The sequence below is a fragment of the Variovorax paradoxus NBRC 15149 genome (assembly GCF_001591365.1).
Taxonomy (GTDB): Bacteria; Pseudomonadota; Gammaproteobacteria; order Burkholderiales; family Burkholderiaceae_C; genus Variovorax; species Variovorax paradoxus.
The window spans coordinates 2,118,928-2,229,846 of record NZ_BCUT01000001.1 but is presented as its reverse complement, the minus strand read 5'-3'; the positions used below and the strand labels follow the sequence as shown (position 1 = coordinate 2,229,846).

Here is a 110,919-nt window from a genome sequence, read left to right as displayed (position 1 = left end):
CGCGGGCCGGGCCGATTCATCGACCAGGAACACGTTGCGAGCTTCAGGCCGCAGGCGCGAGCCACCGCAATCAGGGCACGGCTGCAGGTTGCGAAAGCGCGCGAGGTCTTCGCGCACCATCACCGAATCGGTCTCGCGGTAGCGCCGCGCCATGTTCGGGATGATCCCCTCGAAGGGGTGCTTCTTCGTGAGCTTCTTGCCCGCGAAGTTGCCCGACTCCATGGTGTAGTTGAACTTGATCTCCTCGGCCGCCGAGCCGTGCAGCAGCACCTGCTGCACCGAGGCGGGCAAGGATTCGAAGGGCGCGTCGACGTCGAACTTGTAGTGCTTCGCAACGCTCTCGATCATGCTGAAGTAGTAGCCGTTGCGGCGGTCCCAGCCCTTGATGGCGCCGCTCGCGAGCGAGAGCGAGGGGAAGGCGACCACGCGCGCCGGGTCGAACACCTCGCGGTGGCCGAGGCCGTCGCAGCTCGGGCAGGCGCCCACGGGCGAGTTGAACGAAAAGAGGCGCGGCTCCAGCTCCGACAGCGAGTAGTGGCAGATCGGGCAGGCGAACTTGGCGTTGAACAGGTGCTCCTTGTCGGGCGCGCCCGCAGTGCCATCGGCGCTGCCTTCCGGCCTTGCGCCCAGTTCCAGCGCGATGGCGCGGCCTTCGGCCAGCCGCAGCGCCGCCTCGAAGCTCTCGGCCAGGCGCTGCTGCATGTCGGGGCGCGCGCGCAGCCGGTCGATCACCACGTCGATGTCGTGCTTCTCGGTCTTCTTGAGCTTGGGCAGGTCGTTGTATTCGTAGGTCTGGCCGTCGACGCGGAAACGCACATAGCCCGCAGCCTGCATCTCGGCGAAGAGCTCGAGGAATTCGCCTTTTTTCTCGCGCGCGACGGGCGCGAGGATCATCAGGCGCGGCTCGTCGGGAATCGCGAGCGTGGCATCGACCATCTGCGACACGGTCTGCGCCTGCAGCGGCAGGTGGTGGTCGGGGCAGTAGGGCGTACCGGCGCGGGCGTACAAGAGGCGCAGGTAGTCATGGATCTCGGTCACCGTGCCCACGGTGGAGCGCGGGTTGTGGCTGGTCGCCTTCTGCTCGATGCTGATGGCGGGCGACAGGCCCTCGATCACGTCGACGTCGGGCTTGTCCATGAGCTGCAGGAACTGCCGCGCATAGGCCGAGAGGCTTTCCACATAGCGCCGCTGGCCTTCGGCATACAGCGTGTCGAAGGCCAGGCTCGATTTGCCCGAGCCCGACAGGCCGGTGATCACCACCAGCTTGTTGCGCGGAATGTCGAGGTCGACATTCTTCAGGTTGTGGGTGCGCGCACCGCGGATGCTGATGCGCTGCTGCGCGAGCACCGCGCCGAGGTAGGTGTCGCGTTCGAGTTCCGCGTCGCGTGCGCGCTGCGCGCCGTCGTCGGCGTATTCAATGGCTTTGGAATTCAAGGGGGCGATCGTCCGAGGGCAACCGGACATGATAGTCCGAGCGGCATTTCATGGCGGGCGGGCGGGTTGCGGCGGTTTCAAGCAGGCGGTGCTTCGGCGGGGCCCCGCGGGGGCGCCCGGGGCGCCGGCATCGGGCACAATCTAGGGTTCTTTTCTTCCTTCTCCTTCATCCACTTATCAGGGGCAGTGCACATGGCATCGGTCAACAAAGTCATCGTCGTCGGCAATCTGGGGCGCGACCCCGAAATGCGTACCTTCCCGAGCGGCGACCAGGTCGCGAACGTCACCGTGGCCACCACCGATCGCTGGAAAGACAAGCAAAGCGGCGAAATGCGCGAAGCCACCGAGTGGCACCGCATCGTCTTCAACGGCCGCCTGGCCGAAATCGCCGGCCAGTACCTGCGCAAGGGCTCGCAGGTGTACGTCGAAGGCAGCCTGCGCACGCGCAAGTGGACCGACAAGGACGGCATCGAGAAATACACCACCGAAATCCGCGCCGACCAGATGCAGATGCTGGGCAGCCGCCAGGGCCAGGGCGGCCCCTCAGGCGGTCCCGAGGACGACGGCGGCTATTCGCAGGGCGGCGGTGGCGGCGGCTACTCGCAAGGCGCCGGCGGTGGCGGTGGCGGCGGCTATGCCCCCCGCGCACCGGCCGCGGCACCGCGCGCTCCGGCGCCGGCACCGCGCCAGGCTCCGGCCAAGTCGTCGTCGGGCTTCGACGACATGGACGACGACATTCCGTTCTGAGCTGAATCGCACCGTTTCCTGAGCCGGACCGGGCAGGCCGCACGCGGATGAGCCTCGCATGAGCCTCGGATCTGCGCGCCGGCTGCTCGAACATTTCTCCAGATACCGCTTTGCCTCCTTCTGGGCGAACGTGGTGCTCGCCGCGTCCGTGGCGCTGCTGGTGGCCATGGCCGCCTTTTTCGGCACCAGCGCTGCGCAGCACAACGCGGCGCTGCACCTGACGCAGGCCGACTGGCAGGTGCAGGACGCACCCGGCTTCCGTGCACTGCCGCTTGCCGTCGACAGCAAGGCCCTGCCTTCCGCCTGGCAGCCGGTCGAACTGCCGCTGGCGCTGCCCATTGCGCTGCTGCGCCAGGCCGACGGCAGTGCATCGGCGGGCGCGACCCGCATCACCTGGCTGCGGATCTCCACGCGCGGCCTGCCCGCCACGCAGGCACCGCTCGCGCTCTACGGCGCGCGCATCAAGACCGACGGCACCATCGCGGTGTATGCCAACGGGCGGCAGGTCCACCGCGCGCAGGTGCAGGGCCCGCTGTGGAACAGCACCCGCACGCCGCTGTGGGTGCTGCTGGGCAAGACGACCGACGGCGCGCCGCTGGACGAGATCCTGGTGCGGATGGAGCACACACGCGGCGCGCAGGTGGCGGTTTCGTCGCTGTGGCTTGGGCCCGCCGAAGCGCTGGAGCCGCGCTACCGCATGCGGCAGTGGCTGCAGCAGGAGCTGCCGGCCATGCTCAGCACGGCCTTCATGGCGGTGGGCGTGTTCGCGCTGTTCGTGTGGTTCAGGCGCAGCCACGAAACCGGCTACCTGCTCTTCTTCAACCTGGCGACCACCTCCTTCCTGCGCAGCCTGCATTTCTATGTCGGCGTTCCGGTCGCCAACGACTGGTTCGCCTGGCTCACGGTCAACTCGCTGTTCTGGCTGGTGGCGGTGGTGCACTTCGCGCTGCGCCAGCTGCACGGCCGACCGCTGCGGTGGTTCACCGGCGCGGTGGTGGCGTGGACGGTACTGACCGGCGTGCTGACGCTGCCGGGCCTGGCGATCCTGAGGAACACGCCGCAGGTCACGCCGCTGATCTACCTGGGCGCGGCGCTGATGGGGGTCGCCGTTGCGCTGGTGGGCGGCATCAGCGCCTGGCGCCGCTCCGGCGAGGGCCGCCTGGTGGCCGTGGGCATCGGCGTGTGCGTGCTGCTGGGGGTGTCCGACTGGCTGCTGCAGAACAATTTCGTGAGCCCCGAGGGCTGGTACCTGGGCGCCTACACCAACGCCGTCACCTTCAGCGTGTTCGGGGTGCTGCTGTACCGGCGCTACGTCAATGCCATTGCCGAGGTCGAGCGCGTCAACGCCAGCCTGGCCCAGCGCCTTGCGGCGCGCGAAGCCGAGCTCGAGCTCAGCCACCGGCGGCTGCGCGAGGTCGAGAGGAAGCAGACCATCAGCGACGAGCGCCAGCGCCTCATGCAGGACATGCACGACGGCCTGGGCTCCTCGCTGATCAGCGCCATCCGCTCCGTGGAGGGCGGCAGCATGAGCGACGACAAGGTCTCGCAGGTGCTCAAGAGCTGCCTGGACGACCTCAAGCTCACCATCGATTCGATGGAGCCGCTCGAGGACGACCTGCTGCTGCTGCTGGCCACGCTGCGCTACCGGCTCGGCCCGCGGCTCGAGAGCTCGGGCGTGGCGCTGCAATGGCAGGTGCAGGAACTGCCGGCGCTGGACTGGCTCGACCCGACCAGCGCGCTGCACATCCTGCGCATCGTGCAGGAGAGCATCGCCAACGTGCTGCGCCATACGCGCGCCACCGAGATCCGGGTGGCCACCGAGCGCCAGGCATCGGGCGTGCGGGTGAGCATCGAGGACAACGGCCAGGGCTTCGACGTCGAGAAGGCCTTGGCCGGTGCCGGCGGGCGCGGCATGCAGAACCAGCAGCGCCGGGCGCAGGCCGTCGGGGGCGAAGTCTCGTGGCGCTCGGGGCCTGCGGGCACGCTGTTCACGCTCTGGCTGCCGCTCCAGCGCGGCGTGCGGGCGGCGTAGCAGGCCGGAGGCTCAATCGGCGTCGGCGTGGCCCGCGTATTGGGGCAGGTCGTCGGTGATCGTGAACCAGGGCGCCTTCGAGCCCACGAAGATGTGCGCACGCGGGCGGATCGAAGGGTCGTCGGCCAGCGTGCCCAGCGTCACATGCACGAACAGGCCGTCGCGCACCACCGAGTAGAGCAGCGAGCCGCAATGGCGGCAGTGCACGTCGCCCGCGTCTTCTTTGCCGAAGACCAGGAGTTCGTCCTGGCCCTGTGCAATGGCCAGCTTGTGCCGCTCGATGCCGGCGAAGGGCTTGAAGGCCGAGCCGGTCGCGCGCCGGCAGTCGGCGCAGTGGCAGTTCAGCGCATAGGCGAAGGCGTCGGCCACCGTGTAGCGCACCGCGCCGCAAAGGCAGCGGCCGGCCAGCGTGCGGTTGGCCGCGTTCTCGGGGCTGCTCACCGGACTGTCCATCGACCGAAAGGCGGCGGCTCAGCCCGCCAGGCCCACGAACACGTTCTGCACGTCGTCGTTGGCATCGATGGCGGCCAGGAACACTTCGACCTCCTCGAGGTGCTCCGCGCTGAGGCTGGCCGGATCGACCGGGTTCTTTGGCTTGTAGCCCAGCTTGGCCGACAGCACGGTGAAGCCCTGGGCCGGCAGCGCGCGGCTCACCAGGTCGAGGTCGGTCGGGTCGGTCAGGAACACCGTGGCGCCGCCTTCGCCGGCCGCCTCGAAGTCCTGCGCGCCCGCTTCGATGGCGGCGACTTCGGCATCGGCATCGGCACGCGAAGGCTCGGCCTCGATCATGCCCACGTGGTCGAAGTCCCACGACACCGAGCCCGAGGTGCCGAGCTGGCCCTTGCGGAACAGCACGCGCATTTCAGGCGCGGTGCGGTTCACGTTGTCGGTCAGGCACTCGACCATCACGGGCACCTGGTGCGGCGCAAAGCCTTCGTAGATCACATGCTCGAAGTGCACCGCCTCGCCGCTGAGCCCCGCGCCCTTCTTGATGGCGCGGTCCAGCGTGTCCTTGGGCATCGAGACCTTGCGGGCCTGCTCCACCACCAGCCGCAGGCGCGCATTGGAGGCCGGATCGGCGCCGCTGCGCGCGGCCACCATGATTTCCTTGGCCAGTTTTCCGAACAGGCGGCCCCTGGCATTGGCCGCCAGGTCCTTGTGCTTTGCTTTCCACTGTGCGCCCATGGCTGATGTTCCTTGTGTTGTGTGTGTGGCTGGATGGGCCGTTTGGGGCAACTACTTTAGCCGCAGCGCCTGGGGGCGGCCGCTTTTTCCAATCTGCGAAGGCCGGTGTCGCCATGGCCCCGGTTTCTCGCTTGGGCGGTGCGATTGTTTCCTTTCCGTGAACGCCGTGGTTCTTTTTGCTAAGGGTTTTTACGTAGAAGACGGCGCACAATTCATCTCACAGACCGGCCCCCAAGCCGATCTGGGTGAACAGGGCCCCGAGCGAGGTGGCCGCCCCCCGATGGGACGGTGACCCACCCAAGACCGGTTCGAAATCATCCAAAGTCAAAACTGAACTGAATTGAAGGAAATCAAAATGACCGCCTCGAAGATCCTCTCCGCCGTTGCTGTTGCCCTCATGGCCGTCGCCGGTGCCGCCCACGCCGAAACCTACGAAGGCGTGCATCAGCTGACCTCGGCCGCCAGCCGCGCCGACGTCGCCAGCCAGGCCGTGGTTGCCGCGCACAGCGCCAACCCCTACGCCACCGGCGCCAATGCAGGCCCGGCCCAGGTGCTCGTTTCGTCGAACAGCCGCGATGCGGTCCGCGCAGAAGCCGCCGTCGCGGCCCGCAGCGCCGATCCGTACGCCGAAGGCGCCTCGTCGGGCGTGGCCCCGATCGTCGCCAGCACGGTGGACCGCGCCACGGTGCGCGCCGCAGCCCGCGCTGCTGCCCGCGGCGACGCTCTGCCGCTGTAAAACGGCCCCGGCGCTCGGCGAGCGCCAATCCTCCAAAAAGCCGGCCATGCGAAAGCATGGGCCGGCTTTTTGCCGTGCTCGCCGCCCCGGATGCGAGGCCCGCGGCCCAGGCGTGGCTGATTTGCCACGCAGGCAAATGCTTTCGCCTTACAAAACGGCCGCCGCCTCCACGGGCGGACATCGAGCTTTGGCCGCAGCCCGGTACGATGGTGCCCGCCGCGGCGGGGCTGGCCGGCGCGGTTTTGGTGGCCTCCCATCCGCAAGATACCCACAACGTGAGCTGCACCCTGGTTCTGAAAGACGACGCCGGCCGCTTCGAAGCCGATGCCTTCGCGTGCCTGGCAGGTTGAACCGAGCACGCATGGCCCTCACGCTCGACCCCGAAGACACGCGCGAACGCATTCACGGCCTGGCGTGGTGCGGCTTCCATCCCGACGGCGACATCGAATGGATGATCACCGACGAGTACCTCGACCCCGACGAGCTCACGGCCGAAGACCGCGCCTGGGTCAAGGCCGAGGCCGCGCGCGCCTGCGCCGCCAAGCGCGCCGCCGAGGCTTCCTGGCCCGCCCAGACCGAATACGACAGGCTCGAAGCGGTGTTCGCCCAGCTGCGCAGCGAGAAGATTATTGCGCTGCACCGCGCCGGCAACTCGCTGGCCGATGGCCATGACGACGTGCGCGAGCAGTGGCGTGCCGCGGGCCGGCTTGCCTCGGGCATTCGCGGCTGCTGCTTCTATCACGCGCAGGACCTCGACACCGCCGTGCGCACCGGCCGCCTCTACCTGGCGTTCAGCGGCGGCATGATTCCCGAGATCGACCAGCGCGAGGCCAACACCGTCGCGGTCGGCCGGCGCATCGTCGAGCTGCTGCGCGCGGCCGGCTTCGGCGCGCAGTGGAGCGGCAACATCAACGAGCGCATCGAGGCCGACCTGGGCCAGTGGCGCAAGCGAAGCCCGTAGCCCGGCCACGGCCAGCCCTAGCAGAGCGGGCAATGGCTTGCACGAGCAGGGATCGCCGGATCGCGCCATCATCCGGCCCATGATTCCGTTCTCGATCCTCGACCTCTCCCCCATCACCGAAGGCAGCGACGCCGCGCAGTCGTTCCGCAACTCGCTTTCGCTCGCGCAGCACGGAGAGAAGCTGGGCTACCGGCGCTACTGGCTGGCCGAGCACCACGGCATGCCGGGCATCGCGAGCGCGGCCACCGCGGTGCTGCTCGCCTACGTGGGCGCCGGCACCTCGACGATCCGCATCGGTGCCGGCGGCGTGATGCTGCCCAACCATTCGCCGCTGGTGATCGCCGAGCAGTTCGGCACGCTGGAGTCGCTGTATCCGGGGCGCATCGACCTGGGCCTGGGCCGCGCGCCCGGCTCCGACCAGCGTACGGCGCGTGCGCTGCGCCGCAACCTCGAATCCGATGCCGACCAGTTTCCGCAGGACGTGGTCGAGCTCATGGACTTCATGTCGAAGGCGCCGCAGCAGCCCGTGCGCGCGGTGCCGGGCGCGGGGCTCGAGGTGCCGGTGTGGATCCTCGGATCGAGCACCTTCGGCGCCCAGCTGGCCGCGCACCTGGGCTTGCCCTACGCCTTTGCCTCGCACTTCGCGCCGCAGCAGCTGATGCAGGCGATCCAGATCTACCGCGAGACCTTCAAGCCTTCGGCGCAGCTGCAGAAGCCTCATGTGATGCTGGGCTTCAACGTGTTCGTGGCCGACACCGACGAAGAGGCAGAATTTCGCGCCACCTCGTGGCAGCAGGCCTTCGTGAACCTGCGCAGCGGCCGGCCGGGGCGCCTGCCGCCGCCGGTCGAGGGCTACCGGCAGAAGGTCGGCCCGGCGGAGAACGCGCTGCTCGATTCGGTGCTGTCGTGCTCGGCCGTGGGCTCGCCCGCCCGCGTGCGCGAAGGCGTGCAGGCCTTCATCGAGCGCACGGGCGCCGACGAGCTGATGATCACCTCGCAGGTGTTCGACCACGCGGCGCGGCTGCGCTCCTACGAGCTCTTGGCCGGCTTGCGCGGCCAGGCCTGATTCCCCCACGCCGGCCGCCCGGGCGCCGGGCTGGGACAATGGCGGGCTTATGGCAAAGCAACGGATCGTGGTGGGACTGAGCGGCGGGGTCGATTCCGCGGTCACGGCGCACCTGCTCAAGCAGCAGGGGCACGAGGTGGTCGGCATCTTCATGAAGAACTGGGAAGACGACGACGACAGCGAATACTGCTCGTCGAACATCGACTTCGTGGACGCCGCCAGCGTGGCCGACGTGCTGGGCATCGAGATCGAGCACGTCAACTTCGCGGCCGACTACAAGGACCGCGTGTTCGCCGAGTTCCTGCGCGAATACAAGGCCGGCCGCACGCCCAACCCCGACGTGCTGTGCAATGCCGAGATCAAGTTCAAGGCCTTCCTCGACCACGCGATGCGCCTCGGGGCCGAGAAGATCGCCACCGGCCACTACGCGCGCGTGCGGCTCAATGAGACCACCGGCCGGCACGAGCTGCTCAAGGGGCTCGATCCCTCCAAGGACCAGAGCTATTTCCTGCACCGGCTGAACCAGGCGCAGCTGTCCAAGACGCTGTTTCCCGTGGGCGAGCTGCACAAGACCGAGGTGCGCCGCATCGCGGAAGAGATCGGCCTGCCCAACGCGAAGAAAAAGGATTCGACGGGCATCTGCTTCATCGGCGAGCGGCCGTTCCGCGAGTTCCTCAACCGCTACATCTCGAAGGAGCCGGGCCCCATCAAGGACGACCGCGGCCGCAAGCTCGGCGAGCACCAGGGCCTGAGCTTCTACACGCTGGGCCAGCGGCAGGGGCTGGGCATCGGCGGCGTCAAGGAGAAGGGCGCGCAGCGCGGCTCGGGCGACCACTCGCCATGGTTCGTGGCGCGCAAGGACGTCGAGAAGAACACGCTCTGGGTGGTGCAGGGCCATGACCATCCCTGGCTGCTGTCCTCGGCACTCGCGGCCGGCGACGCGAGCTGGGTCTCGGGCGAGGCGCCCGCGCCGGGCCGCTACGGATCGAAGGCGCGCTACCGCCAGGCCGATGCGGCGTGCGAGCTGGAAGAAGGCGGCGGCGACCCCGCGGCCAGCTTCAGCCTGCGCTTCGGCGAGCCGCAATGGGCCGTCACGCCGGGGCAGTCGGCGGTGCTCTACGACGGCGAGCGCTGCCTGGGCGGCGGGGTCATCGTCTGAGCGCCTGAGGCCGGCGCGCGGCAGCCGTCAGCGCACCGATTCGTGGACGTGGATCAGGTCGAGCGGATAGCGCTTGCCGGCCAGGTGGTCCTCGACGCACTGCAGCAGCAGCGGGCTGCGGTGCCGCGGCACGCAGGCGCGGATCTCGTCGGCGCTCATCCAGACCGTGCGCACGATGCCTTCGTCGAGCGCTCGGCCCGCTTCCTGCGCGCCGAGCGTGCCGGCAAAGGCAAAGCGCAGGTAGGTCACGTCCTCCTTGCTGCCCGTGCGGTGGCTCGAGCGCGCCATGTAGATGCCGACCAGCGCGGTGGGCGTGAAGGCGTGGGCGGTTTCCTCGAGCGTTTCGCGGGCACAGCCTTCGATCGGCGATTCGCCCGGGTCGAGGTGCCCGGCCGGAGTGTTGAGCCTGAGCCCCTGGGCGGTGTGCTCCTCGACCAGCAGGAAGCGGCCGTCCTGTTCGATCACGGCGGCCACGGTGACGTTGGGTTTCCAGCGCGGGGTCGTCATTGTCTTGGGCCCTTTTGACTAACTCAATGCAGCGCGTAGCCGCTGAAGCGCCAGATGCGGTCGCTGTCGAGGTGAAAGCTCACGAGTTCGCGCAGTGTGCCATCCGGCTTGTTGCTGAAGCGGGTCTCGTACTCGATGCTGACATATTGTCCGGCCGCCTCGGCATCAGGGTCGGCCACGGCCCGGCGCTTGACCGCCACCCAGGTGCGCTGCAGCGGCGCGCCCAGCGCGGAACGGCTGCCGGAAACCTTGGCGGCGAAGTCGGTGCGCGCGATGCGCTTGCGGGTGGCGGCCGTGGCGCCGTCCCAGAGCTCGCCGGTCCTGCCCTGGTCGATCATCCGGATGGCCTGCATGCCGCCCTGCACCAGGTCGCTGGCTTCCACATCCTGCGCGGCGGCCGTGCCGAAGACGCCCCAGCACAGTACGGCGGCCAGCAGCAGCCTCGCGAGAACTTTCATCGGCTTCATTCCTTTGGGGCGGCCCACGGCAGGGGCCCGAAGCCGTTTGGAGCCCGTATCGGAGCGGAGATTCCCGGGCGGGGCCTCAGCGCGCGAGGCTGTCGGGATGCGTGCTGGCGTCGACCACTTCGAGCCGGTAGCCCAGCCCATAGATGGCCAGCAGCAGGAAGCCGCTCGCGGGCCCGAGGCCCAGCTTGGTCCGCAGGCGGGAGATGTGGGTGTCCAGCGACCGCGACAGCGCCGCCGTGCCAACGCCCCACACCGCCTCGTGCAGGTGCTCGCGCGACAGCAGCCGGCCGAGGTTCTGGAACAGGAACAGCGCGAGCGCGTATTCGCGGTTCTTCAGCTCGACGGGCGTGCCATTCACCTTGAGGACGCGCGCGGGCGGATAGAAGTGATAAGGGCCGAACACCAGCTCGGTCTCGTGCTGCGCGGGATAGGACCGGCGCAGCAGCGCATTGACCCGGGCCTCGAGCTCGGTGGCGCGCACCGGCGCGACCATGAAATCGTCGGCGCCCGCATTGAGCCCTTCGACCACGGCGGTCTCGTCGCGCGTGGTGGTCACGAAAAGAATGGGCGCGCGGCTTCGCAGCTCGTTGCGCGCGGTCTTCACGAGCTCGAGGCCGCGCATGTCCGGCGGGTTCCATTCGAGGATCAGAAGATCGAAGGTTTGCCGGCGCAGCGCCTGGAGCAAGGGACGCCCTTCGGTGTACGAGTGACATTCGTGGCCGAGCCCCGACATCGCCTCGGCGATCAGCCGAAGCTGATCGGGCTCGTGATCAAGTACTGCAATACGCATTCCATCCCCTTCTTCCTGCCAAATTTGCCTCTGCGGGCTTTCGAGTGAAAGAAGTGTATCTATCTGCGTCTCCGGAAAAAAGGCTTCGCGTAACTAATGCACGAAATGAAGGTATCTTTCTTGGAGTTGATGGCAATTGCAAACAAATGCGCGCTAATTGACGACAAGCGTTGCCGGACGCCGCTGCCTGGCGGCCGGGCACGCCGAAACATGGGAGCCCGATACGGGGGAAACAACCGATGCACGGGCCTGCAGGTCCCGATGCCGCCGACTTCGCTACCATTTATATAGCTACACATGCAATGACTACGGTCATCAAGCGGCGAACAGGCGGTGGATTTTGGCGACAGCGCAGCCGTAATCTTGCTGTAAGCTCTGGCCGCGTTCCCGTATTGCCCTTGCCCTGAGGAGATCTCTATGCTGATAGGCGTGCCTGCCGAGACAATGGCCGGCGAAACCCGCGTGGCCGTAACGCCCGAGACGGTGAAGAAACTGGCCGCTTCCGGGCACACCGTGCGCGTGCAGTCCGGGGCTGGCATTGCAGCCAGCGTCACCGATGCCGCCTACCAGGCCGCCGGTGCCGAGATCGTCAACATGAACGCCGCCTTCGCGGCCGACATGGTGCTCAAGGTGCGCACCCCCACCGATGCCGAAACCGCGCTCATGAAGCCCGGCACCGTGGTCATCGGCATGCTCAACCCCTTCGATGCGGCCGGCCTGCAGCGCCTGGCCACGGCCGGGCTCACCGCCTTCGCGCTCGAAGCCGCGCCGCGCACCACCCGCGCTCAGAGCATGGACGTGCTCAGCTCGCAGGCCAACATCGCGGGCTACAAGGCCGTGATGATCGCGGCCGACAAGTACCAGCGCTTCTTCCCGATGCTCATGACCGCCGCCGGCACCGTGAAGGCCGCGCGCGTGGTCATCCTGGGCGTGGGCGTGGCCGGCCTGCAGGCCATTGCCACCGCCAAGCGCCTGGGGGCGGTGATCGAGGCCTCCGACGTGCGCCCGAGCGTCAAGGAGCAGATCGAGTCGCTCGGCGGCAAGTTCATCGAGGTGTCCTACGACACCGACGAAGAGAAGGAAGCCGCCGTCGGCGTGGGCGGCTACGCCCGGCCCATGCCCGCGAGCTGGCTGGCGCGCCAGCAGGTCGAGGTGGCCAAGCGCGTGGCGCTGGCCGACATCGTCATCAGCACCGCGCTCATTCCCGGACGCGCCGCGCCCACGCTCATCACCGAGGACATGGTCAAGGCCATGAAGCCCGGCTCGGTGATCGTCGACATCGCGGCCGGCAAGGGCGCGGACGGCATCGGCGGCAACTGCCCCCTCTCGGAGGCCGACAAGACGGTGGTCAAGCACGGCGTGACCATCGTCGGCGAGACCAACCTGCCGGCGCTGGTGGCGGCCGACGCGTCGGCGCTTTATGCGCGCAACGTGCTCGACTTCCTCAAGCTGATCGTCACCAAGGAGGGCGGCCTGAAGATCGACCTCGAGGACGACATCGTCGCCGCCTGCCGCGTCGCGCACGACGGCCAGGTCACGAAGAAATAAGCCGCCCCCAGCACCCACGCGAGGAGAAGAAATCATGGATCCCGTTTCCCATACCGTCATCAACCTCATCATCTTCGTGCTGGCCATCTACGTGGGCTACCACGTGGTGTGGACCGTCACGCCCGCGCTGCACACGCCGCTGATGGCCGTGACCAACGCGATCTCGGCCATCGTGGTGGTGGGCGCCATGCTGGCGGCCGCGCTCACCGAAACCCCGCTGGGCAAGACCATGGGCGTGCTCGCGGTGGCGCTGGCGGCGGTGAACATCTTCGGCGGCTTCCTGGTCACGCGGCGCATGCTCGAGATGTTCAAGAAGAAAGAGAAGAAGGCCGCACCCAAGGCCGAAGCGGGAGCCTCGCAATGAGCATGAACGTCGTCACGCTGCTGTACCTGGTTGCCAGCGTCTGCTTCATCCAGGCCCTGAAGGGCCTGAGCCACCCCACCACCTCGATCCGCGGCAACCTCTTCGGCATGGCCGGCATGGCCATCGCGGTGGTCACCACCGGTGCGCTGATCTACAAGCTGGCCGGCGGCCAGCTCACGGGCCTGGCCTGGGTGCTGCTGGGGCTGGTGGCCGGCGGCGGCTACGGCGCCTACCGCGCCAAGACGGTCGAGATGACCAAGATGCCCGAGCTGGTGGCCTTCTTCCACAGCATGATCGGCCTGGCGGCGGTGTTCATCGCGGTGGCGGCCGTGGTCGAACCCGCGGCCATGCTCGAGGGCATCGCCAAGGGCGCGCCCATTCCCGCCGGCAACCGGCTCGAGCTGTTCCTGGGCGCGGCCATCGGCGCCATCACCTTCAGCGGCTCGGTGATCGCCTTCGGCAAGCTGTCGGGCACCTACAAGTTCCGGCTGTTCCAGGGTGCGCCGGTGCAGTTCAAGGGCCAGCACATGCTGAACCTCGTGCTCGGCCTGGCGATGATCGGCCTGGGGCTGGTGTTCATGGCCACCGAAAGCTGGCCGGCCTTCTTCGCGATGCTGGCGCTGGCCTTCGTGATGGGCGTGCTCATCATCATCCCGATCGGCGGCGCCGACATGCCGGTGGTGGTGTCGATGCTCAACAGCTACTCGGGCTGGGCGGCCGCGGGCATCGGCTTCTCCTTGAACAACGCGATGCTGATCGTGGCCGGCTCGCTGGTGGGCTCGTCGGGCGCGATCCTGAGCTACATCATGTGCAAGGCCATGAACCGCTCGTTCTTCAACGTGATCCTGGGCGGCTTCGGCGGCGAGGCGGTCAGCGCGGCCGGCGGCGCCAAGGAGCAGCGGCCGGTCAAGAGCGGCAGCGCCGACGACGCGGCCTTCGTGCTGGGCAACGCCGAGACGGTGGTGATCGTGCCGGGCTACGGCCTGGCGGTGGCGCGCGCGCAGCATGCGGTGAAGGAACTCGCCGAGAAGCTCACGCACAAGGGCATCACCGTGAAGTACGCGATCCACCCGGTGGCCGGGCGCATGCCGGGCCACATGAATGTGCTCTTGGCCGAGGCCGAGGTGCCCTACGACCAGGTGTTCGAGATGGAGGACATCAACGGCGAGTTCGGCCAGGCCGACGTGGCGATCATCCTGGGCGCCAACGACGTGGTGAACCCGGCGGCGCTGCAAAAGGGTAGCCCGATCTACGGCATGCCCATTCTCGAAGCCTACAAGGCCAAGACGGTGATCGTGAACAAGCGCTCCATGGCGGCGGGCTATGCCGGCCTGGACAACGAGCTCTTCTACATGGACAAGACCATGATGGTCTTTGGGGATGCGAAGAAAGTAGTGGAAGATATGGGCAAGGCCATCGAATAGGCCCAAGGTCCGCACCCGCGCAGTGCGGGCAGATCATCACCGCGGCGCCACTTGTGCGCCGCTGTCGTTTCAAAAACACGCGATTCCGAGGAGACACACCCATGACCGACCGCCCCTGGCTCAGCAGCTATCCGCAAGGCGTGCCCGCCGACATCGACGCCTCGCAGTATTCCTCGCTGGTCGGTCTCATGGAGGAGAGCTTTGCCAGGTACGCCGACCGCACGGCCTACAGCTTCATGGGCAAGGACGTGAGCTATGCGGAGACCGACAAGCTCAGCAAGGCCTTCGGCGCGTACCTGCAGGGGCTCGGCCTCGCCAAGGGCGACCGCGTCGCGGTCATGATGCCCAACTGCCCGCAGTACCCGATCGCGGTCGCGGCCATCCTGCGCGCCGGCCTGATCCTGGTGAACGTGAATCCGCTGTACACGCCGCGCGAACTCGAGCACCAGCTCAAGGACTCGGGCGCCAAGGCCATCGTCATCATGGAGAACTTCGGCACCACGCTGCAGCAGTGCATCGCGGCCACGCCCATCAAGCACATCGTGCTGGCGGCCATGGGCGACCGGCTCGGCTTCCTCAAGGGGGCGCTCGTCAACTACGTGGTGCGCAACGTGAAGAAGCTGGTGCCGCACTACAGCCTGCCGGGCGCGGTGCGCTTCAACGATGCGCTCGACCAGGGAGCGGGCCGCACGCTGAAGGCGCCGGCCCTCGGCCCCGACGACGTGGCCGTCCTGCAGTACACCGGCGGCACCACCGGCGTCTCCAAGGGCGCGGTGCTGCTGCACCGCAACGTCATTGCGAACGTGCTGCAGTCCGAAGCCTGGAACGAACCCGTGATGGCCCAGGTGCCGGCGGGCGAGCAGCCCACGAGCGTGTGCGCGCTGCCGCTCTATCACATCTTCGCCTTCACCGTGGGCATGATGCTGAACATGCGCACGGGCGGCAAGCTGATCCTCATTCCGAATCCGCGCGACCTCGCGGGCGTGCTCAAGGAACTGTCCAAGCACACGATCCACAGCTTTCCCGCGGTCAACACGCTGTTCAACGGGCTGGCCAACCACCCCGACTTCAACACCGTCAACTGGAAGAACCTCAAGGTGTCGGTGGGCGGCGGCATGGCCGTGCAGGCGGCGGTCGCGAAGCTCTGGCTCGAGAAGACCGGCTGCCCGATCTGCGAGGGCTACGGCCTGTCCGAAACCTCGCCCTCGGCCACCTGCAACCCCACCAACAGCAAGGCCTACACCGGCACCATCGGCCTGCCGCTGCCGAGCACCTGGCTCAAGCTGCTCGACGACGAAGGCCGCGAGGTGCCGCCGGGCCAGCCCGGCGAGATCGCGATCAAGGGCCCGCAGGTGATGGCCGGCTACTGGCAGCGCCCCGACGAGACCGCCAAGGTCATGACGCCCGACGGCTACTTCAAGAGCGGCGACATCGGCGTGGTCGACGAGCGCGGCTACTTCAAGGTGGTCGACCGCAAGAAGGACATGATCCTGGTCTCGGGCTTCAACGTGTACCCGAACGAGATCGAGGACGTGGTGGCGCAGATTCCGGGCGTGCTCGAATGCGCGGCGGTCGGCGTGGCCGACGAGAAGACCGGCGAGGCCGTCAAGCTGGTGATCGTCAAGAAGGACGAGTCGCTGACCGAAGCGCAGGTGCGCGAATACTGCAGAGCAAACCTTACGGGTTACAAGCAGCCGCGGATCGTGGAGTTCCGTGGCGAACTCCCGAAGACGCCAGTCGGAAAGATCCTGCGGCGCGAACTGCGCGACGTCAAGAAGTAAGGGTTCGGCCCGGGTAGGGCCGCGGCATCGATCATGCATATTGCGGGTCGATGCTTCGCTTCCTCCTCACGCGCGTGAGCCTGCTGGTGCCGACCTTCATCGGCATGACGCTGCTTGCCTTTTTCCTGATCCGGCTGGTGCCGGGCGACCCCATCGAAACCATGGCGGGCGAGCGCGGGATCGATCCCGAGCGCCATGCCCAGCTGCGCGCGGCCTACGGCTTCGACAAGCCGGTGATCGTGCAGTACGGCATCTACATCGGCCGCGTGCTGCATGGCGATCTCGGCAAGTCGCTGGTCACCCAGGAGTCGGTCGCCAACGAGTTCCTTGCGCTGTTCCCCGCCACGGTCGAGCTGGCCGTGTGCGCCATTGCCTTCGCGCTGCTGCTGGGGCTGCCGGCGGGCATCCTGGCGGCGGTGCGGCGCAATTCCATCTTCGACCATGGCGTGATGGCCACCTCGCTCACCGGCTATTCGATGCCGATCTTCTGGTGGGGGCTGCTGCTGATCCTGTTCTTCTCGGTGCAGCTGGGCTGGACGCCCGTGTCGGGCCGCATTGCGGTGCAGTACTTCGTCGAGCCTGAAACCGGCTTCCTCTTGATCGATGCGCTGCGCGCCGGCGACACCGGCGCCTTCTGGTCGGCGCTGCATCACCTCGTCCTGCCGGCCATCGTGCTCGGCACCGTGCCGCTCGCGGTCATCGCGCGCATGACGCGCTCGGCCATGCTCGAGGTGCTGGGCGAGGACTACATCCGCACCGCGCGCGCCAAGGGCCTTTCGCGCCTTCGCGTGGTGGGGCTGCATGCGCTGCGCAACGCGCTGATTCCGGTGGTCACGGTGATCGGGCTGCAGGTGGGCGTGCTCTTCACGGGCGCGATCCTCACCGAGACCATCTTCTCGTGGCCCGGTGTCGGCAAGTGGCTGATCGAGGCCATCGGCCGGCGCGACTATCCGGTGCTGCAGGGCGGCATGCTGCTGCTGGGCGGCATCGTGATGCTGGTCAACCTGCTGGTCGACGTGGCCTACGGCGTCATCAATCCACGCATCCGGCACTGACCGATCCCATGGCAACGACGACACCCCACGCAGTTTCGGGCAGCGCCGGCGGCGCAGCGCCTCCCGGCCCCTGGCGCGAGTTCTGGACCGCCTTCTCGGCCAATCGCGGCGCGGTGATCGGCCTTGCCACCGTCGCGCTGCTGCTGCTGGTGGCGCTGTTCGCGCCGTGGATCGCGCCGCATGCGCCCAACGAGACCAACAGCGCCGTCTTCCTGCTGCCGCCGGCATGGCAGCAGGGCGGCTCCGCAAGCTACCTGCTGGGCACCGACGCCATCGGGCGCGACATTCTTTCGCGGCTGATGCACGGCGCGCGGCTCTCGCTGTCCATCGGCGTGGCGGTGGTGGCGCTGTCGGTGGTCGTCGGCGTGGTGCTCGGCCTTGTCGCGGGCTTCTTTCGCGGCGTGCTGGAGATCGCGATCATGCGGCTGATGGACATCGTGCTCACGATGCCGAGCCTGCTGATGGCCATCGTGATCGTCGCGATCCTCGGGCCGGGGCTGGTCAATGCCATGGTGGCGGTGGCCATCGTCGTGCTGCCGCACTATGTGCGCATCACGCGCGCCGCGGTCATTGCCGAGATCTCGCGCGACTACGTGACCGCCGCGCGCGTGAGCGGCGCCGGCACGCTGCGTCTGATGTTCCGCGAGGTGCTGCCCAACTGCGCGGCGCCGCTGATCGTGCAGGCCTCGCTCGGCATCTCCACGGCCATCCTCGATGCGGCGGCGCTGGGCTTCATCGGCCTGGGCGCGCAGCCGCCGTCGCCCGAATGGGGAACGATGCTGGCCGATGCGCGCGAGTTCGTGCTGCGCGCCTGGTGGGTCGTGACTTTTCCGGGGCTCGCGATCCTCGCGGCCGTGCTGGCCTTCAACCTGCTCGGCGACGGCCTGCGCGATGCGCTCGATCCCAAACTGAAACGATGAACATGCTGCTGGACATCAAGGATCTGCACGTCGAGTTTCCGACGCAAGGCGGCGTGCTGCATGCGGTCGACGGCGTGAGCCTCAGGCTGGAGGAGGGCGAGGTGCTCGGCATCGTCGGCGAATCGGGCTCGGGCAAGAGCGTGACGATGATGGCGCTGATGGGCCTCGTGGGCTTTCCGGGCCGGGTGCGCGCGCAGCACATGCGCTTTGCGGGCAAGGAGCTGCTCGGCATCTCCGACAAGGCGCGCCGCGCGCTGGTCGGCAAGGAGGTGGCCATGATCTTCCAGGAGCCGACCACCAGCCTCAATCCCTGCTTCACCATCGGCTTCCAGCTGATGGAAACGCTGCGGCTGCACCTTCATCTGGACCGGCGCACGGCGAAGAAGCGCGCGACCGAGCTGCTCGAGCAGGTCGGCATACCGGCCGCGTCGTCGCGCCTGGGCAGCTATCCGCACCAGCTCTCGGGCGGCATGAACCAGCGCGTGATGATCGCGATGGCCATTGCCTGCAACCCGCGCCTCCTGATCGCCGACGAGCCGACCACCGCGCTCGACGTGACGATCCAGGCGCAGATCCTCGACCTGCTGCGCGAGCTGCAGAAGGAGCGCGGCATGGCGCTGGTGCTCATCACGCACAACATGGGCGTGGTCAGCGAGATGGCGCAGCGCATCGCCGTGATGTATGCGGGCCAGGTGATGGAGCAGCAGCGCGTCGACCGGCTCTTCGCGGATCCGCAGCATCCCTACACCGAGGCCCTGCTGGCCGCGCTGCCCGAACGCGCCGCGCCCGAGGGGCGGCTGGCCACCATCGCGGGCGTGGTGCCGGGCGTGCACGACCGGCCGGCCGGCTGCCTGTTCGCGCCGCGCTGCAGCTACGTGACGACGAAGGCCTGCAACGTGCGGCCGGCGCTGCGCGAGGTCGAGTCGCCGCCCGGCGCCGAGGTGCGCTGCCATTTCCCGCTCGGCGAGCCCGGGCGCATGGCGGCCATCGAGGCCGACCGGCCGCGGCCGCAGGCCGCGGAGGCGCTGCCATGAGTGGCGATGCCATCGGCGACGTCGTCGTGGAGGCGCGCAACCTGCAGCGCACCTATGCCGTGCGGCGCGGCATGTTCCGCGCGCCTGCGCAGTTGCGCGCGGTCGGCGACATTTCTTTTCGCATCGAGCGCGGCCGCACGCTCGCGGTGGTCGGCGAATCGGGCTGCGGCAAGTCGACGCTCGCGCGCATGGTCGCGTTGATCGAAAAGCCCACGGCCGGGCAGCTCGTGCTGGCCGGCCACGATGCGGTGGACCCGCCGCCCGCATACCGGCGCGAACTGCGCCAGGCCGTGCAGCTGGTGTTCCAGAACCCCTATGGCTCGCTCAATCCGCGCAAGAAGATCTCTGCGGTGCTCGAGGATCCGCTGGCCATCAACACCGCGCTCGGCAAGCCCGAGCGGGTTGCCAAGGCGCGCGAGATGCTGGCGCGCGTGGGCCTGCGGCCCGAGCATGCGAACCGCTATCCGCACATGTTCTCGGGCGGCCAGCGCCAGCGCATCGCCATTGCGCGCGCGCTCATGCTGGAGCCGCGCCTGCTGGTGGCCGACGAGCCGGTGTCGGCGCTCGACGTGTCGATCCAGGCGCAGGTGCTGAACCTGCTGGCCGACCTGCAGGCCGAGCTGGGCCTGGCCTATCTCTTCATCTCGCACGACCTGGGCGTGGTGCGGCACATCGCGCACGAGGTGCTCGTGATGTACCTCGGCCATGCGGTGGAGCAGGGCCCCAAGGCGCGCATCTTCGCGCGGCCGCTGCATCCCTACACGCAGGCGCTGCTGGCATCCACGCCCGGCCTCAGCAGCCAGCGCATCGTGCTCAAGGGCGAGCTGCCGTCGCCGCTCGATCCGCCCACGGGCTGCGTCTTCAACACGCGCTGCCCGCACGCGACGCAGCGCTGCCGCGAGGAGCGGCCCCTGCTGCGCGCACTCGACGAGCGCCTGGTGGCCTGCCACTACGCGGAGAAATTCCTCGATGGCACGCCGCCGGTCAGCGCCGATGTGCCTTTGTCCCCGCCGTTCGCCGCGCCTCTGGCGGCGAACCCCTAGTTCACTTCCACCGTGTCCCAAGGAGTTGCCATGAAGAAGACCACCCAGCCATCCGTTTCGCGCCGCTCGCCCAGGCTTGGCGCGCTGCTCGCGCCGGCGGCACTCGCCATGCTCGCACTGGGCGCGGGCGCCGTGTCCGCCAAGACGCTGGTCTATTGCTCGGAGGGCAGTCCCGAGAACTTCTATCCGGGCGTCAACACCACCGGCACCTCGTTCGACGTGACCACGCAGGTCTACAACACCATTGTCGAGTTCGAGCGCGGCGGCACCAAGGTCGTGCCGGGCCTGGCTGAAAAATGGGACATCTCCGCCGATGGCACGGTCTACACCTTCCACCTGCGCAAGGGCGTCAAGTGGCACAGCACCAGCAAGAGCTTCAAGCCCACGCGCGACTTCAACGCCGACGACTTCATCTTCATGCTCGAGCGGCAGTGGAAGGAGAGCGATCCCTTCTTCAAGGTCACGAGCCAGAACCACTCCTACTTCAACGACATGGGCATGCCCAAGCTCCTGAAGTCGGTGGACCGCATCGACGACCTGACCGTGAAGATCACGCTCAACCAGGCCGAGGCGCCGTTCCTTGCCAACCTGGCCATGCAGTACGCGGGCATCCAGTCGAAGGAATACGCCATTGCGATGCTGAAGGCCGGCACGCCCGAGAAGGTCGACCAGGACCCGATCGGCACCGGCCCGTTCTACCTCGTGCAATACCAGAAGGACGCGGTCATCCGCTTCAAGGCCTTCCCGCAGTACTGGGGCGGCAAGGCGAAGATCGACGACCTCGTGTTCGCGATCACGCCCGATGCCTCGGTGCGCTGGGCCAAGCTGCAGAAGGGCGAATGCCACGTCATGCCGTATCCGAATCCGGCCGATCTCGACGCGATCCGCAAGGACCCGAACGTGCAGGTGCTCGAGCAGCCTGGCCTCAACGTGGGCTACCTTTCGTACAACACCACCAAGAAGCCCTTCGACGACGTGCGCGTGCGCAAGGCCATCAACATGGCGATCAACAAGAAGGCGATCATCGACGGCGTGTACCTGTCGACCGGCGTGGCCGCGAAGAACCCGATCCCGCCCACCATGTGGTCCTACAACGACGCGGTCAAGGACGATCCCTACGACCCCGAAGCCGCCAAGAAGCTGCTGGCGCAGGCCGGCTTTCCCGATGGCTTCTCGACCGACCTGTGGGCCATGCCGGTGCAGCGGCCCTACAACCCGAATGCCAAGCGCATCGCCGAGCTGATGCAGGCCGACCTTGCCAAGATCAACGTCAAGGCCGAGATCAAGAGCTTCGAGTGGGGCGAGTACCGCAAGCGCCTGCAGGCCGGCGAGCACCAGATGGGCATGCTCGGCTGGACCGGCGACAACGGCGACCCCGACAACTTCCTCTACACGCTGCTGGGCTGCGCCTCGGCCAAGTCGGCCAGCGGCAGCAACATCTCCAAATTCTGCTACCAACCCTACGAAGACCTCGTGCTCAAGGCCAAGAGCGCGACCAAGCAGGCCGAGCGCGATGCGCTCTACAAGAAGGCGCAAGTCATCTTCAAGGAGCAGGCGCCGTGGTTCACCATCGCGCACGCGGTGCAGCTGAAGCCGGTGCGCAAGGAGGTGGTCGACTTCAAGCTCAGCCCCTTCGGCCGCCACACCTTCTACGGCGTGGACATCAAGTAGCCGATGAACGCACCCGTTGCCATCGTCGCGGCGATGCACGAGGAGCTGGGCGCGCTGCTCGCGCAGATGCCGGACGAGCAGCGCGTGCGCGCCGCGGGGCGCGATTTCTGGGTCGGCCACCTGCACGGCCAGCCGGTGGTGGCCGTGCTGTCGCGCATCGGCAAGGTCGCGGCGGCGGTCACGGCCACGGTGCTGCTCGAGCGCTTCGGCGTGCGCGCGATCGTGTTCACGGGCGTGGCAGGCGGGCTCGCGCCGGGCGTGGACGTTGGCGACGTGGTGGTCGCCACGCAACTGCTGCAGCACGACCTCGACGCCTCGCCGATCTTCCCGAAGTACGAAGTGCCGCTCATGGGCCTTTCGCGCTTTGCGGCCGATGCCTCGATCGGCGATGCGCTGGCGGCCGTGGCCGAAGCCGCGCTGCGCGATCCGGTGGCGCTGGTGGGGCAGGCGGCCGCGGATGAATTCGGCCTCCGGTCGCCGAAGGTGCACCGCGGCCTGCTGGTGAGCGGCGACCGCTTCGTCTCGACGGCCGCCGAGAGCGCTGCCTTGCGGCGCAGCCTGCCCGATGCGCTCGCGGTCGAGATGGAAGGCGCGGCGGTCGCGCAGGTGTGCCACGACTATGGCGTGCCGTTCGCGGCCATGCGCACCATCTCGGACCGCGCCGACGACGCCGCGCATGGCGACTTCGCGCGCTTCGTCGCCGAGGTGGCGAGCCGCTACAGCCTGGCCTTGGTCGATGCGTGGCTGGCCACGCTGCCTCCTCGCGGAATGCCGGCCGCTACTTGAGCCAGCCGCGCCGGCGGAAGTACCACATCGGCACCAGCGCGCTTGCCGCCATCAGCGCCAGCGCATACGGATAGCCGAGCGACCAGTCGAGCTCGGGCATCAGCTTGAAGTTCATGCCGTAGATGCTCGCGATCAGCGTGGGCGGCAGCAGCGCCACGCTGGCCACCGAGAAGATCTTGATGGTCTTGTTCTGGTTGATGTTGATGAAACCGACGGTCGCATCCATCAGGAAGTTGATCTTGTCGAACAGGAAGGCCGTGTGGTTGTCCAGCGATTCGATGTCACGCAGGATCTGCCGCGCCTCCTCGAACTGCTCGGCGTTGAGCATGCGGCTGCGCATCATGAAGCTCACGGCGCGGCGCGTGTCCATCACGTTGCGGCGGATGCGGCCGTTCAAGTCTTCCTGGCGCGCGATGGCGCCCAGCACCTCGCCGGCCAGCTCGTCGCTCACGTTGCCTTCGAGCACCTTCTTGCCCGCGATCTCGAGTTCGTCGTAGATGTTCTCGAGCGTGTCGGCCGAGTATTCCGCGTCGGCGTCGAACAGCTTGAGCAGCACTTCCTTGGCGTCTTCGATGAGGCCCGGCGCGCGGCGCGCACGCATGCGCAGCAGCCGGAACACCGGCACGTCCTCGTCGTGGATCGAGAACAGCACGCCGCGGCTGCGAAGCTCGGTGTTGTGCTGGTTCAGGATGAAGGCCACGCGCACCGAGCGCGGGTCTTCGTCGTCGTCGATCAGGAAGTCGGAGCGGATGTGCAGCTCGCCGTTGTCTTCCTCGTAGAAGCGGGCCGACTCCTCGATGTCCTCGTCCATCGCGTCTTCGGGAATCGAGAGGCCGTAGTACTGCTTGATCCAGCGCTTTTCCTCGAGCGTGGGCGATTCGAGGTCGACCCAGATCGGCTGGAACTTGGACAGCTCCTCGAGCGCCTCGATCTCTTCCTGGACAAGGCGGCCGTTGGCAAGCGTAAAGATATTGAGCATGGGCTCACTCCCGTGAAATGGCTGAGGCGATGGGGCGAGGGGAGGGGTGCTTTCAATCCCCGGGCCCGGGCGTCAGGACGCGGGAGTTGAAAGCTGCCGAGACGGTGCGGTTTCCATGATGCGGTCTCCAGTTGCAGCGAGCGGCGATTATGTCATCGGCCATGTGACGGCAGGCCCTCCGATCTGGATGGACATACAGTAAAGTCGTGGGCATGCAGACCGCTGCGCTCCCCGCTTTTTCCGCCACGGGCACTCCCCTCACCACGGGTGCCACCCAGGCCGAGCGCCTCGCCGCGGCGCTCTCGGCGCTCAACGACGAGCAGCGCGCCGCCGTCGAGCACGGCGTCGGCACGCTGACTGCCGGGCGCGACGAGCGGCCGCTGCTGGTGATCGCCGGCGCGGGCTCGGGCAAGACCAGCACGCTGGCGCACCGGGTGGCGCACCTCATCGCCGGCGGCGTCGATCCGCAGCGCCTGCTGCTTCTGACCTTCTCGCGCCGCGCGGCGCAGGAAATGGAGCGCCGCGCGGGCCAGGTGCTGGCGCGCGTGCTCGGGCTCAAGTCCGACAAGCCGCCCGCGCTGCCCTGGGCCGGCACTTTCCACGGCATCGGCGCGCGGCTGCTGCGCGAGTACGCCGCGCACATCGGCCTGAACGACCACTTCACGATCCACGACCGCGGCGACGCCGAGGACCTGATGGGCTTGGTGCGCCACGAGCTCGGCCTGTCGTCGAGCGTGAACCGCTTTCCGCGCAAGGGCACCTGCCTTTCGATCTATTCGCGCTGCGTCAACACGCGCGCCCCGCTGGCCGAGGTGCTGGCCGAGGCCTTTCCGTGGTGCGCCGAATGGGAAGCCGAACTCAAGCGCCTGTTTGGCGCCTACGTCGAGGCCAAGCAGCAGCAGAACGTGCTCGACTACGACGACCTGCTGCTCTACTGGGCCGGCATGGTGGCCGAGCCCGCGCTGGCGGCGCTGGTTGGCGAGCGCTTCGACCACGTGCTGGTCGACGAATACCAGGACACCAACCTGCTGCAGGCCTCGATCCTGCGGGCGCTCAAGCCCGACGGCCGCGGCGTGACGGTGGTGGGCGACGATGCGCAGTCGATCTACTCGTTTCGCGGCGCAACGGTGCGTAACATCCTCGACTTTCCGTCGCAGTTCTCGCAGGCTGCGCGCGTGGTCACGCTGGAGCGCAACTACCGCTCGACCCAGCCGATTCTCGATGTCTCGAACCGGGTCATTGCACAGGCGGCCGAGCGGCATGCCAAGACGCTGTGGACCGACAAGCCCTCCGCCGGCCGGCCGCAGCTGGTGCTGGTGCCCGACGAGGCGCAGCAGGCTGTCTGGGTGGCGGACAAAGTGCTGGCGCACCGCGAGGGCGGCCTCGCGCTCAAGTCGCAGGCGGTGCTGTTCCGCGCCGCCACGCACAGCGCGCCGCTCGAGCTCGAACTGGCGCGCCGCAACATCCCGTTCGTGAAGTACGGCGGCCTCAAGTTTCTCGAGGCCTCGCATGTGAAGGACCTGCTCGCGGTGCTGCGCTTCGCCGAGAACCCGCGCGGCCGCATGGCGGGTTTCCGCGTCACGCAGCTCATCCCGGGCATCGGGCCGGCCACGGGCGCGCGGCTGCTCGATGCCATGGACCAGGCCGCCGATCCGGCGGCGGCGGTGCGCGAATTCGTGCCGCCCTCGGCCGCCCGCGAGGAGTGGGCGGTCTTTGCCGAAGCCTATGCCGCGCTGTGCGCGCCCTCGCTGCCGTGGCCGGCCGATGTGGAACTGGCGGTGCGCTGGTATTTGCCGCACCTGGACCGGCTCTACGACGACCCCTCCGGCGTGCGGCGCGGCGACGTCGAGCAGCTGGCGCGGCTGGCCTCGGGCTACGGCTCGCGCGAGCGCTTCCTGACCGAACTCACGCTCGATCCGCCCGAAGCCACCAGCGACAAGCCGGGCCCGCCCTCGCTCGACGAGGACTACCTCATTCTTTCGACCATCCACTCGGCCAAGGGGCAGGAGTGGAATTCGGTGCACGTGCTCAACGTGGTCGACGGCTGCCTGCCGGCCGACGTGGCGCAGGGCGCGCACGAACTCGAGGAGGAGCGGCGGCTGCTCTACGTGGCGATGACGCGGGCGCGCGACCACCTGCATCTTCTGGTGCCGCAGCGCTTCTACGTGACGCAGCAGGCCGTGCGCGGCGACCGGCACCTGTATGCCAACCGCACGCGCTTCATTTCCGAATCGGATCTTGCCGGCTTCGAGCAGCAGACCTGGCCGCCGCCGCCGGCGCGCCCGCCCGCAGTGCCGCCGCCGGCCGCGGTGATCGACCTGCGCAACCGCATGCGCGCGGCCTGGAGCTGAGCCGGCCGGCCCTTCGCCCGGCAGGGTCACCGCTGGTGACGCACTGAAACACTTGCTGCCAAAGTGCCGCATCGGCGGGCCTGCATGCGCGGGCCGCTATGGAATCGCTAGCGTGAGCAGCGCATGGTCCGCCGGTGTCCGCCACCCGGAGAAGTCTGCTATTGCAATACCGTGACAGCTTGGGCATAGTGAATCGACCGTCCCATCTTTTCTCTTCTTCCCCTTTTCTCCCCCAACCCCCATATCTGTTTCGCCGGCCACGCCCCATCCCGGAGCGGGGCCATTTTCCCAACCGTCAATTCTCAGGAGGTCATTCATGAATTTGACGATCAGCGGTCATCACCTCGACGTCACACCTGCCTTGCGCACCTACGTCACGAGCAAGCTGGACCGGATCACACGGCACTTCGACCAGGTGGTCGATGTGAAGGTGCTCCTCACGGTGGAAAAGCAGAAGGAAAAGGAACGCCGCCAAAGGGCGGAGTGCAACATTCACGTCAAGGGTAACGACATGTTCGCGGAGTCGAGCCACGCTGATCTCTATGCTGCGGTCGATGAACTGGTCGACAAGCTCGACCGCCAGGTGGTGCGCCACAAGGACCGCCTGCAGGACCACCACCACGCCGCCCCCAAGCGCGTGATGTAGGCCACGGGCCAGAGGGCTGCAGCCCTGCCGACAAGCCGCCTGCGGGCGGCTTTTTGCTGCCTGTTGCTGTTACCGGCGCTGACAAGGCTGCGAGGCCTCCGGGCAACATGTAGCCAAAAAGTAAGTAACGGGAGTGGGGGTTTTTACCAAGCGGGTGCATAATCGCCCCCGCCCTTCCCCCACCATGAATCGCCTCGCGTCCATCCTGCCGCCCGCTCAAGTGCTTGTGAGCGTTGACGCTACCAGCAAGAAACGTGCTTTCGAAGAAGCCGGCTTGCTGTTCGAGAGCCTTCACGGCCTCGGCCGCGCGCTCATCACCGACAGCCTGTTCGCACGCGAACGCCTCGGCTCCACCGGGCTCGGGCACGGGGTGGCCATTCCGCACGGCCGCATCAAGGGCCTCAAGGCCCCCATGGCCGCGGTCTTCCAGCTGGCCAACCCGATCGGCTTCGACGCGCCGGACGAGCAGCCCGTCGGGCTCCTGATCTTCCTGCTGGTGCCCGAGGCGGCCACCCAGAAGCACCTTGAAATCCTCTCCGAGATCGCCGAGCTGCTGAGCGACGCCAACCTGCGCGAGCAGATCAAGTCGAGCACCGACGCGGCCGAACTGCACGGACTCATTGCCGGCTGGCAGTCGACGCAAGTCGCCTGAAGTGCCTGCCCAGAGGCTCCCGCGGCCCCGCCGGGCCGGTTCCGCGGTATTCTGGCCGGCCTCCAACTAGGCGCGCAGCGCCATTTCCCTACGCATGAAGCCGACCGTCATCAGTGCCGACGCCATGTTCGAGGAATTCCGCGGGTCGCTCCGCTGGGAATGGCTCGCCGGGCTCGGGGCGTCAGAGCGCCAGTTCGACCCTGAAGTCATCAGCCGGGCCCAATCGGCGGCCGATCTGGTCGGTTACCTCAATTACATCCATCCGTACCGCGTGCAGATCCTGGGCGCGCGCGAAGTGGCCTACCTGACGCGCGGCAGCCAGGAAGACTGCGCCCGGCGCATCGCCCGCATCGTCACGCTGGAGCCGCCCATGCTGGTGCTGGCCGACGGCCAGGCCGCGCCGGACGAGCTGCTATCGATTTGCGAGCGCGCCCAGCTGCCGCTGTTCGCCACGCGCGAGTCGTCGGCCTTCGTGATCGACCTGCTGCGGGCCTACCTGTCCAAGCATTTCGCGGAGCGCACCTCGATGCACGGGGTGTTCATGGACATCCTGGGCATGGGGGTCATGATCACCGGCGAATCGGGGCTCGGAAAGAGCGAGCTCGGGCTGGAGTTGATCTCGCGCGGCAACGGCCTGGTGGCCGACGACGCGGTCGACCTGTTCCGCATCAACCAGAACACCATCGAGGGCCGCTGCCCCGACCTGCTGCTGAACCTGCTGGAGGTGCGCGGCATCGGCCTTCTGGACATCCGCGCGATCTTCGGCGAGACGGCGGTGCGGCGAAAGATGCGGCTCAAGCTGATCGTGCACCTGGTGCGGCGCGACAGCTTCGAGCGCGACTACGAGCGCATGCCCTCGGCGCCGCTCACGCAGGACGTGCTGGGCATTCCGGTGCGCAAGGTCATCATCCAGGTGGTGGCCGGGCGCAACATCGCCGTGCTGGTGGAAGCCGCCGTGCGCAACTCGATCCTGCAGCTGCGCGGCATCGACACCTATGCGGATTTCGTGGCGCGCCACCACAAGGCGATGGAAAGCGGGCGCGACGGGGACTGAACGGCTATCTTTTGTTTACGCAGTCGCCGCACAGGCCGTAGAGCGACATCGCGTGGTCCTGCAGGATCCAGCCCTTGTCCTTGGAGATCATCTGCTGGCGGCGCTCGATCTCGGCGTCGTAGAACTCCTCGACCTTGCCGCACGAGGTGCAGATCAGGTGGTCGTGGTGGGTGCCTTCGTTCAGCTCGTAGACCGCCTTGCCGCTTTCGAAATGGCTGCGCTCGAGGATGCCGGCCTGCTCGAACTGCGTCAGCACGCGGTAGACGGTGGCCAGGCCGATGTCGGAGTGCTCGTTCAGGAGCACGCGGAAAACATCTTCGGCCGTCATGTGGCGCTGGCTGCCGGTCTGGAAGATCTCGAGGATCTTCAGGCGTGGCAGAGTGGCCTTGAGGCCGGTGTTCTTGAGTTCGTCGATATTGGCCATGATGGTTCCTGCGCCCTGGGCTGCAGACAGGCCCCAAAAAGGGCCAGCCGCTACAATGGCCGATCATATCGCTACCCCCTTTTTTCCTCCCATGCCTGCCATTCTCCAACGCCGTCCCTGGCTGCTGGCCGCGGCCGTCGCCGCGACCTTCTGCCTCGGTGCCTGCAGCGGCTTCAGCGATCGCACGCGTGGTGCGCTGACGGCCATCACGCCCTACAAGGTCGAAGTGGTCCAGGGCAATTTCGTGTCGAAGGAACAGGTCGAGGCGCTCAAGCCCGGCATGTCGCGCCAGCAGGTGCGCGAAATCCTCGGCACCTCGCTTCTGACCGACGTCTTCCACAAGGACCGCTGGGACTACGTCTTCACGATCAGGCGCCAGGGCGTCGATCCCCAGGAACGCCGCCTGACCGTCTTCTTCAACGGCGAATTGCTCGACCGCTTCGAGGGCGACCCGATGCCCAGCGAGGAAGAATTCGTCGCCACGCTGGACACCCGCAAGAAGAGCGGCAAGGTGCCGCCGCTCGAGGCGTCGGAAGAAGAGCTCAAGAAATTCGCCCCCAAGGACGACGGCAAGAAGGCCGATGCCACCGCCACGGCCACCAGCCTGCCCCCGCTTCCCGCCGCATACCCCCCGCTCGAAGCCGCGCGCTGAGCACGCGCCAAACCCAGGGCGAGGGCGGGCGCACCCGCCGGGTCGGGCGGGCGTGCCGGTTTCCATGCCAATTTCGAAGGCTGAATCCGCGTGACTGAATCCATTTCCACTTCTTCGTCCCTTTCCGGGTCTTCCACGCCCCCCCTGCGGCGCATCGCGATTGCGGGCGCCTCGGGCCGCATGGGCCGCATGCTGGTCGAGGCGGTGCGCGAGGCGCCCGATTGCCGGCTGGCCGGCGCGCTCGACATGGCGGGCAGCAACGCCATCGGCGCCGATGCGGCTGCGTTCCTCGGCTTCACGAGCGGCGTGCCGATCGTGGCCGACCTGCGCACCGGACTCAAGGACGCGCAGGTGCTCATCGACTTCACCCGCCCCGAAGGCACGCTCGCGCACCTGGCAGCCTGCCGTGAGCTCGGCGTGCAGGCCGTGATCGGCACCACCGGCTTCAGCGATGCGCAGAAGGCCGAGATCGCCGAGATCGCCAAGGACATCGCGATCATGGTCTCGCCCAACATGAGCGTGGGCGTCAACGTCACCTTCAAGCTGCTCGAAATGGCGGCCAAGGCGCTCTCGACGGGCTACGACATCGAGATCATCGAGGCGCACCACCGCCACAAGGTCGATGCGCCCTCGGGCACCGCGCTCAAGATGGGCGAAGTGATCGCCGGCGCGCTGGGCCGCGACCTGAAGGACTGCGCCGTGTACGCGCGCGAAGGCATCACCGGCGAGCGCGACCCGTCCACCATCGGCTTCTCCGCGATCCGCGGCGGCGACATCGTGGGCGACCACACCGTGCTGTTCGCGGGCACCGGCGAGCGCATCGAGATCACCCACAAGTCCGCGAGCCGCGTCACCTACGCGCAGGGCGCGCTGCGCGCCGTGCGCTTCCTGGCCGGCCAGAAGGCGGGCCTGTTCGACATGTTCGACGTGCTGGGCTTGCGCTGAAAGAACGATGAGCGTCCTCGAACTGCTGACCCAGGGCGACGGCGTGAGCCGCTCGGTGGCGGCGCTGCTGCTTGCGATGTCGATCGCCAGCTGGGTGGTGATTCTGTGGAAAGCCTGGCTGCTGCGCGGCGGCACGCGCGACGTGCTGCGCAGCATTGCCGCGTTCTGGCAGTCGGCCACGCTCGCCGATGCGCAGCAGCGCCTGCAGGCCTTCGACCGCGCCATGCTGGTGGGGCCGGCCGTGAGCGCCATCAGGAATGCGGCAGCGACGGATGCAGGCGACGCCACGCTCGGCGCCACCACCGGCGACCGCAACCAGCGGCTCACGCGGGCGCTGCGCGGCGCGCTGCATGGTGCGCTGCGGCGCCTGCAGTCCGGCCAGATCCTGCTGGCCACCGTTGGCGCCACGGCGCCCTTCGTGGGACTGCTCGGCACGGTGTGGGGCATCTACGGCGCGCTGTCGGGCATCGCGGGCCAGACCGGCGGCTTCACCATCGACAAGGTGGCCGGACCGGTGGGCGAGGCGCTGGTGATGACGGCCTTCGGCCTGGCCGTGGCCATTCCGGCCGTGCTGGCCTACAACGTGTTCGGCCGCGTCATCGGCCGCATCGAAGCCGAGCTCGAGGGCTTTGCGCACGACCTGCTCGGGAGCTTCGGCAGCCCGCCGCCGCCGGCCGCGCCGCCGCCCGCGCGGCCCATGCCGGTGTCGGCCTAGCCGAACGGAGCGCACGAGCCATGGCCTTCGGTCGCACCTCCCTGGGCAGCAGTGCCGCCGGCGGCGGGCGCGCGACCGGGGCGGGCGGCCAGCGGCCGCTGTCCGACATCAACGTCACGCCGCTGGTCGACGTGATGCTGGTGCTGCTGGTGATCTTCATCATCACCGCGCCGCTGATGGCGAGCTCGATCAAGCTCGACCTGCCGCAGACCGATGCCGGCCAGCCCAACGACACGCCCAAGTTCGTGAGCGTGTCGGTCGATGCCGCGGGCAAGACCTTCTTCAACGACCAGCCCGTGACCGACGAGGAACTGGCCGCCCGCCTGCAGAAGGCCGCCGCCGACAGCAAGGACACCGAGGTGCAGCTGCGCGCCGACCAGACGGTGCCCTACGGCAAGCTGGTGGCGCTGATGGGCATTGCGAACAAGGCGGGCCTGAACCGAATCGGCTTCGTGACCGAGGCCAAGGCGGCGCCCGAAACGCCGCGCTGAATCTTGTCTTGCTCCTTCCCCCTTCGGGGGAAGGCTGGGATGGGGGCTGGCCCCGCATCCGATGACGCGAAGGCATCGAGGCCGACGTGCCCCCACCCCGGCCCTCCCCCGGCAGGGGAGGGAGAAAGTCGAAGACTCAGCCCAGCACCACGGGCTTGGTGTGCCAGATCTCGTGCGCGTACTGCGCAATCGTGCGGTCGGACGAGAACGCGCCCATGCCCGCCACGTTGAGGATGGCCATGTGCGTCCAGGCGTCCGGGTCGCGGTACAGCGCATCGACCTCGGCCTGCTTCGCGACGTAGCTCGCGTAGTCGGCCAGCAGCAGGTAGTGGTCGCCCCAGTTCACGAGCGCGTCGTAGATGCCCTGGTAGCGCGAGGGCTCGCCGGCCGAGAAGGCGCCGTCGCGGATCGCATCGAGCACGCGCTTGAGCTCGGCGTTCTCTTCGTAGATGTCGCGCGGCTGGTAGCCGTGGGCGCGGATGTCGGCCACCTCTGGCGTGGTGTTGCCGAAGATGAAGATGTTCTCCGCGCCCACGTTGTCGCGCATCTCCACGTTGGCGCCGTCGAGCGTGCCGATGGTGAGCGCGCCGTTGAGCGCGAACTTCATGTTGCCGGTGCCCGAGGCCTCGGTGCCCGCGGTGGAGATCTGCTCCGACAAATCGGCCGCGGGCATGATCACCTCGGCCAGGCTCACGCTGTAGTTGGGCAGGAACACCACCTTCAGCAGCTTGCCGACGCGGCTGTCGTTGTTGATGGTGTGGGCCACGTCGTTGACCAGCCGGATCACGAGCTTGGCCATCTGGTAGGCCGAGGCCGCCTTGCCCGCGAACACCACCACGCGCGGCACGATGTCGACCGGCGCGCCCGCGGCCTGCGCATCGAGGATGCGGTGGTAGCGCGTGACCACGTGCAGCACGTTGAGCAGCTGCCGCTTGTATTCGTGGATGCGCTTGACCTGTACGTCGAACATCGCGTCGGTGTCGAGCACCAGGCCCATGTGCTGCTCGACCCAATTGGCCAGGCGCAGCTTGTTCTCGCGCTTGGCATGGCGGAAGGCCCGTGCGAAGGGCGGCTGGGCCGCCATCGGCCGCAGCGCCTCGAGCTGCGAGAGGTCGCGCCGCCAGCCCTTGCCCAGGCGCTGGTCGAGCAGGCTCGCGAGCGGCGGGTTGGCCTGCGCGAGCCAGCGCCGCGGCGTGACGCCGTTGGTCTTGTTGTTGAAGCGCTCGGGGAAGATCCTTGCGAAGTCCGCGAAGATCGATTGCTTCATGAGCTCCGAATGCAGGCCCGACACGCCGTTGATCGAATGGCTCGCGAGCACCGCCACGTAGGCCATGCGCACGCGGCGCTCGCCCGCTTCGTCCACCAGCGAGAGCCGGCGCAGCAGCTCGACGTCGTTGCCGGCCTTCTGCGTCACGGCCGCGAGGAACTTCGCGTTCATGTCGTAGATGATCTGCAGGTGCCGCGGCAGGATGCGCCCGAGCATCTCGACCGGCCAGGTCTCCAGCGCCTCGTGCATCAGCGTGTGGTTGGTGTAGCTGAACACCTTCTGCGTGTGGGCCCAGGCCGTGTCCCATGCCAGGCCGTGCTCGTCGAGCAGAAGGCGCATGAGCTCGGGCACCGCGAGCACCGGGTGCGTGTCGTTCAGGTGGATGCTGACCTTGTCGGCCAGCTGGTCGAAGCTCTTGTGGTTGCGCAGGTAGCGCCGCAGCAGGTCCTGCACGCTCGCGCTGCAGAAGAAATATTCCTGGTGCAGCCGCAGCTCGCGGCCCGAAGGCGTGGAGTCGTCGGGGTAGAGCACGCGCGAGACGTTCTCGGAGTGGTTCTTGCTCTCCACCGCCGCCATGTAGTTGCCGCGGTTGAAGGCCGAGAGATCGATCTCCTCGGTGGCGCGCGCCGACCACAGGCGCAGCGTGTTGGTGGCCTGCGTGCCGTAGCCCGGGATGATGGTGTCGTAGGCCACGGCCAGCACGTCGTGCGTGTCGACCCAGTCGGCCGCGCCGTAGGGCGCGTTGGTGCCCTCGCGCTTCTGCACGCGGCCGCCGAAGCGCACGCGGTAGTTCACCTCGGGCCGCTGGAACTCCCAGGGGTTGCCGCGCGTGAGCCAGTAGTCGGGCGTCTCGACCTGCTGGCCGTCGACGATGCGCTGGCGGAACATGCCGTATTCGTAGCGGATGCCGTAGCCCATGCCCGGCACGCCGAGCGTGGCCATCGAGTCGAGAAAGCAGGCCGCGAGCCGGCCGAGGCCGCCGTTGCCCAGCGCCGCGTCGGGCTCGCGCTCGGCCAGCGCCGCCATGTCGACGCCGAAGTCGGCCAGGGCTTCGCGCACCGTGTCGTAGAGGTCGACCGCCAGCAGCGCATTGGTGAAGGTGCGCCCGATCAGGAACTCCATCGAGAGGTAGTAGACGCGCTTGAGGTCCTGCGCATAGTTGGCGCGCGTGGTCGCCATCCAGCGCTCGACCAGCTGGTCGCGCACGGCCAGCGCGGTGGCGTGCAGCCAGTCGTCCTGGCTGGCTGCGACGGGGTCCTTGCCGACCGCATAGATCAGCTTGTTGGCGACGGCGCGCTTGAACGCGGCCACGTCGCGGTCGGGATGGTCGTAGGCGAAGTCTTTGAGGGTCATGGGCTTCGGTGAAGAGTGGTGGGGTGGTGCGCCGTGGCGCTTGGTTCAGGTGCCGGCGGACTCGAGCGCCTGCCGGTAGACCTCGATGTACTGGCCGGCGGCGCTGGCCCAGTCGGCCGGGCGCCGCATGGCATTGCCGCGCACGCGGCGCCAGTCGGGCGCGCGCTGGTAGAGCGCAAAGGCGCGCCGCAGCGCGCGATCGTAGTCGGCGGCATCGAAGCGGTCGAAGACGAAGCCGGTGGCATGGCCGCTGGCCATGTCCTCGAGCGTGCAGTCGACCACCGTGTCGGCCAGGCCGCCGACGCGGCGCACCAGCGGCAGGCTGCCGTACTTGAGTCCGTACATCTGCGTGAGGCCGCAGGGCTCGAACAGCGAGGGCACCAGCGTCACGTCGCCGCCGCCGAAGAGCTGGTGCGCGAGCGTTTCGTTGTAGCCGATGGTGACGCTGACCGCGCGCGGCGCGGCCGCCGCGCGCTCGCGGAAGGCTTGCTCGAGCCCGGCCTCGCCGCTGCCCAGCAGCGCGAGCTGGCCGCCTTCGGCCAGCAGGGTGTCGAGGCCGCCGAGCACGAGGTGCAGGCCCTTCTGCTCGGTGAGCCGGCTCACCAGGATGAAGAGCGGCGCATCGGGGCGCTCGGCCAGGCCGAGCTGGTGCTGCAGCACGGCCTTGCAGCGCGCCTTGCCCGCCATGTGGCGGCCGTCGGGCGTGTGGTAGCCCTGCACCAGCGCGCTGTCGGTGGCCGGATTCCAGACCTCGTCGTCGACCGCGTTGAGAATGCCCGTGAGCACGCCGCCGCGCAGGCGCAGCAGGCCGTCCAGGCCGAAGCCCTGCTCGGGCGTCTGGATCTCGCGGGCGTAGGTCGGGCTCACGGTGGTCAGGCGGTCGGCAAAGTAGAGGCCGCCCTTCATGAAGGACACCTGCCCGTGGTATTCGAGCCCGTTCATGTGGAACGCCGGCGCGGGCAGGCCGAGATCGGCAAAGTTCCATGGCGCCGAGATGCCCTGGTAGGCCAGGTTGTGCACCGTGAACACGCTGCCCGTGCGGGTCAAGCCGGCCTCGCGCGCGAAGTGCAGGTAGGCCGGCGCCAGCCCCGCATGCCAGTCGTGCGCATGCACGACCTCGGGCTGCCAGGCGGGATCGAGCCCCTGCGCCAGCTGCGCCGCGGCCCAGCCCAGCAGCGCGAAGCGCCGGTGGTTGTCGCCGTAGGGCTGGCGCGTGGCGTCTTCATAAGGGTTGCCGGGCCGGTCGTAGAGCACGGGCGCATCGATCACGTAGGCGGTGATCGGCGCCGCCGCGCCGTCGATGGCGATGCGGCCCGCGCGCAGGCCGAAGCGTTCCGGGCCCCAGGGCGCCGTGAATTCGGCCACGGGCGCCAGCTCGCGCACGCCGGCCAGGATGGCCGGAAAGCCGGGCAGCAGCACGCGTGCGTCCTGTCCGGCGGCCATGAGCGCGAGCGGCAGCGCGCCGGCCACGTCGGCGAGGCCACCGGTCTTGAGCAGGGGGAAGAGTTCGGCGCTGACCTGGAGGATTCGCATCGGGGAAGGGTGCGGCCTCAGGCAGCCAGCAGGCGCTTGAGCATTTCGCGGGTGACCAGCACCACGCCGTTGTCGGTGCGCTCGAAGCGCGCGGCATCGGCGTCGGCGTCTTCGCCGATCACCATCTCGTCCGGAATGACACAGCCGCGGTCGACCACCACGCGGTTGAGCCGGGCGCCGCGGCCCACCTCGACGTCGGGCAGCAGCACGGCCTCGTTGATGTCGCAGAACGAGTGGATGCGCACGCCCGAGAACAGCACCGAGCTGCTGACCTTGGAGCCCGAGACGATGCAGCCGCCCGAGACGATGGTGTTGACGGTCATGCCGTGCTTGCCCTCGCGGTCGAGCACGAACTTGGCCGGCGGCAGCTGCCGCTGGTAGGTCCAGATGGGCCAGTCTGTGTCATAGATGTCGAGTTCGGGCGTGATGGAGGCCAGGTCGAGGTTGGCTGCCCAGAATGCATCAATCGTGCCCACGTCGCGCCAGTAGGCCTTGGCGTCGGGCCCGCGCGAGGCGCGCGTGACGCAGGACATGCCGAAGGGGTGCGCCAGCGCGCGGCCCTGCGCCACGGCGCGCGGGATGATGTCCTTGCCGAAATCGTGGCTCGAATCGGGGTTGGCGGCGTCTTCCTCGAGCAGCTGGTAGAGGTACTCGGAATCGAACACGTAGATGCCCATGCTCGCGAGCGCCACGTCGGGATGGCCCGGCATGGCGGGCGGATCGGCCGGCTTTTCGAGGAAGGCCGTGATCTGGCGGCCGTCGTCGATGGCCATCACGCCGAAGGCGGTGGCCTCCATGCGCGGCACCTCGATGCAGCCGACCGTGCAGCCCAGGCCGCGCTCGGCATGGTCCTTGACCATGATGGAGTAGTCCATTTTGTAGATATGGTCGCCGGCCAGCACCACCACGTAGTCGTGCTTGGTGGAGCGGGTCTGGATGATGTCCAGGTTCTGGTACACCGCGTCGGCGGTGCCGCGGTACCAGTGCTCGTCGCCCGTGCGCTGCTGCGCGGGCAGCACGTCGACCATCTCGTTGAGCTCGGCGCGCAGGAAGCTCCAGCCGCGCTGCAGGTGGCGCATCAGCGAATGCGACTTGTACTGCGTGACCACCGCCATGCGCCGGATGCCCGAGTTCAGGCAGTTCGACAGCGCGAAGTCGATGATGCGGAACTTGCCGCCGAAGTACACCGCCGGCTTGGCGCGCCGGTCGGTCAGCTGCTTGAGGCGCGAGCCCCGGCCGCCGGCCAGCACCAGCGCGATGGTGCGGCGGACCAGTTGATGCGCCTGCAGGGGGGCCTGCGGCGTGCTGTTGCTGCTGATGCTGTGGTTGTCCATCCTGTGTCTCCGTTCGTTTGGCGGTTTGTCGTCTTGTCTTCTTCGTCTTCAGCGCTTCTGCAGCCAGCCTAGCACCGTGCGGCGCGGCTGGCTGCTACGTTCTTGCAATCCGGAGGCTCGAACGCGGTACCTCCACCGTGCCGGCATGCGGCTGTGGCTGCGCGGCGCCGGCCTCGGGCGCCGGATCGTCGGTCGCGAGCCGCCACTTCCATGAACCCGCCGGCAGCCTGAACGGCATGGCCGCCGGCCCCGCATTCACCAGCACCAGCCAGGCGCCCGCATCCGCGGCCGCCGCTTCGAAAAGGATTGCAAGCGCCGTGCCGCCGTGCCAGTCGGCCTCGCGCATCGGCTGGCCGTCGGGCCGCAGCCAGCGGATGCCCGGCGCGCCCTCTGCCGGCTCGGCCGGCCACCAGCGCGTGCTGCGCAGCACGGGCGCTTCGCGGCGCAGGGCAATGAGCCGGGCGACGAAGGCGCTCAGCCGCGCTGCTTCGCTGGCGGGATCGTGGGCGCCGATCCAGGCGAGCCAGGTGGTTTCATTGTCCTGGCAGTAGGCGTTGTTGTTGCCTTGCTGGCTGTGGCCGAGCTCGTCGCCGGCCAGCAGCATCGGCGTGCCCTGCGACAGCAGCAGCGCGGCGAGCAGCGCGCGCTGCAGGCGGCCGCGCTCGGCCTGCACGGCCGGGTCGTCGCTCGGGCCCTCGACGCCGCAGTTGTTGCTCAGGTTGTGCGCATGGCCGTCGCGGTTGTTCTCGCCGTTGGCCAGGTTGTGCCGCTCTTCGTAGCAGAGCAGGTCGCGCAGCGTGAAGCCGTCGTGCGCGGTGATGAAGTTGACGCTGGCGGTGGGCGCGCGGCCATGGTGGGCGAACTGCGCGCTCGAGGCCGTGAAGCGATGCGCGAAGTCGCCCAGGCCGGCGGCCCCCTCGCGCCCCTGCCGCAGCCAGAAGCCGCGCTGGGTATCGCGGTAGCGGTCGTTCCATTCGAGCCAGCCCGGCGGGAATTCGCCCAGGCGGTAGCCGCCCGGCCCGATGTCCCAGGGCTCTGCGATCAGCAGCGTGCGCGAGAGCACGGGGTCTTGCGCAATGGCCGCGAAGAAGGGCGCGCGCGGGTCGAAATGGCCGTCGGCGCCGCGCCCCAGCACCGGCGCGAGGTCGAAGCGGAAGCCGTCGACGCCGAGCGCGCAGGTCCAGTGGCGCAGGCTGTCCATCACGAGCTGCAGCACGCGCGGCTCGGCCAGGTCGAGGCAGTTGCCGGTGCCGGCCCAGTTGGTGTAGAGCGCACGGTCATCGGCGCGCAGGTGGTAGTAGAGCGCGTTGTCGATGCCGCGCATCGACAGCGTGGGACCGAGCTCGTCGCTCTCGGCGCTGTGGTTGTAGACCACGTCGATCACCAGCTCCATGCCGCGCGCATGCACCGCGTCGGCCAGGGCGCGGAATTCGCTGGCCGGCGTGGTGCCGGCGCGGCCGCTCCAGTAGCGCGCCTCGGGCGCGAACCAGCCGATGGTGTTGTAGCCCCAGTAGTTGCCGAGGCCCATGGCGAGCAGCCGCTGTTCGTCGGCGCGGTGCTGCACCGGCATCAGGCTCAGCGTGGTGACGCCCAGGGCCTGCAGGTGGTCGAGCACCACGGGCTCGGCCAGGCCGGCATAGGTGCCGCGCAAGGCCGCGGGCACGCCCGGGTGCAGCCGGGTCTGGCCGCGCACATGCAGTTCGTAGAGCACGCGCTCGCCGGCCGGGATGCGGGCATGGCCCGGTGCGGCCGAGCCATCGGCGGCGGCCGCCACGCGGCCCTTGAGCGCCACGGCGCCGTTGTCGCGCGTGTTGCGCTGGTCCGGATTCGCGGGATCGTGTCCGAGGAACAGCTCGCTGCCGTCGTACCTGCCGACGATCTCGCGCGCATACGGGTCGAGCAGCAGCCTCGCGGGATTGAAGCGCTGTCCCGCGTGCGGCGCCCATGGCCCGTGCACGCGAAAGCCGTAGACCAGCCCGGCGCGACCGCTCGGCAGCAGCCCGTGCCAGACGCCGTCGGTGAAGGCCGGCAGCCGGATGCGCTGCTGCTCGTGCTGGCCCGTGCCGTCGAAAAGGCAGAGCTCGACGGCTTCGGCGCTGGGCGCCGCGAGCGCGAAGTTCACGCCGTTCGGCGAGAGCGTCGCGCCAAGGGGGAAGGGGGAGCCCGGGCTCAGCATCGCTTCAGGCCAGCACCCACATCACGGTGGCCAGGGGCGGCACGCTGATGAGAATCGAATCGGCCCGGCCGTGCCAGGGCACCGGTTCGCTGTCGACCACGCCGTTGCCGACACCGCTGCCGCCGTACACGGCGCCGTCGGTGTTGATGGCCTCGCGGTAGGCGCCCGCCGCGGGCACGCCAAGCCGGTAGCCGTGGCGCGGCAGCGGCGTGAAGTTGCACACCGCCACCACGAAGGAGCCGCCCTGGGCCCGGCGCACGAAGGCGAAGACCGACTGCTCCCGGTCGTCATGCACCAGCCACTCGAAGCCGGCCCTTTCGGTGTCGAGCTCGTGCAGCGCGGGGAAGTGCCGGTACACGTTGTTGAGGTCGCGCACCAGCCGCCGCATGCCCTGGTGCGGCGCCTGCTCGAGCAGGTGCCAGTCGAGGCTGCGGTCGGCGTTCCATTCCGCCACCTGGGCGAATTCATTGCCCATGAACAGCAGCTTCTTGCCCGGATAGGCCCAGAGGTAGCCATAAAGATTGCGCAGCCCCGCGAACTTCTGCCACTCGTCGCCGGGCATGCGGCCGAACATCGAGCCCTTGCCGTGCACCACCTCGTCGTGCGAGAGCGGCAGCACGAAGTTCTCGCTGTGCGCATACATCAGGCCGAAGGTGATCTTCTGGTGGTGGTGCTTGCGGTGGACCGGGTCGATGCCCGCATAGGCGAGCGTGTCGTTCATCCAGCCCATGTTCCATTTGTAGTGGAAGCCCAGGCCGCCGTCCTCGGGCGGCCGCGTCACGCCCGGAAAGCTCGTGGACTCCTCGGCCAGCGTGATGGCGCCCGGGCGCTCGACGCCCACCACCCGGTTCATGCGCCGCAGGAAGTCGATGGCCTCGAGATTCTCGCGCCCGCCGTGGATGTTGGGCACCCATTCGCCGGGCTGGCGGCTGTAGTCGCGGTAGAGCATGGAGGCCACGGCGTCGACGCGCAGTCCGTCGACGCCGTAGCGCTCGAGCCAGTACAGCGCATTGCCGACCAGGTAGTTGCGCACCTCGGTGCGGCCGTAGTTGAAGATGAAGGTCTTCCAGTCGTTGTGGAAGCCCTCGCGCGGATCGGCGTATTCATAGAGCGCGGTGCCGTCGAAGCGGCCCAGGCCGTGCGCGTCGGTGGGGAAGTGCGCGGGCACCCAGTCGAGGATCACGCCCAGGCCCGCGGCATGCGCGGCTTCGACCAGATGGCGGAAGTCGCCGGGCGTGCCGAAGCGCGAGGTGGGCGCATACAGGCCGATCGGCTGGTAGCCCCAGGAGCCGTCGAACGGATGCTCGCTGACCGGCAGCAGCTCGATGTGCGTGAAGCCCATGTCGCGCGCGTACGGCACCAGTGTGTCGGCCAGCTCGCGGTAGTCCAGCCATTCATGGCCGTTCTTGCGGCGCCAGGAGCCCAGGTGCACCTCGTAGATGCTCATCGGCGCATGGCGGCCGTTGGCGGCGGCGCGTTCGGGCGGCATGGCGACGGGCGCGGGCAGCGGCGCGACCACGCAGGCGGTCTCGGGCCGCAGGCGCGAGGAGAAGGCGAAGGGATCGGCCTTGCGCAGCACCTCGCCCTGGGCCGAGAGGATCTCGAATTCGTAGCTGTCGCCCGTGGCCAGCTGCGGCGCGAAGATTTCCCACACGCCGCATTCGCGGCGCAGCCGCATCATGTGGCGCCGGCCGTCCCAGTTGTTGAAGTCGCCGACCACCGAGACGCGCCGCGCATTGGGCGCCCAGACCGCGAAGGCCACGCCCTTGACGCCATCCATCTCGCACAGGTGTGCGCCCAGCCGCTCCCAGGGTCGCAGGTGCGTGCCCTCGGCCAGCAGCCATACGTCGGTGGCACCCAGCACGAACGCAAAGCGGTACGGGTCTTCGAGCCGCGAGCTGTGCGTGCCCCAGTCGACCTGGAACGAATAGCCCAGCAGCGCCTCGGCCGCGGGCACCAGTCCGGCAAAAAGATCGGAGCCTTCCTGCCGCGACAGCAGCGCCAGCGGCCAGCCCGTGCGCGTGTGCACCACGGCCACGCTCTGCGCGCCCGGCAGCAGCGCGCGCACCAGCAGGCCGTCGCGCGTCTCGTGCGGACCGAGCACCGCGAACGGATCGCCGTGCTCGGCGCGCATCAGCGCGTGCACTTCGCGTTCGGGCAGCAGCAGGGAAGGCATGTTGTTCTTCACATCGGTTCTTCTTCGCCGGCGGGGCGGCCGAAAAAGACGCCGTAGGGCGCCAGCCTCAGCATGCGCCTTTCAGCGCCGGCCTGCAGGGTCGACGACGATGCCAGCGGATGCCCCGCGAGCGGCTCGAGCGCCCCGTGCAGCGCGATGGACACCGACTCGCCTCCCAGGTTGAAGACGGCCTGCAGCGATTGGTTCCCTTCGCGCCGCTCGAACCACAGCACCGGCTCCGGTGCATCGATGAAGGCGATGCTGCCGGTGCGCAGCAGCGGCTGGGCGCGGCGCCAGCGCAGCAGCGCGCGGCTGAATGCGAGCATGGAATCTGGATCGGTGGACTGGCGGTCGACCGCCAGCGGCAGGTGGCGGCCGTAGACCGGCAACCAGGGCCCGCCGGTGGTGAAGCCGGCGTGCAATTCGTCGGCCTTCCAGGGCATGGGCGTGCGGCAGCCGTCGCGGCCCTTGAATTCGGGCCAGAAGGCGCGGCCGTAGGGGTCCTGCAGCAGCTCGAACGGCACCTCGGCCTCGGGCAGGCCGAGCTCTTCGCCCTGGTAGATGCTGGCGCTGCCGCGCAGCGCGAGCAGCAGCGCGAGCCAGAGCCGGTCGCGCCGCGTGTCTTCCGGGCCGCCGCCGCTCCAGCGCGTGGCCACGCGCGGCACGTCGTGGTTGGAGACGGCCCAGCAGCCCCAGCCGCCGGTCGGCGCGAGCGCCTGGTCGAGCGTCTCGACCTGGTGGCGCAGGTGCCTGGCGCTGTGCTCGGCCGTCAGCAGGCTGAAGCTGTAGGCCAGGTGCAGGCGCTTGCCCAGTTCGGTGTACTGCGCCATGACGGGCGGCGCGTTCTCGTCGCCGACCTCGCCGAGCGCGACCGCGCCATAGTCGTCGAGCAGCCCGCGCAGGCTTTCGAGGAAGCGCAGGTTCTCCATCTGGCTCTTGTCGTAGAGGTGCTGCTGCATGGCATAGGGGTTGTCGGCCCGCACCGTGCTCACCTCGTCCAGCGAGGCGGCGCTCGCTGGCGGGTTGTCGCGCAGCAGCGCATCGTGGAACTGGTGGTTGCAGGCATCGAAGCGGAAGCCGTCCACGCCGCGCTCGCACCAGAAGCGCACTTCGCCCAGCAGCGCTTGCTGCACCTCGGCGCAATGGAAGTTCAGGTCGGGCTGCTCCTGGAGGAAGCTGTGCAGGTAGTACTGGCGGCGGCGCGAATCCCACTGCCAGGCCGGCCCGCCGAAGACGGAGAGCCAGTTGTTGGGCGGCGTGCCGTCGGGCCGCGGGTCGGCCCACACGTACCAGTCGGCCTTGGAGTTGTCGCGGCTCGCGCGGCTTTCGGCGAACCAGGCGTGCTGGTCGGAGGTGTGCGAGAGCACCTGGTCGATGATGATCTTGAGGCCGAGCGCATGGGCGCGCGCCAGCATCTCGTCGAAATCGGCCAGCGTGCCGAAGATCGGATCGACCGCGCGGTAGTCGGCCACGTCGTAGCCGAAGTCCTTCATCGGCGAGCGGAAGAAGGGCGACACCCAGATCGCATCGACCCCCAGGCTCGCCACATGATCGAGCCGCGAGGTGATGCCGGGCAGGTCGCCGATGCCGTCGCCGTTGCTGTCCATGAAGCTGCGCGGGTAGATCTGGTAGATCACCGCGCCGCGCCACCATTCGCCATTGCTGCTGTTGTTGCTGCGCATGCTGTCCCTGTGGTCTGAAAATCATTGTGGCATGCGAGATCCGGGCCCGGTCCGTGCATGGGCCTGTCCCGGTCCCGCCTGAAAAGCTTTCTACACTGGGCGGGGTTCCCTGCGAACCCGCTTCCCGTTTCGTTTTGCAAGATGACCACCGACGCCGCTTCCCCCGCCCCATCCCTCCACCCGCAAGGCCTTGCCGCGCTCGAGCAGCGGCTTGCCCGGGATCTCGAATGCCTCGGCTGGCCCGCGCGCGCCTGGATGCCGGCTCGCACGCACGGCGGCGAGCCCGTGCTGGACGTGGCCATCATCGGTGCCGGCCAGGCCGGGCTCGCGGCCGCGGCCGCGCTGGCCCAGCAGGGCATCCGGGCCGTCGTGTTCGACCGCTCGCCTGCGGGCAGCGAAGGGCCATGGGCCACCACGGCGCGCATGGAAACCCTGCGTTCGCCCAAGGAACTGACCGGCCCCGCGCTGGGGCTGCCCGCGCTGACCTTCCGCGCCTGGTTCGAGGCCCAGTTCGGCAGCGAGGCCTGGGCTGCGATGGACAAGATCCCGCGCCTGCAGTGGATGGACTACCTGCGCTGGTACCGCCGCGTGATGAACATCGATGTGCGCAACGACATGGCCGTCACCGGCATCCAGCCGCTCGCCGATGGTGCGATGGTGCGGCTCGCGCTGCGCACGCCGGCCGGTGCACAGCAGGTGCTGGCGCGCCGCGTGGTGCTGGCCACGGGGCGCGACGGGCTTGGCGGCCCCGCGGTTCCGGCGTTCGTCAACGCGCTGCCGCGCTCGCAGTGGGCCCATTCGTCCGACGAGATGGACTACGGCCGGCTCGCCGGGCTGCGCGTGGGCGTGGTCGGCGCGGGCTCGTCGGCCATGGACAGCGCGGCCACCGCGCTGGAGGCCGGCGTGCACAGCGTCGAGCTCCTGATCCGCCGGCCCGACCTGCCGCGCGTCAACAAGGGCAAGGGCGCCGGCGTGCCGGGCCTGACGCAGGGCCACTACGACCTGCCCGACGCGTTCAAGTGGCGCATCCGCCACTACATCAACGTCGCCAACGTGCCGCCGCCGCATGGCAGCACGCTGCGCGTGTCGCGCCACCCGAATGCGTTCTTCAATTTCGGCTGCCCGGTGCTTGCGGTCGAGCCGCAGGGCGCGGCAATGCGCGTGGCCACGCCCCGGGGCGACTTCGTGTTCGACTTCCTCGTTGTTTCGACCGGTTTCAAGATCGACTGGCGCTGCCGCCCCGAGTTCGACACCATTGCATCGCATGTGCGCACCTGGAAGGACCGTTTCGTGCCCGCGCCCGGCGACGAAGACCAGGAGCTGGCCGATTCGCCCGATCTCGGGCCGGCCTTCGAATTCCGCGAGCGCACAGCGGGCGAGTGCCCGGGCCTCGAGCGCATCCATTGCTTCTGCTATCCCGCGGCCTTGTCGCACGGCACGGTGTCGGGCGACATTCCCGCGATCAGCGATGGCGCCCGGCGGCTTGCGAGCGGCATGGCCAGCCTGTTCTACCGCGAGGACTTCGAGCAGCACTTCGCCAACCTCGAGGCCTACAGCGAGCCCGAACTGTTCGGCGACGAATGGGTGCCCGCGCCGCCGCCGTCCGAACGCGGCTGAACTCCAGACTTCTTCATCGAAACGCATGACCACTCTTTCCGAATCTCCTCTTGCCATCGACGTGATCGACGCCACGGTGCCGCTGGTGCCCGGCCACGCCACCCGCCTGCTGCGCCAGCAGCGCGACAAGGTCGTGGCGGCCACGCAGGGCAGCTACGACGCGATGTTCTCGCCATCGGTCGAAGGCCTCTCGGTGGCCGAGCGCCTGCTGGTTGCGCTGCATGCATGCAGCGTGTCGAAGGCCGCGACGCTCGCCGCGCACTACCGCGAGCAATTGCTGGCCGAGGGCGTGGACCGCGAGCTGATCGCGGCCGTGGGCAGCGGCGCCCCGGTGGCCGATGCGCGGCTGCGCACGGCGCTGGCATTCACCGCGAGCCTGATCGAGCGACCCATCGAGGGCGACAAGGCCGCGGTGCAGTCGCTGGCCGACGCCGGGCTCTCGACGCCCGCCATCGTCGCGCTGGGCCAGCTGATCGCCTTTCTCTCCTACCAGGTCCGCGTGGTCGCAGGGCTGCAGGCGCTGGCCGCCGCGGAGGTTGCAGCATGAGCACGAGCAATACGAACACGCCGATCCGCATCAAGGGCTTCACCAACGAGGTGCTGAGCTGGAAGCCCTGGCTCGACCCGGTCGACGTTGCCTCGGCCACGCCGGCCCAGCTGGCCGCGCTCGACGAGATGAGCCCGCAGGCCCGCACCTCGCCGTACTTCCTGCTGCTCGCGCACCAGCCCGAGATGCTGCTGCAGCGCTCCATCGCCTTCAACGCGATCATGTTCGCACCGGGCGGCATGCCGCGCGCGGAGCGCGAGCTGGGCGCCACGGTGGAGTCGCGCGTCAACGGCTGCGTGTACTGCGCCTCGGTGCATGCGCAGCGCTTCGAGCAGCTCGCCAAGCGCAGCGACGTGATCTCGCAGGTGTTCGAGGAGCCGGCTTCCGCGGGCACCACGCCGCGCGAGAAGGCCATCGTCGAATTCTCGATCCAGCTCGGCGCCGAGCCCGGCAAGGTGTCGGCCGACAATGTGCGAACGCTCAAGGCGGTGGGGCTCGCCGAGCTCGAGATCCTCGACCTGGTCCATTCCGTGGCGCTCTTCGCCTGGGCCAACCGGCTGATGCTCAACCTGGGCGAGCCGGTCTTTCCGCCGGTAACGGCAGCGTCATAGGCGGGCGAGCAGGCCGGCCACGGTTTCAGTGCCCAGATTCAGCGGCGCCAGCAGGTCGTTCTGCTGCCGGAAGTCGATGCCGCTGACCAGCGAGGCGGCGTCCACGATGGTGCGCGTCGCGGGTGTCGCCACGCCGGCGATGGCGCCGAGCGCTTCCACGAAGGCCAGGCCGTAGGGCATGTCTTCGCTCAGGTAGCGCGTGTCGGTGCGCACGGGGCCGGGCGGCCCGCCGCGCTTGGCATGCAGCTCGGCCGCGATGTCCTCGAGCCGCGCCGATTCCGTGCCGAAGGAGCGCGCGAAATGCTCCTCGATGGGACCGAGCGCGATGCCGAAGGCCTGGGCCACGGCGCGCCGCTCCCGGTCCAGCGCCTCGATCGCGCGGGCCACGCCGGGCGTCATGCAGTGGTACTGCGGCCAGTTCTCGGCATGCTCGATGCGCGTCCAGTTGAAGACGGCCAGCGGGCCGTGCGACTGCGGGTTGACGTTCGCGAGCGCGCTGGCGAGCGTGTTCTCCTGCGCGAAGAAGCCGCCGCCGAACAGCGCGGCGCACAGCTCGATGGCGCTCTCTATTTCCGTGCGCGGCAGCGCCGACACACCGACCGCCTGGCGCCGCGTCATCACCCTGACCTGCGTGGCGGATTCGCGGCGCGCGGTCAGCACCGTGGTGCCGAAGCTCGCGACCGTCACCCGCTTGCCCGCCCGCCGTGCGCCTTCGTGCAGATAGAGCGACGACAGCGAGGCCATCGAGCTGACGATCACGGTCTGTCCATCACGCAGGAAGGGCAGCAGCGCATCCATCACGCGCCGGTGTCCGTTGACCGGCAGGGCAATCAGCAGCACGTCCGATGCGCGGCAAAGTTGCGCCGCATCGCCGGCCACCTCGACCGCCACGCGGCAGGGCTGCACGCCGGCGGCTTCGAGCGGCTGCGTGCGCAGGGCCTCGGCACCCTGGCCGCCCGGCGACCAGAGCATCGCGGCGTGGCCCGCCTGGCGCAGCCACGCCGCGCTTGCCAGGGCGATCGCCCCGGTGCCCGCGATGCCGACGCGCAGGCGCCCTGCCGCAGGCTCAGTCAACTTTGATCCCGCCCTGCTTGATGACCTTCGCCCAGCGCTGGCTGTCCTCGGCAATCACCTTGCCCAGCGCCGCGCCGCCGCCGCAGGTGTTCACCGCGCCCAGCTGGGCGAAGCGCTGCTTGGTCTCGGGCAGGTTGCACACCTCGACCAGCGCCGCCGACAGCTTCTCGATGCTGGCCGCCGGCATGCGCGCGGGCGCCATCACGCCCACCCACACCGGCACGTCCATGCCCGCGAGGCCCGCCGCCTCCGCGACCGTCGGCGGCGTGCCGAGGCTGGGCAGGGCCGCGCGCGAAAAGGTGCCGAGCACGCGGGCCTTGCCGCTCGCGACCATCGGCTCGATGGAGGCGGCGCTGGTCACGATCAGCGCCACCTGGCCGCCCAGCAGGTCGGTCAGCGCCGGCGCCGCGCCGCGGTAGGGCACGTGCAGCAGGTCCACGCCGCTCGCCTGCGCCAGCAGCGCGCCCGTCAGGTGCGAGACGGTGCCGTTGCCGGTGGAGGCGTAGGTCAGCTGCCCGGGCTTCGCCTTGGCGTCGCGCAGCAGGTCGGCCAGCGTCTTGTAGGGGCTTTCGGTGCGCACGGCCACGGTCATGGGCGTGTCGCCGACCAGGGCCACGGGCGCCAGGTCGTGCACCGGGTCATAGGGAAGCTTGGACTGCAGGTGGGGCGCGATGGTGATGGCGCCGCCGGTGGCCAGCAGCACGGTGGCGCCATCGGTCGCCTTGGCCACCGCATCGGCCGCCACGATGCCGCCCGCGCCCGCCTTGTTGTCGATGATCACGCTGCCGCCGAGCTTGTCGGTGAGCTTGGCGCCCAGGTAGCGGGCGATCACGTCCTGCGCCCCGCCGGCGGCGAAGGGCACCACGATGCGCAGCGGCTTGTCGCCGTTCGGCTGCGCATGCAGCGGCACCGCGGCCAGGCTGGCGGCGGCCGCGAGGCCCAGGGCGAGGTGTTTCAGGAGCAGTTTCATGGCGTTTTCCGTCTGCGTCAGGTGGCAGGAAGTCATGCATTTTTCGCGAAACACCGCGGAACCGGCTTTGCCGGGCCGCTGGTGTTGCCCCCGGCAGGGGGTTGGCGCAGCGACACGAAGTGCGCGAAGACTGGGGGCGAGTCTAGTCCGGCGCGATAATCCGTCCTCCCCGGCCACCCCGCGCCGGGTCTTGCCGAACCGCCATGAACCCCAGCTACAAACCCAGCGACGTCGAGTCCGCTGCCCAGGCGCAATGGAGCGCCGCCGATGCCTACCGCGTCACCGAGGACGCGAGCCGTAAAAAGTACTACGCCTGCTCGATGCTGCCGTACCCGAGCGGCAAGCTGCACATGGGCCACGTGCGCAACTACACCATCAACGACATGCTCACGCGCTACCTGCGCATGAGCGGCTACAACGTGCTGATGCCCATGGGCTGGGACGCCTTCGGCCTGCCGGCCGAGAACGCGGCGCTGAAGAACGGCGTGCCGCCGGCCAAGTGGACCTACGAGAACATCGACTACATGCGCGGCCAGCTCCAGGCCATGGGCCTGGCAATCGACTGGAGCCGCGAGATCGCCACCTGCGATCCCAGCTACTACAAGTGGAACCAGTGGCTGTTCCTCAAGATGCTCGAAAAGGGCATTGCCTACCGCAAGACGCAGGTCGTCAACTGGGACCCGGTCGACCAGACCGTGCTGGCCAACGAGCAGGTGATCGACGGCAAGGGCTGGCGCACCGGCGCCACGGTCGAGCGCCGCGAGATCCCGGGCTACTACCTGAAGATCAGCGACTACGCCGAAGAGCTGCTCGAGCACACGCAGCACAAGCTGCCGGGCTGGCCCGAGCGCGTCAAGCTGATGCAGGAGAACTGGATCGGCAAGAGCGAGGGCGTGCGCTTCGCCTTCACGCACGACATCCAGGACGCGAGCGGCCGGCTGATCCAGGACGGCCGCATGTACGTGTTCACCACGCGCGCCGACACCATCATGGGCGTCACTTTCTGCGCCGTAGCGCCCGAGCATCCGCTGGCCGCGCACGCCGCCACGCTCGACCCCAAGGTCGCGGCCTTCATCGAGGAATGCAAGAGCGGCGGCACCACCGAGGCCGAGCTCGCCACGCAGGAAAAGAAGGGCGTGCCCACGGGCCTGACCGTCAAGCACCCGATCACCGAGGAGCAGGTGCCGGTGTGGGTGGGCAACTACGTGCTCATCAACTACGGCGACGGCGCCGTGATGGGCGTGCCCGCGCACGACGAGCGCGACTTCGCCTTCGCCAACAAGTACGGCATCGAGATCATCCAGGTGGTGCTGGTCGACGACGAGCCGCACTTCGACTATCACAGGTGGCAGGACTGGTACGGCGACAAGCAGCGCGGCGTCACCATCAACTCCGACAACTTCAGCGGCATGACCCACAAGGAGGCCGTGGCCGCCGTGGCGCATGCGCTCGCCCAGAAGGGCCTGGGCGAGATGCAGACCACCTGGCGCCTGCGCGACTGGGGCGTGAGCCGCCAGCGCTACTGGGGCACGCCGATCCCGATCATCCATTGCGACGAGCATGGCGCGGTGCCGGTCCCCGAGAAGGACCTGCCCGTGGTGCTGCCGACGGACTGCGTGCCCGACGGTTCGGGCAACCCGCTCGCCAAGCACGAAGGCTTCCATGCCGGCGTGGTGTGCCCGGTCTGCGGCAAGCCCGCGCGGCGCGAGACCGACACCATGGACACCTTCGTCGACAGCTCGTGGTACTTCATGCGCTACTGCGACCCGAAGAACGAGCAGGCCATGGTCGCCGAGGGCGCCGACTACTGGATGCCGATGGACCAGTACATCGGCGGCATCGAGCATGCGATCCTTCACCTGCTGTACGCGCGCTTCTGGACCAAGGTGATGCGCGACCTGGGCCTCGTGAAGGTCGACGAGCCCTTCAGCAAGCTGCTCACGCAGGGCATGGTGCTCAACCACATCTACTACCACCGCGACGAGAAGGGCGGCAAGAACTACCACCCGCCGCTGGAGGTCACGCCCACGCTCGACGCGCAGGGCCGCATCGTCGGCGGCACCACCGCGGACGGCACCAAGATCGAATACGGCGGCGTCGGCAAGATGGGCAAGAGCGAACGCAACGGCGTCGACCCGCAGGACCTGATCGAGAAGTACGGCGCCGACACCGCGCGCCTGTACACCATGTTCACCGCACCGCCCGAGGCCACGCTCGAGTGGAACGACGCGGCCGTCGAAGGCAGCTACCGGTTCCTGCGCCGGGTCTGGAACTTCGGCGTGGCGCAGGCCGACGTGGCCCCGGTGGCGTTCGGCGGCCAGGCCTTCGGCAAGGCCGCCCAGGCGCTGCGGCGCGAAGTGCACACCGTGCTGCGCCAGGTCGACTACGACTACCAGCGCATGCAATACAACACCGTGGTCTCAGGCGCGATGAAGCTCCTGAATGCGCTCGAAGGCTTCAAGCCCGATGGCAGCGCCGGCGATGCCGCCGCGCTGCGCGAAGGCCTGGGCATCCTGCTGCGCTGCCTGTATCCGGCCACGCCGCACATCACGCACCAGCTCTGGCAGCATCTGGGCTACGACAAGGAGCTGGGCGACCTGCTCGATGCGCCCTGGCCCGTGGTGGACGTGGCCGCGCTGGAGCAGGACGAGATCGAGCTCATGCTGCAGGTCAACGGCAAGCTGCGCGGCGCGCTGCGCGTGCCGGCCGGCGCCTCCAAGGCCGAGATCGAAGCGCTCGCGCTCTCGTGCGACGACTTCGTCAAGTTCGCCGAAGGCGCGCCGGCCAAGCGCGTCATCGTGGTTCCCGGCCGGCTGGTCAACGTGGTCATCTGAACGAAACGAACGATAGAAGCATGAACAATCGCAACGCCCCGCTGCCGCGCCGCGGCCTTCTCCTGGGCCTGGCTGCGGCGGGCGCCAGCCTCGCGCTGGCCGGCTGCGGGTTCGAACTGCGCAAGGCGCCGGTGTTCGCGTTCAAGACGCTGTCGCTGTCGGGCAATTCGGAACTGATCAACCGGCTGCGGCGCGAGATGCGCGCCGCGGGCACCGTCACGCTGGTGCCGCCCGATCAGACCCAGAGCGCCGACGCGATCCTCGAGATCCTCGGCGAGAACCGCGACCGCATCGTGATCTCGACCAATTCGGCCGGCCTGCTGCGCGAGCTGCAGCTGCAATTGCGCGTTCGCTTCAGCCTGCGCACGCCGGGCGGCAAGATGCTGCTCGCGCCCTCCGAGGTGTCGCAGACGCGCGATTTGAGCTTCAACGAAACCAACGCGCTCGCCAAGGAAGGCGAGGCCGAGCTGCTGTACCGCGACATGCAGGCCGACATCGCGCAGCAGCTGATGCGCCGCCTTGCGGCCGTCAAGGAACTCTAGGCGGATGCAGCTTGCCAGTGCCCAGCTGGGCTCCCATCTGCAGAAGGGGCTGAAGTCCCTCTACGCGATCCATGGCGACGAGCCGCTGCTCGCGCAGGAGGCGGCCGATGCCATCCGCACCGCGGCGCGCGCGGCGGGCTATACGGAGCGCAGCTCCTACACCGTGGCCGGTGCGCACTTCGACTGGAGCGCGGTGCTGGCGGCGGGCGGTTCGCTCTCGCTGTTCGCCGACAAGCAGATCGTCGAGATCCGCATTCCCTCGGGCAAGCCCGGCAAGGACGGCAGCATCGCGCTGCAGCAGCTGGCCGAGTCCGCGCAGGGCAACGACAGCACGCTCACGCTGGTGATGCTGCCGCGGCTGGACAAGGCCACGCGCACCGGCGCGTGGTTCTCGGCGCTCGAGAACAACGGCGTGAGCCTGCAGGTCGACCCGATCGAGCGCAACGCGCTGCCGCAGTGGATCGCGCAGCGCCTGGGCCTGCAGGGCCAACGCGTGATGCCCGGCGACGAAGGCCAGCGCACGCTGCAGTTCTTTGCCGACCGCGTGGAAGGCAACCTGCTGGCCGCCCACCAGGAGATCCAGAAGCTCGCCCTGCTGCATCCGGCCGGCGAGCTGAGCTGGGAGCAGGTCGAGGGCGCGGTCAACAACGTGGCGCGCTACGACGTCTTCAAGCTCTCCGAGGCCGTGCTGGCCGGCAACCCGCAGCGCGTGGCGCGCATGCTCGACGGCCTGCAGGCCGAAGGCGAGGCCGAGGTGCTGGTGCACTACACGATCGCCGAGGACATCCGCGCGCTCAAGCGCGTGAAGGACGCCATGGCCGCGGGCCGGCCGCTGCCGATGGCGCTGCGCGAGAACCGCATCTGGGGCCCGCGCGAGCGCGCCTTCGAGCGCGTGCTGCCCCGGCTGGACGACCGCATGCTGGCCCGCCTGCTGCGCGCGGCCCATGTGGTGGACGGCATCTGCAAGGGGCTCAAGCAGCCCGACTGGCCCGCCGGCGGCTGGCAGGCGCTGCAGCGGCTGGCGCTGATGCTGTGCCGCGCCTGCAGCACCGGTCCCGCTCCCTCTCCCTCCGGGAGAGGGTTGGGATGAGGGCCGGCGGCCTTCATCGCATCGCGCGTTTTCGGGTGCCGCGGCCCTCACCCTAGCCCTCTCCCGGAGGGAGAGGGGACAACCCGGCAAGTGCGCGAAGCCCGGGGTTGATCCAAATGCACGAAAATGCCCGCATGAACGCGTTCAACGTCAGCGAGCACATGCAGACCCTCGGCCTGCAGGCAAAAACCGCCGCATTCCTCATGGCCCGAGCGGATGCAGCTACCAAAAACAGAGCATTGAAGGCGCTGGCCAAGCGCCTGCGCGAAGCCGGCCCGGGGCTGGCCGAGGCCAACCAGAAGGACCTGGCGCGCGCCACGGCCGCCGGCCTCTCGGCGCCGATGGTCGACCGCCTCAAGCTCACGCCCAAGGTCATCGAGACCGTGGCGCTGGGCTGCGAGCAGCTTGCCGGCATGGCCGACGTGATCGGCGAGATCATCGGCATGAAGCAGCAGCCCAGCGGCATCCGCGTGGGCCAGATGCGCGTGCCGATCGGCGTCTTCGGCATGATCTACGAGAGCCGCCCCAACGTGACCATCGAGGCCGCGAGCCTGGCCATCAAGAGCGGCAACGCCGCCATCCTGCGCGGCGGCTCGGAGGCGATCGAGTCGAACAAGGCGCTGGCGCTGCTGGTGTCCGGCGCGCTGGCCGAGGCCGGCCTGCCGGTCGAGGCGGTGCAGCTGGTGCAGACCACCGACCGCGAGGCCGTGGGCCAGCTCATCGCGATGCCCGAGTTCGTCGACGTGATCATCCCGCGCGGCGGCAAGGGCCTGATCGAGCGCATCAGCCGCGATGCCAAGGTGCCGGTCATCAAGCACCTGGACGGCAACTGCCACGTCTATGTGGACGACACGGCCGAGTTCGAGATGGCGCTGCGCATCGTCGACAACGCCAAGACGCAGAAATACAGCCCCTGCAACGCGGCCGAAGGCCTGCTGGTGTCGGCCGCGGTGGCCGAAGACTTCCTGCCCCGGATCGCCGCCATCTTTGCGGCCAAGGGCGTCGAAATGCGCTGCGACCCCGTGGCGGCCCGCATCCTGCGCGCCGACGAGGCATTGGCCGGTGCCGGCGCAAGGATCGTCGACGCGGTGGAGTCCGACTGGTCCGAGGAATACCTTGCCGCGGTGATCAGCATCAAGGTGGTCCAAGGGGTCGACGAGGCCATTGCGCACATCAACCGCTACTCGAGCCACCACACCGACGCGATCGTCACGCGCGACCACGTGCATGCGCAGCGTTTCCTGCGCGAGGTCGATTCGGCCAGCGTCATGGTCAATGCGAGCACACGCTTCGCGGACGGTTTCGAGTTTGGCCTGGGGGCGGAAATCGGCATCAGCACCGACAAGTTCCATGCGCGCGGGCCGGTCGGCATCGAGGGGCTGACCTCGCTCAAGTACGTGGTGCTCGGGCAGGGCGAAGTGCGCAGCTGATGCACCGGAAGCGGGCGGACTGAACCAAGTCCGCTCTACGTAGTCTTGTCATTGGGGCGGCCATCCCCAAATCCTACAATTCCGCTCTACCTTTCAAGTACAAATCCAACAAGGCCGCCGCATGGTTCCGCATCTCGTCACCGCCCTGACCGGCCCGATCAACGAACTGGAACAGCGCGTCCTCGACTCCACGCCCGCCATCGAGCGCTGGTTCCGGCTCGAATGGATGGAGCACACGCCACCGTTCTACAGCGCGGTCGACATCCGCAACGCGGGCTTCAAGCTGGCGCCGGTCGACACCAACCTCTTCCCCGGCGGCTGGAACAATCTCACCAAGGAGATGCTGCCGCTGGCGGTGCAGGCCGCGCAGGCCGCCATCGAGAAGATCTGTCCGGAAGCGCGCAACCTGCTGGTCATTCCCGAGAACCACTCGAAGAACACCTTCTATCTCGCCAACGTCGCCCAACTGGTGCGGATCTTCCACATGGCGGGACTGAACGTGCGCGTGGGCTCGATCGATCCGGCCATCAAGTCGCCCAAGAAGATCGAGCTGCCCAACGGCGAGACCGTGTGCCTGGAGCCCGTGGTGCGCAGCAAGCGCCGCCTCGGGCTCAAGAACTTCGATCCCTGCACCATCCTGCTCAACAACGAGCTGACGGCCGGCACGCCGGGCATCCTGGAAGACCTGCACGAGCAGTACCTGTTGCCGCCGCTGCACGCGGGCTGGTCGGTGCGGCGCAAGAGCAACCACCTGCACAGCTACGAGGAGCTGTCCAAGCGCTTCGGCAAGCTGCTGGGCATCGACCCCTGGCTGATCAATCCGATCTATGCGCGCGCCGACGGCGTCGATTTTTCCGAAGGCCGCGGCATCGACGTGCTGACCAGCCACGTGGACGCGGTGCTGACCAAGGTGCGCCGCAAGTACAAGGAATACGGCATCAACGAGAAGCCCTTCGTGGTCGTCAAGGGCCATGTCGGCGGCGACGGCCCGGGCGTGGTCACCGTGCGCGACGCGAAGGAAGTCGAGGGCCTGGTCGGCAAGCCGCGCAGCGCTCCGGCAGGCAAGGCGGGCGCGGCCGCCAGGGAGCTGCGCGAGCCCGGCGAGGTGATCGTGCAGGAAGGCGTGCTGACCAACGAGCGCGTGCACAACGGCGTGGCCGAGCCGGTGGTCTACATGATGGACCGCTACGTGGTGGGCGGCTTCTACCGCGTGCATGCCGAGCGTGCGCCCGACGAGAACCTCAAGCTCCCGGGCGCGAGCTTCGTGCCGCTGGCGTTCTCCGAAAGCGCGCACCTGCCGCAGCCCGGCGCCAAGCCCGGCGCGAGCGCCCCGAACCGCTTCTACATGTATGGCGTGGTGGGCCGCCTGGCCATGGTGGCCGCGAGCTACGAGATGGAAGCCACCGATCCGGACGCCGAAATCTACGAATGATTTTCCGGGGCGGCTTGCGCGGGCCCCGGTCGGCGGCAAAATAGCGGCCCCACAGCAAAGGAAACAAAAGGGCGGAGGGGTGCGCGCGGCGGCTGGAAATTCCACCGCGGCAGCATCTCGGTGCGTGTGACGTCTGGTTACGCGCGGGCAGCCTCCCTTTTTCCCATCGACTTCGTGTCACCTCCCAAATCCACTTCCGCCGCCGCCTTGATCATCGGCGCCATCGGTGTCGTCTATGGCGACATCGGCACCAGCGTGCTGTATGCAGTCAAGGAAGTGTTCGGCCACGGCCACCTGCCGTTCACTGTCGAAAACGTCTACGGCATCCTGTCGATGTTCTTCTGGACGCTCACCGTCATCGTGTCGATCAAGTACGTGGTGCTGGTGCTGCGCGCCGACAACGAAGGCGAGGGCGGCCTGGTCGCCATGCTGGCGCTGGCCTCGCGCGCGGTGGCCGACAAGCCCAGGCTGCGCCACGTGCTGCTGCTGGTGGGCATCTTCGGCACCTCGCTCTTCTATGGCGACGGCGTCATCACGCCGGCCATCTCGGTGCTTTCGGCGGTCGAAGGCCTCGAAGTGGTGTCGCCCCACTTCAAGCACTATGTGCTGCCGGTCACGCTGGTGGTGCTGTTCGGCCTCTTCGTGGTGCAAAAGCGCGGCACGGCGGGCATCGGCAAGTTCTTCGGGCCCATCACGCTCGCGTGGTTCCTGGCCATTGCGGTGCTCGGCGTGTCGCAGATCCTGCACCACCCTGAAATCCTCAAGTCTCTGAACCCCTGGTTCGCGCTGAAGTTCATGTGGGACAACCCGGGCACCAGCTTCATCCTGCTGGGCGCCACGGTGCTGTGCGTGACGGGCGCCGAGGCGCTCTACGCCGACCTGGGCCACTTCGGCAAGCGGCCGATCCGCGTGGCCTGGTTCACGGTCGTGATGCCGGCGCTCACGCTCAACTACTTCGGCCAGGGCGCGCTGCTGCTGGCGAACCCCGAGGCCGTGAAGAACCCCTTCTTCATGATGGCGCCCGAATGGGCGCTCGTTCCGCTGGTGCTGCTGGCCACGGCGGCCACCGTCATCGCGTCGCAGGCGCTCATCACGGGTGCCTTCAGCGTCACGCGCCAGGTCATCCAGCTGGGCTACCTGCCGCGCCTGAACATCGAGCACACGAGCGTGCGCACGGCGGGGCAGATCTACATTCCGCTGGTCAACTGGGGGCTGTTCGTGGCCATCGTGCTGGCGGTGGTCATGTTCCGCTCGTCGAGCAGCCTGGCCGCGGCCTATGGCATCGCCGTGACCACCGACATGCTGATCACCACGATCCTGACCTTCTTCGTGATCCGCTACGCCTGGAAGCTGCCGCTGGCGCTGTGCATTGCATCGACCGCGATGTTCTTCGTGGTCGACTTCCTGTTCTTCGCCTCGAACCTGCTCAAGCTGTTCGAGGGCGGCTGGTTCCCGCTGGTGATCGGCGGCGCCGTGTTCACGCTGATGATCACCTGGAAGGAAGGCCGCCGGCTGATGGGCGAGGTGCAGCGCGCCGACGCCATCGAGCTGAAGGCCTTTCTCGATTCGGTGTTCGAGAGCCCGCCCGCGCGCGTGGACGGCACCGCGGTGTTCCTCACCGCCGAACCCGGCGTGGTGCCCAATGCGCTGCTGCACAACCTCAAGCACAACAAGGTGCTGCACGAGCAGAACATGTTCGTGACCGTGCGCAACCACGAAGTGCCCTGGATACCGATGGACAAGCGCATCGAGATCGAGGCGCTCGGCCATCACTGCTGGCAGGTCACCGTGCACTACGGCTTCAAGAACGACATCGACCTGCCGCGCGCGCTCGACAACGCGCGCATGCGCGGCTGCCAGCTCGAGCCCATGACGACGAGCTACTTCCTCTCGCGCGACGTCGTCATTCCCACGCTGGGCAGCGGCATGGCGCCGTGGCGCGAGAAGCTGTTCGCGCAGATGCACCACAACGCGAGCGGCGCCGCCGCATTCCTGGGGCTGCCGAACAACGCGGTGGTCGAGCTGGGCTCGAAGATCGAGATCTGATGAGGATGGCGACGGGCCCTGCCGCGGCAGGCCGCCCGCCGCCGCTCAGCCCAGTCCCAGCATCTGGCCCAGGCTGCGCCCGGAAGCGGGCCGGTCGAGCGCGATGTTCTTCTCGAGCACCAGGAGGTGCGCTTCCATCAGGCGCACGGCCTCGTCCGCATCGCCGCGCGCAATGGCATCGACCACGTCCGCATGCTCGCCGTGTTCGCACGATGCATTGCCGGGCGGCTCGTAGAGCGCCACGATCAGCGAGCAGCGCGACATGAGCTCGCTCAGGTAGCGCTCCAGGATCGGATTGCGCGCGAGCTTCGCCACGCGCAGGTGAAAGGTGCTGGCCAGGCGCGCCCACTCGGGCTGCGCATAGCGGTGCATCGCCGCATGCTCCTGCTTCAGGTGTCGCCGCAGCTCGGCGACTTCGGCACGCGTGGCATTGCGCACCGCCATGCGCACCAGCGCGGCCTCGAGCGCGCGGCGCGCCTCGAAGATCTGCCGCGTCTCCTCGGGCGAGGGCATGGCGACGATGGCGCCGCGGTTCGGCCGCAGTTCCACGATGTGGTCGTGCGCGAGCCGCTGCAGCACCTTGCGCACCAGCGCGCGGCTCACGCCGAACAGTTCGCACAGCGATGCCTCCGGCAGCTTGGTGCCGGGCGCGAGGCGCTGGCTGGCCACGCTTTCGAAGACCGAGCGGAAGATGCGTTCCTCGATGTCGCCGTTGCCCTCGTTCTTTGCCGCGGCGCCGCCGGTGGGCGGCAGCTTGCGCCGGGTGGGTCGCGGCGCGGTGGCGGGCTTGGGCGGCGAAGAAGAACGGGGCATGGCGCAGTCGATGGGGGAACCTGCCCATTATCGAGCGCGTGCGGCGCGTGCCGGGGCCTATGCAAAGTCCGCGGGCCGGTCGGCCGCAAGCTGCTGCATGTGCGATGCGATCGCCCCGGGCGTGGTGAACCAGATGTCGCCGCGGTCGCGCGCGCGGGCCAGGTGCGCGAGCGCGGTGCGCAGGTGGCGCAGCCGATAGGGCTGGCCCACGATGTAGGGATGCAGCGCGAGGCCCATCACCAGCGGCTGCGCGCGCGACTGCTCGCGCATCTCGTCGAAGTTGTCGACCACCATCGCGCTGAAGTCCCTGGCGTCCATGAGTCGGCCCACGATCATCGGAATGTCGTTGAGCTCCTGCGGATACGGCACCGACCAGATCGAGCTGCCGCCGCGCGTGCGCATGCGCACCGGCTGGTCGTCGTGGCACCAGTTGAGCGTGTAGCCGTAGCCGGTCTCGGCCAGCAGGTCGGGCGTGACGGCGCTTTCCGAGATCCATGGCGACAGCCATCCGGCCGGCGCCTGGCCGCTTTCGCGCTGCATGCGCTCGCGGCAGCCTGAGAGCAGCGCGCGTTCGTGCGCCTCGTCCCATGCGCCCTGCCGCTCCGCATTGCTGTGGCCGTGGCCGATCAGCTCGTCGCCGCGCGCCACGCAGGCCTGGACCAGTTCCGGGCAGTGGTCGTAGAGAGCGGTGTTGACGAGCGCGCCCGCCGGCAGCGCCAGCGCATCGAACAGCTCGAGGCAGCGCCAGGCGCCCACGCGGTTGCCGTATTCGCGCCAGCCGTGGTTCAGCACGTCGGGCTGCGGCGAGGCCGGGCCGATGCAGGCGCCCAGCCCGTCGCCGAACGCGAAATGCTCGATGTTGAAGCCGATGTACACGGCCAGCCGTGCGCCGTTCGGCCAGGCGTAGTCGGGCCGCCGCGTGATCGGGCTGTAGCCGAAGCGGCCGTGCGTGGGCAGCCGCCCGGGCCAGCATGCGGTCATGCGCGCGGCCTCACAGCACCGCCAGCCCGGCGCGCACCAGCAGCCATTCGGCGCTGTCGTTCCACACGTCCATGCGGCTGATGAGGCCGTGGCGCACCACGTAGCGGTCGACATAGCGGTTGCCCTCGAAGGCAGTGCCGTCGGGCCAGGCGCCGTACAGCGTGCCGAGGCTGTAGACCACGGTTTCCTCGGGCGTGCCGCCGGCCACCACTTCGGTGCGCTCGATCTTCTTCTTCACCCAGGCGTAGCGCTTCGCATTGAAGGCCGAGGTGTCGCCGGGTGCCTGCATCTCGCGGTTGCCGGTGAAGCGGATGCGGATGTCGGGCGCGGTGAAGCGCGACGCCGATTGCGGGTCGGGAATCATCACGAGGCGAAGGAATTCGTCGACCACCTCGGCGGGCGTGGAAGGATGCGGCGATGGGGGTGCATCGGGCGAAGCAGGCGTGTTCATGGGTTCTCCAGCGTGGGGGCCATGGCGGTGCATGGCGGAAAGCACGGCAGTGCTGCAGCAATTCTCATGCCGATTGTCGACGTAACTTGAAGGGAATTGTCGACAATCCATGAGCGCGCCGCCGGCACTGGAGGCTGGGCGAAGCCGCGGCGTCCCCGGCACAATCGCCCGATGCGTTTTTTCAAGGATCTGAGCCTCTCGGCCTTCACTGCGGGCTTCGTCGCGGTGCTCGTGGGCTTCATGAGCTCGGTGGCCATCGTGTTCCAGGCCGCGCAGGCCTTCGGCGCCACGCCCGAGCTTGCGGCCTCGTGGATGTGGGCGCTGGGCATCGGCATGGGCCTGCCGTCCATCCTGCTGTCGCTGTGGTGGCGCAAGCCGGTGATGATCGCCTGGAGCACGCCGGGCGCCGCGGTGCTCGCCGTGGCGGCCGGCAGCTATGGCATGGGCGAGGCGGTCGGCGCCTTCATCGCCTGCGCGCTGCTGGTCGTGCTGGCGGGCGCCACGGGATGGTTCGAGCGCGTGATGAACCGGATCCCGATGGCCATTGCCGCCGCGCTGCTGGCCGGGGTGCTCGCGCGCTTCGGGCTCGACGCCTTCATCGCCGCGAGAACCGCGCTGCCGCTGGTGCTGCTGATGCTCGGCACCTACCTGGTGGCCAGGCGCCTGCTGCCGCGCTATGCGGTGCCGCTCACGCTGCTGGCGGCCGTTGCCTTTGCGGCCGCGCGCGGCGAGATGAGCGTGTCCGCGGTGCAGTTCTCGCTCACCTGGCCGGTGTTCACCATGCCGGTGTTCAGCTGGCAGGCCATCGTGAGCCTGGCGCTGCCGCTCTTCATCGTCACCATGGCCTCGCAGAACCTGCCGGGCGTGGCGACCATCCGCGCCGCAGGCTACGGCGACCTGCCGATCAGCAAGATCATCACGGCAACCGGCTTCGCCACGCTGGTGCTCGCGCCCTTCGGTGCCTTTGCCCTGAACCTGGGCGCGATCACCGCCGCCATCTGCATGGGCCGCGAGGCGCACGAAGACCCGGCGCGCCGATACACGGCCGCGGTGAGCTGCGGCGCGCTCTACGTGGTGATCGCCTTCTTCGGCGCCGCGGTCACCGGGCTGCTCACGGCCTTTCCGAAGGAGCTGGTCGCCGCCATTGCCGGCCTGGCGCTGCTGGGCACCATCGGCAGCGGGCTGGCCGCCGCGGTGCGCGACGAGCCGCACCGCGAGGCCGCGGTCATCACCTTCCTGGTGACGCTCTCGGGCGTGGCCATCGCGGGCATCGGCTCGGCCTTCTGGGGCGTGGTGGCGGGCGCGCTCGCACTCGCGGTGCAGCAGGCCGGGCGCACAAAGGCCTCCGCCGGCAAGGGCATCGCCGCTTCCGGCAACATCGCGCCAGACAGCAGCAACATGGCGGCCACACCCGGCGCCGGAAAGACTCCCAGATGAAAAACATCCTCTTCGTCGCCGATCCGCTCGATCACTTCAAGATCTACAAGGACACCACCTTCTCGATGATGCGCGAGGCCCAGCGCCGCGGGTACCGCATCGCGGCCTGCCTGCCGGAAGAGCTGCAGTGGGTGTCGGGCGGGCTGGTCACGGCCAACGTGCAGCAGATCACGCTCACCGGCGACAGCAAGGCCTGGTACCGCGAGGACATCCGCGAGTCGAAGGCGCTGAAGGACTTCGACGCGGTGCTCATGCGCAAGGACCCACCCTTCGACGCCGAGTACATCTACGCCACCCACCTGCTCGAGCAGGCCGAGCGCGAAGGCGCGCATGTGGTCAACAAGCCGCGCGCGCTGCGCGACCATCCCGAGAAGCTCGCGATCATGGAGTTTCCGCAGTTCACCACGCCCACGCTGGTCACGCGCAGCGCGCAGGCCGTGCGCGACTTCCATGCCGAGCACGGCGACATCATCCTGAAGCCGCTCGACGGCATGGGCGGCATGGGCATCTTCCGCGTCAGGCAGGACGCGCTGAACCTCGGCTCCATCGTCGAGACGCTCAACAAGAACGGCGCCGAGACCATCATGGTGCAGCGCTTCGTGCCCGATATCGTGCAGGGCGACAAGCGCATCCTGATCATTGCGGGCGAGCCGGCGCCTTTCGTGCTGGCGCGCATTCCGCAGGGCACCGAAGTGCGCGGCAACCTGGCGGCCGGCGGCAAGGGCGTGGCGCAGCCGCTCACGCCGCGCAACCGCGAGATCGCCGAAACCGTGGGCCGCGCGCTCGCACCGCGCGGCCTGCTCCTGATCGGGCTCGACGTGATCGGCGACTGCGTGACCGAGATCAACGTGACCAGCCCCACCTGCTTCCAGGAGATCACCGAACAGACCGGCTTCGACGTGCCGGCGATGTTCATCGACGCGCTGGAGAAAACCCTGCGCCCTGCCTGAGCGCCGGGGCCGCGCCGGCCGGTTCGCGCTGGCGCCGGTCCTGCAGCCGCCGCGAGCGCAGCTTGCGCCCCCAGATCACGATGCCCGTGATCGACAGCATCGCCACCGCAAGGCCCATGGCCGACATCAGGATGCGCCCCGGCAGCCCGAGGATGCGCCCGCCATGCAGCGGCAGCTGCAGCTGCGCGAACACGTCGGCCGCCGTGCCGTGCCACGGCCGGTTGCTGCCGATCAGGTGGCCGTCGCGCCCGTCGAGGTAGAGGTTCGACAGGCCCATGCCGTCGCTGTCGTCGTGCGAGGCGCGGTCGAAGAACGAGATGTTGTAGAAGCCGCCGCGCGCGTTGTAGAACACGCCGCCCAGCGGCGTGGTCCAGCCGCGGCGCCGCGCCTCGGCATCGGCCTGCGCCACGATCTCGCGAAAGCCGATGGCGGGCTCGATGCGCGTGCCCAGCGGCGCGAGCGGCACCAGCGCCGACGGTCCCGGCGTGGTCTTCGACACCAGCGAGAGCATCGGGTGGAACACCTCCTTGTAGAGGTTCAGCGAGAACGAGGTGAAGGCGATGACGATGATCAGCAGCCACATCCACAGCCCGCCCGCGCGGTGCAGGTCGAAGTTGAGCCGGTAGCCGCCGGCCGCCCAGCGCACCGTCCAGGCCGGCTTCCAGCGCTGCCACCAGACGCCCGCGGGCCGGTGCGCCGGGTGCACCGCCCGGCGCAGCCGGCGCGGGGTCGTGAGGTAGAGCGCGACGAAGCTGTCGAGCAGCCACACCAGCGCCACCGTGCCCATGATCCAGTAGCCCAGCCGGTCGGTGCCCCACATCGCCGGCACGTGCAGCATGTAGTGGAGCTTGCGCAGGAAGGGCATCAGCGTCTCGGGCTTGAGCGAGATCGCGGTCGAGTCGCGGCGGCCGCGCACCTCGGCCGTCACCGGGTCGACGAACACCTGGTTGTAGCCGAGCCTGAAGGGCTTGCCGGTGGCCGGGTCGGTGCGCGGCTGCACGAAGTAGCCGGCGGCGTGGCCTTCCTCGAAGCCCAGCGGGAGGTAGGCGACCCGCGCGCGCGGATCGTGCGCCTCGACCGCGGCGGCGAGCTCGAACGGGTCCTTGAAGGGGCCGCGGCTCGCGGTGTCGTAGAGCTTGCGGTTGAGCCAGCCGTCGATCTCGTGGTCCCACGAGATGACGGCGCCGGTCAGCCCCGAGACGACGAGGAACAGGGCCACCGCCAGTCCCGCCCAGCGGTGCACGGCGGTTGCAAGGGCGCGCATCAGAACTCGAGCGTGGCCGAGAGGTTGAACGTGCGCGGCGCGCCGAGCACCAGGTAGCCGGAGCCGGGATAGCCGCCGACCGAGGACCAGTAGTTGCGGTCGGCCAGGTTCTCGATGCGCGCGCGCAGGGTGAGCAGCTTGCCGCTCACTTCGGTCACGTAGCGTGCGCCGATGTCCACGCGGGTCCAGCCCGGCACGCGCAGCGTGTTGGCGGCATTGGCGTAGCTCGATCCGCTCGCCACCATGCGGCCGTCGAGCGAGAGGCCCTGCACGCCCGGCACATCCCATTCGACGCCGATGCTGCCCTGCGCCTTGGGCACGCCGATCACGCGCTTGCCGTCGGTGGTGCTGCTGCCCGTGTCCTTCTGCTTGGCGTCCAGCCAGGTCACGCCGCCCAGCAGCCGCAGGCCCTTGCTGACCTGGCCGAAGACGCTGAGCTCGGCGCCCTGGTGGCGGTCCTTGCCGTTCGCGGAGAAGTAGTTGCCCTGCACGAAGGCGCGCGGCTTCTCGGTGGAGAAGAAGGCCAGCGTGCCGCCGACCTGGCCGGCGTCGTACTTGATGCCGACCTCCTTCTGCTTGGAGACGTAGGGGCGCAGCTGCTGGCCGGCATTGAGCACCGGCTGGCCGCCGGACTGGGCGGGCGCGGTTTCGCCCTGCGCCAGCCCTTCGATGTAGTTCGCATAGACCGACAGCCGGTCGTTGGCCTTGAACACGATGCCCGCCAGCGGGCTGGTGCGGCTCTGGTCGTACGAGGTGACGGTGCCGCCGGCGGCGGTCTGCCGGCCGTTGCTCACGATGCGGTAGCCGATGTCGGCGGTCTCGATCGTCTGGCGGCGCGCGCCCAGCGTCAGGCGCAGGCGGTCGTCCATGAAGGACAGCGTGTCGCCGATGGCCAGGCTCTTGAGCGTGGTGGTGCCGTTGAGCGCGGGGTTGGCGAGGTCGTTGCCCAGGTAGGTCAGCGCCGGCGGGAAATAGCTGCGCGGAGAGTAGATGCCGGTGTTGAGCGTGCCGCCGGCGCCCAGGCCCATGCCGTAGGCGTTCTTCTTCTCGAGATCGAAGTAGGAATAGCCCAGCACCCATTCATGGCCCACGCCGCCGGTGCGCAGCTTGCCGCGCACGCCGATCTCGGCCGTCTTGACCTTGTCCTCGCGCGTGTTGTCGAAGCGGGTCATCGTGGCCGCGCCCGTGAGGCCGTTGGAGACCGTCGGGCCCGCGAGGGAATTGTTCTCGTAGCTGCTGCGCGCGCCGGCGGCGGCCCAGGCCGTGATGTCCGGCGTGATGTCGTACTCGCCGCGCACCGAGCCGAAGGTGTCGCGCTCGTAGGAATAGGTCCAGGGCTGCGCGAAGTTCGTGCTGTTGTCGGGCGCCCTGGGCACCACCGTGACGCCGCTGCCGAGCGTCACGTTGGGCCGCGTGTTGCGCAGGCGATGCTCCTGGTGGCCGATGTCGGCCGAGATGCGCGCATCGCGGCTGCGCCAGTCCAGGCCCACCGAGAGCACGTCGAGCTTGACGCCTTCGCCGTCCACGCCCGTGCCGCCGTCGCGGTGCGCGGCGTTCAGGCGCACGCCCACGCTCTGGTCGGGGCCGAAGCGGCGCGCGATGTCGGTCGCGGCATAGGCCTGCGAGCCGCTGGCCGTGCCCAGCGTGACCTGCGTGAGCGGCTCGTTCGGGGCGCGCTTGGGCAGCAGGTTGATGTTGCCGCCGATGCCGCCGCCCGAGGGCGTGGCGCCGTTCAGGAATGCGCTCGCACCGCGGAACACTTCCACGCGCTCGAACAGTTCGGACGAGATGTACTGCCGCGGCAGCAGGCCGTAGAGCCCGTTGTAGGCGATGTCGTCCGAGTTGACGATGAAGCCGCGGATGAAGTACGACTCCTGGAAGTTGCCGAAGCCGCGCGCCACGCGCACGGTCGGGTCGTTCTGCAGCACGTCGGCCACGCTCCGGGCCTGCTGGTTCTGGATCAGCTCGTGGGTGTAGCTGGTGCCGGAGAACGGCGTGCTCATCATGTCCTGGTTGCCCAGGATGCCGACGCGCCCGCCGCGCGCCACCTGGCCGCCGGCGTAGGGCTTGGTCAGGCCCTCGGCCGAGGCGTCGGCGCTGGCTTCGACGGTGACGGTGGCCAGCGTGCCGTTCGATGAAGACGGCGAGGGCGAGGCGGCCGGCTGCGCCGCGGTGGTCTGTGCAAGGGCGGCCACGGCGTGAAGGGCGAGCAGCGAGGCGGCCACGGTCGGGCGAAGCCGGGGAAACGGAGCAGCGGACATGGAACGGTTCAATCTGTAATACAAATGAGAACCGTTATTATTCGATAACAAAGCCCATGATTTCGAAACTTTCCCGCCATGTTGCGGAAAAGTGTCAGGGGAAAGTCGTCAATCGAAGCCCTGCCGGACAGGGCCGCTTCAGAACGGCGCCAGCTGCCCGTCCACGAACACGTGCAGCTCGCCGGGCGCGAAGGCCGTCCAGCTTTCGTTGGTGGTGAGCGGCGCGGTCACGACCACCGCCACGCGGTCGTTCGGCGTGGTGTGCCGCGCGAAGTCGATCTCCAGGTCTTCGTCCGACAGCTGCGCCGTGACGAAAGGATGGCGCCGTTCCACGTACCAGAGATGCGTGGAGGCATGGGCCCAGAGCGCCTGGCCGTTCGACAGCATGAAGTTGAAGGTGCCGTGGCCCGCAAGCTGCGGCGCCAGTTCGCGCAGCGTGAGCGTGAGCTCCTCGATGCTCGGCACGCCCGCATGCGACTTGGCCAGCTCCTGCATGATCCAGCAGAAGGCGTGCTCGCTGTCGGTGTTGCCCACCGGGTGGAAGTTGCCGTGCAGGCGCGGGCGGAAGTCCTTCAGGTCGCCGTTGTGGGCGAACACCCAGTAGCGGCCCCACAGCTCGCGCACGAAAGGGTGGCAGTTCTGCAGGTTGACGGCGCCCTGCGTGGCCTTGCGGATGTGCGCAATGACGTTGCGGCTCTGGATCGGGTAGCGCCGGATCAGCTCGGCCACCGGCGACTCGCTCGCGGGCATGTGGTCGACGAAGTGGCGCAGCCCGCGGTCCTCGAAGAAGGCGATGCCCCAGCCGTCGGCATGGTGGTCGGTGCGCCCGCCGCGCTGCGCGAAGCCCGTAAAGCTGAAGGTCACGTCCGTGGGCGTGTTGCAGTTCATTCCAAGCAGTTGGCACATGGCGCTATTAGAGCGCGAGCGCCGCCTGCCCGGCGAACCCCATCGCCGGTTCAGCGCACGAAGCGGCCTTCGGGCGTGACGCGCACCATCTCGATGAAGCGCGAGCCGGCATTGGCGCCGGTCGAGAAGTCGATGTCCATGCCGGCCAGGCGCAGCCTGAACGCCCGCAGCGTTGCATGCAGGCGGGCGCGCGTCAGGTCGCGGCCGGTGCGCTTGAGCGCCTCGATCATCACCAGCGCGTTCAGGTAGCCCTCGAAGCTGCCGTAGCCCACCGGCACCTGCGCGCGCTCGGCCAGCCGGCGGTAGTCGCGCGTGACGGATTCCACCTCGCCCCAGGGGTAGGGCATGACCTGCGAGATGGCCAGGCCGCTGGCCTGCAGCTGCACCACCTTGGCCGTGACCTCACCCGGCACGATCGACATGCCATAGAACATCGGCTTGCTGCCAGCCGCATAGGTCGCCTTGATCACCTCGCCGGCCACGGTGCCGGCCAGGTACATCAGCACGGCCTGGGACTGGCTGTCGGCCAGCATCTTGCCGGCGGCCGCGGAGGTCGAGCCGTCGCCCTTCACCGACACCACCAGCGCGGGCGCCTGCTTGTTCGTGGCCATGGCCGCCTCGATCAGCTTCACCGCCTCCACGCCGCCGGGATTGTCCAGGTGGGCGATCGCGATCTTGTTCACGCCGATGGTCGACAGGTGCTCGACCAGCGCCTGGGCTTCGCGTGCATTGCTGGCGCGCACGAAGTAGGCCGAGCCCGCCACGCGTTCGCGCGCGCTGTCGCCCACGCCGTAGCCGCCGACGCTGGGCGCGCCGCTTTGCTGCAGCAGCTTGGCCGCGGCGGCCGTGGTGCCCGAGCCCACACAGCCGAAGAACGCGAACACGCGGTGGTCGTTCAGCAGCTTGGCGTAGTTCTCGACCGCCTTCTCGGGCTTGAGCTCGTCGTCCAGCGCCACCAGCTTGATCTTGCGTCCGCCCACGCCGCCCTGCTCATTGATGGCGTCGAAGGCCAGCGCGGCGCCGTTGTGCACCACCTTGATCTGCGAGCCGAGCGGGCCGCTCAGCACGGCCGAGCTGCCGAGCACGATCTCGGTGTCGGTCACCCCGGCTTCGGCCGCTTGCGCGGACGAGAGATGGGCCAGGCCCGCTGCGAAAACCGCCGTTCCGGCGACAAAACTTCTGCGTTGCATGAAACCCATCCCATCATTAGCTAACAAATGCTAACAATTAGAAACGATGGGTGCTTAAGTATTACTAAGTGCTTACCCTTGCCGGATCGGACTGCCGAAGCTGCCAGGCCGCGCAAATGGCCAGTGCGCAAAGCGCCGCCAGCATCAGGAACACCTCGTCGAAGGCCGCCAGCCGCGCGGGGCTGCTCGCGGCATTGGCCAGCGAATCGCCATGCACCGCCAGCCGCCACTCGAGCACGATGGCGCACAGGCTCACGCCGGCCGCGCCGCCCAGCATGCGCAGGAAGTTGATCGCGCTGGCGCCCTGCGGAATCAGCGGCTTGGCCAGCGGCCGCATCGAGCCGAGGTTGAGCGAGGGCAGGATGAAGCCAAGCCCGATGCGCCCGATGATGGCAAACGCCACCAGCAGCCAGAGCGCGCTGTCGAGCCGGAGCACCACCATCAGCGCGAACGAAGCCGCCAGCAGCACCAGGCCGATGCTCACCAGCATCCAGGTCGGCTGCCGGTCGGCCAGCCGGCCCACGCCCGCAATGGTCAGGGCCAGCACGATGCCCGCCGGCAGCAGGATGGTGCCCACGTGCGACGCGGACAATTGCAGCCCGACCTGCATGTACACCGGCAGCAGGTAGGTGGAGCCGAACAGCGCCGTGCCGTAGATGAAGGCGACCACGCTGCCCATGGCGAACTGGCGGTACTGGAAGAGCGCCAGGTTCATCAGCGGTTCGCCGCCGCCGGCCGCATGGCGGCGCTGCCACCAGACGAAGGCTGCAAAGGCCAGCGCCGCGGCTGCCAGCAGCACGCCGGCCTGCAGCGGCGAATCGCCGCGCAGCTCGACCAGGCCGTTCAGCAGGCAGAGCGTGCCCACGGTGCCCAGCGCAAGGCCGCGCCAGTCGAGCCCGCTGCCGCGCGTGGCCGCCACGCCGCCGGGCGCCGTGGTGGGCACGAACCGGTAGGCCAGCCAGAGCGAGGCCAGGCAGAACGGCACCACCATGAAGAAGATTGAGCGCCAGCCGAACAGGTCGACCAGCACGCCGCCGATGCTGGGCCCGATGGCCGGCGCCAGCACCACGCCCATGCCGAAGATGCCGCTCGCGCGCCCCTGCTCGTGGGGCTCGAAGGCGCGCAGGATGATGATGGCCGGAATCGGCTGCACCACGCCCGCCGCAAGCCCTTCGGCCACGCGCGCCAGCAGCACCAGCGAGAAGTTGTTGGCCAGCCCGCCCGCCACGCCGCCCGCGAGCAGCAGCACCATCGTGCCCGCATAGGTGCGCCGGTAGCCGTAGCGCGACAGCAGCCACGGCGTGGTCAGCATCGAGACCGTCATCGCCACCATGAAGCCCGAGCTCACCCACTGCGCGCGCTCCTGGCCCAGCGAGAAATGGTGGCTCATGCCCGGGATTGCGACGTTGACGATGGTCGAGGACATGATCGACGCCATCACGCCCACCATCACCGAGAGCAGCAGGTACCAGCGGTAGCGCGGGCCGTAGCGTTCGCGCAGCGTGCCGATGGAGGGCGGGGCCGGCGAAGCGGCTTCGGGCTTGGGAGTGGTGGTCATGGGCGGTGGCCCCGCTTTTTATTCGATGCGGGTCCGTCGTCCTACAAGCATATCGGGCTTTGCGCGGCGGAGCCGGCACCTGCGCGTCACACAATGCACCGCTGTCCCGCGCTGCCTTTCCAGAACAACGACATGAATACGCCACCTGACCATGCCAGCGCTCCCGAGCCGGGCGCGCCCTCCCACCTTGCCTCCGAACTCGCGGCGCCCACCGTGAGCCGCGCCTACCGCTGCCAGTGCGGCCGGCCGGTGTTCCTGCGCAACAGCCAGTGCCTGGCCTGCCGCACGCCGCTCGGCTACGTGATCGAGCGCCTGGGCGTGGTGCCGCTGGCGCCGGTCGAGGCCGAAGACAAGGCCGAGGGCGGCGCAGCCGACGGCGCCGAGCCCGAGGAACAGCTCTTCACCGTGTTCGGCAATCCCGACGGCCGCACCTACCGCCGCTGCGCCAACCTCATGACCGCCGCCAGCTGCAACTGGATGGTGCCGGCCCCGCGCGAGGGCGACGACCCTTCGTTCAACACCGACGGCCTCGCGCCCGGCTACTGCCTGGCCTGCAGCGTCACCCGCACCATCCCCGATCTTTCGGTGGAGAGCAATGGCGAACTCTGGCGCAAGCTCGAGCATGCGAAGCGCCGGCTCATCTCGCAGCTGCTCGCGCTCGGGCTGCCGGTGGTCAGCCGCCATGCCGATCCGGTGCACGGGCTGGCCTTCGACTTCCTCGGCAACATGCCGGGCGGCCCGCACGTGATGACCGGGCATGAACAGGGCGTGATCACCCTCAACGCCGAAGAGGCCGAGGACGCGGTGCGCGAGCGCATCCGCGCCGAAATGCGCGAGCCCTACCGGACGCTGCTCGGACACTTTCGCCACGAGGTCGGCCACTACTACTGGGACCTGCTGGTGCAGCCCACGCCGTGGCTCGACGGGTTCCGCACACTCTTCGGCGACGAGCGCGCCGACTACGCCGCGGCGCTCCAGCAGCACTACGAGCAGGGCCCGCCGCCCGACTGGGCCAACCGCTTCGTGAGCAGCTACGCGAGCATGCATCCCTGGGAAGACTGGGCCGAGACCTGGGCCCACTACCTGCACATGGCCGACACCGCCGACACGGCGATGAGCTTTGGCGTGGACGCCACCAACGTCGAGCTTGCGACCGACCTGTTCACCGCGGAAGACCTCTGGCAGCCCGAGCATCCCGGCGCCGCCAAGTTCCTGGACTTTCTCAACGGCTGGGTGCTGCTCACCAACGTGCTCAACGAACTTTCGCGCAGCATGGGCCAGCCCGACTACTACCCCTTCGTGCTGCCGCGCGTGGCTGTCGGCAAGCTGCAGTTCATCCACTGCGTGATCACGCAGCAGCGTGACCGCGGCATGTCCGCAGCCGCGTCGCCCGGCGTGCCGCTGCCGCCGGAGGCAAAAGCCCCTGCAGCTGCTTCCCAAGCGGCGCCCGCGCCAGTACCGCAGGCCCAGAACCAGCAGCAGGGCGCCGCTCAGTCCTGACGAGGCTCGGCCGCCGCTATCCCCGCGGCGCAGCGCGCGCACATGCAGGCCTTGCCGCGCGATGCCGGCGGCAGGGCCCCAAACGGCGCCTTGCCGAAGTCGGCCGCCATGCACCAGCAGGGCGGTTGCGGCTGGCCGGTTTCGCGCGCGGTTTCCATCGCGCAGCGGTTCTCCTCGCCGCACAGCGGACAGCGCGTGGTGTCGATGGTGGCGGTGGCTGTTTCCATCGCGTCAGGCGAGCTCGAAGGCCGGCAGCTTCCTGGGCACGGCCACGTTGCGCAGGGTGGCGTACACCGGCAGGCCGTTGCGGTAGGCGGGGTAGTCCTCGCCTTCGATCAGCGGCAGCAGGTAGCGCCTGCACTTGTCGGTGATGCCCCAGCCGTCGTCCGAGATGAAGTCGCGCGGCATCGGTTTTTCGACATTCGCCACCGCGTCGAGCGGCGCGCTGCCGATGCGGTAGGTGTAGGGCGCATCGGAGGTGCGTTCGATGGTCGGCATCACCGCGTTGCGGCCTTCGAGCGCGAGCTCGACCGCGCGCTGCCCCAGCTCGTAGGCCTGGCGCACGTCGGTGGCCGAGGCAATGTGCCGCGCCGCGCGCTGCAGGTAGTCGGCCACGGCCCAGTGGAACTTGTGGCCCAGCGCCTCCTTGACCATCTGCGCCACCACCGGCGCCGCGCCGCCGAGCTGCGCATGGCCGAAGGCGTCGCGCGTGCCCTGCTCGGCCAGGAAGGTTCCGTCAGGGTAGTGGCAGCCCTCGGACACCACCACCGAGCAGTAGCCGTGCTGCTTCACCAGTTCGTCGACGCGCGCGAGAAAGCGCGCCTTGTCGAACTCGATCTCGGGGAACAGCACCACCACCGGAATGCCATGGTCGGCCACGAGCCCGCCGGCCGCCGCGATCCAACCCGCATGGCGGCCCATCACCTCGAGCACGAACACCTTGGTGGAGGTGGCCGCCATCGAGCGCACGTCGAACGAGGCCTCCAGCGTCGACACCGCCACGTACTTGGCCACCGAGCCGAAGCCCGGGCAGCAGTCGGTCAGCGGCAGGTCGTTGTCGATGGTCTTGGGCACGTGGATCGCCTGCAGCGGATAGCCGAGCGACTGCGACAGCTGGCTCACCTTGAAGCAGGTGTCGGCCGAATCGCCGCCGCCGTTGTAGAAGAAATAGCCGATGCCGTGCGCCTTGAACACCTCGATGAGCCGCTCGTATTCGCGCCGGTTCTTCTCGAGCGACTTGAGCTTGTAGCGGCACGAGCCGAAGGCGCCCGAGGGCGTGCTACGCAGCGCCGCAATCGCCTCGGCCGGCTCGGCGCCGGTGTCGATGAGTTCTTCGGTCAGCGCACCGATGATGCCGTTGCGCCCGGCGTAGACATTGCCGATGCGGTCCGGGTGTTTTCGTGCGGTCTCGATCACGCCACAGGCCGACGCATTGATGACCGAGGTGACGCCGCCCGACTGGGCGTAGAAGGCGTTGAGGATGGGCATGCGGCGATTCTCCCGCAGCCTCAGGCCGGGCGCCAGGGGTGCTGTTTCAGCGCCCGCCGAGGCCCATCGCCCGCGTGATCACCTCCTTCATGATCTCGTTCGTGCCGCCATAGATGCGCTGCACCCGCGCATCGGCATACGCGCGCGTGATCGGGTACTCCCACATGAAGCCGTAGCCGCCGTGCAGCTGCACGCAGGCGTCCATCACCTTGCACTGCAGGTCGGTGGTCCAGTACTTGGCCATGCTGGCGGTGGCGGTATCGAGCTTCTCGGCCATCAGCAGCTCGATGCACTTGTCGACGAACACCTGCGCCACCTGCACCTCGGTCTGCAGTTCGGCGAGCGTGTAGCGCGTGTTCTGGTAGCTGCCCACCGGCTGGCCGAACACCTTGCGCTCCTTCACATAAGTGACGGTCTGGTCGATGGCCGCCTGCGACGCGGCCACCGCGCTGATCGCAATCTGCAGCCGCTCCCAGGGCAGCTGCTCCATCAGGCAGACGAAGCCGCGGTTCAGTTGCGCGGCATCGCCGAGCAACGCGTCGGGCGGCAGCCGCACGTCGTTGAAGAACAGCTCGGAGGTGTCCTGCGCCTTCAGCCCGAGTTTCTTGAGCCGCTTGCCTTTTTCGAAGCCCGGCATGCCGCGCTCGACCAGGAACAGGCTGGTGCCCTTGGCGCCCGCGGCCGGGTCGGTCTTGGCGACCACGATCACGAGGTCGGCATGCCAGCCGTTGGTGATGAAGGTCTTGCTGCCATTGAGCAGGTAGCTGCCGTCGGGCTGGCGGATGGCGCTGGTCTTGACCGCCTGCAGGTCGCTGCCCGCGCCGGGCTCGCTCATCGCGATGGCGCCGACCATCTCGCCGCTCGCGAGTTGGGGCAGGTAGTGCTGCTTCTGCACCTCGGTGCCGTAGCGCAGGACATAGGGCGCCACGATCTCGCTGTGCAGCCCGAAGCCGATGCCCGTGAAGCCGCGCGCCCAGAGCTCCTCGAACTGGATCACCGAATAGAGCAGGTCGGCGCCCGCGCCGCCGTAGTCCTCGGGCAGCGCCATGCAGAGAAAGCCGTTCTCGCCGGCCTTGGACCAGACGGCGCGGTCGACGTAGCCCTGTTCTTCCCAGGCCTCGTGGAAGGGCGCGATCTCCTTGTCCATGAAGCGGCGGAAGCTGTCGCGGAAGGCCTCGTGGTCGGCGCTGAAAAGCGTGCGTTCGATCATGGCTCAGCGCCCGGGGAAGCTTGGCGGGCGCTTCTGCAGGAAGGCGTTCACGCCTTCGCGGAAGGTGGGGCGGTCGATCAGTTCTCGCTGGCGCTCGCTTTCGTAGTGCAATTGCTCGGCCAGCGTGTGGCGCTCGGCGGCCTCGAAGGCTTCGCGCGCCTCGACCACGGCATGCGCCGGCAGGCGGGCGAGCCGCTGCGCGATGGCGCGTGCTTCGTCGAGCAGCTGTTCGTCGTCCGCGCAGGCCCAGATCAGGCCCCATTGCACCGCCTGCTCGGCGCCCAGGCGCTCGTCGAGCAGCGCCATGCCCATGGCGCGTGCCCGGCCGGCGCGCCGCGGAATGGCCCAGGTGCAGCCCAGGTCCGGCACGATGCCGAGCTTGGGCAGGAAGGGCAGGTAGAAATAGGCGCTGCGCGCCGCGATCGTCACGTCGGCCGCCAGCGCCAAGCCCACGCCGGCGCCGGCCGCGGCGCCGTTGACGGCCGCCACCACCGGCACGGGCAGCGTGCGCAGCGTCTCGATCAGCGGGTTGCTGAGCGATTGCATCCACTCCGCGGTCTGCGCGCCGAGCGACTTGCCTTCGCCGCCGGGCGCCATCGCGCTCAGATCGGCGCCCACGCAAAAGGCCTTGCCGGCGCCGGTCAGGATCACGGCGCGCACCGCGCGGTCGTCGCGGATGCGCTCCAGCGTGTCGCGCAGTTCGACCTGCAGTTCGCGCGCAATCGGATTCAGCTTGGCCGGCAGGTTCAGCGTGAGCGTGGCGACGCCGTCGGCCAGCGCGTAGAGCACATAGGGCTGCGGTGCGTTCATCAGAGCCTCTCCACGATGGTGACGTTGGCCATGCCGCCGCCTTCGCACATCGTCTGCAGCCCGTAGCGCTTGCCGCGCCGGCCGAGCGCGTGGACCAGCGTGGTCATGAGCTTGGTGCCCGAGGCGCCCAGCGGATGGCCGAGCGCGATGGCGCCGCCGTTCACATTGAGCCGCGCGGGGTCGGCATCCAATGCCTCCAGCCAGGCGATGGGCACGGGCGCGAAGGCTTCGTTCACTTCATAGAGATCGATGTCCTGGATGCGCATGCCGGCCTTCTTGAGCGCACGCAGCGTGGCGGGCAGCGGGGCCTCCAGCATGATCACCGGGTCGTGCCCCATCACGCTCATGTGATGGATGCGCGCAAGCGGCTTCACGCCCAGCGTCTTGAGGCCGCGTTCGTTCACCACCAGCACGCCGCTCGCGCCGTCGCAGATCTGGCTCGCGGTGGCGGCGGTGCAGCGTCCGCCCTCGGCAATCAGCTTGACGCCCGCGATGCCTTCGAGCGTGGCATCGAAGCGGATGCCTTCGTCCACCATGTGCTGCTCGCCCGTGCCGCTGCCGTCGGCCTGCAGGATCTCGATGGGCACGATCTCGTCATCGAACGCGCCCGCGCGCGTCGCGGCCATGGCGCGGCGATGGCTTTCGAGCGCGTAGCGGTCGAGCGCGTCCTTGTCGATGCCGTAGTTCTTCGCGATCATCTCGGCGCCGGCGAACTGGCTGAACTCCACGCCGGGGTAGCGCCTTTTCATGGCCGGGCTCATGTAGGTGCCCAGGCCCGCCTTGGCCGGCAGCGCATTGGGCGTGAACATCGGCACGCGCGTCATGCTCTCGACGCCGCCTGCAATCACCGCGTCCATGGCGCCCGACATGACGGCCTGCGCCGCAAAATGCAGCGCCTGCTGCGACGAGCCGCACTGCCGGTCGACCGAGGTGCCCGGCACCGATTCGGGCAGTGTCGACGCCAGCACCGCGTTGCGCGCGACGTTGGTCGCCTGCTCGCCCACCTGGCTCACGCAGCCCAGGATCACGTCTTCCACCGTGGCCGGGTCGATGCCGCTCTTCGCCACCAATGCGTCGATCACCTGCGCCGCCAGGTCGGCCGGATGCCAGCCCGCGAGCTTGCCGCCGCGCCGCCCGCCGGCCGTGCGCGCGGCGGCCACGATGTATGCCTCTGCCATGGTCATGTCCCTCCAGAAAAGAAAACAGCGTGACCCGCGCGGCGCCCAACGCAAAAAAGCCGCCCGTCACGGCGGCGGCGTTCGGTGCTTGGAAGGTCCATGGCATCGAGGGTCGATGCCGAGGCGGCTCAGGTCAAGCCGGGGACAACCCGAGCGGCAGCAGTCGCCAAGGCGACCGGCGCCGCGTCGGCAGCGGCATGGCCGCGGGCTGCGCGTCCGACACCGTGATGCACGAGGCTTCGAGCGCCGACACCAGCACGCGCCGGTGCTCGCTGCCTTCGAAGCGCTCGCCCGGCGCAAGCACGATGTCGCGCGGATCGCGGTCGAGCGTCACCCAGACCGAGCCGCTGCGGCATTCGATGCCCACGCCGGCGCCATCGGGCACCGAGAAGATGGAACGGGTCGGCAGGCTGACCTGGAAGCGGGAAGAAGAAAGAGGCTGGGTGCTCATGGCAAGCTCCATTGCATTCGTGATACGAATGAATATAGTGAACCGGCCTTCCTCTTGCACACGGTAATTCGGAACTCATTGCATGCTTCCAGAGAATGCGAAAGCCCTTGGCACCGCCTCCGGCGAGCTACCGCCGCTCGAACTGCTGCGCAGCTTCGAGGCCGCGGCGCGCCGGCTGAGCTTCACGCTCGCGGCCGGCGAGCTGCACCTGACCCAGTCGGCCGTGAGCCGCCAGATCCAGCAGCTCGAAGCCAGCCTGGGCGTGCTGCTGTTCGAGCGCCGGCACCGCGCGCTGGCGCTCACCGAAGCCGGCGGCGTGATGCAGCGGGCCGTGACCGACAGCCTGGAGCGCCTGCGCGACGCCACCGCGCGGGTGCGCGCCAGTTCCGCGCCGCGCCAGGTGGCGATCACCACCACGCCGGGTTTTGCATCGCTCTGGCTCATTCCGAAGCTCGCCCGTTTCACCGGCAGCCATCCGCAGGTCGACGTGCGCGTGTCGGCCACGCTCGACGTGCTCGACCTGGAGAGCAGCCGCCTCGACCTGGCGGTGCGCTTCATGCCGATCGGCCGCGGCATCGGCCCGGCGCTGTTCGAGGAATCGGTGATCCCGCTGTGTTCGCCGCAGCTTGCCGCCTCGCTGCGCACGCCGGCGGACTTTTCGAAGCTCACCCTGCTCACCGTCGAATATCCGGACCACAGCGAAGCGCCCACCGCCGATTGGGAACCTTGGCTCAAGGTGATGGGGCTCGACGACCTGCGCATGAAGAGCACGCTGCGCTTCACCCAGTACGCCGATGCGGTGGCCGCCGCCGTGGCCGGGCAGGGCGTGGTGATCGGCCGGCTGCCGCTGCTGCGCGAACTGGTGCAGGACGGCCGGCTGGTGGCGCCGCTCGGCGAGGGCGCGGCTTCGCACCGCGGCTACTTCATCGAGGCCTCGCGGCGCGCCGCCGGCAACCGCGATGCGCAGGAGTTCGCAGAGTGGCTGCGCGACGAAGCCGAGGCGGCGCAGCGGAGCTGAGGGATTCGAGACAAGTGCCTCGCAGCGCGAGGCGTGGGCTTTGCGCCACAGCCGCAGGCGCCGCGCTTGCACACAGCGCGCGTGCTCGCCAGAATCCGCCCTTCGTTTTTCAGCAACAGTTTTTCATCCGCGCCTGGCGACGACCAACCTCCCGGGCGGCAACACATTCAATGAACCGTTTCCTGAACACCTGACCCGCACACCGACCGCCCCGGCCGCGTGTGCATCCACGCATCCGCCGAGGCCCATCGACAAAGGCCCCGCGCAGCCATTCGCCGGGGTTTTCTTGTTTCTGGAGTGTGCGCACATGAGTGCTCAACGAAAGGCCCGCGACGACGACAAGCGTCTGGGCCGGTTTTATTTTTCGGTGCCGAATGCGGCACCTCGCAATCCCGTGGTGGCCGCGATCGCGCGCGGCGAATCCAATCAGAAGGCGGGGCGCCACCTGCGCACGCACCGTGCGGAACGGCGCGCGCAGAAGGTCGCGTTGCAGAAGGCTGCGCGCAGCCTTGGGCGGGAGGGCTGACGATGCGCGAAGACATGGACAAGCTCATCGTCGAACGGCCGCGCCGCGGCGGTGGCGTGCAGGGCGACGGGCGCGTGTTTCGAAACAGCAGGGAGCGCGGCTCGCACCTCGGCATGAAGCGTGGCTACGACCACCCGAAGGGGCTCAACGAGAACCTCCAGCCGCTCAGGCGCTGGCTGCACAAGCAGGTGCACCGGCCGTGGGACAAGGTGTGGAGCGAGCTCTGCCAAGGCATCGACCGGCGCAGCACGGTGCAGGCGCACATCTTCCTGCACATCGACGACTTCGTCGTGCGCGATGCGGTGATGCACGGCAGCCAGGTACTGGTGCGTTCGCGGTGGTGGGCGGGCAGCGACCGCGTGCCGCTGCGCGAAGCGCCCCACGTCGAACTCTTCGTGCATCCGGGCACCGGCATCCTGTTGCCCAACCGGTATCGGCGCGGCTCGGGGCAGCGCCGCAAGGCCGAACGCGAGGCGAAGGTGGCGGCGGCGGCGCAAGGAGTGGTGAAGCCCTACGCGCCCTGCCATGTGATCGACGCCGTCACGCAGTGGCATCGCATCGATGGCTGCTGGTGGGAGGTGACGCTCGCGCGTGTGCCCGAGGTGCGCCGGCTGGAGCCCGCGCCGCGCTGCTACGACGTGCTGCGGCGCTGCCTGGTCACGCGCCGCGGCTGCGAGCCGCCCGCCTTCGGCACCACCGACACCATGGCGATGTACGGCCGGCCCAACGTGTATGCGGAGTGCATGCGCAAGCTCGGCCGCGCGGAGGTGCGCTCGCGGTTGGGCGAGCGCCGTTGAGCTTGCGCCTGCGCGATCCCGCTCAGGGCTGCGCGGAGGCGAGGCCCGCTTTTTCGTGCGCGCGCGGCAGCAACAGGAACGCCAGGGTGCCCACCGCCAGCATGGCCGTGATCGTGAGGAACACCGCGCGAAACGGCTCCACGCCGTTCGACGCGGCCCACGACGCGGCCACGCCCGTCGTCCACTGCATGAGCGACACGCCGAGGAACATCGCCATGTTGAGCAGCGACAGCGCGCGCCCGGTCATGGCCGCCGGATAGGCAGCGCGCGTGTACGAATACTGCAGCACCGAGTAGCCCGAGAGCAGGCCATAGAGAATCGGCAGGCCGATGTCGACGGCCAGCGAATGCGTGAACGCCATGAGCGCGAAGATCACCGCGGCCGCGAACGCGCAGCCCATGAGCCAGCGGCCGCGCCGCCTGCCGCCCGGGTCGAGGCGGCCGAACATGGCGGGGCTGATCATGCCGGCGATGGTCATCACCAGCGCCACGTTGCCGCTGCTGACCAGCGACAGCCCATGGCGGTCGTGCAGCATGGGGCCGAGCCAAAGGCCGCGCAGGGTGATGAACGCGGCATACGACACGCAGGCAAAGCACAGCAGGCCCAGCGTGTGCGGCATGGCAAAGAGCGGGAGCAGTTCGCGCACGGCCTTGCGCAGCGACTGGCGTTCGGCCGGCGCGGTCTCCGCGCTCGTGCGGTCCTCCGCGCGCACGGGGTCGCGCACGCGCCAGAAGATGAGGATCCACGAAAGCACGGCGGACGCAGCCAGCACCGCATAGCCGGCGCGCCATGACGCGGCTTCGATCAGCAGCGCCAGCGGCGTGCCGGTGAACAGGATGCCCAGGCCTGCGAGGCTCATCACCAGCCCCGACATCGCGGTGAAGCGCGAGGCATCGAAATGCCGTGCGATGAACACCGTGCAGGCCAGGAAGGCCGGCGCGCAGCCGACGCCGATCAGCGCCTGCCCGAGCAGCAGCGCATGGAAGCTCGATGCCACCGCGCACAGTGCGGCACCCGCAACGGCCAGCGGAAAGGCGGCGAGCACCGTGCGGCGCACGCCGAACGTGTCGATCGACACGCCCATCGCGAGCTGCATGATGCCGAACATGAAGTGGAAGGTGCCTGCCCAGGTGCCGATCTGCTGGGGCGAGAGGCCGAAGTGGCCGCTGAGCGGCGTGGCCATCATGGCGCCGACGGTGCGGAAGGCCTGGCTCAGGGCGAAGGCCGAGGCGAGGGCGATCAACATCGCGGTGGTCGAGGTGGACCAGCGGGAGAAACGGGAGAGGCGTGAGCTGGGGCGCTCCGCGGGCTTGGATGCCGCGTTCGGGTTCATAGGGCGGGAGGCCAGTAAGGAGGGCGACCTGATGCTAGTTGATCGTCGGACGCGCAGGGTCGCGGTGGCGACGCCTCGTGGACATTCGACCGCACATGACAGCTACCCCATAATTTCTAAACAACCCTGAGAGCCTCGCATTGCCAACGCCCTCCATCTCCTCCAGTACCCGCACGGCAAAGCCCGGGCGCGCAAAGGCTGCACAGCCGCTTTTCAGCCGTGTGCGAGAGATCCTGGATACCGCGCGTGCCGGTGTGGCACGGACGGTCAACACGACACAGGTCGCAGCCAACTGGTTGATCGGGCGCGAGATCGTCGAGGAAGAGCAGAGAGGGCAGCGCCGAGCGGGCTATGGTGCCAGGCTGCTCGCTGATCTGTCGACGCGCCTGAATGCCGAGTTCGGCCGCGGTTATTCCGTGGACAACCTCGAAGCGTTCAGGCAGTTCTATCTGGACTATCCGCAACTGATTTCCGAGACGGCGTCTCGGAAATCGACCACGCCAACGGCGTTGCCTCTTCAGGTCAGTTCCGAGACATCGTCTCGGAAATCCGAAGGCGACACGGACTGGTGCCCCGGAGCGCTGCATCCGTCTCTTTCATGGAGTCACTACCGCCAACTCTTGCGTGTGGCGAGGCCGGAAGCGCGTGCCTTCTACGAAATCGAAGCGATCCGAAACGCGTGGTCCGTGCGTGAGCTCCAGCGCCAGACGGCCAGCCTGCTGTACGACCGTTGGCAAAAAGCAAGGACAAGAAGGGCCTGATGCGATTGGCAACGCATGGCCAGGAAGTGATGCAGCCGCTCGATGTGTTGAAAGACCCGGTGGTCATCGAGTTCCTCGGCCTGCCGGAGTCCCCGAGGTTGGTCGAGTCCAAGCTGGAGCAGGCGCTCATCGACAACCTGCAGACTTTCCTGCTCGAACTGGGCAAGGGTTTTGCATTCGTGTCGCGCCAGGAGCGTATCACCATCGACGGCGACCATTTCTATATCGACCTGGTCTTCTATCACGCGGTGCTCAAGTGCTATGTGCTCATCGATCTCAAGGTCGGCAAGTTGACTCATGGCGATCTCGGCCAGATCCAGTTCTATGTGAACTACTACGACCGCGAGCGTCGAACCGAAGGCGACAACCCGACGCTGGGTGTGATCCTTTGCCCGGACAAGAACGATGCCGTGGTGAAGTACACCTTGGGCGAGCAGCAGGAGCGAAATATCTTCGCCAGTCGCTACCAATTGCATCTGCCGACCGAGCAGGAACTCGAGCGAGAGTTGCGCCGTGAAATCCGGCAGTTGTCCGTGGCAACGCCGCTCAAGATGCCCCCAAGAAAAAAGGCCGGACCGGACGCATAAAAACAAGAACGGCACCCGAAGGTGCCGTTGGTTGACTCAGGAAAGAGGCCGAGGATCAGGCCTCGCCCTTCACCTTCAGCCGCCACGCATGCAGCAGCGGCTCGGTATACCCGCTCGGCTGCTCGATGCCCTTGAACACCAGGTCCTGCGCGGCCTTGTACGCGGCCGAGGTGTCGAAGTGGCCGGCCATCGGCTGGTACACCGGGTCGCCGGCGTTCTGCTCGTCGACCACCTTGGCCATGCGCTGGAAGGTCTCGTCGACCTGCGCCTTGGTCACCACGCCGTGCAGCAGCCAGTTGGCGATGTGCTGGCTCGAGATGCGCAGCGTGGCGCGGTCTTCCATCAGGCCCACGTTGTGGATGTCGGGCACCTTGGAGCAGCCCACGCCCTGGTCGATCCAGCGCACCACGTAGCCGAGGATGCCCTGCACGTTGTTGTCGATCTCCTGCTGCTTCTCGGCCTCGGTCCAGTTGGCCGCGGGGGCGATGGGCACCTGCAGCAGCGCATTGAGGATGTTGTCGCGCTCCGCGTCGGCGTCGATCTTCTCGAGCTCCTGCTGCACGGCCGTGACGCTGACCTGGTGGTAGTGCAGCGCGTGCAGCGTGGCGGCGGTGGGCGAGGGCACCCAGGCGGTGTTGGCGCCGGCCTTGGGGTGCGCGATCTTCTGCTCGAGCATGGCGGCCATCAGGTCGGGCATGGCCCACATGCCCTTGCCGATCTGCGCCTTGCCGCGCAGGCCGCACGAGAGGCCGACCAGCACGTTGTTCTTCTCGTAGGCGCCGATCCACGCGCTGGACTTCATGTCGCCCTTGCGGATCATCGGGCCGCCGTGCATGGCGGTGTGCATCTCGTCGCCGGTGCGGTCGAGAAAACCGGTGTTGATGAAGGCCACGCGCGCGGCGGCCTCGGCGATGCAGGCCTTGAGGTTGACGCTGGTGCGGCGCTCCTCGTCCATGATGCCGAGCTTCACGGTGTTGGCGGGCAGGCCGAGCAGCTGCTCGACGCGGCCGAACAGCTCGCTCGCAAAGGCCACTTCGGCCGGGCCGTGCATCTTGGGCTTGACGATGTAGATGCTGCCGGTGCGCGAGTTGCCCTTGCGCTTCAGGTCGATCATCGCGATGGTGGTGGTGACCACGGCATCGAGGATGCCTTCGGGGATTTCCTTGCCGCCCGCATACAGCACGGCCGGGTTGGTCATCAGGTGGCCCACATTGCGCAGGAACATCAGCGAGCGGCCGTGCAGCTTCACGGGGCGGCCGTTGGCGCCGGTGTATTCGCGGTCGGGATTGAGGCCGCGCGTGAAGGTCTTGCCGCCCTTGGCGACTTCTTCCGTGAGCGTGCCCTCGACGATGCCGAGCCAGTTCGCGTAGGCGACCACCTTGTCGGCCGCGTCGACCACGGCCACCGAGTCTTCGAGGTCGAGGATGGTCGAGAGCGCGGCTTCGAGCACCAGGTCGCTGACGCCGGCCGCGTCGCCCTTGCCGATGGGCGTGCTGCGGTCGATGCGGATGTCCAGGTGGATGCCGTTGTGCTTCAGCAGCACCGACGACGGCGCGGCCGCATCGCCCTGGTAGCCGATGAACTGCGCGGGGTCGGCCAGGCCGGTGCTGCTGCTTTGCAGCGCGACGATGAGCTTGCCGTCCTTCACGCTGTAGCCGGTCGCCATCTTGTGCGAGCCGTTTTCGAGCGGCGCGGCCTGGTCGAGCACGTTGCGCGCGAACTCGATGACCTTGGCGCCGCGCACGGGGTTGTAGCCCTTGCCCTTTTCGGCACCGCCGGTTTCGGGAATGGCATCGGTGCCGTACAGCGCGTCGTACAGCGAACCCCAGCGCGCGTTGGCGGCGTTGAGCGCGTAGCGTGCGTTGAGGATCGGCACCACCAACTGCGGGCCGGCCTGCAGCGCGAGCTCGGAATCGACGTTCGCGGTGGTGGCCTTCGCGCCCTTGGGCTGCGGCAGCAGGTAGCCGATCTTCTCGAGGAAGGCGCGGTAGGCCGGCATGTCGGCGATGGGGCCGGGGTTCTTCTTGTGCCAGGCATCGAGCTCGGCCTGCAGGCGGTCGCGTTCGGCCAAGAGCGCGATGTTCTTCGGCGCGAGGTCATGGACGATGGCGTCGAAGCCTTTCCAGAAAACATCGCTGGCCACGCCGCTGGCGGGCAGGACCTTGTCTTCGATGAAGCGGTGAAGCTCGGTCGCAACCTGGAGGCCGTGGGTGGTGGTGCGGGCGGTCATGTTTTTTCTCTCCTTGAGAACGGTGCAATGCTGAATGAAATGAGGAGCGGTGTCTGTCAGAAGAACCCGAGCACGTCGCGCAGGCTGCTGCCGATGCGTTCGGGCTGCGTGCCGAGTTCTTCGAACGGGAGCTGGTAGCGGTTGACCCAGAGCGTGCGAAAGCCGAACCAGGTGGCGCCGAGCGCGTCCCAGCCGTTGCAGCTGACGAAGGCGATGCGCGCGGGCGGCAGGCCGGTGGCGACGACGCCGAGCTGGTACGCGTCGGGATGCGTCTTGTACTTGCGGATGCCGTCGACGCTCAGCACATGGTCCAGCAGGCCATCGAGCCCGGCGCCGCGCACGGCGGCGTCGAGCATGCCGGGGTCGCCGTTCGAGAGGATGCCGGTGGCCACGCCGCGGTCCTTGAGCGCCTGGAGCACTTCGCGGCATTCGGGAAAGGCCGTGAGCGTGCGGTACTGGTCCATCAGCTGCTGCTCGGCGGCTTCGGTCAGGCCGAGGCCCAGCCGCTTGCAGGTGTAGCGCAGCGCGGCGCGCGTGAGTTCGCCGAAGGGCCGGTAGTGCGCGCCGTGGTTGCTGGTGGTGACGAGGCGCGTGTATTCGATCTGCTTGTCGCGCCAGCCCGCGGCCAGCGCCTGCCCCTGGCCCGCGAACAGCCGCTCGGCCGTGTGCCCGACGCTGTAGACGTCGAACAGCGTGCCGTAGGCATCGAAGAGCACTGCGCCGGGTTGATCCATGGCTTGGACTTTATTCGATACTTTGCCGGTTGGTAATAACCAAGATCGGGATTTATCAGTGACAAAAATGAAGGTAATCGCAGGAAGACCTGCGTTTTCTCTTCCTTTTTGTCAGAGGGCTCCGCTCAGCTCACGGGCCGCGGCGCGTACCGGCTCGATGTGGCGCGCGTCGTAGCGGTGCGCCGGCATCGTCAGCGTGACCGCCGCGGCCAGGCGGCCGCCGGCGTGGAACACCGGTGCCGAGATGCCGGCCAGCTCGGCCGTGCGGTCGCCCACCAGCGCGCAGTAGCCCTGGGCGCGGATCTCGTCGTACAGCTTGCGCTCCCTGGCGCCGCGCGGGCGCTCGGCCTCGGGGCCGAAGGCGATCAGCACGCGCGCGCCAGCGCCGCGGTCGTTGGGCAGCAGGTCGCCCGCGCGCACGTGGTCGCGCACCACATGCGAGGAATCAACGCGGAACTGGCACAGCCGCACCCAGCTGTCGCCCTGTTCCTGTCGTACGTGATACGCCGCGCTCTCGCCCGTGGTGGCGGCCAGCGCGCGCAGCACCGGCAGCACGATGCGGTCGAGCGACAGCGACGCCGCATAGAGGCCGTGCAGCCGCGCGATCTCGGCGCCCAGCGCATAGCGCCCGTCGTCCTGCCGGCGGATCAGCCGCGCATGTTCGAGCGAGGCAAGAAGCCGCAGCACCGTGCTCTTGTAGAGCTGCGTGCGCTCGGCGAACTGCGCGAGCGTGAGCGCCTCGTCGCCGGGTTGGAAGGCCGAAAGCAGGCTCAGCGCGCGGTCGACCGCGGCGGCGCCGCCGGGCGCGGCATTGAGGTCTGAAACCGATTCGGTCTGGGCTTTGCGGGGCATGGCGTCGGCTTGACAGGGAAAGTCGTTCGGCGGTTTAATTCTGTTTAACGGAATTTAGTTCTGTAAGATAGAACTGTCAAGCGATCGATGCCCGGTCAGGCGATCGCTCCAAGGAGACGAAACCGATGACACCCCCCGACGTCCTCATCAGCGAGGTCGGCCCGCGCGACGGCCTGCAGTCGGTCAAGGCCACCATGCCCACGGCGGACAAGCTGCGCTGGATCGACGCGCTTCACGCCGCCGGCGTGCGCGAGATCGAGGTCGCCTCCTTCGTGCCCGCCAGATTGCTGCCGCAGATGGCCGACGCCGCCGAGGTGGTGCGCCACGCCATCACCTTGCCCGGCCTCACCGTGATGGCGCTGGTGCCCAACCGCAAGGGCGCGCAGGCGGCGCTCGAAGCGGGCGTGCACAAGCTCACGATGCCGGTCTCGGCCAGCGTGGCGCATTCGCTCGCCAACGTGCGCAAGACGCCGACCGAAATGGTCGAGGAAGTGCGCGCCATCTCCGAGCTGCGCCGCGCGATCGCGCCGCATGTGAAGCTCGAGGCCGGCATCTCCACCGCCTTCGGCTGCACGCTGCAGGGGCTGGTGCCGGAAGACGACGTGATCCGCCTCGCCGCGCAGTGCATCGAGGCCGGCGCGGAAGAAGCGGGCCTGTCGGACACCGTCGGCTACGCCAACCCCGCGCAGGTGCGCCGGCTCTTCAGGCGCCTGCGCGCCGAGCTCGGCGCGCACGCCGGCGCCGCCCACATGCACAACACGCGCGGCCTCGGCATCGCCAACTGCCTGGCGGCGTGGGACGAGGGCGTGCGCACCTTCGACGCCTCGCTCGGCGGCCTTGGCGGCTGCCCGTATGCGCCCGGCGCCTCGGGCAACGCGGTCACCGAGGATCTCGTCTTCATGTTCGAGGCCATGGGCGTTCGCACCGGCATCGACATCCAGAAGCTCATCGCGGCGCGCGCGCCGCTCATGGCCGGCCTGCCCGGCGAACCGGTCTACGGCATGACGCCCGAAGCCGGCCTGCCCAAGGGCTTTGTTCAACAGACAACCACCGCACATGCCTGAATCCCAACCCCTGCCGTACGCCGACGTCCGCGTCGTCGAGTTCACCCACATGGTGATGGGCCCGACCTGCGGCCTGCTGCTGGCCGACCTCGGCGCCGAGGTCATCAAGGTCGAGCCCATCGAGGGCGACAGCACGCGCCGCCTGCTCGGCTCGGGCTCGGGCTTCTTCCCGACCTTCAACCGCAACAAGAAGAGCATCGCGCTCGACCTCAAGACACGGGAGGGCGTGGAGGCCGCGCTGCGCCTCGTCGCCACGGCCGACATCGTGAGCGAGAACTTCAAGCCCGGCACCATGAAGAAGCTGGGCCTGGACTACGACAGCCTGAAGCAGCTCAACCCGCGCCTCATCTACGTGAGCCACAAGGGCTTCCTGCCCGGCCCCTATGACCATCGCACGGCTCTGGACGAAGTGGTGCAGATGATGGGCGGCCTCGCCTACATGACCGGCCGCGCGGGCGACCCGCTGCGCGCGGGCACCAGCGTGAACGACATCATGGGCGGCATGTTCGGCGCCATCGGCGCGATGGCCGCGCTGCGCCAGCGCGAGCTCACCGGCAAGGGCTGCGAGGTGCAGTCCGCGCTGTTCGAGAACAACGTGTTCCTGGTCGCGCAGCACATGATGCAGTTCGCCGCCACCGGCAAGGCCGCCGACCCGATGCCCAGCCGCATCTCGGCCTGGGCCGTGTACGACGTGTTCACCGTGAAGGACGGCGAGCAGATCTTCCTGGCGGCCGTGAGCGACAAGCAGTGGGCCATCTTCTGCAGGGCCTTCGGCCTGGAAGAAATGCTGGCCGACCCGCGCTTGAAGACCAACAACGACCGCGTGCTCGCGCGCGACTGGATGATGCCGATCCTGCGCTCGCACTTGGCCGGCTACAGCGCCGCCGAACTCAGCGCGCTGTTTGAGCAGAACGAGCTGCCCTTCGCGCCCATCACCAAGCCGCAGCAGCTGTTCGACGATCCGCACCTCAACGCCACCGGCGGCCTCGCGCCCGTGCGCATGAACGACGGCCACATGGCCAAGGTGCCGCTGATGCCCTTCACGCTCGACGGCGAGCGCCCCGGCATCCGCCTGCAGCCGCCGCGCGTCGGCGAGCACACGGGCGAGCTGCTGAAGGAAGTGGGCTATGGCGACGAAGAAATCGCCGCCCTCAAGACACGCAACATCATCCTTGGAGACTGAGCCATGGCTTTCATCCCGCGGCGCGCCTTGCCCGCTTTGCTGTTTCTTTGCGCCGGAGCTACGGCGGGCCTTTCCGCCCTGGCCGCAGACACCGCGTGGCCGAGCAAGCCGGTGCGCCTGGTGGTCCCGTACGCGCCCGGCGGCACCACCGACTACGCTGCGCGCCAGATCGCGCAGAAGCTCAGCGAGCAGACCGGCGCCTCGTTCTACGTGGAGAACAAGGCCGGCGCGAGCGGCACGATCGGCTCCAGCCTGGTGGCCAAGTCCGCGCCGGACGGCGGCACCTTCCTGGTCAACGACACCACCTACGCAATGCTGCCGCACCTCTTCAGGAAGCTGCCCTGGGAGCCCGCCGACCTGGTGCCGGTGACGACCATCGTCGATGCGCCGCTCGTGGTGGTGGTGGGCGCGGACTCGCCCTACAAGAGCGTGGCGGCGCTGATCGACGAGGCCCGCAAGAACCCCGGCAAGCTGACCTTCGGCTCGGGCGGCGTGGGCAGCTCCACCCACCTGGGCGGCGAGCTGCTCAAGCAGAACGGCAAGCTCGCGCTGACCCACGTGCCCTACAAGGGCGCGGGCGAAGCGATGCTGGGCGTGGTGTCGGGGCAGGTCGACGTGCTGGTCACCGCCGCGCCCACGGCCATCCCGCAGGTCAAGGGCGGCAAGGTGCGCGCGCTGCTCGTGACCTCGCCGCAGCGCCTTGCCGCCTTGCCCGAGGCGCCCACCAGCACCGAAGCCGGCCTGAAGGACTTCACCGCCACCAACTGGTTCGGCATCGCGGCGCCCAAGGGCACGCCGCAGCCGATCATCGACAAGCTGCAGGCCGAGGTGAAGAAGGCGCTGGCATCGCCGGACCTCGCGAAGCGCTTTGCGGAGCAGGGCGCCAGCCCGGGCGGCCTGTCCCCGGCCGATTTCGGCAAGTTCGTTCACGGCCAGACCCAGGCCTGGGGCCAGGTGATCAAGGCCGCGGGCGTGCAGCCCGACTGACCCCACCGGAGACCATGCAGCCATGTGGAACCTGAGCTTCCAGCCGCCCGAGATCATCGAAGCGCGCGTGCTCACGCGCCTGCCCGATGCGTTTCGCGCGCCGCGCCGCACCGACTGGGTCGACGCCAACAAACCGGGCCACGTGATGGACAGCTTCCTGGAAGGCCCCGCGTTCGACCGGGCCGGGAACCTGTACGTCACCGACATTCCCTACGGCCGCATCTTCAGGATCGCTGCGGCATCGCTCGAATGGCAGCTCGTGGCGGCCTACGACGGCTGGCCCAACGGCCTGGCGGTCCATGCCGACGGCAGCCTGTGGATCGCCGACTACCGGCGCGGCATCCTGCGGCTCGATGCGGCCGGCGGCGCGGTCGAGACGGTGCTCGGCCATCGCAACAGCGAATCCTTCAAGGGCGTGAACGACCTCGTCTTCGACCTGGAAGGACGGCTCTATTTCACCGACCAGGGCCAGACCGGACTGCACGATCCCACCGGCCGCGTCTACCGGTGGAATGCCGATGGCCGCCTCGACCTGCTGCTGGCCAACGCGCCCAGCCCCAACGGCGTGGCAACCAGCGGCGACGGCAAGGTGCTGTTCGTGGCCGTCACCCGCGGCAACCAGGTCTGGCGCGCGCCGCTGCTGCCCGACGGCAGCCTCTCCAAGGTCGGCGCGCTGCAGACCTTCTTCGGAACCAGCGGCCCCGACGGGCTTGCGCTCACGGCCGATGGCGGGCTGGTCGTTGCCCATGCCAGCCTGGGCGGCGCCTTCGTGCTCAATGCGCGCGGGGAGGTCACGCACATGGTCCGCAGCCCGGCCGGCCAGACCGTGACCAACCTTGCCTTCCGGCCGGGCACGCGGCAGCTGGTGCTCACCGATTCGGCCACCGGCAGCGTGCTGGAAGCCGAGCTGCCGGTGGGCGGAGCGCCGCTCTATTCGCACTCCATGTACTCGCGGGCCCAGAAATAGCCGCGGCGGGCGCCGGCCCAGGCCCGCGGCGCCGCGGGCTATAGTTCCGCCGCCATGGACCGCCTGAAGCAACTCGAATCCTTCGTCTCGGTGGCGACCCGCGGCGGTCTCACGGCCGCGGCCAAGGCCGAGGGCGTGGCGCCTGCGATCATGGGGCGGCGTCTCGACGCGCTCGAGGCGCGGCTGGGCGTCAAGCTGCTGGTGCGCACCACGCGGCGCATCACGCTCACGCACGAAGGCAGCGCCTTTCTCGAGGACTGCCAGCGCCTGCTGACCGAATTCGCCAATGCCGAGGCCAGCGTGAGCGCCGGCGGCGTCAAGGCCAGCGGCCACCTGCGCGTGACGGCGCCGGCCGGCTTCGGTCGCCGCCACGTGGCGCCGCTGGTGCCGCGCTTCCATGCGCTGCACCCGGAGGTCACGATCTCGCTGAACCTGAGCGACCGCGTGGTCGACGTGCGCGGCGAGAGCTTCGACTGCGCGGTGCGCGTGGGCGACATGCCCGACTCGTCCTTGGTCAGCGTGCGGCTGGCCGACAACCGCCGCCGCTGCGTCGCCACGCCGGAGTTCGTGCGCCGCCACGGCATGCCGCGGCATCCGAACGAGCTGTCGCGCTTTGCCTGCCTCACGCTGTCGAGCGACGCTTCGCAAACGCGCGGCTGGGCATTCCGCGTTCCGCGCGCCCCGGCGGCTGCCGGCGAGGAGGGCGGCGAAGAGCTGATCTACCTGCGGCCCGAAGGCCCGCTCGATTGCTCCGACGGCCAGGTGCTGCACGACTGGTGCCTGGCCGGCCACGGCATCGCGTGGCGCAGCACCTGGGAAGTGGAGGCCGAGATCGATGCCGGCCTGCTGGTGCCGCTGCTGGATGAATTCGCCGCGCCGCCCAACGGCATCTACGCGGTCTTCGCGGGCACCAAGCACCTGCCGCTGCGGGTGCGGCTGTGGCTTGATTTCCTCAAGGAGCAGTACGGACGGCCCGAATTCTGGGGCGGCAGGGCATAAAGCGCGCGAGCGGCGGCACAATCTGCAAGCATTTGCAACTCATTGAAGAAGAAAGCCATCGATGACCCTCGAAGCCATCCTCGCCTACCTGCATCTGCTGGCCATCCTCACGATGGTCGTGTTCATCTCCAGCGAAGCGGCGCTGTGCCGCGTGCAGTGGCTCAATGCCGCGGTGGTGGAGCGGCTCGCCAAGGTCGACATGGTCTACGGCATGGCCGCCATCGCGGTGCTCGCCACCGGCATCGCGCGCACGGTGTGGGGCGTGAAGGGCACGGCGTGGTATTGGACCAACCCGCTGTTGCATGTGAAGCTCGGCTTGTTCATCATCGTCGGCGTGCTCTCGATCTTTCCGACGCTCACCTACTTCCGCTGGCGCAAGGCGCTGCGCGCCAACGGCACGCTGCCGGCCGAGGCCGACATCCGCAAGACGCGCCGGCTGGTGATGGTGCAGGCCCACCTGATCGCGCTGATCCCGCTGGTCGCCGTGTTCCTCGCGCGCGGCTTCGGCAAGTAGGCGCGCATGGAACGCGCCGGCATCCAGCTCCTGTTTGCCGGCACCATCTTCAGCAGCGCGTTCCTGCTGTTCCTGGTGCAGCCGCTGATCGCCAAGCAGATCCTGCCCTGGTTCGGCGGCTCGGCCGCCGTCTGGTCGACCTGCATGGTGTTCTTCCAGGCCGTGCTGCTCGCGGGCTATGCGTACTCCGACTGGGTCACGCGCCGCCTTCGCGTGCGCGCGCAGGCGGCGCTGCACGTGGGGCTGCTGCTGGCGAGCCTGGCCTTCCTTCCGCTGGTGGTGGCCGCGCGCTGGAAGCCCACCGGCGCCGAAGACCCGGCGTGGCTGATCCTGGGGCTGCTGCTCGCGACCATCGGCCTTCCGTACTTTCTTCTGTCGACCACCGGGCCGCTGGTGCAGTCGTGGGTGGCGCGCACGCCCTGGAGCGCGCGGGTGTACCGCTACTTCTCGCTCTCCAACCTGGCGTCGCTGCTGTCGCTGCTGAGCTACCCGGTGCTGATCGAGCCGCGCAGCTCGCTGCTGCAGCAGGCGCTCGGCTGGTCGTGGGGCTATGGCCTGTTCGCGCTGCTGTGCGCCGGCACGACATTGCTGGTGGCGTACCGCTGGCCGGCGGCTGTGCCGGTTGCCGCGGCGCCCGGCCAGGCCGCGGCCGCCGCCGATAGCGAAAAACCGCCGCGCTGGTCCGACGGCCTGCTCTGGCTCGTGCTGCCGGCGCTGGCGTCGTGGCTGTTGCTGGCCGTGACCAACCACATCACCCAGAACGTCGCGGCGGTTCCCTTTCTCTGGATCGTGCCGCTGTCGCTGTACCTGTTCACCTTCGTGCTGTGCTTCGAGAGCGACCGCTGGTACCGGCGCGGCGTCTTCCTGCCGCTGGCGGCGGGCGTGCTGCTGCTGTGCGCCTTCGGGCTGCAGCACCACATCGGCTCGGACGTGCGCACGGGGCTGCCGATCTATGTCGGTGGCCTGTTCGTGCTGTGCATGTTCCTTCACGGCGAAACCGCCAGGCTGCGGCCGGCGCCGCGCTATCTCACGCGCTTCTACCTGATGCTCGCGCTCGGCGGCGCGCTGGGCGGCGCCACGGTCGGGTTGGTGGCGCCGCATGTGCTGCCGGCCTACTACGAGCTGGGCATCGGCCTGGTGCTGACGGCGCTCGCGGCGGCGGCCGTCCTGCGCCGCCGGAACTGGCTGCGGGCCATGAGCGTGGCATTGGCGGCCGGCTGCGCATACTTCCTGATGGCGCAGATCGCGAGCGACAGGTCGGACGCGCGCCACCTGCTGCGCAATTTCCATGGCGCGCTGATCACCTTCGACATGCGGCGCCTCCACCCGTCGGACAGCGTGCGGGTGCTGTCGCACGGCTCCATCAAGCACGGCGAGCAGTTCCTGGACCCGGCCCGCCGGCGCGAGCCCACCACCTATTACGGCGCCACCTCCGGCATCGGCCGCGCGATGGCTGCCGCACCGGCCGGGCCGCGCCGCGTGGGGCTGATCGGCCTGGGCGCCGGCACACTCGCGAGCTACGGCCGCAGCGGCGACGCCTACCGCATCTACGAGATCAATCCGCAGGTGTTCGAGCTCGCGGACAGCGAATTCAGCTTCCTGCGCGACAGCCCCGCGCGCATCGAGCGCGTGCTCGGCGATGCGCGGCTGGCGCTGGAGCGCGAGCCGCCGCAGGGCTTCGACCTGCTTGCGGTGGATGCCTTCTCGGGCGATGCGGTGCCGGCCCACCTGCTCACAGCGCAGGCCATGGATGTCTACCTGCGGCACATGAAGCCGGATGGCATCGTGGCCTTCCATGTGACCAACCGTTTCCTCGAGCTCGCGCCCGTGGTCGCGCGGATCGCCGAGCTGAAGGGCCTGCATGCCGTGCTCGTGAGCGACGACGCCGAAGCCTCGCGGTGGCTCAGCCCGACCGACTGGGTGCTGGTGGCGCGCGATCCCGCCGTGCTGGCACGCGAGCCGGTGCGCGCCGCGGCCTCGCCGATCGTGCTGCGCGCCGGTGTCCGCCCCTGGACCGACGATTTCAACAACCTGCTGAGCGTGCTGAAGTAGCCATGAAAAAGGCCCGCACGCGGCGGGCCCTGTTTGCGCAGGCTGGAGCGCGGTGCGGCTTCAGGCCTTGGCGTCCTTTTCGCACTTCTTCATGAAGCTGTTCTTGGCGGCGCCGGCCAGCGGCTTGCCGTTCTTGTCGACGGCCTTGGCTGCGCAAGCGGGTGCTGCGGCGGCCTTGGTGTCTTTTTCGCACTTCTTGATGAAGCTGCCCTTGGCGGCGCCGGCCAGCGGCTTGCCGTTCTTGTCGATGGCCTTGGATTCGCAGCTCGCGGCGGGCGCTGCCGCGGTGGCGGGCGCTGCGGGGGTGGCCGCCGCAGGAGCGGCGGGGGTCGCGGGGGTGGCCGGCGTGGCCGCAGGTGCGGTGACAGGCGCCGGAGCCTTGGCAGCCGGGGCCTTGTCTTGTGCCTGTGCGGCGCCGAAGGAGAGACAGGCGCCCAGGGCGACCAGGGAAAGGAACTTCTTCATGGTGATATGTCCTTGCAAGGTGGGTTGTGACAGGTGCCCCGCCCCGGGGCCGAGGCTTCTAACGGCCCAAGCCAGCGATCGGATGACGATGGTCAACGGCGCCCCGGGTTTGCCCCCGGTAAAATTCGCAGATGCTATTGGTCAAACAGGAGCTGCTCGCGGCGCTCGCGAACACGCTCGAATCCCTCTCGCCCGGCGCTGGCTCCAAAGCCGCGTTCGAGTCGCCCAAGGTGGCTGCCCACGGCGATTTCGCCAGCACGGCCGCCATGCAACTCGCCAAGCCGCTCGGGCGCAAGCCGCGCGAACTGGCCGAGGAGCTCAGTGCCGCGCTGCTCGCCACCCCGGTTTTCGGCCAGTGGGTCGAAGCCATCGAGGTCGCCGGCCCCGGTTTTCTCAACATCCGCCTCAAGACGGCTGCCAAGCAGCAGATCGTGCGCGAGGTGCTGGCCGCGGGCGGCGCCTTCGGCCAGCAGCCCGCCACCGGCGAAAAGGTGCTGGTCGAGTTCGTCTCGGCCAACCCGACCGGGCCGCTGCACGTCGGCCACGGCCGCCAGGCCGCGCTCGGCGACGCCATCTGCAACCTGCGCGCCTCGCAGGGCGACACCGTCTGGCGCGAGTTCTACTACAACGATGCCGGCGTGCAGATCCAGACGCTGGCCCACAGCACCCAGCTGCGCGCCCGCGGCTTCAAGCCCGGCGACCCCGAATGGCCGAGCGGCGAAAAGGCGCCCGCCTACAACGGCGACTACATCGCCGACATCGCCGAAGACTTCAAGGCGAAGAAGACCGTCAAGTCGGACGACCGGGAATACACCGCCAGCGGCAACATCGACGACCTCGACTCCATCCGCGAATTCGCCGTGGCCTACCTGCGCCGCGAACAGGACCTGGACCTGCAGGCCTTCCGCGTGCGCTTCGACAACTACTACCTCGAATCCAGCCTCTACACCAGCGGCCGCGTCGAGGAGGCGGTGCGCAAGCTCGTGGCCGCCGGCAAGACCTACGAGCAGGACGGCGCGCTGTGGCTGAAGTCGACCGACTACGGCGACGACAAGGACCGCGTGATGAAGAAGCAGGACGGCACGTACACGTACTTCGTGCCCGACGTCGCCTACCACATCGCCAAGTGGGAGCGCGGCTTCCACAAGGTGGTCAACATCCAGGGCACCGACCACCACGGCACCATCGCGCGCGTGCGCGCCGGCCTGCAGGCGGCGGGCGTGGGCATTCCCGAGGGCTACCCCGACTACGTGCTGCACACCATGGTGCGCGTGATGAAGGGCGGCGAAGAGGTCAAGATCAGCAAGCGCGCCGGCAGCTACGTCACCTTGCGCGACCTGATCGAGTGGACCAGCACCGACGCCGTGCGCTTCTTCCTGCTGAGCCGCAAGCCCGACACCGAGTACACCTTCGACGTCGACCTCGCGGTGGCCAAGAACAACGACAACCCGGTTTATTACGTGCAGTACGCCCACGCGCGCATCTGCTCGGTGCTGGCGGGCTGGGGCGGCGACGCGGCTGCGCTCAAGGACGTGGACCTGTCGCCGCTCGAAAGCCCGGCCGCGCAGGCGCTCATGCTGCTGTTGGCCAAGTACCCGGCCATGCTCACGGCCGCCGCCAAGGATTTCGCGCCGCACGACGTCACCTTCTACCTGCGCGAACTGGCGGCCAGCTACCACAGCTACTACGACGCCGAGCGCATCCTGGTCGACGACGAGCCGGTCAAGCTGGCGCGGCTCGCGCTCGTCGCAGCCACCGCGCAGGTGCTGCACAATGGCCTCGCGATTCTCGGCGTCAGTGCGCCGAGCAAGATGTGAACTGACTATGAAGAAGACAACCAGACAACGCGGCAACATCGTCATCGGGCTCATCGTCGGCCTGGTGCTGGGGTTGGGTGTCGCGCTGGGCATCGCGGTCTACGTGACCAAGGTGCCGATCCCGTTCGTGACCAAGACCCAGCGCGGCGGTGCCGAGCAGGACGAAGCCGAAGCCCGCAAGAACCGCGACTGGGATCCCAACGCGCCGCTGGCGGGCAAGGCCGGCGCGCCCAAGCCGCCGCCGGCCGCGGCCGGCCCGGTGGCGCCACCGGCCGGCGGCGACACCGCGGCCGTGGCGCCGGGTGCGGCCCCGCCCGCGCCGCCGGTGCCGGTGGTGGTGGCTCCGAAACCCGCGCGCCCGGCCCCGGTGCCGGCCGAGGCCAATTCCCTGCCGCCGTCGAACGATCCGCTCGGCGACCTGGCCCGTGCGCGTTCTGGTGGCAGCACCACCACGGCCTCCGCCGCGCCCAGCAGCAACAACAGCGCGGCGCCGGGTGCCGATCCGTTCATGTACTTCGTGCAGGCGGGCGCCTTCCGCACCACCGACGATGCCGAGGCCCAGCGCGCCAAGCTGTCGCTGATGGGCGTGGAGGCCCGGGTCACCGAGCGCGAGCAGGCCGGCCGCACGGTCTACCGGGTGCGCGCGGGTCCGTTCAACAAGAAGGACGACGCTGATCGCCTGAAGGAACGGCTCGACAGCGGCGGCCTCGAATCGGCGCTCGTGCGCGTGCAGCGCTGAGCTCGCCGGCAGCCGTCACGGATATTCTTTAAGCTTCGCCGCGCGGCACGGGCCGCCGCCAGGATCGTCCTGGGCATGCCGCACGCGGGAACTCCGCGCGGCGCGCCGGCTCAGTCTGCCGTACCCAACAGGAGAACTCTTTCAATGAAACGTCGTGACTTTTCGCTGGCCGCCACCTCGCTGGGCCTGCTTTCGCTGGCTGGCAACAGCGCGCACGCCCAGGCGCGCGTACCCAAGGCCGGCACCGAGTACCTGGTGCTCGACAAGCGCGTGCCGGTCGACGCGCCGGCGGGCAAGGTCGAGGTGATCGAGTTCTTCTCGTACAACTGCCCGCACTGCAACGACTTCGAGCCGCAGCTGGAAGCCTGGCTCAAGACGGCCCCCAAGGAAGTGGCCTTCCGCCGCGTGCCCGTGCCTTTCGTGGGCAACGACGTCGAGGCCAAGCAGCGCCTGTACTACGCGCTCGAAGCCATGGGCAAGGTCGATGAATTCCAGCCGAAGGTCTTCGACGCCATCCACAAGCAGCGCCAGAACGTGAACGGCGACGCCAACATCATTGCCTGGGCCGGGGCCAACGGCCTGGACGGCGCCAAGTTCAAGGAAGTCTTCACCTCCTTCGGCGTGGCCAGCAAGGCCAAGCGCGCCGCGCAGCTGACCGACGCCTACAAGGTGGCCGGCGTGCCGGCGCTGGCCGTGAACGGGCGCTGGTACGTGGACGGCGAACTGGCCGGCAACATGACCAAGGCGCTGCAGGTCACCAACTACCTGATCGGCGAAGCGAAAAAGGGCTAACCCCCAGGCTGCGCGGCACTTCGTGTCCGCTGCGCCCACCCCCTTGCAGGGGCGGCACCTGCGGCCCGGCAAAGCCGGTTCCGCGGTGTCTCCCGATGGGGACACCGGCCCGCTTCGGCGGGCCTTTTTCATCGGCGTTGGTGGCTGGTGCTGATCCGCCGCATACAATGGTTCAGAGCAAGTTTCGTGCCTCTATGACATTGCCCTCCTATCCCCACACCACCCCCTTCGTTCGCCGAATCCGCCGCCTGGCCGCCGGCGCGCTGCTGCTGGCCGGCCTGGCCTCGGGCGCGCTGGCCGAGACCGCCGACCGCAGCAAGCCGATGAACATCGAATCCGATGCGATGCGCTACGACGACCTCAAGCAGACGAGCGTGTTCACGGGCAACGTGCTGGTCACCAAGGGCACGATCATCATCCGCGGCGCGCGCATCGACGTGCGCCAGGACGCCGAGGGCTACCAGTACGGCGTGGTCACGGCGGCGCCCGGCAAAAGGGCCTACTACAAGCAGAAGCGCAATGCGCCCGACGAGTGGATCGAGGGCGAATCCGAGGTCATCGAATACGACAGCCGCGCCGACAACGTCAAGTTCATCCGCAATGCCGTCATGCGCCGGCTGATCGGCGCCACGCCCAACGACGAGAGCACCGGCGCGCTCATCGTCTACGACCAGAGCAACGACACCTACACGGTCAACGGTTCCACCGTGCCGCCCAACACGGGCGTGAACGCACCCCCAGGCGGACGCGTGCGGACCATCCTCACGCCCAAGAGCGCCACCGCGCCGGCGCCCGGAGCCTCGGCGCCCGCCGGCGGACGGGCCGCGCCAGCGGCGGCCGCGCCCCAGCCGGCACCCGGTGCCGGCCTGCGCTCGAGCACCACGCTGGGCGGCGACGGGGAAAGGCGCAAGTGATCGAAGCCGCTGGAACCCAGAACGCCGACGGCACGCCGGGCAGCCGCCTGGTGGTGCGCGGCCTGCAGAAGAGCTACGGCAGCCGCAAGGTCGTGCGGGATGTCTCGCTCGACGTGCAAAAGGGCGAGGTCGTCGGGCTGCTCGGCCCCAACGGCGCCGGCAAGACCACCTCGTTCTACATGATCGTGGGGCTGGTGCGGGCCGATGCGGGCGAGATCACCATCGACGGCGAGCCCATCGCCCACATGCCGATCCACCGGCGCGCGCGCATGGGCCTGAGCTACCTGCCGCAGGAAGCCTCGATCTTCCGCAAGCTCACGGTCGAGGAAAACGTGCGCGCCGTGCTCGAGCTCCAGCGCGAGCCCGACGCCAGCGGCAAGCCCGCGCCGCTAACCAAGCAGCGCATCGAGGAGCGCCTCTCGGGCCTTTTGGCCGACCTGCGGGTGGACCATCTTCGCGATTCGCCCGCGCTCGCGCTCTCGGGCGGCGAGCGGCGCCGGGTCGAGATCGCCCGCGCGCTGGCCACGCAGCCGCGCTTCATCCTGCTGGACGAGCCCTTTGCCGGCATCGACCCGATCGCGGTGATCGAAATCCAACGGATCATCAGCTTCCTGAAGGAGCGCGGCATCGGCGTGCTCATCACCGACCACAACGTGCGTGAAACGCTGGGCATCTGCGATCACGCGTTCATCATCAGCGACGGGCATGTGCTGGCACAAGGCACACCCTCGGAGATCGTCGACAACGCCGAAGTACGCAGGGTGTACCTCGGCGAGCACTTCCGGATGTAAGGGAGGAGTCGGTCTCCATGAAGCAAGGGCTGTCCCTTCGCGTTTCGCAGCACCTGGCGCTCACGCCCCAGCTGCAGCAGTCGATCCGGCTGCTGCAGCTGTCCACGCTCGAACTGAGCCAGGAAGTGGAGCAGATGCTGGACGAGAACCCGTTCCTCGAACGCACCGCGGAAGAAGCCGCGCGCGAGGAATTCGGGCTCGACGCCATCGACACGCCGGTGCCGCGCGACGAGGCCGGTGAAGCCGCCGAGGGCGAATTCAGCTCGGCCCCGGCCAGCAGCGCGACCGCCACGTCCAGCGAAACCGCCTCCACGGCCGAGTCCGAGGTTCCCGCCGCCGACGCCACCGAGCGCGAGCCCGACTGGGAAGGCGACGGCACCGTCGACATGGCGCCCGACGACAGCGAATGGGGCAGCGATGCCCCCGCGCGCCAGAACAACCTGGGCGACGACGAGCGCGCCGACGCCACCGAGCTCGCGCGCAGCCAGGAGTCGCTGCAGTCCTTCCTGCACCGGCAGGCGCTGAGCCTGCGGCTGAACGAGAACGACAGCGCCGCGCTGCGCTTCCTGATCGAATCGCTCAACGACGACGGCTACCTGGAGGATTCGCTGCCGGCGCTGGCCTCGGGCCTCGCGGGCGACGACAACGACCAGTTCGACGAGCTGGTGCACCACTTCCAGGTGGCGCTCGGCCTGCTGCAGAGCCTGGAGCCGGCCGGCGTCGGCGCGCGCGACCTGGGCGAATGCCTTTGCATCCAGCTGCGCGCGCTCGCCAGCGAAAGCGAGACCGAGGAACAGGCGCTGGTGCGCAAGACCGCCATCGCGATCTGCAAGCAGCCGATGGAGCTGCTCGCGCGGCGCGACTTCAAGCGCCTGGCCACGCTCACGCGCACCAACGAAGAGCTGGTGCGCTCGGCGCTGCAGGTCATCTCGCGCCTGGAGCCCAAGCCGGGCCGCCGCTTCGTCGACGTCGAGCGCAACATCGTCATTCCCGACGTGATCGTCACCAAGATCGGCCGCGGCACCAATGCCAAGTTCCGCGTCATGCTCAATCCCGAGGTGATGCCGCGGCTGCGCGTGCACGACATCTATGCAGGCGCGCTCAAGTCGCACAAGGGCGAGGGCAGCCAGGCGCTGTCGCAGCGGCTGCAGGAGGCGCGCTGGTTCATCAAGAACATCCAGCAGCGCTTCGACACCATCCTGCGCGTGAGCAACGCCATCGTCGAGCGGCAGAAGAGCTTTTTCGTGCACGGCGAGCTCGCGATGCGGCCGCTGGTGCTGCGCGAGATTGCCGACGAACTGGGCCTGCACGAATCGACCATCTCGCGCGTGACGACGGCCAAGTACATGTCCACGCCTTTCGGCACGGTCGAGCTCAAGTACTTCTTCGGCTCGGCGCTGGGCACCGAGACCGGCGGCAATGCGTCGAGCACCGCGGTGCGCGCGCTGATCAAGCAGTTCGTGAGCTCCGAGAGCATCAAGAAGCCGCTGTCCGACAGCCAGATCTCCGAGATGCTCAAGGAGCAGGGCATCGAGTGCGCGCGCCGCACCGTGGCCAAGTACCGCGAGGCCCTGCGCATCGCGCCCGCCAACCTCCGCAAGGCGCTGTAGAAAGCCGCCGATGGCCCGTCGCCTGCTGTCGCGCTGTGGGCAATGGGTCTTCGCCATGGCGGCGGTGCTGCTGTTCGCCGGCTGCGCCACCCTGCCCGACGAGGCGCCGCGCCCGGCCACCCGGGCCATGGCCGCCTCGGCCGACACCGCGCTCGGCAAGATCGCGCAGGCCTCGCAGCCCGACCCCGACCTGAGCGGCTTCCGCCTGATGCCGGGCGGCGACTTTGCCTTCGACACCCGCATCCAGCTCGCGCGCCGCGCCCAGCGCACGCTCGACGTGCAGTACTACCAGATCGAGAACGACGAGACCGGCCGCTACCTGCTGCGCACGTTGCGCGATGCGGCCCGGCGCGGCGTGCGCGTGCGGCTCCTGATGGACGATCTCTACACCTCGGGCGAGGACGAGCTGCTGCTCGGCCTGGCCGCCACGCCGAATGTCGAGCTGCGCCTGTTCAATCCCTTTCCGGCCGGGCGCGGCAGCCTGCTCAGGCGCTTCACCGCCTCGCTGTTCGACTTCAGCCGCGTCAACCGGCGCATGCACAACAAGCTCTTCATCGCCGATGGCGCGATGGCGGTGGCGGGCGGGCGCAATATCGGCAATCAGTATTTCAGGCGCACGGCGGGCGAGAATTTTCTCGATCTCGATACCTTCGTCGCCGGCGCGCTGATTCCGCGCCTGGGCGCGCTGTTCGACCAGTACTGGAACAGCGTCTATGTGCGGCCGGTCCAGTCGGTGGTGGCGAGCGCGCTGACACGTGACGAGCTGCAGAAGCGCTTCGACACCGCCACCGGCCCGGACACCACGCCGCCGCCGCCCCGGCCCGCGCCCAACGACCTGCTCGGCTACAGCCCGATCGCCGAAGACCTGGATGCCGGCAAGCTCGACCTGATCTGGACGCTGGCCGAGGCGTATGCCGATTCGCCCGAGCGCGTGATCGGCAAGACCGCCTCGTACGGCGGCGTGCCGCTGCTCGACGTCGACAGCGTGCGCTACAACGTGGTCGAGCAGATGCGCCGCGCGCGCTCCGAGGTGACCATCGTCTCGCCCTACCTGATCCCGGGCAAGGCGGGGCTCGAAGTGATGCGCGAGATCCGCCGGCGCAACGTGAGGATCAGCATCGTCACCAATTCCTTCGCCGCCACCGACGAGCCGCTGGTCCACACGGCCTACCGCCGCTACCGGCCCGAGATGCTCGAGCTCGGCGCCGAGCTGTACGAACTGAGCACCACGCGCACGCGTCGCAGCGTGCGGCTCGGCCTGTTCGGCACTTCGGTGGGGCGGCTGCATGCCAAGTCGGCGGTGATCGACCGGCAGGTTCTTTTCGTCGGCTCGATGAATTTCGACCCGCGCTCCGAAACGCACAACACCGAGATCGGCCTGTTCATCCGCAGCCCCGAGATGGCGCAGCAGACGCTCAAGCTCATCGAGGTGCTGAAGCAGCAGGGCGCCTACCGGCTGCGCTTTGCGAAGGACAGCGGCAATGCGCGCATCGAGTGGATCAGCGAGGAGGAGGCCGGCCGGACCACCGTGCTGAACGAGGAGCCCGACTCCGATTTCTGGGGCCGCACCATGCTCGAGATGCTGGCGCCGCTGACGCCCGAGAGCCTGCTGTAGCCCGCGCGGCTCAGCTGCTGCTGCGCACGCCCGACAGCAGCTTGAGGCCCAGCAGCACCATCACGCCGCCGGCCGCGCGGTCGATCCAGGCCTTGTAGCGCAGGTAGGCCGAGCGCGGCGCCGCCGACGAGAGCGCCAGCGCGACGACCGCGTACCAGCCGGTCTCGATGCAGAAGATCACCGCCGGCACCGCGAGCGCCAGCGCCAGCGGCACCTCGCGCGGCAGGAAGGCCGCGAAGATGCTGGCGTAGACCACCGCCGTCTTCGGGTTGCTGACCTGCGTGCCCATGCCCAGGAGAAACGCGCGCCGCGCATTGCCGCCCGTGCCTGCGGCCGCGCGTTCGTCCTGCGCGGTGGACAGCGGCTCGCGCGCACCGCGCCAGATGCGGATGCCCAGATAGACGAGATAGGCGCCGCCGAGCAGCTTCACCGCCAGGTACAGCGCCGGCACCGCGAGGAAGGCCGCCTGCAGCCCGACCAGCGCCGCAATCGCGAACACCACGCCGCCCGCGCCCATGCCCAGCGCCGCGGCCAGGCCGTCGCGGCGCGACGACGACACGGCGGTGCGCGCCACCATGACGAAGCTCGGTCCGGGGCTCATGGCCCCGACGATCATCGCGCCCGCGATGCCCAGCAACGGAACCGTGATGCCGCTCATGGTCCTATTGCTGCACGTTCACGGCTTCGACCTGCACCAGCAGCTTCACCTTGTTCTCGAAGCCGAAGTTCAGGCCCCAGGTGATGCCCCAGTCGCTGCGCTGCACCGTCGTCTCGAAGTCGCCGCCGCAGACCTGGCGGTTGATGAGCGGGTTCAGGTAGCAGTTGAAGCGCACGGCCCTGAGCGTGACCGGCTTGGTCTGCCCCATCAACGTGAGCGTGCCCGGCACGTCGGCCACCTTGTCGCCGTTGAACTCGATGCGGTCCGCCACGAAGCGCCCGGTCGGGAATTCGGCCACGTTGAAGAAGTCCTTGCTTTGCACGTGGCGGTTGAGCAGGTCGACGCCGGTGTTGATGGAGCTGATGTCCATCGTGATGTCGACCTTGCCGCTGTTGCCGCTGCCGTCGATCTGCACCGAGCCGTCCTTGGTGCTGAAGCGGCCGCGGTTGGTGGTGGTGCCGTAGTGCCCCATCTCGTACATCACGAAGGTGTGGGTGGGGTCGATCACGTAGCTGGCGTTCTTCACCGGGCCGCCCGCGGGCTTGGCGGCAACGGGCGGCGCGGTGTATTCCTGTGCCAGGGCAGGGGTGGCAAGGGCCGCCGCGGCTGAGAGCGCGGCAGCGAGGAGGAGCTTCTTCATGGCAATGGGCGTGCGTGGCGTGAGAACGAAATAAAGGAATTCAGAGCGGACCGAAGCCCGCGAGCGTGAACTTGAAGCGAACCAGCACCTCGTTGCCGACCACCGAGGTGTCGGTCCACTCGCCGTCGCCCACCTTGTAGTCGAGCCGCTGGATCGTAAAGCTTCCGCTGGCCACCGCGTGGCCGTTGGCCGGCGCAATGCTCACCGGCACCGTGATCGGGCGCGAGATGTTCTTGATGGTGAGCTTGCCCGCCATCTCGAAGCGGCCGTCGCCCAGCGCCTTGATCGCGCTCGACTGGAAGCTGGCCTGCGGAAAATGCGCCGTGTCGAACCACGGCGGCTTGGGCAGTTCGGCGTCGCTCATCGGAACGCCCAGCGACGCGCTGCCCGTGTCGATCTGCAATGCGACCGTGCCGCCTTCGGGCTTGCGCGGGTCGAAGGCCACCTGCGCATCGAACTTCTTGAACGTGCCCTCCACCGGCACGCCCATCTGCTTGCTCACGAAGGCGATCTGGCTCTTGTCCGCCACCAGCCGGGTGGCCGTGGCGGGCTCGGCGAGCGCGGGCGCGAGAGGGGCGAACGCCAGGGCGGCCGCAAGACAGAGACGGGAGGTGCGCTTCATCCGGCGGATTCCTTGCGTGGCGCGGGCCACATGCGTTTCAAGATGCCATCGCGGTCGATCCAGTGGTGCTTGAGCACCGCCGCCACGTGCAGCAGCGCCACCGCGGCCAGCGTGAAGGCGCTGCCCTTGTGCAGCGGCTTGAGCACCGCCTCGGCCCATTCCTTGTCGACCGGCACGAAGTCGGGCAGCGGCAGCACACCGAACCACACGACCGGAAAGCCCAGCGCCGAACTGTAGGCCCAGCCGAACAGCGGAACCGCCAGGAACAGCAGGTACATCAGCGCGTGGCTCGCGCGGTAGCTCCTGCGCTGCCAGCGCGGCATGGCCGCCGCCGCAGCGGCCGGCAGCGGCGGCGGCGGATGGCGCAGCCGCCACAGCAGGCGCACGGCCGACAGCAGCAGGATCGTCACGCCGGCCCATTTGTGCCAGTTGTAGAGCTTGATGCGCGCCGGCGAGAGCGGCAGGCCGGTCATGTAGAGGCCGACGCCGAGCGAGCCGACGATCATGGCCGCGAGCAGCCAGTGCAGCGCCATGGCGACCGGGCCATAACGCAGCTCGCGCAGGCCGCGCGGATCGGCGGGCGCATCGGCCATGGCGGCGGGGTGGGAGGGGGTGTCGATGGACATCGGGGGCAGGACCGGCGGCCTGTGCGCGGAGCATATATCGGAAGCGGTGAAGGCAGTGCACGAGCCGTGCCAGACGCACCGCCCGCCCGGTCAGCGCCCCGATGCCGCCTGCTGCGCCTGCACCAGCACCGCATGCAGCTCGGCCGGCTGTACCGGCTTGCGCAGCGCATGCCAGCCGCGCTCCGCGGCCAGCCGCTGGGTGGCTTCGCCGATGTCGGCCGAGACCAGCGCGATGGCGAGCGAGGGCTTCTGCCGCTGCAGCCGTTCCGCCAGCGCGATGCCGTCGAGCGCGCCCGGCAGCCGAATGTCGCACAGCGCCACGTCGAGCGCGCGCAGGTCGGCCAGCGCCAGCGCCTCGGCCGCGCTGGCGTACACGCGCGGCGCGAGCTGCCATTGCTGCAGCAGCGCGCCGAGGCTGTCGGCCACCACGGCGTTGTCTTCCACCACCAGCACGGCCAAGCCGGGCCGCAGGGCGTGCGCCGCGCCAGACCGGGGCTGCGCCGCGGGCGCGGGAGCCGCCACCGGCGCATCGGCCGGCGCCGCGGGCAGCTCGAAGCCGAACACCGAGCCCCGCCCCGGCGCCGAACGCAGCGACACCTGGATGCCGAGCTGCGCGGCCAGCCGCCGCACGATCGCCAGGCCCAGCCCATGGCCGCGCTGCAGGTTGCGCTCCACGTTGCCGATCTGCTCGAAGTCGCCGAACACGCGCTCCTGCGAGTCCGCCGCAATGCCGATGCCGCTGTCGCGCACCTCCACCCGCCAGGCGCGCCCGGTGTCGCGCCGGCGTGCGCGCACAGCCAGCAGCACCCGGCCGCGCGGCGTGAACTTGACGGCGTTGTCGACAAGGTTCGCCAGCACGCGGCGCAGCGACACCGCATCGGCCCAGCCCACCGCATCGGCGGGGCAGCGCACCGTGACGCGGCCATTGCCGGCCTGGCGCGCGAGGTCGGCCAAAAGCGGCGCCAGCGGCACCGCCACCGGCTGCAGCGGATCGGCCGCCGCCTCGATGCGGCCGATCTCGAGCAGCTGGTTGGTCAGCCCTTCGAGCGCCTGCTGCGCGCGCGCGAGCGAGGCCACCGTGTGCTGCACCACGGGCGCATCGGCGCCGTTGTCCAGCTGCTGGCGCAGCACCTCGGCCTGCAGGCCGATGGCCATCACCGGCTGGCGCAGGTCGTGGTTGGCGGCCGAGAAGAAGCGCAGCCGCTCGGCCTGCGCCTGCTCGGAGGCGCGCAGCCCGGCCAGCGCCTGCTCGCGCAGGCTGCGTTCATTGAGGCGCAAGCCGATGTTTTCCTCGAGCTGGCGCGAATGCTCGGCCACCAGCTTCCACATCATCGCGGTCAGGCCGATGCCGATGAGCGCCACCGCCTTCATGGCCGGCGCGCCGAGCCAAAGGCCGGTCACGATCACCGGCGCCAGCAGCAGCGTGATCGCCAGCTGCGTGGCCGGAACGTAGAACGACACCGAGAACGCCGAGGACAGCGTCATGCCCATCAGCATCAGCCCGAGCAGCAGCTGCTGCTCGGGCTGGCCGGGGTTGAACAGCAGCACGCCGGCCAGGCCGTGCGCCAGCTCCCAGATGCCGGTGCGCACCGTGTGCGTGCGCTGTGCATCGCGCAGGCTCTGCAGGGTGAAGGGGTCGGGCAGGCGCTGCGGAAAGAAGCCGCGCATGAGCGTCACGGCGGTGATGAGCGAGATCCACACCAGTGCGCGGGAAAGCGAATACTGCCAGGCGAAGAGCGCCGCCACGCCGCAGTTCAGCAGGTATTGCGCCAGCAGCACCGGCCCGATCGGGCGGATCGACAGCCGCAGCACCTCGCACTGGATGGCAAAGCGCCCATCGTCGTCGGCGACAGCCGGAGCAACCATGGGCGCGGTGGTGGAATTCATCGGCCGATCCACTATATTGAGAAGCGGCCCGGCGCGGCGACAATGGCGTTCCCCAGCGGCCGAATGATGGCGAACCCCCGTGAACGATCTCTCTCTCTTTTTGCCTTGCGCCGCCGGCGTCGAGGAATTCCTCGCGCAGGAAGTCCATGCGCTCACCGGCCGCGTCGGCCAGGACCTGCTCACGCTGCGCGGCGGCGTGCGGGTGCGCGCCGAATGGCGCGACGCGCTCAAGCTCAACCTGCACAGCCGGCTCGCCCAGCGCGTGCTGGTCGAACTGGCCCACGCGCCCTACCGCAGCGAGAACGACCTCTACGCCATCGCCAGCGGCGTGGCCTGGGAGATCTGGTTCACGCCCAAGCAGACCTTCAAGATCGAGACCACGGCGCAGCACAGCCCGCTGCAGAGCCTGAACTTCGCCACCCTGCGCATCAAGGACGCCATTGCCGACCGCTTCCGCGCCAAGGCCGGCGGCGTGCGCCCGAGCATCGAAACCCAGTGGCCCGGCTGCCGCGTGTTCGCCCACCTGACCACCGAGCACTGCACGCTCTACATCGACACCTCCGGCGAGCCGCTCTTCAAGCGCGGCTGGCGCCAGGACAAGGGCGATGCGCCGCTGAAGGAAACGCTGGCCGCCGCCATGCTGGCCGCCAGCGGCTGGTGGAACCCCGAAACCGGCGCCGTGGCCGCCGAGCCGCTGTACGACCCCTGCTGCGGCAGCGGCACCATCGCCATCGAGGCGGCACAGATCGCGCGCGGCATTGCGGCCGGGTCGCTCAGGCGCTTCGGCTTCGAGAAGCTGCTGCCGTTCCAGGCGCACGTCTGGGACGCCATCAGGAAAGAGGCCCAGTCGTCGGCGGTGCCGCGCGATGTCGCCATCTTCGGCTCCGACGTCTCGCACCGCATGGTCGACTTTGCCGAGCGCAACGCGGAGCGCGCCGGCGTTGCCGATGCCATCGAGTTCCGCGGCGGCGACGCGCTGCAGCGCATGCCGCCGGCCGAGGGCGGGGTGATCATGCTCAACCCGCCGTACGGCGAGCGCATCGAGGTCGGCGGCGTGGCGCGCTTCGGCGCCCGCGAGGCCGCGCAGACCCCGGGCGAGGGCGGCGGTGAAGGCGGCGACGGCGGCGGCGATTTCTTTCCGCAGCTCGCCACCCACTGGAAGAAGAACTACGCCGGCTGGACCGCCTGGGTGCTCACGCCCGACCTGAAGCTGCCCAGGCAGATGCGGCTGAAGGAATCGCGCCGCGTGCCGATGTGGAACGGGCCCATCGAGTGCCGGCTGTTCCGTTTCGACATGGTTGCGGGTTCGGCCAGGAAGTAGCCACGCGCGCACCTGCGGGTGCGTGCCTTCACGCAGAGCCATGCTCGTTCCGGAATCCGGCCTCGTCGTCATCGACACCAACATCGCGCTCGACCTGCTGGTCTTCGAGGACCCCGCCTGGGTGCCGCTGATCGCCATGCTGGCCGCGGGCGAGCTGCGCTGGCTCGCAACGGCCGCGATGCGCGTCGAACTCGAGCGCGTGCTCGGCTATCCGCTGATCGCCCGCCGCATGGCGCAGCGCGGCCTGCAAGTGCCCGCGGTGCTGGCGGACTTCGATGCCCGGGTGCGCATGGTCGAAGGCGTTCCATTGCGCGCACCCTGCGTCTGCAGCGACCCCGACGACCAGGTCTTCATCGACCTTGCGGTGGCGCACCGCGCGCTGCTGCTCAGCAAGGACCGCGCGGTGCTGTCGATGAAGAAGCGGCTGGCCCTGCGCGGCGTGGTGGTGCAGGCGGCGCTCGGGATTTCGTAGCCGGCGCAGTGATGGCGCATCGGCGTGTTGCACGCCGACCGAAGCCACATCCATTCCACCAACGGTCTCGATCGATTGCCGCTGCGCGCTGGAACGCGCGAAAACCGGCGGATTGACAACTTCCGACTCATCGACACCTGCGGGGGACGGTGTTAGCTTTCACTGGCGCCACCCCTCAATTCTTGTTTCGACGGGAACAAATGCAACCATCTTTCGCGACGCTCTGGGCGAATCATCCCAATATCAAGGGCGACGGCGCTTTATTGGACAAGGACGTTTACAAGGACCAATGTGCGATCAACGTTGGCGCTGCCTTTATCCGGTCAAGCATGAATCTCGACAGTTTTCGAGGCGTCTACTCCTGGCAAAAAGACAAGCCGAAGTATCCGATCCGGGCACAGGAGTTAGCGAGCTGGCTTGATTCGGGAACCGCCGGTCTTATGTCGCGCACCGAAAAGTACACCGGCAAGGAAGGATTCGACAAAATTGCAGGACGCACTGGCATCGTGTTCATCCAGAACTACTGGGGTGAGGGGCGGCAGGGCGACCATATCGATCTCTGGAATGGATCGCGGTTGACTAAACTTTCGTCCTGGTTCCTCATTCAGTGGCGGATCTCTTGGGAAGGTGTCCTCACTGACATGCGCCATGCGCAAGCTATATGGTTTTGGCCGGTCCTATGAAGATCCTCGCTCGACTGCTCTGCATTTTGGTCGGAGCGCTGGTGCTCAGTTTTCTTGTTTCGAAAGTCGTGCTCGCCCCTATTGGGCAGTGGTACGAAATGAACAAGGCCCAGAGCTTCGACGATGTATCCGACGCTTTCGTTATCGCTCTTGCTGTGCAAGCGATTTTCGCTGTTGCGGGCGGGTGGCTGGGCGATTGGGCATTTCGCAAATGGCGACAGAAGCAGCTTGATCGCAAGTAGCTCGTGGCGCATCTGTTGGGCGGGGTCATCATTGATCTGGGCCAAATGAAAACACTCGTTCGATTGCTCTGTATTTTGGTCGGAGCGATTGCACTCAGCCTTGTTTTCTACAAGCTGATTGGCCCTGTGGGCCATTGGTACGAGCTCAACTTTGCAAGGAACGACGGTGACCTGGGCCAGGCGTACATGGTCGCGCTCGCCGTTCAACTCCTCGCATTGATCGCGGGCGGTTGGCTCGGCGACTGGGCATTTCGCAAGTGGCGGCAGAGGCAGCCTGATCGCCCGTAGCTCATGTAGCGATCACGGATCGGCCGAGTTCCATGAAGATACTCATTCGACTGCTCTGTATTCTGGTCGGAGCGCTGACCCTCAGCTTTCTTGCTGCCAAAGGTGTGCTCGTCCCCATTGGGCAGTGGTACGAAATGAACAGGGCCCAAAGCGAGAGCGATTTGTCGCAAGCCTTCGTCATCGCTCTTGCAGTGCAGGCCCTTTGCGCCATTGCCGGCGGCTGGCTCGGCGACCTCGCATTTCGCAGATGGCGGCAGAAGCAACTCAGCCGCCAACAGCGCCCCTGACGACCGCTGCTAGTTCTGCAGCGCAGCAGCCGGCCCCAGGTGCCAGCGCCCCAGCAGCCGCGCCACCGCGCGCACGCGCTGCGTGTCGCGGCCCCAGCGGCGGCTGGCGGGCAGCTTCTGCGCCCATTTCATGCGCCGCGCCGCCTCGGCGATGCGCTCGCGCACTTCCGTGTCCACCTCGGCCAGCGCGGTGTGCCAGTGCTGGCCGGCGGCTTCGGGGGCGGCGGCCTCCAGCATCATGGCCGTGGAGTGCAGGTAGCTGAGCCAGTCGCGGGCCTGGCACTCGGCCAGGGTCATGACCTCGGACGGGTCGTCCTCGAAGTCGATGTAGCCGATCACGCCGTCGGGGCACTGCACCAGGTTGCGGTCGAAGGCCTGGCTCAGGTGCTGGCCGCGCACATGCACCTTGGCGATCGCGGCCAGCCCTACGCGCCAGACCGCGAGCAGCGCGGCCGGGCCGGCGGCGGCGGCCTGGTCGAGCCGCTCCTGCAGCACGACGGTGGCGCGGCCGCTTTGGCCGAGGTCCGAGATCAGCAGGCCGTCGGGCTGCTGCGCCAGCACCGCCGGCACGCGCAGGCCCGCGGCCGCGAGCTGCCGCAGGCGCCGCGCCTCGGTGGCGATGGCGGCCTCGCCGCCCGGGTTGGGTACCGGCTTGATGATGTCCAGCCGCGCCATGCGCGCGACCGCCGCCATCACGCGGTAGCCCCACTTGCCGTGGCGCGGGCCGGCCTTCTTGAGCCACACGCGCTCGCTGCCCAGGCGGTGGCTGGCGACGTTCTTCTGCTGCTTGGGCAGCATGAGGCGCAGGAATTCGGCGTAGTCGCCGGGCGCCGGCACGAAGGGCTGCGCGTCCAGCGGCGCGGGCGCGGAGGCCGCGCCCTTGGCGCTGTGCAGCCGCGCCGATGCGCCGCGTCGCAAGGGGTTCATGCGGCCAGCGGAAGGTTCGACACCAGGCCGTGCGGTCCTTGTGTCAGGGGCTGGAAGCTCTCGGCGCTGGCCAGCGGCCAGTAGGTGCGGAACACGTTGTGCTGCTTGTCGAGCGGGCCGAGCAGCGCGCCCGGCTGCACCTGCATCACCAGGTTGCTCAGGAGGCGCACCTCGGTGTCGGAAATGCGCCGCACGATGTGGTGCGCCGTGATCTGCTGCGGATGGTCGAGGCCGGCGGCCTGCACCAGCTCCTGCAGCGCATGCAGCGTGCTGCGGTGGAAGTTGCGCACGCGCTCGGCCTTGGTCGGCACCACCAGCGCCTGCTGGCGCACCGGGTCCTGCGTGGTCACGCCGGTAGGACAGTGGCCGGTGTGGCAGCTTTGCGCCTGGATGCAGCCCAGGGCCATCATGAAGCCGCGCGCCGCATTGCACCAGTCGGCGCCGAGCGCCATCATGCGCGCCACGTCGAAGGCGGTGATCACCTTGCCCGCGCAGCCCAGCTTGATGCGGTGGCGCAGGTTCACGCCGACGAGCGTGTTGTGCACCAGCAGCAGGCCTTCCTGCAGCGGCGCGCCCACGTGGTCGCTGAACTCGACCGGCGCGGCGCCGGTGCCGCCCTCGGCGCCGTCGACCACGATGAAGTCGGGCGTGATGCCCGTCGCCTGCATGGCCTTGACGATCGCGAACCACTCCCACGGATGGCCGAGGCAGAACTTGAAGCCGGTCGGCTTGCCGCCCGACAGCTCGCGCAGCTTCGCGATGAAATGCATCATCTGGATGGGCGTGCTGAACGCGCTGTGCGAAGAGGGCGAAACGCAGTCGATGCCGATCGGCACGCCGCGCGCGGCCGCGATCTCGGGCGTGACCTTGGGTGCCGGCAGCACGCCGCCGTGCCCGGGCTTGGCGCCCTGGCTCAGCTTGATCTCGATCATCTTCACCTGCGGATCGCGCGCGTTGGCGCTGAAGCGCTCGGCGTTGAAGCTGCCATCCTCGTTGCGGCAGCCGAAGTAGCCCGAGCCGATTTCCCAGATCAGATCGCCGCCATGCACGCGGTGATGCTGCGAAATGGAGCCTTCGCCGGTGTCGTGCGCAAAGCCGCCCAGCCTGGCGCCCTGGTTGAGCGCGAGGATCGCATTGG

General features: G+C 68.7%; 104 protein-coding genes (2 of these 104 cut by a window edge). 62 read left to right on the top strand and 42 right to left on the bottom strand.

The features are described 5' to 3' along the window. Positions 1-1,464, bottom strand: the beginning of a protein-coding gene (uvrA, locus tag VPA02S_RS10400; RefSeq protein WP_012745541.1) for an excinuclease ABC subunit UvrA. Its footprint begins 1,680 nt before the window's first position; 1,464 of the gene's 3,144 nt are visible here — the first part of the coding sequence; the start codon lies at positions 1,462-1,464; its stop codon lies off the left edge, out of view. A 162-nt stretch (positions 1,465-1,626) separates the two neighbouring features. On the opposite strand from uvrA, the gene ssb reads away from it, so the two are divergent. Continuing rightward, positions 1,627-2,181: a single-stranded DNA-binding protein gene (gene ssb / locus VPA02S_RS10395; RefSeq protein ID WP_012745542.1), complete on the top strand. Its 555-nt coding sequence runs from the start codon at positions 1,627-1,629 to the stop codon at positions 2,179-2,181. A 58-nt stretch (positions 2,182-2,239) separates the two neighbouring features. Then, positions 2,240-4,213 (top strand): sensor histidine kinase, encoded by a 1,974-nt coding sequence (locus VPA02S_RS10390; protein WP_012745543.1) that lies wholly within the window; start codon positions 2,240-2,242, stop codon positions 4,211-4,213. 12 nt (positions 4,214-4,225) lie between these two features. Here VPA02S_RS10390 and VPA02S_RS10385 read toward each other — a convergent pair whose 3' ends face one another. Then, positions 4,226-4,666, bottom strand: a complete 441-nt coding sequence (locus VPA02S_RS10385; RefSeq protein ID WP_012745544.1) for a GFA family protein — start codon at positions 4,664-4,666, stop codon at positions 4,226-4,228. A gap of 18 nt (positions 4,667-4,684) precedes the next feature. Further along, entirely contained in the window at positions 4,685-5,398 is a 714-nt protein-coding gene (locus tag VPA02S_RS10380; RefSeq protein ID WP_062363767.1) for a YebC/PmpR family DNA-binding transcriptional regulator, read from the bottom strand. A gap of 355 nt (positions 5,399-5,753) precedes the next feature. On the opposite strand from VPA02S_RS10380, the gene VPA02S_RS10375 reads away from it, so the two are divergent. The 5 genes from VPA02S_RS10375 (at position 5,754) to mnmA (ending at position 9,320) form a co-directional block, all read left to right on the top strand. Continuing rightward, positions 5,754-6,134 carry a hypothetical protein gene (locus tag VPA02S_RS10375; RefSeq protein ID WP_012745546.1) on the top strand — a complete coding sequence of 127 codons (381 nt, stop codon included), beginning with the start codon at positions 5,754-5,756 and terminating at the stop codon, positions 6,132-6,134. A 56-nt stretch (positions 6,135-6,190) separates the two neighbouring features. Then, positions 6,191-6,484 carry a hypothetical protein gene (locus tag VPA02S_RS31700; RefSeq protein ID WP_150106743.1) on the top strand — a complete coding sequence of 98 codons (294 nt, stop codon included), beginning with the start codon at positions 6,191-6,193 and terminating at the stop codon, positions 6,482-6,484. 11 nt (positions 6,485-6,495) lie between these two features. Next, entirely contained in the window at positions 6,496-7,095 is a 600-nt protein-coding gene (locus VPA02S_RS10370) for a DUF6891 domain-containing protein (RefSeq protein WP_012745548.1), read from the top strand. Between the two features lie 79 nt (positions 7,096-7,174). Next, complete coding sequence (locus VPA02S_RS10365) at positions 7,175-8,161, top strand: LLM class flavin-dependent oxidoreductase (protein ID WP_012745549.1); 987 nt, start codon at positions 7,175-7,177, stop codon at positions 8,159-8,161. A gap of 49 nt (positions 8,162-8,210) precedes the next feature. After that, positions 8,211-9,320: a tRNA 2-thiouridine(34) synthase MnmA gene (mnmA, locus tag VPA02S_RS10360; RefSeq protein ID WP_012745550.1), complete on the top strand. Its 1,110-nt coding sequence runs from the start codon at positions 8,211-8,213 to the stop codon at positions 9,318-9,320. 27 nt (positions 9,321-9,347) lie between these two features. Here mnmA and VPA02S_RS10355 read toward each other — a convergent pair whose 3' ends face one another. From VPA02S_RS10355 to VPA02S_RS10345, 3 genes are all read right to left on the bottom strand, one after another. Continuing rightward, the gene (locus VPA02S_RS10355) at positions 9,348-9,827 is read right to left on the bottom strand and encodes an NUDIX hydrolase (protein ID WP_012745551.1); all 480 of its coding nucleotides are present in this window, start codon (positions 9,825-9,827) and stop codon (positions 9,348-9,350) included. Between the two features lie 23 nt (positions 9,828-9,850). Next, the gene (locus VPA02S_RS10350; protein ID WP_012745552.1) at positions 9,851-10,285 is read right to left on the bottom strand and encodes a DUF4019 domain-containing protein; all 435 of its coding nucleotides are present in this window, start codon (positions 10,283-10,285) and stop codon (positions 9,851-9,853) included. An 85-nt stretch (positions 10,286-10,370) separates the two neighbouring features. Next, positions 10,371-11,084, bottom strand: a complete 714-nt coding sequence (locus VPA02S_RS10345; protein WP_012745553.1) for a response regulator transcription factor — start codon at positions 11,082-11,084, stop codon at positions 10,371-10,373. Positions 11,085-11,501: 417 nt separating this feature from the next. Between VPA02S_RS10345 and VPA02S_RS10340 the strand changes: the two genes are divergently transcribed. The 10 genes from VPA02S_RS10340 (at position 11,502) to VPA02S_RS10295 (ending at position 22,710) form a co-directional block, all read left to right on the top strand. Then, the gene (locus VPA02S_RS10340; protein ID WP_062363766.1) at positions 11,502-12,632 is read left to right on the top strand and encodes a Re/Si-specific NAD(P)(+) transhydrogenase subunit alpha; all 1,131 of its coding nucleotides are present in this window, start codon (positions 11,502-11,504) and stop codon (positions 12,630-12,632) included. Positions 12,633-12,666: 34 nt separating this feature from the next. Next, positions 12,667-12,996 carry an NAD(P) transhydrogenase subunit alpha part 2 gene (locus VPA02S_RS10335; protein ID WP_012745555.1) on the top strand — a complete coding sequence of 110 codons (330 nt, stop codon included), beginning with the start codon at positions 12,667-12,669 and terminating at the stop codon, positions 12,994-12,996. Next, positions 12,993-14,420, top strand: coding sequence for an NAD(P)(+) transhydrogenase (Re/Si-specific) subunit beta (locus tag VPA02S_RS10330; RefSeq protein WP_062363764.1), 1,428 nt, complete (start codon positions 12,993-12,995; stop codon positions 14,418-14,420). Before VPA02S_RS10335 ends, VPA02S_RS10330 begins: the two co-directional genes overlap by 4 nt. 101 nt (positions 14,421-14,521) lie before the next feature. Further along, positions 14,522-16,201 (top strand): long-chain-fatty-acid--CoA ligase, encoded by a 1,680-nt coding sequence (locus VPA02S_RS10325; protein ID WP_012745557.1) that lies wholly within the window; start codon positions 14,522-14,524, stop codon positions 16,199-16,201. Between the two features lie 50 nt (positions 16,202-16,251). After that, positions 16,252-17,256 carry an ABC transporter permease subunit gene (locus VPA02S_RS10320; protein WP_012745558.1) on the top strand — a complete coding sequence of 335 codons (1,005 nt, stop codon included), beginning with the start codon at positions 16,252-16,254 and terminating at the stop codon, positions 17,254-17,256. 8 nt (positions 17,257-17,264) lie between these two features. After that, positions 17,265-18,176 (top strand): ABC transporter permease subunit, encoded by a 912-nt coding sequence (locus VPA02S_RS10315; protein WP_012745559.1) that lies wholly within the window; start codon positions 17,265-17,267, stop codon positions 18,174-18,176. After that, positions 18,173-19,210, top strand: a complete 1,038-nt coding sequence (locus VPA02S_RS10310; protein ID WP_012745560.1) for an ABC transporter ATP-binding protein — start codon at positions 18,173-18,175, stop codon at positions 19,208-19,210. The genes VPA02S_RS10315 and VPA02S_RS10310 overlap by 4 nt, the downstream gene beginning before the upstream one ends. Beyond that, positions 19,207-20,253, top strand: a complete 1,047-nt coding sequence (locus tag VPA02S_RS10305; RefSeq protein ID WP_012745561.1) for a peptide ABC transporter ATP-binding protein — start codon at positions 19,207-19,209, stop codon at positions 20,251-20,253. The genes VPA02S_RS10310 and VPA02S_RS10305 overlap by 4 nt, the downstream gene beginning before the upstream one ends. Before the next feature lie 30 nt (positions 20,254-20,283). Beyond that, the gene (locus tag VPA02S_RS10300) at positions 20,284-21,924 is read left to right on the top strand and encodes an ABC transporter substrate-binding protein (RefSeq protein WP_012745562.1); all 1,641 of its coding nucleotides are present in this window, start codon (positions 20,284-20,286) and stop codon (positions 21,922-21,924) included. Between the two features lie 3 nt (positions 21,925-21,927). Beyond that, positions 21,928-22,710, top strand: a complete 783-nt coding sequence (locus tag VPA02S_RS10295; protein ID WP_012745563.1) for a 5'-methylthioadenosine/adenosylhomocysteine nucleosidase — start codon at positions 21,928-21,930, stop codon at positions 22,708-22,710. Here VPA02S_RS10295 and corA read toward each other — a convergent pair. Beyond that, positions 22,703-23,689: a magnesium/cobalt transporter CorA gene (gene corA, locus VPA02S_RS10290; protein ID WP_012745564.1), complete on the bottom strand. Its 987-nt coding sequence runs from the start codon at positions 23,687-23,689 to the stop codon at positions 22,703-22,705. The two genes, VPA02S_RS10295 and corA, sit on opposite strands and share 8 nt — an antisense overlap. Positions 23,690-23,901: 212 nt before the next feature. Between corA and VPA02S_RS10285 the strand changes: the two genes are divergently transcribed. From VPA02S_RS10285 to hprK, 4 genes are all read left to right on the top strand, one after another. Further along, a complete protein-coding gene (locus tag VPA02S_RS10285; protein ID WP_062363762.1) occupies positions 23,902-26,040 on the top strand; it encodes an ATP-dependent helicase in 2,139 nt (712 codons plus the stop codon). Between the two features lie 316 nt (positions 26,041-26,356). Beyond that, complete coding sequence (gene hpf, locus VPA02S_RS10280) at positions 26,357-26,686, top strand: ribosome hibernation-promoting factor, HPF/YfiA family (RefSeq protein WP_012745566.1); 330 nt, start codon at positions 26,357-26,359, stop codon at positions 26,684-26,686. Between the two features lie 184 nt (positions 26,687-26,870). Then, positions 26,871-27,338 carry a PTS sugar transporter subunit IIA gene (locus tag VPA02S_RS10275; RefSeq protein WP_012745567.1) on the top strand — a complete coding sequence of 156 codons (468 nt, stop codon included), beginning with the start codon at positions 26,871-26,873 and terminating at the stop codon, positions 27,336-27,338. A 94-nt stretch (positions 27,339-27,432) separates the two neighbouring features. Then, the gene (hprK, locus tag VPA02S_RS10270; RefSeq protein ID WP_012745568.1) at positions 27,433-28,392 is read left to right on the top strand and encodes an HPr(Ser) kinase/phosphatase; all 960 of its coding nucleotides are present in this window, start codon (positions 27,433-27,435) and stop codon (positions 28,390-28,392) included. A 4-nt stretch (positions 28,393-28,396) separates the two neighbouring features. On the opposite strand, the gene fur is transcribed toward hprK, so the two are convergent. Then, complete coding sequence (gene fur / locus VPA02S_RS10265) at positions 28,397-28,816, bottom strand: ferric iron uptake transcriptional regulator (RefSeq protein WP_012745569.1); 420 nt, start codon at positions 28,814-28,816, stop codon at positions 28,397-28,399. 91 nt (positions 28,817-28,907) lie between these two features. Here fur and VPA02S_RS10260 point away from each other — a divergent pair, with 91 nt between their 5' ends. The 4 genes from VPA02S_RS10260 to VPA02S_RS10245 all read left to right on the top strand — a co-directional run bounded on the left by VPA02S_RS10260 (position 28,908) and on the right by VPA02S_RS10245 (position 31,619). Then, a complete protein-coding gene (locus VPA02S_RS10260; RefSeq protein WP_012745570.1) occupies positions 28,908-29,468 on the top strand; it encodes an outer membrane protein assembly factor BamE in 561 nt (186 codons plus the stop codon). Between the two features lie 144 nt (positions 29,469-29,612). Continuing rightward, a complete protein-coding gene (dapB, locus tag VPA02S_RS10255) occupies positions 29,613-30,413 on the top strand; it encodes a 4-hydroxy-tetrahydrodipicolinate reductase (protein WP_259347626.1) in 801 nt (266 codons plus the stop codon). Positions 30,414-30,420: 7 nt separating this feature from the next. Then, positions 30,421-31,128 (top strand): MotA/TolQ/ExbB proton channel family protein, encoded by a 708-nt coding sequence (locus VPA02S_RS10250; protein ID WP_012745572.1) that lies wholly within the window; start codon positions 30,421-30,423, stop codon positions 31,126-31,128. A 20-nt stretch (positions 31,129-31,148) separates the two neighbouring features. Further along, a complete protein-coding gene (locus tag VPA02S_RS10245; RefSeq protein WP_012745573.1) occupies positions 31,149-31,619 on the top strand; it encodes an ExbD/TolR family protein in 471 nt (156 codons plus the stop codon). 136 nt (positions 31,620-31,755) lie between these two features. Here the strand turns inward: VPA02S_RS10245 and VPA02S_RS10240 are convergent, their stop codons facing one another. The 6 genes from VPA02S_RS10240 to VPA02S_RS10215 all read right to left on the bottom strand — a co-directional run bounded on the left by VPA02S_RS10240 (position 31,756) and on the right by VPA02S_RS10215 (position 43,140). After that, positions 31,756-34,239 carry a glycogen/starch/alpha-glucan phosphorylase gene (locus tag VPA02S_RS10240; RefSeq protein WP_012745574.1) on the bottom strand — a complete coding sequence of 828 codons (2,484 nt, stop codon included), beginning with the start codon at positions 34,237-34,239 and terminating at the stop codon, positions 31,756-31,758. A gap of 45 nt (positions 34,240-34,284) precedes the next feature. Next, positions 34,285-35,772: a glycogen synthase GlgA gene (gene glgA / locus VPA02S_RS10235; RefSeq protein WP_012745575.1), complete on the bottom strand. Its 1,488-nt coding sequence runs from the start codon at positions 35,770-35,772 to the stop codon at positions 34,285-34,287. Positions 35,773-35,789: 17 nt separating this feature from the next. Next, a complete protein-coding gene (glgC, locus tag VPA02S_RS10230) occupies positions 35,790-37,106 on the bottom strand; it encodes a glucose-1-phosphate adenylyltransferase (protein WP_012745576.1) in 1,317 nt (438 codons plus the stop codon). A gap of 94 nt (positions 37,107-37,200) precedes the next feature. Next, the gene (glgX, locus tag VPA02S_RS10225) at positions 37,201-39,282 is read right to left on the bottom strand and encodes a glycogen debranching protein GlgX (protein ID WP_012745577.1); all 2,082 of its coding nucleotides are present in this window, start codon (positions 39,280-39,282) and stop codon (positions 37,201-37,203) included. A gap of 4 nt (positions 39,283-39,286) precedes the next feature. Then, positions 39,287-41,458 (bottom strand): 1,4-alpha-glucan branching protein GlgB, encoded by a 2,172-nt coding sequence (gene glgB, locus VPA02S_RS10220; protein WP_012745578.1) that lies wholly within the window; start codon positions 41,456-41,458, stop codon positions 39,287-39,289. Positions 41,459-41,466: 8 nt separating this feature from the next. After that, positions 41,467-43,140, bottom strand: a complete 1,674-nt coding sequence (locus tag VPA02S_RS10215; RefSeq protein ID WP_012745579.1) for an alpha-amylase family glycosyl hydrolase — start codon at positions 43,138-43,140, stop codon at positions 41,467-41,469. Positions 43,141-43,281: 141 nt separating this feature from the next. On the opposite strand from VPA02S_RS10215, the gene VPA02S_RS10210 reads away from it, so the two are divergent. Genes VPA02S_RS10210 through VPA02S_RS10200 form a run of 3 tightly spaced genes read left to right on the top strand, consistent with a single transcriptional unit; the run spans position 43,282 to position 45,915 of the window. After that, on the top strand, positions 43,282-44,757 hold the full coding sequence (locus tag VPA02S_RS10210; protein WP_012745580.1) for a flavin-containing monooxygenase: 1,476 nt from the start codon (positions 43,282-43,284) through the stop codon (positions 44,755-44,757). 25 nt (positions 44,758-44,782) lie between these two features. Further along, entirely contained in the window at positions 44,783-45,304 is a 522-nt protein-coding gene (locus VPA02S_RS10205) for a CMD domain-containing protein (RefSeq protein WP_012745581.1), read from the top strand. Next, positions 45,301-45,915: a peroxidase-related enzyme gene (locus VPA02S_RS10200; RefSeq protein ID WP_012745582.1), complete on the top strand. Its 615-nt coding sequence runs from the start codon at positions 45,301-45,303 to the stop codon at positions 45,913-45,915. The genes VPA02S_RS10205 and VPA02S_RS10200 overlap by 4 nt, the downstream gene beginning before the upstream one ends. Here VPA02S_RS10200 and VPA02S_RS10195 read toward each other — a convergent pair. Continuing rightward, the gene (locus tag VPA02S_RS10195; RefSeq protein ID WP_012745583.1) at positions 45,910-46,989 is read right to left on the bottom strand and encodes an NAD/NADP-dependent octopine/nopaline dehydrogenase family protein; all 1,080 of its coding nucleotides are present in this window, start codon (positions 46,987-46,989) and stop codon (positions 45,910-45,912) included. The two genes, VPA02S_RS10200 and VPA02S_RS10195, sit on opposite strands and share 6 nt — an antisense overlap. Then, a complete protein-coding gene (locus VPA02S_RS10190; protein WP_041945424.1) occupies positions 46,982-47,959 on the bottom strand; it encodes a Bug family tripartite tricarboxylate transporter substrate binding protein in 978 nt (325 codons plus the stop codon). The genes VPA02S_RS10195 and VPA02S_RS10190 overlap by 8 nt, the downstream gene beginning before the upstream one ends. Positions 47,960-48,162: 203 nt before the next feature. Between VPA02S_RS10190 and leuS the strand changes: the two genes are divergently transcribed. The 6 genes from leuS (at position 48,163) to VPA02S_RS10160 (ending at position 57,333) form a co-directional block, all read left to right on the top strand. Next, entirely contained in the window at positions 48,163-50,793 is a 2,631-nt protein-coding gene (gene leuS, locus VPA02S_RS10185; protein WP_012745585.1) for a leucine--tRNA ligase, read from the top strand. Positions 50,794-50,813: 20 nt separating this feature from the next. Beyond that, positions 50,814-51,335 carry an LPS-assembly lipoprotein LptE gene (locus VPA02S_RS10180; protein ID WP_012745586.1) on the top strand — a complete coding sequence of 174 codons (522 nt, stop codon included), beginning with the start codon at positions 50,814-50,816 and terminating at the stop codon, positions 51,333-51,335. 4 nt (positions 51,336-51,339) lie between these two features. Further along, positions 51,340-52,425: a DNA polymerase III subunit delta gene (gene holA, locus VPA02S_RS10175; RefSeq protein ID WP_012745587.1), complete on the top strand. Its 1,086-nt coding sequence runs from the start codon at positions 51,340-51,342 to the stop codon at positions 52,423-52,425. 134 nt (positions 52,426-52,559) lie between these two features. After that, entirely contained in the window at positions 52,560-53,855 is a 1,296-nt protein-coding gene (locus tag VPA02S_RS10170) for a glutamate-5-semialdehyde dehydrogenase (RefSeq protein WP_026283918.1), read from the top strand. A gap of 121 nt (positions 53,856-53,976) precedes the next feature. Continuing rightward, positions 53,977-55,287, top strand: coding sequence for a glutamate--cysteine ligase (gene gshA, locus VPA02S_RS10165; protein WP_012745589.1), 1,311 nt, complete (start codon positions 53,977-53,979; stop codon positions 55,285-55,287). 174 nt (positions 55,288-55,461) lie between these two features. Next, positions 55,462-57,333, top strand: a complete 1,872-nt coding sequence (locus VPA02S_RS10160) for a potassium transporter Kup (protein ID WP_026283919.1) — start codon at positions 55,462-55,464, stop codon at positions 57,331-57,333. A gap of 45 nt (positions 57,334-57,378) precedes the next feature. Here VPA02S_RS10160 and VPA02S_RS10155 read toward each other — a convergent pair whose 3' ends face one another. The 3 genes from VPA02S_RS10155 to VPA02S_RS10145 are packed head-to-tail and all read right to left on the bottom strand — an operon-like array spanning position 57,379 to position 59,578. Further along, a complete protein-coding gene (locus VPA02S_RS10155) occupies positions 57,379-58,146 on the bottom strand; it encodes a GntR family transcriptional regulator (RefSeq protein ID WP_012745591.1) in 768 nt (255 codons plus the stop codon). Positions 58,147-58,203: 57 nt separating this feature from the next. Further along, a complete protein-coding gene (locus VPA02S_RS10150) occupies positions 58,204-59,127 on the bottom strand; it encodes a polysaccharide deacetylase family protein (protein WP_012745592.1) in 924 nt (307 codons plus the stop codon). 10 nt (positions 59,128-59,137) lie between these two features. Further along, positions 59,138-59,578 (bottom strand): hypothetical protein, encoded by a 441-nt coding sequence (locus VPA02S_RS10145; RefSeq protein WP_012745593.1) that lies wholly within the window; start codon positions 59,576-59,578, stop codon positions 59,138-59,140. Between the two features lie 171 nt (positions 59,579-59,749). On the opposite strand from VPA02S_RS10145, the gene VPA02S_RS10140 reads away from it, so the two are divergent. After that, positions 59,750-61,015 (top strand): benzoate/H(+) symporter BenE family transporter, encoded by a 1,266-nt coding sequence (locus VPA02S_RS10140; RefSeq protein ID WP_012745594.1) that lies wholly within the window; start codon positions 59,750-59,752, stop codon positions 61,013-61,015. Further along, positions 61,012-61,965, top strand: a complete 954-nt coding sequence (gshB, locus tag VPA02S_RS10135; protein WP_012745595.1) for a glutathione synthase — start codon at positions 61,012-61,014, stop codon at positions 61,963-61,965. Before VPA02S_RS10140 ends, gshB begins: the two co-directional genes overlap by 4 nt. Here the strand turns inward: gshB and VPA02S_RS10130 are convergent. From VPA02S_RS10130 to VPA02S_RS10110, 5 genes are all read right to left on the bottom strand, one after another. Next, the gene (locus VPA02S_RS10130; protein ID WP_062363760.1) at positions 61,928-63,229 is read right to left on the bottom strand and encodes a PepSY-associated TM helix domain-containing protein; all 1,302 of its coding nucleotides are present in this window, start codon (positions 63,227-63,229) and stop codon (positions 61,928-61,930) included. The genes gshB and VPA02S_RS10130 overlap by 38 nt on opposite strands. Next, on the bottom strand, positions 63,229-65,490 hold the full coding sequence (locus VPA02S_RS10125) for a TonB-dependent receptor (RefSeq protein WP_062363758.1): 2,262 nt from the start codon (positions 65,488-65,490) through the stop codon (positions 63,229-63,231). The genes VPA02S_RS10130 and VPA02S_RS10125 overlap by 1 nt, the downstream gene beginning before the upstream one ends. Positions 65,491-65,628: 138 nt before the next feature. Further along, a complete protein-coding gene (locus tag VPA02S_RS10120; RefSeq protein WP_062363756.1) occupies positions 65,629-66,396 on the bottom strand; it encodes a class II glutamine amidotransferase in 768 nt (255 codons plus the stop codon). A gap of 50 nt (positions 66,397-66,446) precedes the next feature. After that, positions 66,447-67,586, bottom strand: coding sequence for an ABC transporter substrate-binding protein (locus tag VPA02S_RS10115; protein ID WP_062364471.1), 1,140 nt, complete (start codon positions 67,584-67,586; stop codon positions 66,447-66,449). 64 nt (positions 67,587-67,650) lie between these two features. After that, the gene (locus VPA02S_RS10110) at positions 67,651-69,144 is read right to left on the bottom strand and encodes a DHA2 family efflux MFS transporter permease subunit (RefSeq protein WP_062363755.1); all 1,494 of its coding nucleotides are present in this window, start codon (positions 69,142-69,144) and stop codon (positions 67,651-67,653) included. A 132-nt stretch (positions 69,145-69,276) separates the two neighbouring features. Between VPA02S_RS10110 and VPA02S_RS10105 the strand changes: the two genes are divergently transcribed. Continuing rightward, positions 69,277-70,644, top strand: a complete 1,368-nt coding sequence (locus tag VPA02S_RS10105; RefSeq protein ID WP_062364470.1) for a zinc-binding metallopeptidase family protein — start codon at positions 69,277-69,279, stop codon at positions 70,642-70,644. Here the strand turns inward: VPA02S_RS10105 and VPA02S_RS10100 are convergent. The 6 genes from VPA02S_RS10100 to VPA02S_RS10075 form a co-directional block, all read right to left on the bottom strand. Next, on the bottom strand, positions 70,635-70,871 hold the full coding sequence (locus VPA02S_RS10100; RefSeq protein ID WP_062363754.1) for a cysteine-rich CWC family protein: 237 nt from the start codon (positions 70,869-70,871) through the stop codon (positions 70,635-70,637). The genes VPA02S_RS10105 and VPA02S_RS10100 overlap by 10 nt on opposite strands. 4 nt (positions 70,872-70,875) lie before the next feature. After that, positions 70,876-72,132: a 6-phosphofructokinase gene (locus tag VPA02S_RS10095; protein WP_062363752.1), complete on the bottom strand. Its 1,257-nt coding sequence runs from the start codon at positions 72,130-72,132 to the stop codon at positions 70,876-70,878. 46 nt (positions 72,133-72,178) lie between these two features. Beyond that, on the bottom strand, positions 72,179-73,342 hold the full coding sequence (locus tag VPA02S_RS10090; protein WP_062363750.1) for an acyl-CoA dehydrogenase family protein: 1,164 nt from the start codon (positions 73,340-73,342) through the stop codon (positions 72,179-72,181). Positions 73,343-73,345: 3 nt separating this feature from the next. Continuing rightward, positions 73,346-74,152: an enoyl-CoA hydratase-related protein gene (locus VPA02S_RS10085; RefSeq protein WP_062363748.1), complete on the bottom strand. Its 807-nt coding sequence runs from the start codon at positions 74,150-74,152 to the stop codon at positions 73,346-73,348. Continuing rightward, on the bottom strand, positions 74,152-75,330 hold the full coding sequence (locus VPA02S_RS10080) for an acetyl-CoA C-acetyltransferase (RefSeq protein WP_062364468.1): 1,179 nt from the start codon (positions 75,328-75,330) through the stop codon (positions 74,152-74,154). The genes VPA02S_RS10085 and VPA02S_RS10080 overlap by 1 nt, the downstream gene beginning before the upstream one ends. A 133-nt stretch (positions 75,331-75,463) precedes the next feature. Continuing rightward, the gene (locus VPA02S_RS10075; protein WP_026283921.1) at positions 75,464-75,781 is read right to left on the bottom strand and encodes a DUF2917 domain-containing protein; all 318 of its coding nucleotides are present in this window, start codon (positions 75,779-75,781) and stop codon (positions 75,464-75,466) included. Between the two features lie 82 nt (positions 75,782-75,863). Between VPA02S_RS10075 and VPA02S_RS10070 the strand changes: the two genes are divergently transcribed. From VPA02S_RS10070 to VPA02S_RS10060, 3 genes are all read left to right on the top strand, one after another. Then, positions 75,864-76,799 carry a LysR substrate-binding domain-containing protein gene (locus VPA02S_RS10070; protein WP_012745610.1) on the top strand — a complete coding sequence of 312 codons (936 nt, stop codon included), beginning with the start codon at positions 75,864-75,866 and terminating at the stop codon, positions 76,797-76,799. A 307-nt stretch (positions 76,800-77,106) separates the two neighbouring features. Continuing rightward, positions 77,107-77,325 (top strand): hypothetical protein, encoded by a 219-nt coding sequence (locus tag VPA02S_RS10065; protein WP_012745611.1) that lies wholly within the window; start codon positions 77,107-77,109, stop codon positions 77,323-77,325. Between the two features lie 2 nt (positions 77,326-77,327). Further along, entirely contained in the window at positions 77,328-78,122 is a 795-nt protein-coding gene (locus VPA02S_RS10060) for a hypothetical protein (protein WP_062363747.1), read from the top strand. A 22-nt stretch (positions 78,123-78,144) separates the two neighbouring features. Here VPA02S_RS10060 and VPA02S_RS10055 read toward each other — a convergent pair whose 3' ends face one another. Beyond that, positions 78,145-79,455 (bottom strand): MFS transporter, encoded by a 1,311-nt coding sequence (locus VPA02S_RS10055; RefSeq protein WP_062363745.1) that lies wholly within the window; start codon positions 79,453-79,455, stop codon positions 78,145-78,147. Between the two features lie 140 nt (positions 79,456-79,595). On the opposite strand from VPA02S_RS10055, the gene VPA02S_RS32175 reads away from it, so the two are divergent. After that, positions 79,596-80,216 carry a DUF1016 N-terminal domain-containing protein gene (locus tag VPA02S_RS32175; RefSeq protein WP_244883436.1) on the top strand — a complete coding sequence of 207 codons (621 nt, stop codon included), beginning with the start codon at positions 79,596-79,598 and terminating at the stop codon, positions 80,214-80,216. Further along, positions 80,216-80,803 carry a PDDEXK nuclease domain-containing protein gene (locus VPA02S_RS32170; protein ID WP_244883434.1) on the top strand — a complete coding sequence of 196 codons (588 nt, stop codon included), beginning with the start codon at positions 80,216-80,218 and terminating at the stop codon, positions 80,801-80,803. The genes VPA02S_RS32175 and VPA02S_RS32170 overlap by 1 nt, the downstream gene beginning before the upstream one ends. Before the next feature lie 55 nt (positions 80,804-80,858). On the opposite strand, the gene VPA02S_RS10045 is transcribed toward VPA02S_RS32170, so the two are convergent. The 3 genes from VPA02S_RS10045 to VPA02S_RS10035 all read right to left on the bottom strand — a co-directional run bounded on the left by VPA02S_RS10045 (position 80,859) and on the right by VPA02S_RS10035 (position 84,619). Continuing rightward, entirely contained in the window at positions 80,859-83,033 is a 2,175-nt protein-coding gene (locus VPA02S_RS10045; RefSeq protein ID WP_062363743.1) for a malate synthase G, read from the bottom strand. 56 nt (positions 83,034-83,089) lie between these two features. Next, positions 83,090-83,767, bottom strand: a complete 678-nt coding sequence (locus VPA02S_RS10040) for a haloacid dehalogenase type II (RefSeq protein ID WP_062363740.1) — start codon at positions 83,765-83,767, stop codon at positions 83,090-83,092. Between the two features lie 111 nt (positions 83,768-83,878). After that, on the bottom strand, positions 83,879-84,619 hold the full coding sequence (locus VPA02S_RS10035) for an IclR family transcriptional regulator (protein ID WP_062363738.1): 741 nt from the start codon (positions 84,617-84,619) through the stop codon (positions 83,879-83,881). A gap of 125 nt (positions 84,620-84,744) precedes the next feature. Between VPA02S_RS10035 and VPA02S_RS10030 the strand changes: the two genes are divergently transcribed. The 7 genes from VPA02S_RS10030 (at position 84,745) to VPA02S_RS10000 (ending at position 92,385) form a co-directional block, all read left to right on the top strand. Further along, complete coding sequence (locus tag VPA02S_RS10030) at positions 84,745-85,683, top strand: hydroxymethylglutaryl-CoA lyase (protein ID WP_062363735.1); 939 nt, start codon at positions 84,745-84,747, stop codon at positions 85,681-85,683. After that, the gene (locus VPA02S_RS10025) at positions 85,676-86,866 is read left to right on the top strand and encodes a CaiB/BaiF CoA transferase family protein (protein ID WP_062363732.1); all 1,191 of its coding nucleotides are present in this window, start codon (positions 85,676-85,678) and stop codon (positions 86,864-86,866) included. Before VPA02S_RS10030 ends, VPA02S_RS10025 begins: the two co-directional genes overlap by 8 nt. A 3-nt stretch (positions 86,867-86,869) precedes the next feature. Beyond that, positions 86,870-87,853 (top strand): Bug family tripartite tricarboxylate transporter substrate binding protein, encoded by a 984-nt coding sequence (locus VPA02S_RS10020; RefSeq protein WP_062363729.1) that lies wholly within the window; start codon positions 86,870-86,872, stop codon positions 87,851-87,853. 22 nt (positions 87,854-87,875) lie between these two features. After that, positions 87,876-88,820 carry an SMP-30/gluconolactonase/LRE family protein gene (locus tag VPA02S_RS10015; protein ID WP_062363726.1) on the top strand — a complete coding sequence of 315 codons (945 nt, stop codon included), beginning with the start codon at positions 87,876-87,878 and terminating at the stop codon, positions 88,818-88,820. Positions 88,821-88,874: 54 nt separating this feature from the next. Beyond that, on the top strand, positions 88,875-89,819 hold the full coding sequence (locus VPA02S_RS10010; protein ID WP_062363723.1) for a LysR family transcriptional regulator: 945 nt from the start codon (positions 88,875-88,877) through the stop codon (positions 89,817-89,819). Between the two features lie 61 nt (positions 89,820-89,880). Beyond that, complete coding sequence (locus VPA02S_RS10005) at positions 89,881-90,333, top strand: DUF2214 family protein (RefSeq protein ID WP_012745621.1); 453 nt, start codon at positions 89,881-89,883, stop codon at positions 90,331-90,333. Positions 90,334-90,339: 6 nt separating this feature from the next. Beyond that, entirely contained in the window at positions 90,340-92,385 is a 2,046-nt protein-coding gene (locus tag VPA02S_RS10000) for a spermidine synthase (RefSeq protein WP_062363720.1), read from the top strand. Positions 92,386-92,445: 60 nt separating this feature from the next. Here the strand turns inward: VPA02S_RS10000 and VPA02S_RS32065 are convergent, their stop codons facing one another. Then, complete coding sequence (locus VPA02S_RS32065; protein ID WP_018904011.1) at positions 92,446-92,850, bottom strand: hypothetical protein; 405 nt, start codon at positions 92,848-92,850, stop codon at positions 92,446-92,448. Positions 92,851-92,981: 131 nt separating this feature from the next. Between VPA02S_RS32065 and argS the strand changes: the two genes are divergently transcribed. From argS to VPA02S_RS09960, 7 genes are all read left to right on the top strand, one after another. Further along, positions 92,982-94,667, top strand: coding sequence for an arginine--tRNA ligase (gene argS, locus VPA02S_RS09990; RefSeq protein WP_062363717.1), 1,686 nt, complete (start codon positions 92,982-92,984; stop codon positions 94,665-94,667). A gap of 7 nt (positions 94,668-94,674) precedes the next feature. Then, positions 94,675-95,406 (top strand): SPOR domain-containing protein, encoded by a 732-nt coding sequence (locus VPA02S_RS09985; RefSeq protein WP_062363714.1) that lies wholly within the window; start codon positions 94,675-94,677, stop codon positions 95,404-95,406. A 144-nt stretch (positions 95,407-95,550) separates the two neighbouring features. Continuing rightward, positions 95,551-96,198 carry a thiol:disulfide interchange protein DsbA/DsbL gene (locus VPA02S_RS09980; RefSeq protein WP_062363712.1) on the top strand — a complete coding sequence of 216 codons (648 nt, stop codon included), beginning with the start codon at positions 95,551-95,553 and terminating at the stop codon, positions 96,196-96,198. Positions 96,199-96,392: 194 nt separating this feature from the next. Continuing rightward, positions 96,393-97,112 carry a lipopolysaccharide transport periplasmic protein LptA gene (gene lptA / locus VPA02S_RS09975; protein ID WP_018904014.1) on the top strand — a complete coding sequence of 240 codons (720 nt, stop codon included), beginning with the start codon at positions 96,393-96,395 and terminating at the stop codon, positions 97,110-97,112. After that, entirely contained in the window at positions 97,109-97,903 is a 795-nt protein-coding gene (gene lptB, locus VPA02S_RS09970; protein WP_018904015.1) for an LPS export ABC transporter ATP-binding protein, read from the top strand. The genes lptA and lptB overlap by 4 nt, the downstream gene beginning before the upstream one ends. A gap of 17 nt (positions 97,904-97,920) precedes the next feature. Beyond that, positions 97,921-99,513 carry an RNA polymerase factor sigma-54 gene (locus VPA02S_RS09965; RefSeq protein WP_062363710.1) on the top strand — a complete coding sequence of 531 codons (1,593 nt, stop codon included), beginning with the start codon at positions 97,921-97,923 and terminating at the stop codon, positions 99,511-99,513. A gap of 10 nt (positions 99,514-99,523) precedes the next feature. Further along, complete coding sequence (locus VPA02S_RS09960) at positions 99,524-101,128, top strand: phospholipase D family protein (protein ID WP_062363707.1); 1,605 nt, start codon at positions 99,524-99,526, stop codon at positions 101,126-101,128. A gap of 10 nt (positions 101,129-101,138) precedes the next feature. Here VPA02S_RS09960 and VPA02S_RS09955 read toward each other — a convergent pair whose 3' ends face one another. From VPA02S_RS09955 to VPA02S_RS09935, 5 genes are all read right to left on the bottom strand, one after another. Further along, complete coding sequence (locus VPA02S_RS09955) at positions 101,139-101,786, bottom strand: LysE family translocator (protein ID WP_062363705.1); 648 nt, start codon at positions 101,784-101,786, stop codon at positions 101,139-101,141. A gap of 4 nt (positions 101,787-101,790) precedes the next feature. Then, on the bottom strand, positions 101,791-102,426 hold the full coding sequence (locus tag VPA02S_RS09950) for a YceI family protein (RefSeq protein ID WP_062363702.1): 636 nt from the start codon (positions 102,424-102,426) through the stop codon (positions 101,791-101,793). Positions 102,427-102,466: 40 nt separating this feature from the next. Continuing rightward, the gene (locus tag VPA02S_RS09945; protein WP_062363699.1) at positions 102,467-103,048 is read right to left on the bottom strand and encodes a YceI family protein; all 582 of its coding nucleotides are present in this window, start codon (positions 103,046-103,048) and stop codon (positions 102,467-102,469) included. Then, positions 103,045-103,674, bottom strand: a complete 630-nt coding sequence (locus tag VPA02S_RS09940) for a cytochrome b (RefSeq protein ID WP_062363696.1) — start codon at positions 103,672-103,674, stop codon at positions 103,045-103,047. Before VPA02S_RS09940 ends, VPA02S_RS09945 begins: the two co-directional genes overlap by 4 nt. Positions 103,675-103,764: 90 nt before the next feature. Next, on the bottom strand, positions 103,765-105,561 hold the full coding sequence (locus VPA02S_RS09935) for an ATP-binding response regulator (RefSeq protein ID WP_062363693.1): 1,797 nt from the start codon (positions 105,559-105,561) through the stop codon (positions 103,765-103,767). Positions 105,562-105,640: 79 nt separating this feature from the next. Between VPA02S_RS09935 and VPA02S_RS09930 the strand changes: the two genes are divergently transcribed. From VPA02S_RS09930 to VPA02S_RS09905, 6 genes are all read left to right on the top strand, one after another. Next, positions 105,641-106,882, top strand: coding sequence for a THUMP domain-containing class I SAM-dependent RNA methyltransferase (locus VPA02S_RS09930; RefSeq protein WP_062363691.1), 1,242 nt, complete (start codon positions 105,641-105,643; stop codon positions 106,880-106,882). 40 nt (positions 106,883-106,922) lie between these two features. Beyond that, entirely contained in the window at positions 106,923-107,354 is a 432-nt protein-coding gene (locus VPA02S_RS09925) for a putative toxin-antitoxin system toxin component, PIN family (RefSeq protein WP_062363688.1), read from the top strand. 200 nt (positions 107,355-107,554) lie between these two features. Further along, complete coding sequence (locus VPA02S_RS09920) at positions 107,555-108,037, top strand: type VI secretion system amidase effector protein Tae4 (RefSeq protein WP_062363685.1); 483 nt, start codon at positions 107,555-107,557, stop codon at positions 108,035-108,037. Then, complete coding sequence (locus VPA02S_RS09915; protein WP_062363682.1) at positions 108,034-108,279, top strand: hypothetical protein; 246 nt, start codon at positions 108,034-108,036, stop codon at positions 108,277-108,279. The genes VPA02S_RS09920 and VPA02S_RS09915 overlap by 4 nt, the downstream gene beginning before the upstream one ends. Positions 108,280-108,324: 45 nt before the next feature. Beyond that, on the top strand, positions 108,325-108,567 hold the full coding sequence (locus tag VPA02S_RS09910; RefSeq protein ID WP_062364466.1) for a hypothetical protein: 243 nt from the start codon (positions 108,325-108,327) through the stop codon (positions 108,565-108,567). Between the two features lie 32 nt (positions 108,568-108,599). Beyond that, the gene (locus VPA02S_RS09905; RefSeq protein WP_018904026.1) at positions 108,600-108,854 is read left to right on the top strand and encodes a hypothetical protein; all 255 of its coding nucleotides are present in this window, start codon (positions 108,600-108,602) and stop codon (positions 108,852-108,854) included. 9 nt (positions 108,855-108,863) lie between these two features. Here VPA02S_RS09905 and VPA02S_RS09900 read toward each other — a convergent pair whose 3' ends face one another. Together VPA02S_RS09900 and VPA02S_RS09895 are read right to left on the bottom strand one after the other, a co-directional pair. After that, on the bottom strand, positions 108,864-109,781 hold the full coding sequence (locus VPA02S_RS09900) for a BUD32 family EKC/KEOPS complex subunit (protein ID WP_062363679.1): 918 nt from the start codon (positions 109,779-109,781) through the stop codon (positions 108,864-108,866). Beyond that, a protein-coding gene (locus tag VPA02S_RS09895) for an FMN-binding glutamate synthase family protein (protein ID WP_062363677.1) crosses the window boundary here: on the bottom strand, positions 109,778-110,919 show its 3' portion. It continues 577 nt past the right edge of the window; only the last 1,142 of its 1,719 coding nucleotides appear in the window; the start codon falls outside the window, past its right edge; it ends in the stop codon at positions 109,778-109,780. Before VPA02S_RS09895 ends, VPA02S_RS09900 begins: the two co-directional genes overlap by 4 nt.

What these genes read in the sequence shown, in the direction of transcription:
- ssb (WP_012745542.1), top strand. Translation starts at nt 1,627, where the DNA reads ATGGCATCGGTCAACAAAGTCATCGTCGTCGGCAATCTGGGGCGCGAC.
- VPA02S_RS10390 (WP_012745543.1), top strand. Translation starts at nt 2,240, where the DNA reads ATGAGCCTCGGATCTGCGCGCCGGCTGCTCGAACATTTCTCCAGATAC.
- VPA02S_RS10385 (WP_012745544.1), bottom strand. Translation starts at nt 4,666, where the DNA reads ATGGACAGTCCGGTGAGCAGCCCCGAGAACGCGGCCAACCGCACGCTG.
- VPA02S_RS10380 (WP_062363767.1), bottom strand. Translation starts at nt 5,398, where the DNA reads ATGGGCGCACAGTGGAAAGCAAAGCACAAGGACCTGGCGGCCAATGCC.
- VPA02S_RS10375 (WP_012745546.1), top strand. Translation starts at nt 5,754, where the DNA reads ATGACCGCCTCGAAGATCCTCTCCGCCGTTGCTGTTGCCCTCATGGCC.
- VPA02S_RS31700 (WP_150106743.1), top strand. Translation starts at nt 6,191, where the DNA reads ATGGGCCGGCTTTTTGCCGTGCTCGCCGCCCCGGATGCGAGGCCCGCG.
- VPA02S_RS10370 (WP_012745548.1), top strand. Translation starts at nt 6,496, where the DNA reads ATGGCCCTCACGCTCGACCCCGAAGACACGCGCGAACGCATTCACGGC.
- VPA02S_RS10365 (WP_012745549.1), top strand. Translation starts at nt 7,175, where the DNA reads ATGATTCCGTTCTCGATCCTCGACCTCTCCCCCATCACCGAAGGCAGC.
- mnmA (WP_012745550.1), top strand. Translation starts at nt 8,211, where the DNA reads ATGGCAAAGCAACGGATCGTGGTGGGACTGAGCGGCGGGGTCGATTCC.
- VPA02S_RS10355 (WP_012745551.1), bottom strand. Translation starts at nt 9,827, where the DNA reads ATGACGACCCCGCGCTGGAAACCCAACGTCACCGTGGCCGCCGTGATC.
- VPA02S_RS10350 (WP_012745552.1), bottom strand. Translation starts at nt 10,285, where the DNA reads ATGAAAGTTCTCGCGAGGCTGCTGCTGGCCGCCGTACTGTGCTGGGGC.
- VPA02S_RS10345 (WP_012745553.1), bottom strand. Translation starts at nt 11,084, where the DNA reads ATGCGTATTGCAGTACTTGATCACGAGCCCGATCAGCTTCGGCTGATC.
- VPA02S_RS10340 (WP_062363766.1), top strand. Translation starts at nt 11,502, where the DNA reads ATGCTGATAGGCGTGCCTGCCGAGACAATGGCCGGCGAAACCCGCGTG.
- VPA02S_RS10335 (WP_012745555.1), top strand. Translation starts at nt 12,667, where the DNA reads ATGGATCCCGTTTCCCATACCGTCATCAACCTCATCATCTTCGTGCTG.
- VPA02S_RS10330 (WP_062363764.1), top strand. Translation starts at nt 12,993, where the DNA reads ATGAGCATGAACGTCGTCACGCTGCTGTACCTGGTTGCCAGCGTCTGC.
- VPA02S_RS10325 (WP_012745557.1), top strand. Translation starts at nt 14,522, where the DNA reads ATGACCGACCGCCCCTGGCTCAGCAGCTATCCGCAAGGCGTGCCCGCC.
- VPA02S_RS10320 (WP_012745558.1), top strand. Translation starts at nt 16,252, where the DNA reads ATGCTTCGCTTCCTCCTCACGCGCGTGAGCCTGCTGGTGCCGACCTTC.
- VPA02S_RS10315 (WP_012745559.1), top strand. Translation starts at nt 17,265, where the DNA reads ATGGCAACGACGACACCCCACGCAGTTTCGGGCAGCGCCGGCGGCGCA.
- VPA02S_RS10310 (WP_012745560.1), top strand. Translation starts at nt 18,173, where the DNA reads ATGAACATGCTGCTGGACATCAAGGATCTGCACGTCGAGTTTCCGACG.
- VPA02S_RS10305 (WP_012745561.1), top strand. Translation starts at nt 19,207, where the DNA reads ATGAGTGGCGATGCCATCGGCGACGTCGTCGTGGAGGCGCGCAACCTG.
- VPA02S_RS10300 (WP_012745562.1), top strand. Translation starts at nt 20,284, where the DNA reads ATGAAGAAGACCACCCAGCCATCCGTTTCGCGCCGCTCGCCCAGGCTT.
- VPA02S_RS10295 (WP_012745563.1), top strand. Translation starts at nt 21,928, where the DNA reads ATGAACGCACCCGTTGCCATCGTCGCGGCGATGCACGAGGAGCTGGGC.
- corA (WP_012745564.1), bottom strand. Translation starts at nt 23,689, where the DNA reads ATGCTCAATATCTTTACGCTTGCCAACGGCCGCCTTGTCCAGGAAGAG.
- VPA02S_RS10285 (WP_062363762.1), top strand. Translation starts at nt 23,902, where the DNA reads ATGCAGACCGCTGCGCTCCCCGCTTTTTCCGCCACGGGCACTCCCCTC.
- hpf (WP_012745566.1), top strand. Translation starts at nt 26,357, where the DNA reads ATGAATTTGACGATCAGCGGTCATCACCTCGACGTCACACCTGCCTTG.
- VPA02S_RS10275 (WP_012745567.1), top strand. Translation starts at nt 26,871, where the DNA reads ATGAATCGCCTCGCGTCCATCCTGCCGCCCGCTCAAGTGCTTGTGAGC.
- hprK (WP_012745568.1), top strand. Translation starts at nt 27,433, where the DNA reads ATGAAGCCGACCGTCATCAGTGCCGACGCCATGTTCGAGGAATTCCGC.
- fur (WP_012745569.1), bottom strand. Translation starts at nt 28,816, where the DNA reads ATGGCCAATATCGACGAACTCAAGAACACCGGCCTCAAGGCCACTCTG.
- VPA02S_RS10260 (WP_012745570.1), top strand. Translation starts at nt 28,908, where the DNA reads ATGCCTGCCATTCTCCAACGCCGTCCCTGGCTGCTGGCCGCGGCCGTC.
- VPA02S_RS10250 (WP_012745572.1), top strand. Translation starts at nt 30,421, where the DNA reads ATGAGCGTCCTCGAACTGCTGACCCAGGGCGACGGCGTGAGCCGCTCG.
- VPA02S_RS10245 (WP_012745573.1), top strand. Translation starts at nt 31,149, where the DNA reads ATGGCCTTCGGTCGCACCTCCCTGGGCAGCAGTGCCGCCGGCGGCGGG.
- VPA02S_RS10240 (WP_012745574.1), bottom strand. Translation starts at nt 34,239, where the DNA reads ATGACCCTCAAAGACTTCGCCTACGACCATCCCGACCGCGACGTGGCC.
- glgA (WP_012745575.1), bottom strand. Translation starts at nt 35,772, where the DNA reads ATGCGAATCCTCCAGGTCAGCGCCGAACTCTTCCCCCTGCTCAAGACC.
- glgC (WP_012745576.1), bottom strand. Translation starts at nt 37,106, where the DNA reads ATGGACAACCACAGCATCAGCAGCAACAGCACGCCGCAGGCCCCCCTG.
- glgX (WP_012745577.1), bottom strand. Translation starts at nt 39,282, where the DNA reads ATGCTGAGCCCGGGCTCCCCCTTCCCCCTTGGCGCGACGCTCTCGCCG.
- glgB (WP_012745578.1), bottom strand. Translation starts at nt 41,458, where the DNA reads ATGCCTTCCCTGCTGCTGCCCGAACGCGAAGTGCACGCGCTGATGCGC.
- VPA02S_RS10215 (WP_012745579.1), bottom strand. Translation starts at nt 43,140, where the DNA reads ATGCGCAGCAACAACAGCAGCAATGGCGAATGGTGGCGCGGCGCGGTG.
- VPA02S_RS10210 (WP_012745580.1), top strand. Translation starts at nt 43,282, where the DNA reads ATGACCACCGACGCCGCTTCCCCCGCCCCATCCCTCCACCCGCAAGGC.
- VPA02S_RS10205 (WP_012745581.1), top strand. Translation starts at nt 44,783, where the DNA reads ATGACCACTCTTTCCGAATCTCCTCTTGCCATCGACGTGATCGACGCC.
- VPA02S_RS10200 (WP_012745582.1), top strand. Translation starts at nt 45,301, where the DNA reads ATGAGCACGAGCAATACGAACACGCCGATCCGCATCAAGGGCTTCACC.
- VPA02S_RS10190 (WP_041945424.1), bottom strand. Translation starts at nt 47,959, where the DNA reads ATGAAACTGCTCCTGAAACACCTCGCCCTGGGCCTCGCGGCCGCCGCC.
- leuS (WP_012745585.1), top strand. Translation starts at nt 48,163, where the DNA reads ATGAACCCCAGCTACAAACCCAGCGACGTCGAGTCCGCTGCCCAGGCG.
- VPA02S_RS10180 (WP_012745586.1), top strand. Translation starts at nt 50,814, where the DNA reads ATGAACAATCGCAACGCCCCGCTGCCGCGCCGCGGCCTTCTCCTGGGC.
- holA (WP_012745587.1), top strand. Translation starts at nt 51,340, where the DNA reads ATGCAGCTTGCCAGTGCCCAGCTGGGCTCCCATCTGCAGAAGGGGCTG.
- VPA02S_RS10170 (WP_026283918.1), top strand. Translation starts at nt 52,560, where the DNA reads ATGAACGCGTTCAACGTCAGCGAGCACATGCAGACCCTCGGCCTGCAG.
- gshA (WP_012745589.1), top strand. Translation starts at nt 53,977, where the DNA reads ATGGTTCCGCATCTCGTCACCGCCCTGACCGGCCCGATCAACGAACTG.
- VPA02S_RS10155 (WP_012745591.1), bottom strand. Translation starts at nt 58,146, where the DNA reads ATGCCCCGTTCTTCTTCGCCGCCCAAGCCCGCCACCGCGCCGCGACCC.
- VPA02S_RS10150 (WP_012745592.1), bottom strand. Translation starts at nt 59,127, where the DNA reads ATGACCGCATGCTGGCCCGGGCGGCTGCCCACGCACGGCCGCTTCGGC.
- VPA02S_RS10145 (WP_012745593.1), bottom strand. Translation starts at nt 59,578, where the DNA reads ATGAACACGCCTGCTTCGCCCGATGCACCCCCATCGCCGCATCCTTCC.
- VPA02S_RS10140 (WP_012745594.1), top strand. Translation starts at nt 59,750, where the DNA reads ATGCGTTTTTTCAAGGATCTGAGCCTCTCGGCCTTCACTGCGGGCTTC.
- gshB (WP_012745595.1), top strand. Translation starts at nt 61,012, where the DNA reads ATGAAAAACATCCTCTTCGTCGCCGATCCGCTCGATCACTTCAAGATC.
- VPA02S_RS10130 (WP_062363760.1), bottom strand. Translation starts at nt 63,229, where the DNA reads ATGCGCGCCCTTGCAACCGCCGTGCACCGCTGGGCGGGACTGGCGGTG.
- VPA02S_RS10125 (WP_062363758.1), bottom strand. Translation starts at nt 65,490, where the DNA reads ATGTCCGCTGCTCCGTTTCCCCGGCTTCGCCCGACCGTGGCCGCCTCG.
- VPA02S_RS10120 (WP_062363756.1), bottom strand. Translation starts at nt 66,396, where the DNA reads ATGTGCCAACTGCTTGGAATGAACTGCAACACGCCCACGGACGTGACC.
- VPA02S_RS10115 (WP_062364471.1), bottom strand. Translation starts at nt 67,586, where the DNA reads ATGCAACGCAGAAGTTTTGTCGCCGGAACGGCGGTTTTCGCAGCGGGC.
- VPA02S_RS10110 (WP_062363755.1), bottom strand. Translation starts at nt 69,144, where the DNA reads ATGACCACCACTCCCAAGCCCGAAGCCGCTTCGCCGGCCCCGCCCTCC.
- VPA02S_RS10105 (WP_062364470.1), top strand. Translation starts at nt 69,277, where the DNA reads ATGAATACGCCACCTGACCATGCCAGCGCTCCCGAGCCGGGCGCGCCC.
- VPA02S_RS10100 (WP_062363754.1), bottom strand. Translation starts at nt 70,871, where the DNA reads ATGGAAACAGCCACCGCCACCATCGACACCACGCGCTGTCCGCTGTGC.
- VPA02S_RS10095 (WP_062363752.1), bottom strand. Translation starts at nt 72,132, where the DNA reads ATGCCCATCCTCAACGCCTTCTACGCCCAGTCGGGCGGCGTCACCTCG.
- VPA02S_RS10090 (WP_062363750.1), bottom strand. Translation starts at nt 73,342, where the DNA reads ATGATCGAACGCACGCTTTTCAGCGCCGACCACGAGGCCTTCCGCGAC.
- VPA02S_RS10085 (WP_062363748.1), bottom strand. Translation starts at nt 74,152, where the DNA reads ATGAACGCACCGCAGCCCTATGTGCTCTACGCGCTGGCCGACGGCGTC.
- VPA02S_RS10080 (WP_062364468.1), bottom strand. Translation starts at nt 75,330, where the DNA reads ATGGCAGAGGCATACATCGTGGCCGCCGCGCGCACGGCCGGCGGGCGG.
- VPA02S_RS10075 (WP_026283921.1), bottom strand. Translation starts at nt 75,781, where the DNA reads ATGAGCACCCAGCCTCTTTCTTCTTCCCGCTTCCAGGTCAGCCTGCCG.
- VPA02S_RS10070 (WP_012745610.1), top strand. Translation starts at nt 75,864, where the DNA reads ATGCTTCCAGAGAATGCGAAAGCCCTTGGCACCGCCTCCGGCGAGCTA.
- VPA02S_RS10065 (WP_012745611.1), top strand. Translation starts at nt 77,107, where the DNA reads ATGAGTGCTCAACGAAAGGCCCGCGACGACGACAAGCGTCTGGGCCGG.
- VPA02S_RS10060 (WP_062363747.1), top strand. Translation starts at nt 77,328, where the DNA reads ATGCGCGAAGACATGGACAAGCTCATCGTCGAACGGCCGCGCCGCGGC.
- VPA02S_RS10055 (WP_062363745.1), bottom strand. Translation starts at nt 79,455, where the DNA reads ATGAACCCGAACGCGGCATCCAAGCCCGCGGAGCGCCCCAGCTCACGC.
- VPA02S_RS32170 (WP_244883434.1), top strand. Translation starts at nt 80,216, where the DNA reads ATGCGATTGGCAACGCATGGCCAGGAAGTGATGCAGCCGCTCGATGTG.
- VPA02S_RS10045 (WP_062363743.1), bottom strand. Translation starts at nt 83,033, where the DNA reads ATGACCGCCCGCACCACCACCCACGGCCTCCAGGTTGCGACCGAGCTT.
- VPA02S_RS10040 (WP_062363740.1), bottom strand. Translation starts at nt 83,767, where the DNA reads ATGGATCAACCCGGCGCAGTGCTCTTCGATGCCTACGGCACGCTGTTC.
- VPA02S_RS10035 (WP_062363738.1), bottom strand. Translation starts at nt 84,619, where the DNA reads ATGCCCCGCAAAGCCCAGACCGAATCGGTTTCAGACCTCAATGCCGCG.
- VPA02S_RS10030 (WP_062363735.1), top strand. Translation starts at nt 84,745, where the DNA reads ATGACACCCCCCGACGTCCTCATCAGCGAGGTCGGCCCGCGCGACGGC.
- VPA02S_RS10025 (WP_062363732.1), top strand. Translation starts at nt 85,676, where the DNA reads ATGCCTGAATCCCAACCCCTGCCGTACGCCGACGTCCGCGTCGTCGAG.
- VPA02S_RS10020 (WP_062363729.1), top strand. Translation starts at nt 86,870, where the DNA reads ATGGCTTTCATCCCGCGGCGCGCCTTGCCCGCTTTGCTGTTTCTTTGC.
- VPA02S_RS10015 (WP_062363726.1), top strand. Translation starts at nt 87,876, where the DNA reads ATGTGGAACCTGAGCTTCCAGCCGCCCGAGATCATCGAAGCGCGCGTG.
- VPA02S_RS10010 (WP_062363723.1), top strand. Translation starts at nt 88,875, where the DNA reads ATGGACCGCCTGAAGCAACTCGAATCCTTCGTCTCGGTGGCGACCCGC.
- VPA02S_RS10005 (WP_012745621.1), top strand. Translation starts at nt 89,881, where the DNA reads ATGACCCTCGAAGCCATCCTCGCCTACCTGCATCTGCTGGCCATCCTC.
- VPA02S_RS10000 (WP_062363720.1), top strand. Translation starts at nt 90,340, where the DNA reads ATGGAACGCGCCGGCATCCAGCTCCTGTTTGCCGGCACCATCTTCAGC.
- VPA02S_RS32065 (WP_018904011.1), bottom strand. Translation starts at nt 92,850, where the DNA reads ATGAAGAAGTTCCTTTCCCTGGTCGCCCTGGGCGCCTGTCTCTCCTTC.
- argS (WP_062363717.1), top strand. Translation starts at nt 92,982, where the DNA reads ATGCTATTGGTCAAACAGGAGCTGCTCGCGGCGCTCGCGAACACGCTC.
- VPA02S_RS09985 (WP_062363714.1), top strand. Translation starts at nt 94,675, where the DNA reads ATGAAGAAGACAACCAGACAACGCGGCAACATCGTCATCGGGCTCATC.
- VPA02S_RS09980 (WP_062363712.1), top strand. Translation starts at nt 95,551, where the DNA reads ATGAAACGTCGTGACTTTTCGCTGGCCGCCACCTCGCTGGGCCTGCTT.
- lptA (WP_018904014.1), top strand. Translation starts at nt 96,393, where the DNA reads ATGACATTGCCCTCCTATCCCCACACCACCCCCTTCGTTCGCCGAATC.
- VPA02S_RS09965 (WP_062363710.1), top strand. Translation starts at nt 97,921, where the DNA reads ATGAAGCAAGGGCTGTCCCTTCGCGTTTCGCAGCACCTGGCGCTCACG.
- VPA02S_RS09960 (WP_062363707.1), top strand. Translation starts at nt 99,524, where the DNA reads ATGGCCCGTCGCCTGCTGTCGCGCTGTGGGCAATGGGTCTTCGCCATG.
- VPA02S_RS09955 (WP_062363705.1), bottom strand. Translation starts at nt 101,786, where the DNA reads ATGAGCGGCATCACGGTTCCGTTGCTGGGCATCGCGGGCGCGATGATC.
- VPA02S_RS09950 (WP_062363702.1), bottom strand. Translation starts at nt 102,426, where the DNA reads ATGAAGAAGCTCCTCCTCGCTGCCGCGCTCTCAGCCGCGGCGGCCCTT.
- VPA02S_RS09945 (WP_062363699.1), bottom strand. Translation starts at nt 103,048, where the DNA reads ATGAAGCGCACCTCCCGTCTCTGTCTTGCGGCCGCCCTGGCGTTCGCC.
- VPA02S_RS09940 (WP_062363696.1), bottom strand. Translation starts at nt 103,674, where the DNA reads ATGTCCATCGACACCCCCTCCCACCCCGCCGCCATGGCCGATGCGCCC.
- VPA02S_RS09935 (WP_062363693.1), bottom strand. Translation starts at nt 105,561, where the DNA reads ATGAATTCCACCACCGCGCCCATGGTTGCTCCGGCTGTCGCCGACGAC.
- VPA02S_RS09925 (WP_062363688.1), top strand. Translation starts at nt 106,923, where the DNA reads ATGCTCGTTCCGGAATCCGGCCTCGTCGTCATCGACACCAACATCGCG.
- VPA02S_RS09920 (WP_062363685.1), top strand. Translation starts at nt 107,555, where the DNA reads ATGCAACCATCTTTCGCGACGCTCTGGGCGAATCATCCCAATATCAAG.
- VPA02S_RS09915 (WP_062363682.1), top strand. Translation starts at nt 108,034, where the DNA reads ATGAAGATCCTCGCTCGACTGCTCTGCATTTTGGTCGGAGCGCTGGTG.
- VPA02S_RS09910 (WP_062364466.1), top strand. Translation starts at nt 108,325, where the DNA reads ATGAAAACACTCGTTCGATTGCTCTGTATTTTGGTCGGAGCGATTGCA.
- VPA02S_RS09905 (WP_018904026.1), top strand. Translation starts at nt 108,600, where the DNA reads ATGAAGATACTCATTCGACTGCTCTGTATTCTGGTCGGAGCGCTGACC.
- VPA02S_RS09900 (WP_062363679.1), bottom strand. Translation starts at nt 109,781, where the DNA reads ATGAACCCCTTGCGACGCGGCGCATCGGCGCGGCTGCACAGCGCCAAG.